The 115,343-nt window shown below is 43.8% G+C and carries 110 protein-coding genes, 1 other RNA gene and 1 pseudogene (1 of these 112 running past the window's edge); 64 read left to right on the forward strand and 48 right to left on the reverse strand.

The features are described 5' to 3' along the window. Positions 1-63 precede the first annotated feature (63 nt). The 3 genes from R2Q26_RS02000 to R2Q26_RS02010 form a co-directional block, all read right to left on the reverse strand. The gene (locus tag R2Q26_RS02000; protein ID WP_317534739.1) at positions 64-333 is read right to left on the reverse strand and encodes a hypothetical protein; all 270 of its coding nucleotides are present in this window, start codon (positions 331-333) and stop codon (positions 64-66) included. 51 nt (positions 334-384) lie between these two features. Further along, positions 385-2,451 carry an ATP-dependent DNA helicase RecG gene (recG, locus tag R2Q26_RS02005; RefSeq protein ID WP_317534740.1) on the reverse strand — a complete coding sequence of 689 codons (2,067 nt, stop codon included), beginning with the start codon at positions 2,449-2,451 and terminating at the stop codon, positions 385-387. A gap of 62 nt (positions 2,452-2,513) precedes the next feature. Then, entirely contained in the window at positions 2,514-2,903 is a 390-nt protein-coding gene (locus tag R2Q26_RS02010) for a Rid family detoxifying hydrolase (protein ID WP_090566940.1), read from the reverse strand. A 119-nt stretch (positions 2,904-3,022) separates the two neighbouring features. Here R2Q26_RS02010 and murA point away from each other — a divergent pair, with 119 nt between their 5' ends. Then, the gene (gene murA, locus R2Q26_RS02015) at positions 3,023-4,276 is read left to right on the forward strand and encodes a UDP-N-acetylglucosamine 1-carboxyvinyltransferase (RefSeq protein WP_317534741.1); all 1,254 of its coding nucleotides are present in this window, start codon (positions 3,023-3,025) and stop codon (positions 4,274-4,276) included. Between the two features lie 58 nt (positions 4,277-4,334). Here the strand turns inward: murA and R2Q26_RS02020 are convergent, their stop codons facing one another. Further along, positions 4,335-5,003 carry a hypothetical protein gene (locus R2Q26_RS02020; RefSeq protein ID WP_317534742.1) on the reverse strand — a complete coding sequence of 223 codons (669 nt, stop codon included), beginning with the start codon at positions 5,001-5,003 and terminating at the stop codon, positions 4,335-4,337. Positions 5,004-5,488: 485 nt separating this feature from the next. Here R2Q26_RS02020 and argH point away from each other — a divergent pair, with 485 nt between their 5' ends. The 4 genes from argH (at position 5,489) to R2Q26_RS02040 (ending at position 9,715) form a co-directional block, all read left to right on the forward strand. Further along, positions 5,489-6,895 carry an argininosuccinate lyase gene (argH, locus tag R2Q26_RS02025; protein WP_317534743.1) on the forward strand — a complete coding sequence of 469 codons (1,407 nt, stop codon included), beginning with the start codon at positions 5,489-5,491 and terminating at the stop codon, positions 6,893-6,895. Positions 6,896-6,937: 42 nt separating this feature from the next. After that, entirely contained in the window at positions 6,938-7,135 is a 198-nt protein-coding gene (locus R2Q26_RS02030) for a hypothetical protein (RefSeq protein ID WP_317534744.1), read from the forward strand. 3 nt (positions 7,136-7,138) lie between these two features. Further along, the gene (locus R2Q26_RS02035; protein ID WP_317534745.1) at positions 7,139-8,053 is read left to right on the forward strand and encodes a fructosamine kinase family protein; all 915 of its coding nucleotides are present in this window, start codon (positions 7,139-7,141) and stop codon (positions 8,051-8,053) included. Between the two features lie 144 nt (positions 8,054-8,197). After that, positions 8,198-9,715 carry a dynamin family protein gene (locus R2Q26_RS02040; protein ID WP_317534746.1) on the forward strand — a complete coding sequence of 506 codons (1,518 nt, stop codon included), beginning with the start codon at positions 8,198-8,200 and terminating at the stop codon, positions 9,713-9,715. A gap of 428 nt (positions 9,716-10,143) precedes the next feature. Here R2Q26_RS02040 and R2Q26_RS02045 read toward each other — a convergent pair whose 3' ends face one another. The 3 genes from R2Q26_RS02045 to polA form a co-directional block, all read right to left on the reverse strand. After that, complete coding sequence (locus tag R2Q26_RS02045; protein WP_317534747.1) at positions 10,144-10,485, reverse strand: hypothetical protein; 342 nt, start codon at positions 10,483-10,485, stop codon at positions 10,144-10,146. Continuing rightward, positions 10,482-11,789, reverse strand: coding sequence for a Xaa-Pro aminopeptidase (gene pepP, locus R2Q26_RS02050; RefSeq protein WP_317534748.1), 1,308 nt, complete (start codon positions 11,787-11,789; stop codon positions 10,482-10,484). The genes R2Q26_RS02045 and pepP overlap by 4 nt, the downstream gene beginning before the upstream one ends. 63 nt (positions 11,790-11,852) lie before the next feature. Further along, positions 11,853-14,594 (reverse strand): DNA polymerase I, encoded by a 2,742-nt coding sequence (gene polA, locus R2Q26_RS02055; protein WP_317534749.1) that lies wholly within the window; start codon positions 14,592-14,594, stop codon positions 11,853-11,855. Positions 14,595-14,610: 16 nt separating this feature from the next. Between polA and R2Q26_RS02060 the strand changes: the two genes are divergently transcribed. The 4 genes from R2Q26_RS02060 (at position 14,611) to R2Q26_RS02075 (ending at position 17,881) form a co-directional block, all read left to right on the forward strand. After that, positions 14,611-15,330, forward strand: a complete 720-nt coding sequence (locus tag R2Q26_RS02060) for a TIGR00730 family Rossman fold protein (RefSeq protein ID WP_317534750.1) — start codon at positions 14,611-14,613, stop codon at positions 15,328-15,330. Positions 15,331-15,390: 60 nt separating this feature from the next. Further along, positions 15,391-15,765, forward strand: a complete 375-nt coding sequence (locus R2Q26_RS02065) for a DUF2782 domain-containing protein (RefSeq protein WP_317534751.1) — start codon at positions 15,391-15,393, stop codon at positions 15,763-15,765. An 83-nt stretch (positions 15,766-15,848) separates the two neighbouring features. Continuing rightward, the gene (locus R2Q26_RS02070) at positions 15,849-16,802 is read left to right on the forward strand and encodes a homoserine kinase (RefSeq protein WP_317534752.1); all 954 of its coding nucleotides are present in this window, start codon (positions 15,849-15,851) and stop codon (positions 16,800-16,802) included. Positions 16,803-17,101: 299 nt separating this feature from the next. Beyond that, the gene (locus tag R2Q26_RS02075; RefSeq protein ID WP_317534753.1) at positions 17,102-17,881 is read left to right on the forward strand and encodes a BPSS1780 family membrane protein; all 780 of its coding nucleotides are present in this window, start codon (positions 17,102-17,104) and stop codon (positions 17,879-17,881) included. Between the two features lie 18 nt (positions 17,882-17,899). Here R2Q26_RS02075 and R2Q26_RS02080 read toward each other — a convergent pair whose 3' ends face one another. The 3 genes from R2Q26_RS02080 to R2Q26_RS02090 all read right to left on the reverse strand — a co-directional run bounded on the left by R2Q26_RS02080 (position 17,900) and on the right by R2Q26_RS02090 (position 22,345). Beyond that, the gene (locus tag R2Q26_RS02080; protein WP_317534754.1) at positions 17,900-20,137 is read right to left on the reverse strand and encodes a UvrD-helicase domain-containing protein; all 2,238 of its coding nucleotides are present in this window, start codon (positions 20,135-20,137) and stop codon (positions 17,900-17,902) included. A 95-nt stretch (positions 20,138-20,232) separates the two neighbouring features. Further along, on the reverse strand, positions 20,233-21,102 hold the full coding sequence (locus tag R2Q26_RS02085) for a phosphoribulokinase (RefSeq protein WP_317534755.1): 870 nt from the start codon (positions 21,100-21,102) through the stop codon (positions 20,233-20,235). 445 nt (positions 21,103-21,547) lie between these two features. After that, entirely contained in the window at positions 21,548-22,345 is a 798-nt protein-coding gene (locus tag R2Q26_RS02090; protein WP_317534756.1) for a M48 family metallopeptidase, read from the reverse strand. A gap of 117 nt (positions 22,346-22,462) precedes the next feature. Between R2Q26_RS02090 and leuS the strand changes: the two genes are divergently transcribed. The 4 genes from leuS to R2Q26_RS02110 all read left to right on the forward strand — a co-directional run bounded on the left by leuS (position 22,463) and on the right by R2Q26_RS02110 (position 27,278). Further along, a complete protein-coding gene (gene leuS, locus R2Q26_RS02095; RefSeq protein ID WP_317534757.1) occupies positions 22,463-25,063 on the forward strand; it encodes a leucine--tRNA ligase in 2,601 nt (866 codons plus the stop codon). A gap of 83 nt (positions 25,064-25,146) precedes the next feature. Further along, positions 25,147-25,638 (forward strand): LPS assembly lipoprotein LptE, encoded by a 492-nt coding sequence (gene lptE, locus R2Q26_RS02100; protein WP_317534758.1) that lies wholly within the window; start codon positions 25,147-25,149, stop codon positions 25,636-25,638. Positions 25,639-25,689: 51 nt separating this feature from the next. Next, positions 25,690-26,709 (forward strand): DNA polymerase III subunit delta, encoded by a 1,020-nt coding sequence (gene holA, locus R2Q26_RS02105; protein WP_317534759.1) that lies wholly within the window; start codon positions 25,690-25,692, stop codon positions 26,707-26,709. A gap of 152 nt (positions 26,710-26,861) precedes the next feature. After that, a complete protein-coding gene (locus R2Q26_RS02110; protein WP_317534760.1) occupies positions 26,862-27,278 on the forward strand; it encodes an OsmC family protein in 417 nt (138 codons plus the stop codon). Between the two features lie 431 nt (positions 27,279-27,709). On the opposite strand, the gene R2Q26_RS15420 is transcribed toward R2Q26_RS02110, so the two are convergent. The 3 genes from R2Q26_RS15420 to R2Q26_RS15430 all read right to left on the reverse strand — a co-directional run bounded on the left by R2Q26_RS15420 (position 27,710) and on the right by R2Q26_RS15430 (position 29,592). Further along, complete coding sequence (locus tag R2Q26_RS15420; RefSeq protein WP_411182305.1) at positions 27,710-27,877, reverse strand: hypothetical protein; 168 nt, start codon at positions 27,875-27,877, stop codon at positions 27,710-27,712. Positions 27,878-27,915: 38 nt separating this feature from the next. Further along, positions 27,916-28,629 carry a pentapeptide repeat-containing protein gene (locus R2Q26_RS15425; protein ID WP_411182306.1) on the reverse strand — a complete coding sequence of 238 codons (714 nt, stop codon included), beginning with the start codon at positions 28,627-28,629 and terminating at the stop codon, positions 27,916-27,918. A gap of 849 nt (positions 28,630-29,478) precedes the next feature. Continuing rightward, positions 29,479-29,592, reverse strand: a complete 114-nt coding sequence (locus R2Q26_RS15430; RefSeq protein WP_411182307.1) for a transposase — start codon at positions 29,590-29,592, stop codon at positions 29,479-29,481. 103 nt (positions 29,593-29,695) lie between these two features. On the opposite strand from R2Q26_RS15430, the gene R2Q26_RS02120 reads away from it, so the two are divergent. Beyond that, positions 29,696-30,007, forward strand: a complete 312-nt coding sequence (locus tag R2Q26_RS02120; protein ID WP_317534762.1) for a hypothetical protein — start codon at positions 29,696-29,698, stop codon at positions 30,005-30,007. A gap of 227 nt (positions 30,008-30,234) precedes the next feature. On the opposite strand, the gene R2Q26_RS02125 is transcribed toward R2Q26_RS02120, so the two are convergent. Together R2Q26_RS02125 and R2Q26_RS02130 are read right to left on the reverse strand one after the other, a co-directional pair. Continuing rightward, the gene (locus R2Q26_RS02125; RefSeq protein WP_317534763.1) at positions 30,235-31,401 is read right to left on the reverse strand and encodes an acyltransferase; all 1,167 of its coding nucleotides are present in this window, start codon (positions 31,399-31,401) and stop codon (positions 30,235-30,237) included. 699 nt (positions 31,402-32,100) lie between these two features. After that, positions 32,101-32,532 (reverse strand): hypothetical protein, encoded by a 432-nt coding sequence (locus tag R2Q26_RS02130; protein WP_317534764.1) that lies wholly within the window; start codon positions 32,530-32,532, stop codon positions 32,101-32,103. Between the two features lie 920 nt (positions 32,533-33,452). On the opposite strand from R2Q26_RS02130, the gene R2Q26_RS02140 reads away from it, so the two are divergent. The 16 genes from R2Q26_RS02140 to R2Q26_RS02215 all read left to right on the forward strand — a co-directional run bounded on the left by R2Q26_RS02140 (position 33,453) and on the right by R2Q26_RS02215 (position 47,527). Then, entirely contained in the window at positions 33,453-34,145 is a 693-nt protein-coding gene (locus R2Q26_RS02140; protein WP_317534765.1) for a response regulator transcription factor, read from the forward strand. 268 nt (positions 34,146-34,413) lie between these two features. Continuing rightward, positions 34,414-34,608 carry a Flp family type IVb pilin gene (locus R2Q26_RS02145; RefSeq protein WP_317534766.1) on the forward strand — a complete coding sequence of 65 codons (195 nt, stop codon included), beginning with the start codon at positions 34,414-34,416 and terminating at the stop codon, positions 34,606-34,608. A 58-nt stretch (positions 34,609-34,666) separates the two neighbouring features. Then, a complete protein-coding gene (locus tag R2Q26_RS02150) occupies positions 34,667-35,188 on the forward strand; it encodes a prepilin peptidase (RefSeq protein WP_317534767.1) in 522 nt (173 codons plus the stop codon). A 370-nt stretch (positions 35,189-35,558) separates the two neighbouring features. Beyond that, the gene (gene cpaB / locus R2Q26_RS02155; protein WP_317534768.1) at positions 35,559-36,365 is read left to right on the forward strand and encodes a Flp pilus assembly protein CpaB; all 807 of its coding nucleotides are present in this window, start codon (positions 35,559-35,561) and stop codon (positions 36,363-36,365) included. Positions 36,366-36,393: 28 nt separating this feature from the next. Then, entirely contained in the window at positions 36,394-37,998 is a 1,605-nt protein-coding gene (locus R2Q26_RS02160; protein WP_317534769.1) for a type II and III secretion system protein family protein, read from the forward strand. Positions 37,999-38,011: 13 nt separating this feature from the next. Beyond that, positions 38,012-38,332 carry a tRNA dimethylallyltransferase gene (locus R2Q26_RS02165; protein ID WP_317534770.1) on the forward strand — a complete coding sequence of 107 codons (321 nt, stop codon included), beginning with the start codon at positions 38,012-38,014 and terminating at the stop codon, positions 38,330-38,332. Between the two features lie 58 nt (positions 38,333-38,390). Beyond that, a complete protein-coding gene (locus R2Q26_RS02170) occupies positions 38,391-39,749 on the forward strand; it encodes a Tad domain-containing protein (RefSeq protein ID WP_317534771.1) in 1,359 nt (452 codons plus the stop codon). Positions 39,750-39,754: 5 nt separating this feature from the next. Further along, positions 39,755-40,237, forward strand: a complete 483-nt coding sequence (locus R2Q26_RS02175) for a TadE/TadG family type IV pilus assembly protein (RefSeq protein ID WP_317534772.1) — start codon at positions 39,755-39,757, stop codon at positions 40,235-40,237. Continuing rightward, positions 40,234-40,701, forward strand: a complete 468-nt coding sequence (locus tag R2Q26_RS02180; RefSeq protein ID WP_317534773.1) for a pilus assembly protein — start codon at positions 40,234-40,236, stop codon at positions 40,699-40,701. The genes R2Q26_RS02175 and R2Q26_RS02180 overlap by 4 nt, the downstream gene beginning before the upstream one ends. A gap of 46 nt (positions 40,702-40,747) precedes the next feature. Then, positions 40,748-40,918 (forward strand): hypothetical protein, encoded by a 171-nt coding sequence (locus R2Q26_RS02185; RefSeq protein ID WP_317534774.1) that lies wholly within the window; start codon positions 40,748-40,750, stop codon positions 40,916-40,918. A gap of 63 nt (positions 40,919-40,981) precedes the next feature. Then, positions 40,982-42,145, forward strand: coding sequence for an AAA family ATPase (locus R2Q26_RS02190; protein ID WP_317534775.1), 1,164 nt, complete (start codon positions 40,982-40,984; stop codon positions 42,143-42,145). A 57-nt stretch (positions 42,146-42,202) separates the two neighbouring features. Next, positions 42,203-43,582 carry a CpaF family protein gene (locus R2Q26_RS02195; RefSeq protein ID WP_317534776.1) on the forward strand — a complete coding sequence of 460 codons (1,380 nt, stop codon included), beginning with the start codon at positions 42,203-42,205 and terminating at the stop codon, positions 43,580-43,582. Between the two features lie 19 nt (positions 43,583-43,601). Beyond that, positions 43,602-44,579 carry a type II secretion system F family protein gene (locus R2Q26_RS02200; protein ID WP_317534777.1) on the forward strand — a complete coding sequence of 326 codons (978 nt, stop codon included), beginning with the start codon at positions 43,602-43,604 and terminating at the stop codon, positions 44,577-44,579. A 319-nt stretch (positions 44,580-44,898) separates the two neighbouring features. Beyond that, positions 44,899-45,840: a type II secretion system F family protein gene (locus tag R2Q26_RS02205; protein ID WP_317534778.1), complete on the forward strand. Its 942-nt coding sequence runs from the start codon at positions 44,899-44,901 to the stop codon at positions 45,838-45,840. 13 nt (positions 45,841-45,853) lie between these two features. After that, positions 45,854-46,378: a tetratricopeptide repeat protein gene (locus R2Q26_RS02210; RefSeq protein WP_317534779.1), complete on the forward strand. Its 525-nt coding sequence runs from the start codon at positions 45,854-45,856 to the stop codon at positions 46,376-46,378. Positions 46,379-46,381: 3 nt separating this feature from the next. Next, positions 46,382-47,527, forward strand: coding sequence for a LytR C-terminal domain-containing protein (locus tag R2Q26_RS02215; protein ID WP_317534780.1), 1,146 nt, complete (start codon positions 46,382-46,384; stop codon positions 47,525-47,527). A 229-nt stretch (positions 47,528-47,756) separates the two neighbouring features. On the opposite strand, the gene corA is transcribed toward R2Q26_RS02215, so the two are convergent. From corA to R2Q26_RS02230, 3 genes are all read right to left on the reverse strand, one after another. Then, positions 47,757-48,830: a magnesium/cobalt transporter CorA gene (gene corA, locus R2Q26_RS02220; protein WP_317534781.1), complete on the reverse strand. Its 1,074-nt coding sequence runs from the start codon at positions 48,828-48,830 to the stop codon at positions 47,757-47,759. A gap of 228 nt (positions 48,831-49,058) precedes the next feature. Then, complete coding sequence (locus R2Q26_RS02225; RefSeq protein ID WP_317534782.1) at positions 49,059-49,217, reverse strand: hypothetical protein; 159 nt, start codon at positions 49,215-49,217, stop codon at positions 49,059-49,061. A 153-nt stretch (positions 49,218-49,370) separates the two neighbouring features. Further along, positions 49,371-49,568, reverse strand: coding sequence for a hypothetical protein (locus R2Q26_RS02230; protein WP_317534783.1), 198 nt, complete (start codon positions 49,566-49,568; stop codon positions 49,371-49,373). 482 nt (positions 49,569-50,050) lie between these two features. Between R2Q26_RS02230 and R2Q26_RS02235 the strand changes: the two genes are divergently transcribed. Continuing rightward, positions 50,051-50,740, forward strand: coding sequence for a VIT family protein (locus R2Q26_RS02235; RefSeq protein ID WP_317534784.1), 690 nt, complete (start codon positions 50,051-50,053; stop codon positions 50,738-50,740). A 10-nt stretch (positions 50,741-50,750) separates the two neighbouring features. Here R2Q26_RS02235 and R2Q26_RS02240 read toward each other — a convergent pair whose 3' ends face one another. Next, positions 50,751-52,190, reverse strand: a complete 1,440-nt coding sequence (locus R2Q26_RS02240; protein ID WP_317534785.1) for a dihydrolipoyl dehydrogenase — start codon at positions 52,188-52,190, stop codon at positions 50,751-50,753. A gap of 664 nt (positions 52,191-52,854) precedes the next feature. Between R2Q26_RS02240 and R2Q26_RS02245 the strand changes: the two genes are divergently transcribed. The 3 genes from R2Q26_RS02245 to R2Q26_RS02255 all read left to right on the forward strand — a co-directional run bounded on the left by R2Q26_RS02245 (position 52,855) and on the right by R2Q26_RS02255 (position 55,799). Continuing rightward, entirely contained in the window at positions 52,855-53,157 is a 303-nt protein-coding gene (locus tag R2Q26_RS02245) for a cell division protein ZapA (RefSeq protein WP_090567076.1), read from the forward strand. A 49-nt stretch (positions 53,158-53,206) separates the two neighbouring features. After that, positions 53,207-53,385, forward strand: a non-coding RNA gene (gene ssrS, locus R2Q26_RS02250) — 6S RNA. Between the two features lie 437 nt (positions 53,386-53,822). Further along, entirely contained in the window at positions 53,823-55,799 is a 1,977-nt protein-coding gene (locus R2Q26_RS02255) for an aminotransferase class I/II-fold pyridoxal phosphate-dependent enzyme (protein ID WP_317534786.1), read from the forward strand. Positions 55,800-55,908: 109 nt separating this feature from the next. Here the strand turns inward: R2Q26_RS02255 and phoR are convergent, their stop codons facing one another. Together phoR and phoB are read right to left on the reverse strand one after the other, a co-directional pair. Further along, a complete protein-coding gene (gene phoR, locus R2Q26_RS02260) occupies positions 55,909-57,297 on the reverse strand; it encodes a phosphate regulon sensor histidine kinase PhoR (RefSeq protein ID WP_317534787.1) in 1,389 nt (462 codons plus the stop codon). 184 nt (positions 57,298-57,481) lie between these two features. Continuing rightward, positions 57,482-58,207 (reverse strand): phosphate regulon transcriptional regulator PhoB, encoded by a 726-nt coding sequence (gene phoB, locus R2Q26_RS02265; RefSeq protein ID WP_317534788.1) that lies wholly within the window; start codon positions 58,205-58,207, stop codon positions 57,482-57,484. A gap of 128 nt (positions 58,208-58,335) precedes the next feature. Here phoB and R2Q26_RS02270 point away from each other — a divergent pair, with 128 nt between their 5' ends. Together R2Q26_RS02270 and ubiE are read left to right on the forward strand one after the other, a co-directional pair. Beyond that, complete coding sequence (locus tag R2Q26_RS02270; protein WP_317534789.1) at positions 58,336-58,734, forward strand: DUF971 domain-containing protein; 399 nt, start codon at positions 58,336-58,338, stop codon at positions 58,732-58,734. Between the two features lie 45 nt (positions 58,735-58,779). Beyond that, entirely contained in the window at positions 58,780-59,514 is a 735-nt protein-coding gene (ubiE, locus tag R2Q26_RS02275) for a bifunctional demethylmenaquinone methyltransferase/2-methoxy-6-polyprenyl-1,4-benzoquinol methylase UbiE (RefSeq protein ID WP_317534790.1), read from the forward strand. 128 nt (positions 59,515-59,642) lie between these two features. On the opposite strand, the gene R2Q26_RS02280 is transcribed toward ubiE, so the two are convergent. After that, entirely contained in the window at positions 59,643-60,557 is a 915-nt protein-coding gene (locus tag R2Q26_RS02280; protein ID WP_317534791.1) for an FAD:protein FMN transferase, read from the reverse strand. Between the two features lie 328 nt (positions 60,558-60,885). Between R2Q26_RS02280 and R2Q26_RS15435 the strand changes: the two genes are divergently transcribed. From R2Q26_RS15435 to smbP, 3 genes are all read left to right on the forward strand, one after another. Continuing rightward, entirely contained in the window at positions 60,886-61,035 is a 150-nt protein-coding gene (locus R2Q26_RS15435; protein ID WP_411182308.1) for a DUF4372 domain-containing protein, read from the forward strand. A gap of 381 nt (positions 61,036-61,416) precedes the next feature. Beyond that, positions 61,417-62,169, forward strand: a complete 753-nt coding sequence (locus R2Q26_RS02285; protein ID WP_317534792.1) for a cytochrome c biogenesis CcdA family protein — start codon at positions 61,417-61,419, stop codon at positions 62,167-62,169. 620 nt (positions 62,170-62,789) lie between these two features. After that, a complete protein-coding gene (smbP, locus tag R2Q26_RS02290) occupies positions 62,790-63,143 on the forward strand; it encodes a small metal-binding protein SmbP (RefSeq protein ID WP_317534793.1) in 354 nt (117 codons plus the stop codon). Positions 63,144-63,294: 151 nt separating this feature from the next. Here smbP and R2Q26_RS02295 read toward each other — a convergent pair whose 3' ends face one another. From R2Q26_RS02295 to R2Q26_RS02315, 5 genes are all read right to left on the reverse strand, one after another. Next, complete coding sequence (locus R2Q26_RS02295) at positions 63,295-66,039, reverse strand: DUF3570 domain-containing protein (protein ID WP_317534794.1); 2,745 nt, start codon at positions 66,037-66,039, stop codon at positions 63,295-63,297. 20 nt (positions 66,040-66,059) lie between these two features. After that, a complete protein-coding gene (locus R2Q26_RS02300; RefSeq protein ID WP_317534795.1) occupies positions 66,060-66,287 on the reverse strand; it encodes a DUF4266 domain-containing protein in 228 nt (75 codons plus the stop codon). A gap of 67 nt (positions 66,288-66,354) precedes the next feature. Continuing rightward, positions 66,355-66,831: a TlpA disulfide reductase family protein gene (locus R2Q26_RS02305; RefSeq protein WP_317534796.1), complete on the reverse strand. Its 477-nt coding sequence runs from the start codon at positions 66,829-66,831 to the stop codon at positions 66,355-66,357. A 77-nt stretch (positions 66,832-66,908) separates the two neighbouring features. Beyond that, positions 66,909-67,373 (reverse strand): hypothetical protein, encoded by a 465-nt coding sequence (locus R2Q26_RS02310; protein WP_317534797.1) that lies wholly within the window; start codon positions 67,371-67,373, stop codon positions 66,909-66,911. 200 nt (positions 67,374-67,573) lie between these two features. Then, positions 67,574-68,335, reverse strand: a complete 762-nt coding sequence (locus R2Q26_RS02315) for a hypothetical protein (RefSeq protein ID WP_317534798.1) — start codon at positions 68,333-68,335, stop codon at positions 67,574-67,576. Between the two features lie 416 nt (positions 68,336-68,751). Between R2Q26_RS02315 and R2Q26_RS02320 the strand changes: the two genes are divergently transcribed. Then, positions 68,752-69,141 carry a hypothetical protein gene (locus R2Q26_RS02320; RefSeq protein ID WP_317534799.1) on the forward strand — a complete coding sequence of 130 codons (390 nt, stop codon included), beginning with the start codon at positions 68,752-68,754 and terminating at the stop codon, positions 69,139-69,141. 72 nt (positions 69,142-69,213) lie between these two features. On the opposite strand, the gene R2Q26_RS02325 is transcribed toward R2Q26_RS02320, so the two are convergent. The 6 genes from R2Q26_RS02325 to R2Q26_RS02350 form a co-directional block, all read right to left on the reverse strand. Continuing rightward, entirely contained in the window at positions 69,214-70,113 is a 900-nt protein-coding gene (locus tag R2Q26_RS02325) for a diguanylate cyclase domain-containing protein (protein WP_411182309.1), read from the reverse strand. Between the two features lie 253 nt (positions 70,114-70,366). Further along, on the reverse strand, positions 70,367-70,630 hold the full coding sequence (locus R2Q26_RS02330) for a hypothetical protein (RefSeq protein WP_317534801.1): 264 nt from the start codon (positions 70,628-70,630) through the stop codon (positions 70,367-70,369). A 6-nt stretch (positions 70,631-70,636) separates the two neighbouring features. Then, entirely contained in the window at positions 70,637-70,939 is a 303-nt protein-coding gene (locus R2Q26_RS02335; RefSeq protein WP_317534802.1) for a hypothetical protein, read from the reverse strand. Next, entirely contained in the window at positions 70,860-71,153 is a 294-nt protein-coding gene (locus R2Q26_RS02340) for a hypothetical protein (protein ID WP_317534803.1), read from the reverse strand. Before R2Q26_RS02340 ends, R2Q26_RS02335 begins: the two co-directional genes overlap by 80 nt. A gap of 386 nt (positions 71,154-71,539) precedes the next feature. Further along, the gene (locus tag R2Q26_RS02345; RefSeq protein WP_317534804.1) at positions 71,540-73,072 is read right to left on the reverse strand and encodes an amidohydrolase family protein; all 1,533 of its coding nucleotides are present in this window, start codon (positions 73,070-73,072) and stop codon (positions 71,540-71,542) included. Between the two features lie 233 nt (positions 73,073-73,305). Beyond that, positions 73,306-73,431 carry a hypothetical protein gene (locus R2Q26_RS02350; RefSeq protein WP_317534805.1) on the reverse strand — a complete coding sequence of 42 codons (126 nt, stop codon included), beginning with the start codon at positions 73,429-73,431 and terminating at the stop codon, positions 73,306-73,308. 360 nt (positions 73,432-73,791) lie between these two features. On the opposite strand from R2Q26_RS02350, the gene moeB reads away from it, so the two are divergent. The 7 genes from moeB (at position 73,792) to R2Q26_RS02385 (ending at position 81,812) form a co-directional block, all read left to right on the forward strand. After that, positions 73,792-74,964 (forward strand): molybdopterin-synthase adenylyltransferase MoeB, encoded by a 1,173-nt coding sequence (moeB, locus tag R2Q26_RS02355; protein ID WP_317534806.1) that lies wholly within the window; start codon positions 73,792-73,794, stop codon positions 74,962-74,964. A gap of 35 nt (positions 74,965-74,999) precedes the next feature. Next, positions 75,000-75,443, forward strand: a complete 444-nt coding sequence (locus tag R2Q26_RS02360; RefSeq protein WP_317534807.1) for a M67 family metallopeptidase — start codon at positions 75,000-75,002, stop codon at positions 75,441-75,443. Between the two features lie 83 nt (positions 75,444-75,526). Then, the gene (locus tag R2Q26_RS02365) at positions 75,527-75,817 is read left to right on the forward strand and encodes a MoaD family protein (protein WP_317534808.1); all 291 of its coding nucleotides are present in this window, start codon (positions 75,527-75,529) and stop codon (positions 75,815-75,817) included. Positions 75,818-75,836: 19 nt separating this feature from the next. After that, on the forward strand, positions 75,837-77,720 hold the full coding sequence (locus R2Q26_RS02370) for a CoA transferase (protein WP_317534809.1): 1,884 nt from the start codon (positions 75,837-75,839) through the stop codon (positions 77,718-77,720). After that, on the forward strand, positions 77,717-79,390 hold the full coding sequence (locus tag R2Q26_RS02375) for a class I adenylate-forming enzyme family protein (protein ID WP_317534810.1): 1,674 nt from the start codon (positions 77,717-77,719) through the stop codon (positions 79,388-79,390). The genes R2Q26_RS02370 and R2Q26_RS02375 overlap by 4 nt, the downstream gene beginning before the upstream one ends. Beyond that, the gene (locus R2Q26_RS02380) at positions 79,383-80,585 is read left to right on the forward strand and encodes an acyl-CoA dehydrogenase family protein (RefSeq protein ID WP_317534811.1); all 1,203 of its coding nucleotides are present in this window, start codon (positions 79,383-79,385) and stop codon (positions 80,583-80,585) included. The genes R2Q26_RS02375 and R2Q26_RS02380 overlap by 8 nt, the downstream gene beginning before the upstream one ends. 117 nt (positions 80,586-80,702) lie before the next feature. After that, complete coding sequence (locus R2Q26_RS02385) at positions 80,703-81,812, forward strand: CynX/NimT family MFS transporter (RefSeq protein WP_411182310.1); 1,110 nt, start codon at positions 80,703-80,705, stop codon at positions 81,810-81,812. A gap of 12 nt (positions 81,813-81,824) precedes the next feature. On the opposite strand, the gene R2Q26_RS02390 is transcribed toward R2Q26_RS02385, so the two are convergent. Then, positions 81,825-82,631 (reverse strand): alpha/beta hydrolase, encoded by an 807-nt coding sequence (locus tag R2Q26_RS02390; RefSeq protein ID WP_317534812.1) that lies wholly within the window; start codon positions 82,629-82,631, stop codon positions 81,825-81,827. On the opposite strand from R2Q26_RS02390, the gene R2Q26_RS02395 reads away from it, so the two are divergent. From R2Q26_RS02395 to R2Q26_RS02405, 3 genes are read left to right on the forward strand one after another with little or no spacing between them, the layout of a single operon-like run. Beyond that, on the forward strand, positions 82,630-84,165 hold the full coding sequence (locus tag R2Q26_RS02395) for an alginate export family protein (protein WP_317534813.1): 1,536 nt from the start codon (positions 82,630-82,632) through the stop codon (positions 84,163-84,165). The genes R2Q26_RS02390 and R2Q26_RS02395 overlap by 2 nt on opposite strands. Then, on the forward strand, positions 84,125-85,309 hold the full coding sequence (locus R2Q26_RS02400) for a glucuronyl hydrolase (protein ID WP_317534814.1): 1,185 nt from the start codon (positions 84,125-84,127) through the stop codon (positions 85,307-85,309). The genes R2Q26_RS02395 and R2Q26_RS02400 overlap by 41 nt, the downstream gene beginning before the upstream one ends. 45 nt (positions 85,310-85,354) lie before the next feature. Continuing rightward, positions 85,355-86,623, forward strand: a complete 1,269-nt coding sequence (locus R2Q26_RS02405; RefSeq protein WP_317534815.1) for an amidohydrolase family protein — start codon at positions 85,355-85,357, stop codon at positions 86,621-86,623. 346 nt (positions 86,624-86,969) lie between these two features. On the opposite strand, the gene R2Q26_RS02410 is transcribed toward R2Q26_RS02405, so the two are convergent. Next, positions 86,970-87,572: a hemolysin expression modulating protein gene (locus R2Q26_RS02410; RefSeq protein WP_317534816.1), complete on the reverse strand. Its 603-nt coding sequence runs from the start codon at positions 87,570-87,572 to the stop codon at positions 86,970-86,972. Between the two features lie 137 nt (positions 87,573-87,709). Between R2Q26_RS02410 and R2Q26_RS02415 the strand changes: the two genes are divergently transcribed. From R2Q26_RS02415 to R2Q26_RS02445, 7 genes are all read left to right on the forward strand, one after another. Then, on the forward strand, positions 87,710-89,269 hold the full coding sequence (locus R2Q26_RS02415; protein WP_317534817.1) for an adenylyltransferase/cytidyltransferase family protein: 1,560 nt from the start codon (positions 87,710-87,712) through the stop codon (positions 89,267-89,269). Positions 89,270-89,414: 145 nt separating this feature from the next. After that, positions 89,415-89,609, forward strand: a complete 195-nt coding sequence (locus tag R2Q26_RS02420) for a (2Fe-2S)-binding protein (RefSeq protein ID WP_090567152.1) — start codon at positions 89,415-89,417, stop codon at positions 89,607-89,609. A gap of 35 nt (positions 89,610-89,644) precedes the next feature. Then, a complete protein-coding gene (bfr, locus tag R2Q26_RS02425; RefSeq protein WP_090567155.1) occupies positions 89,645-90,109 on the forward strand; it encodes a bacterioferritin in 465 nt (154 codons plus the stop codon). 474 nt (positions 90,110-90,583) lie between these two features. Next, complete coding sequence (locus R2Q26_RS02430) at positions 90,584-91,720, forward strand: ABC transporter permease (protein ID WP_090567157.1); 1,137 nt, start codon at positions 90,584-90,586, stop codon at positions 91,718-91,720. Between the two features lie 145 nt (positions 91,721-91,865). Then, positions 91,866-92,561 (forward strand): ABC transporter ATP-binding protein, encoded by a 696-nt coding sequence (locus R2Q26_RS02435; RefSeq protein WP_317534818.1) that lies wholly within the window; start codon positions 91,866-91,868, stop codon positions 92,559-92,561. After that, entirely contained in the window at positions 92,558-93,646 is a 1,089-nt protein-coding gene (locus R2Q26_RS02440; protein ID WP_317534819.1) for an HlyD family secretion protein, read from the forward strand. The genes R2Q26_RS02435 and R2Q26_RS02440 overlap by 4 nt, the downstream gene beginning before the upstream one ends. A gap of 184 nt (positions 93,647-93,830) precedes the next feature. Next, positions 93,831-95,381: an efflux transporter outer membrane subunit gene (locus R2Q26_RS02445; RefSeq protein WP_317534820.1), complete on the forward strand. Its 1,551-nt coding sequence runs from the start codon at positions 93,831-93,833 to the stop codon at positions 95,379-95,381. Between the two features lie 119 nt (positions 95,382-95,500). Here R2Q26_RS02445 and pyrC read toward each other — a convergent pair whose 3' ends face one another. Then, complete coding sequence (gene pyrC / locus R2Q26_RS02450; RefSeq protein ID WP_317534821.1) at positions 95,501-96,544, reverse strand: dihydroorotase; 1,044 nt, start codon at positions 96,542-96,544, stop codon at positions 95,501-95,503. A 7-nt stretch (positions 96,545-96,551) separates the two neighbouring features. After that, positions 96,552-97,424 (reverse strand): 16S rRNA (cytidine(1402)-2'-O)-methyltransferase, encoded by an 873-nt coding sequence (rsmI, locus tag R2Q26_RS02455; protein ID WP_317534822.1) that lies wholly within the window; start codon positions 97,422-97,424, stop codon positions 96,552-96,554. Between the two features lie 428 nt (positions 97,425-97,852). Here rsmI and R2Q26_RS02460 point away from each other — a divergent pair, with 428 nt between their 5' ends. After that, the gene (locus R2Q26_RS02460; protein WP_090567183.1) at positions 97,853-98,191 is read left to right on the forward strand and encodes a YraN family protein; all 339 of its coding nucleotides are present in this window, start codon (positions 97,853-97,855) and stop codon (positions 98,189-98,191) included. A gap of 215 nt (positions 98,192-98,406) precedes the next feature. Here R2Q26_RS02460 and R2Q26_RS02465 read toward each other — a convergent pair whose 3' ends face one another. Beyond that, positions 98,407-99,147 (reverse strand): pteridine reductase, encoded by a 741-nt coding sequence (locus tag R2Q26_RS02465; protein WP_317534864.1) that lies wholly within the window; start codon positions 99,145-99,147, stop codon positions 98,407-98,409. 86 nt (positions 99,148-99,233) lie between these two features. On the opposite strand from R2Q26_RS02465, the gene R2Q26_RS02470 reads away from it, so the two are divergent. Further along, positions 99,234-100,418, forward strand: coding sequence for a class I SAM-dependent methyltransferase (locus tag R2Q26_RS02470; protein WP_317534823.1), 1,185 nt, complete (start codon positions 99,234-99,236; stop codon positions 100,416-100,418). 6 nt (positions 100,419-100,424) lie between these two features. Here the strand turns inward: R2Q26_RS02470 and R2Q26_RS02475 are convergent, their stop codons facing one another. The 6 genes and pseudogenes from R2Q26_RS02475 to R2Q26_RS02505 form a co-directional block, all read right to left on the reverse strand. After that, the gene (locus R2Q26_RS02475) at positions 100,425-100,622 is read right to left on the reverse strand and encodes a hypothetical protein (RefSeq protein WP_317534824.1); all 198 of its coding nucleotides are present in this window, start codon (positions 100,620-100,622) and stop codon (positions 100,425-100,427) included. 43 nt (positions 100,623-100,665) lie between these two features. After that, complete coding sequence (locus R2Q26_RS02480) at positions 100,666-101,385, reverse strand: phosphorylase (protein ID WP_317534825.1); 720 nt, start codon at positions 101,383-101,385, stop codon at positions 100,666-100,668. Then, a complete protein-coding gene (shc, locus tag R2Q26_RS02485; RefSeq protein ID WP_317534826.1) occupies positions 101,382-103,370 on the reverse strand; it encodes a squalene--hopene cyclase in 1,989 nt (662 codons plus the stop codon). The genes R2Q26_RS02480 and shc overlap by 4 nt, the downstream gene beginning before the upstream one ends. A 151-nt stretch (positions 103,371-103,521) precedes the next feature. Further along, on the reverse strand, positions 103,522-104,310 hold the full coding sequence (locus R2Q26_RS02490; RefSeq protein WP_317534827.1) for a VacJ family lipoprotein: 789 nt from the start codon (positions 104,308-104,310) through the stop codon (positions 103,522-103,524). Between the two features lie 101 nt (positions 104,311-104,411). Next, positions 104,412-105,397 (reverse strand): annotated as a pseudogene (locus R2Q26_RS02495) (NAD-dependent epimerase/dehydratase family protein); the annotation flags it as partial. Positions 105,398-105,566: 169 nt separating this feature from the next. Then, positions 105,567-106,175, reverse strand: coding sequence for a MotA/TolQ/ExbB proton channel family protein (locus R2Q26_RS02505; RefSeq protein ID WP_090567202.1), 609 nt, complete (start codon positions 106,173-106,175; stop codon positions 105,567-105,569). Positions 106,176-106,579: 404 nt separating this feature from the next. On the opposite strand from R2Q26_RS02505, the gene xseA reads away from it, so the two are divergent. The 4 genes from xseA to R2Q26_RS02525 all read left to right on the forward strand — a co-directional run bounded on the left by xseA (position 106,580) and on the right by R2Q26_RS02525 (position 110,191). After that, entirely contained in the window at positions 106,580-107,923 is a 1,344-nt protein-coding gene (gene xseA, locus R2Q26_RS02510) for an exodeoxyribonuclease VII large subunit (protein WP_317534830.1), read from the forward strand. A 113-nt stretch (positions 107,924-108,036) separates the two neighbouring features. Next, positions 108,037-108,414: a DUF423 domain-containing protein gene (locus R2Q26_RS02515; RefSeq protein WP_317534831.1), complete on the forward strand. Its 378-nt coding sequence runs from the start codon at positions 108,037-108,039 to the stop codon at positions 108,412-108,414. 29 nt (positions 108,415-108,443) lie between these two features. Continuing rightward, positions 108,444-109,634 (forward strand): class I SAM-dependent RNA methyltransferase, encoded by a 1,191-nt coding sequence (locus tag R2Q26_RS02520; RefSeq protein WP_317534832.1) that lies wholly within the window; start codon positions 108,444-108,446, stop codon positions 109,632-109,634. Positions 109,635-109,714: 80 nt separating this feature from the next. Further along, the gene (locus R2Q26_RS02525; RefSeq protein ID WP_317534833.1) at positions 109,715-110,191 is read left to right on the forward strand and encodes a disulfide bond formation protein B; all 477 of its coding nucleotides are present in this window, start codon (positions 109,715-109,717) and stop codon (positions 110,189-110,191) included. 113 nt (positions 110,192-110,304) lie between these two features. On the opposite strand, the gene xerD is transcribed toward R2Q26_RS02525, so the two are convergent. The 3 genes from xerD to htpG all read right to left on the reverse strand — a co-directional run bounded on the left by xerD (position 110,305) and on the right by htpG (position 113,727). Further along, the gene (gene xerD / locus R2Q26_RS02530; RefSeq protein ID WP_090567217.1) at positions 110,305-111,216 is read right to left on the reverse strand and encodes a site-specific tyrosine recombinase XerD; all 912 of its coding nucleotides are present in this window, start codon (positions 111,214-111,216) and stop codon (positions 110,305-110,307) included. After that, positions 111,213-111,680 (reverse strand): methylated-DNA--[protein]-cysteine S-methyltransferase, encoded by a 468-nt coding sequence (locus R2Q26_RS02535; RefSeq protein WP_090567329.1) that lies wholly within the window; start codon positions 111,678-111,680, stop codon positions 111,213-111,215. Before R2Q26_RS02535 ends, xerD begins: the two co-directional genes overlap by 4 nt. 124 nt (positions 111,681-111,804) lie before the next feature. Continuing rightward, positions 111,805-113,727, reverse strand: a complete 1,923-nt coding sequence (gene htpG / locus R2Q26_RS02540) for a molecular chaperone HtpG (RefSeq protein ID WP_317534834.1) — start codon at positions 113,725-113,727, stop codon at positions 111,805-111,807. A 243-nt stretch (positions 113,728-113,970) separates the two neighbouring features. On the opposite strand from htpG, the gene R2Q26_RS02545 reads away from it, so the two are divergent. Further along, positions 113,971-114,990: a PQQ-dependent sugar dehydrogenase gene (locus tag R2Q26_RS02545; protein ID WP_317534835.1), complete on the forward strand. Its 1,020-nt coding sequence runs from the start codon at positions 113,971-113,973 to the stop codon at positions 114,988-114,990. A gap of 242 nt (positions 114,991-115,232) precedes the next feature. Here the strand turns inward: R2Q26_RS02545 and nuoN are convergent, their stop codons facing one another. Next, positions 115,233-115,343: the final stretch of an NADH-quinone oxidoreductase subunit NuoN gene (gene nuoN, locus R2Q26_RS02550; RefSeq protein WP_317534836.1), read on the reverse strand. The gene runs 1,329 nt beyond the window's last position; the window shows 111 of its 1,440 coding nt (coding positions 1,330-1,440); its start codon lies off the right edge, out of view — the gene reads right to left on this strand; the stop codon is at positions 115,233-115,235.

Below are 115,343 nucleotides of genomic sequence, written 5' to 3' on the forward strand. Positions count from 1 at the left end.
TGGTGTGAGAACCTCTCAATATTACGAGTTTGCTTCTATTTATGAAATACTTATCTCAAAACGTCAACAGACCCTAGGCTTTAATGTGGAACCAAGACGATTCATGAACACCTTGTTGTGGTACCAGGCCCAGTCAATATCGTCTGCCATGACAAGACTATGAGGATCAATTGGCGTATAACCACCTTGGGGACTTACATAATCCACCTCGTAACCAGCCTCTTCGACTTTCTTGACAAAGTGAACGGCTTCGCCTAGCCACAGACCGGTGGCACGCTTCAAGTTCGGATACTTCTCAACACTGGTTAGAACGACGAGAATCTTCTTACCCATAACTTATCTCCTTTTATTAATATGCCGATGAGCAGGAGGCATACTTTACCCTCATACCCGCAGATACTCCTTTTTCTCACCCAACCAGCGCTGAAGATGACGCTGGGCTGCTTCTGGATAGTCACACAACAAGGTTTCTGCTACGGCCCTTGCTGCTTCGAGTAAATCCATATCCTGTTGCAGATCAGCAAAGCGCAGCATCGGAATGCCGCTCTGGCGTGTGCCCAGGAATTCTCCTGGACCCCGCAGTTTGAGATCCTGCCGTGCAATTTCAAAGCCATCGCTATGCTCGAAAATGATGCGCAGCCGTTCGCGCGCAATTTGAGACAATGGTTTCTGATATAGCAACACACATATTCCCGCTTCACTGCCACGGCCAATACGACCACGCAGTTGATGAAGCTGTGATAAGCCCATACGCTCTGCATGCTCAATCACCATCAATGAAGCATTCGGCACATCCACTCCCACTTCGATCACGGTAGTGGCAACCAATAACTGAACCTCTCCTTGACTGAAAGCGGTCATGATGGCTGATTTAACCTGCGCATTCAATCGGCCATGTATCAGACTGATCTTTAACTCAGGAAAAGTCTGGCCCAGTACCTCATAGGTTTCAACTGCTGTTTTAAGCTGCAATGCTTCGGATTCTTCAATCAGCGGGCAGACCCAATAAGCTTGCTTTCCTGCATGACATGCTTCCCGCACACGCGCAATGACTTCGTTGCGCCGGCTTTCATCGATCAGCTTGGTAACGACCGGTGATCTGCCTGGTGGTAATTGATCAATGACCGACACATCTAAATCAGCGTAATAGCTCATTGAAAGCGTACGCGGGATGGGAGTTGCGCTCATCATCAATTGGTGCGGTAGCCAGTTGGATTCACTCCCCTTGTGCCGCAAGGCCAAGCGTTGATGCACACCGAATCGGTGTTGCTCATCGACTATCACTAACCCCAATCGGAAAAACTGGACTTGCTCCTGAAACAAGGCATGTGTGCCGATAGCCAGCATAGCATTACCTGCTGCGATTTCTGTCAGCTCATGATCACGCTGTTTCTTTTTCTGGCTACCAGATAACCATGACACTGTGACACCAAGCGGAGCAAGCCAAGACAAAAATTTTTGATAATGCTGTTCAGCAAGAATCTCGGTTGGCGCCATAATAGCGACTTGATAGTCATTTTCGATTGCTTGTAACGCTGCCAGCGCAGCCACAATCGTTTTGCCACTGCCCACATCACCTTGTAACAGGCGTTGCATGGGGTTTTCAGCTGAAAGATCTCGCTTGATTTCAACAAGTACTTTTTTCTGTGCATCAGTCAGATCAAAAGCAAGCGATGCAAGCAGTGCTTGGGTTAAATGGTTTTTCTCCTGTAAAGCAGGTGCTTGGTAACTTCGTCGCTGACGATAATGCATGCGCATGGATAATTGCTGCGCCAATAACTCGTCGAACTTGATTCGACGCCAGGCCGGATGGGTGCGAGATTGCAATAAACCGATGGCAATATCGGGCGGGGGCTGATGCAAAAGGCAGATACTTTCTCTAAATCCTGACAGATGATACTGCATCAATATTGTTTCCGGCAGCGTTTCCGCTATGTATTCGCTGCTATGATTATTACTGAGCGCTTGTTGAATCAGTTTGGTAATGGTTGTTTGTGCAATGCCCGCTGTTATTGGGTAAACAGGCGTCAAGGTGTCAGCGAGCAGCGATTTCTCACGCACGATCCGGCACTTGGGATGAATCATTTCTAGGCCAAAGAAACCGGTGCGTGCTTCGCCCAACACTCTTATCCGAGCCCCTATCGAATAAGCTTTCACTTGGCTTGGATAAAAATTAAGGAAGCGGAGATAAAGGATTCCAGTGGAATCCTTTATCTGGCATACCAATTGCCGTCTCGGACGCGTGATGATTTCGCTATGAACGATAACTCCCTCGACCTGAGCAGTCTTACCATCAGGGATATCCCTGATGGGGTAAAGCCGTGTCTCATCTTCATAACGAAGCGGTAAATGCAAAATCAGTTCTAATTCATTGCGAATACCCAATTTGACCAGCTTTTGCTGCAGTTGGGGATTGATACAAGAAAAGGGATTGCTTTTGAGCGCGTTCAAGTGAGTCGCTTGATTGTCCTTCGTTATTACATTTCCACCTGGATAATTGCACTATTGCCTTACTATTTAGGCAGTACCATCACGGCATCCATTTCAACCAGTGCGCCACGTGGAAGGGCTGCCACACCAATCGCTGCTCGCGCAGGATAGGGCTGGCTAAAATGATTAGCCATGATTTCATTAACCTTGGTAAAATTGGCAAGATCCGTTAAATAAACGTTTAATTTGACGATATCAGCCAGACTGCCACCGCTTGCCACTGCCACTGCTTTCATATTGAGTATGACACGCACGATTTGTGATTCGATGCCTTCTACCATTTGCATAGTCGATGGATCCAGTCCAATTTGGCCAGAAAGATAGACTGCCTCACCTCCACTCACTCGTATTGCCTGCGAATAAGTGCCAATAGCTTGCGGGGCATCAGTCGTCTGGATAATTTGTTTATTCATTCTATCTCCTCAAATATTAAAATAATATAACTTCAGTTAATGTTTTTTTGTTTAAGTGCTTAGGTATATTCCAATAAATCAACTTTTTTTACCGCAATTCTGATTCCTCGAACAAATCCATGCAAAAACTCGTTATTTATGGTGGTAAGCCACTTTCTGGTGAAATCAGCATTTCTGGCGCAAAAAATGCAGCATTACCAGCGCTGTGCGCCTCATTGTTGACAAATGACACACTCACACTCAGAAATGTCCCTGATCTCAAAGATGTCACGACCATGCTGAACTTGTTGAAACAAATGGGCGTAACTATCTTAACAAACGATCAGTCAGAAATGGAGTTATCTGCTGCCGATCTTACCAATCCAACCGCCCCTTATGAAATGGTCAAAACCATGCGTGCTGCCATACTGGTACTTGGACCACTACTTGCCCATAAGGGTGAAGCCATCATTTCCTTGCCTGGGGGCTGTGCCATCGGCCTGCGCCCTGTAGACCAGCATATCAAAGGTCTCCAAGCCATGGGTGCAGAAATCATAATCGAACATGGTTATATTCATGCCAAAGCTAAAAAGTTAATTGGAACACGGATTGTGATGGATATCGTCACTGTGACCGGTACCGAGAATCTCATGATGGCAGCTTGCCTCGCTTCTGGTTTGACAATATTGGAAAACGCTGCACGGGAGCCCGAGATTATCGATCTGGCACAGTGCCTGATTAAAATGGGGGCAAAAATTGAGGGTGCGGGAACAGATGTCATTACTATTCAAGGTGTCAAGGCATTGCATGGTTGCACGCATGATGTTATGCCTGATCGTATTGAAACAGGAACCTTCCTGACTGCAGTCACTGCCAGTGGCGGCGAAATCCATCTTAAAGGTGCTCAAGCAGGTACGCTGGACGCGGTCATCGATAAACTGCTGGAAGCAGGTGCCATCATCAATTCAGGAAAAAACTGGATTCATCTCACTATGAACAAGCCACTCAAGTCAGTGAGCTTGCGAACGGCTCCCTACCCTGCTTTCCCAACGGATATGCAAGCCCAGTTCATGGCGCTCAATAGCGTAGCTAATGGCACTGCTATCATCACTGAGACAATTTTTGAAAATCGCTTCATGCATGTTCAAGAATTGAAACGCATGAATGCTGAGATCACGGTAGAAGGTAATACTGCCATTGTGCATGGCATACCAAGGCTTGATGGGGCAGGTGTTATGGCTACTGATCTACGTGCGTCAGCAAGCTTGGTTATAGCAGGATTGATCGCGCAGGGTGAAACAATCATTGATCGTATTTACCATCTTGATCGTGGTTATGAGCGTATCGAGCAAAAATTAGCGCAACTGGGGGCACAGATAGCACGCATAAACTAAAATAAAAAACCCCAGTAAATCATTACTGGGGTTGGATTATAAGAATTTGAAGTAAAAACTAGCTGCCAGCTAACGCAGATTGCTTGTAGCTAACAACCACTGTAGCTAAGCGAGAATTCAGCCCCATAACTGGAACAACCAGCAATTTCTTACCATTAACATCCGATATCATGGTAATTTTTCGTTTTTGAAGTACCTCAGCAGGATAGAGTTCTTTCCCTTCTGTTTCTTCCAGCTTTTTATCTGTTGAAACAAGCAATTTGCCATCATCACTGATCAAAACAACGCGTTCTGTATCTTTCATTTTAACCAGTTCATTCAGATATTGGCTGACCTGATCTAGGTTATTGCGGATTAATTCGCCTCGTACTGCCCATGACAAAACTTGGCCAAAACGTTCTTCTTCTTTGACATATTGACTATCAGCATATTCACGTGCCTTTCTAATCAATATTGAACGCTCTGTTTCAAGAGCTTGGGCGATTTCAGCACGCTCTTTCTCCACGCGGGATTCAGCTTGACTAACCGCAATATATTTCCATGCAATAACCAATAATAAAATTCCCAAAAAAACAAAAAACGACCATGCCGGTAATTGCATATGCTGAATTTTGGCAATGGGGGCAAATTTTTCACTCAATATGTTCATAAGTGAAGCGGGTTTAGCCCACTCAATTTTGCTTTTTTCGCTTTGATCGCCTTCATTTTGTTTGTACTGATCTGTCATGAAATAGCTCCTTGTTGATGTGACAGGAAAGAAAAGCTCCAATTATCCACTATTCCGGATTGAAGGAAAAGAAAAGTTCATAATATTTTGTATGGATGGGTAAAGTATGTTGTAAATTGAATTACTTTGTTTTTGGATTGATAACCAATAGATCTAGAAATCATTTCGAAAAGTTTGTCAGAAGTAAAATATTGCCCTCCTTAACCCGGATATTTCACCAGGTCGGCCTCTACTATAAGGCAAAAGTTGATGAATGAGCGTTTTCGGACAGTTTTATACAAATCCAACTTGTACTCATTGGCCTTCGCAGGCGCTGATAGGAGATTTGTGGCATCTTTCCGTCCCTACTTCACGCCAATAGTCGTAGATAATAGCTTGGTGCGGGATACGTAAATCTGCTCGCAAATCTTCTCTCCGTCATCCCGCGTCCTGGCGAAATATCCGGGTTAAGCTTAAACTTTACCAACTCAATAAACTCATTCTAAATGGAGAAGAAAGCCGCAGTGGAAAATAATGCCAAAACCTGGTCAGGGCGATTCAATGAGCCTGTTTCTCAATTGGTTCAGCGATATACCGCCTCAGTAAATTTTGATAAACGATTGGCTGAATACGATATACAAGGATCACTGGCACATGCGCGAATGCTTTCAGCAGTGGGTATAATCAACCCAGCTGATCTGACTGCTATCGAGCAGGGGCTCAGTCAGATTCTTGAAGAAATTCGCAATAATATCTTTGAGTGGCAAATCGAATTAGAAGATGTTCACCTTAATATCGAGAAACGACTGACAGCATTGATTGGTGATGCAGGGAAAAGATTACACACCGCCCGCTCCCGCAATGATCAGGTAGCTACTGATATCCGGCTTTATCTGCGTGTTTCGATTGATGAGATTGTCAATCTTATCAAATCCATGCAATGGGCTCTTCTGGATTTGGCTGAGCAACATATAGAGACAGTGATGCCTGGTTTTACCCATCTCCAGGTGGCTCAACCTGTTTCATTTGGTCATCATCTGATGGCTTATTATGAAATGCTCTGCAGAGATGTCGCCAGATTGCTAGACTGTCGCAAACGTGTCAATAAATTACCTCTGGGGGCAGCGGCACTAGCTGGAACCAGTTATCCCATCGATCGTGAAATGGTCGCACAAACGCTTGGTTTTGATGGTATTTGCCTAAACTCGCTCGATGCCGTATCGGATCGTGATTTTGCAATTGAATTTTGTACCTGCGCAGCATTGATCATGACCCATCTTTCGCGCTTTTCTGAAGAACTGATTATCTGGATGAGTTCTGCCTTCAATTTTATTCAACTGGCAGATCGTTTCTGTACAGGTTCATCCATCATGCCGCAAAAGAAAAATCCTGATGTACCTGAACTGGTCAGGGGAAAAACAGGGCGTATTAATGGTCATCTGGTTGCATTGCTGACGCTGATGAAATCCCAGCCACTTGCCTACAACAAGGATAATCAGGAAGACAAAGAGCCACTATTTGATACTGTTGATACCTTAATAGATACACTCCGTATTTATACGGATATGCTTTCTGGCATAACCGTAAATAATAACGTCATGCGTAACGCGGCAATGCGGGGCTATGCCACAGCAACCGATTTGGCAGACTATCTGGTCAAAAAGGGTCTCCCCTTCCGTGATGCCCATGAAATCGTCGCTAAAGCGGTTCGTTTTGCTGAAAATAAAAGCTGTGATTTAAGCGAACTTTCGCTGTCTGAATTGAAGCAGTTCTCATCTATCATCGAGCAAGATATTTTTTCGATTTTAACACTTGAAGGCTCAATGAAAAGCCGCAACCATCCTGGCGGAACAGCACCAGCACAGGTCCGTGCAGCGATTATGCAGGCCAGAAAAGATTTATCTAATCATTGAACCTAAAACTGCAATTGACTGCTTGATTGGAGAGCTAAGCCCATGACATATAGAAGCATTTCCGAAATTTTCTCATTCACCAGAATGGTGGGGCCGCTACAAGGTGTATCATATGTCGCTTCAGGCGCGAATGCGGCGTTGATCTTCGTTGCAGGGGATGGCCCTGTGGCTTCATCGTGCCTTGCCTCGCACCTGGATCACCACACGCTCCACCCCGTCCAATTGCGGTATTTAGGTTAAACCATGATTCGATCATCCAGTAACTTATCTTCCCAGTCTCCCTGGCTAGAGATCGCAGAACAGATCTGTAGTTCTTTGAATACTCATTTTGTTCTGGAAAAGATCAACGCTATTGGCGGCGGATGTATCAACGAGACTTACCATATTCAAGGTAATGATCAGCACTATTTTGTCAAACTGAACAAAACAAGCAATCTGCCGATGTTTGAGGCAGAAGCGGCTGGTCTTAAAGAAATACAAAATTCTCATACCTTGCGCGTTCCTGAACCCAAGTGCTGGGGTCGTAATGATTTCAGTGCCTGGCTGGTGCTGGAATACCTGGACTTAAGGCACACACCCAATCAACATGCGGAAGCATTAGGTACAGGACTGGCCAATATGCATCGTACTTTCTCTGATCAGTTCGGGTGGTTTCGTGATAATACAATTGGTTCAACTTTACAGAAAAATGACCGTTCTTCTGATTGGATTCATTTCTGGCGTCATAATCGGTTAGGATATCAACTCCAACTTGCTCAGATAAACGGCTATAAAGGGAAACTACAAACCCAGGGTGAGCGGCTTATGACCGATCTGGGCGTGTTCTTTACTGGATCACGCATCAACGCATGCCTATTGCATGGTGATCTATGGAGTGGCAATTACTCGTTTGATTCGACAGGACAACCTGTACTATTTGATCCTGCCGTATACTATGGAGATCGAGAAGCTGATCTTGCGATGACTGAGCTTTTCGGGGGATTCCCGCCCCAGTTCTACGCGAGCTATCAAGACGCCTATCCGCTTGAGGTGGGCTACCGTACTCGCAAAACACTTTACAATCTTTACCATGTTTTAAATCATCTGAATCTGTTTGGAAGTGGATACCTGCGCCAGGCAGAGCAAATGATGGATAGATTGCTTGCTGAGATAAGATAAAGTTTTGGTGCAGAGCTTTACTATTTTTTTGCCTGATTGTAAAGGCATGAGAGACACAATAGAATAAAATCAAAGTCGGATTAAACGTTATAATAATTAATTAATTAGACTCTTTGTTATTTAACGAATCAAATAGGGACTATTATGGCACAAAGCTCAACAAATATTTCTAAGCGTCTTAAAAGCCTCGAAAAACATCTTGCCGAAGAACATCCGGATAATCCGGTATTGGCTAAGGCAGTTCACAGTTTTCGCAAACTAGATCACGTAGCCCAGGATATCGGTTTACTGGATAGAAACGAATCTTACGCAACCTATGTCACCTGGTGGCCGATGATTGCGGTACTGGGAACATTCTCAGCTGGCAAATCAACTTTTATCAATTCTTACCTGGGCCTGCATTTGCAACGCACGGGTAATCAAGCTGTCGATGATAAATTTACGGTTATTTGCTACAGTAGCCACGATGAAGTTAAAACGTTACCGGGCGTAGCATTGGATGCTGATCCGCGTTTCCCTTTTTACCAAATCAGTCGAAGTATCGCAGAGATTTCAGAAGCCGGTCCTCAGCGCATTGATGCTTACATCCAGCTAAAAACGTGTCCTTCTGAAAAAATCCGTGGCAAGATTTTGATTGACTCTCCTGGATTTGATGCGGATAGTCAACGTAACTCCACTTTACGCCTGACGCAGCATATCATTGATTTATCCGATCTGGTGCTCGTATTCTTTGATGCACGCCATCCAGAACCAGGCGCCATGAAAGATACATTGGAATATCTGGTAGCAGGCACCATTAATCGCGCTGACGCCAATAAATTCCTTTATATCCTTAATCAAATGGATGTGACTGCAAAAGAAGACAATCCTGAAGAAGTCGTCTCTGCCTGGCAGCGTTCCTTGGCACAAGCAGGTTTATTTGCTGGCAAGTTTTACCGGATTTATAATCCTGAAGCCGCTACGCCGATTGAAGATCCCCTCATCGGGGAACGTTATGAGAAAAAACGTGAAGAAGATATGGCAGAACTCAGTACGCGCATGCAGCAAATTGAAGTAGAACGATCCTATCGTATAGCTGGCATGCTTGAACAGACGGCTGAAACCATCGGCAAGCAGGTTATCCACAAACTTACCGGTATGCTTCAAAACTGGAAAAAACGAGTAATTTTGTTTGATAGTATCCTATTCAGTACCTTGCTGATTTTAAGTGGCGTGGCTTTTTGGTTAACCGATAGCTGGAATCTCTTGAAAATATTTGCCGAAAATATCATGGCCTATGAAACACCATCACTTGTTGGTCTTGGCATGATAGTGGGTGTTATGGGCTATATTCATTTCACCATTCGCCGTAAGGTAGCAGACAATATGATCAAAAAACTCCCTACAGAGTTTGGTCATGATCACACTGCCTGCAAGCAATACACCCAGGCATTCATCAAGAGTACAGCGGCTTATCGACCCATGTTTTTACAAAAACCTGCCGGTTGGAATAGTTCGAATCTTAATATTCTTGCTCAGGTGAGAAGCGAAGCCAATGACTATATCCAGTCATTGAACGATCAATTTACCAACCCTTCTGGTCGCAAAGTGGAAGTTGCGGCTGAAGAGCAACCTGCAGCAGAAAGCGTCACCATACCTGAAGCCAAGGCTGAGCAAGCATAAGAAAAGGTCAAAATAAAGCAACCCTACTATGTTGAAAAAAGTTAACCCTGTCTTTTAAAAGACTGGGTTCTAGTCAAAAACCCCCGGCCTTGCCGGGGGTTTGCTTTAGTAAAGCGCAGACAGGATAAGCAGTATGACGAGAAGAAATCGACAAAGCTTGTTTTAAGCTATATTCCTATATCCCTCAGTTGGGCAGAATGAAGTGTGTGGTTTTGCGAGTGCAGGGTAAGGCGCAATGACACGGAATGATCGTTCCATTCCAAAGAGTTGCAACCGCAGTCATGGGCTTGCAAAATCGCGCAATCCTTACCAAAGCGGAAACACTCAGAAGGTAAAAATGAAATTTATAGAAAAGGTTATTATATTCGTTAATGCTATGTCAGAGCGAGCGATGATCTGGGGAATCTAGGTTTAATTTACAATCAAAATTACTTGTGCTCAGACTTGTTAGTCCTGGTTTCAATAATCTCAGCATCTTCGATTACAATGGACTTCTCTTCTCCCTCAAACTTTCCAGTTTTTTGTAGTTTGCGCCGCAGCCACCAGAATCTTATTCCTATAGCCGCAGCCACTACCACAATTAAAGCAAAAAAAATCGAAAAAAAGACTATCCCCAGCAACATCGCACCAATAAATAAAGGAAGAAGTGCTAAGAAAAATAACCAGCGTTGCCAAGGTGAACCACCAGGGACAGATCCGTTCAGCGATGACTCTGACTGCTTATAATCAATTGTCCTACTGATGATTATTTTTCTGCGATTATCGTTCATTGTGTTAGCTCCTCTATTTCTGCCACCGTTTTAGGTACATCGATAGTCAGCACTTCATGACCAGCAGTTGTCACTGCCACATCATCTTCGATACGTACCCCAATATTCCAGAAATGCTGCGGAATATTATCTGCTGGACGAATGTAACACCCTGGCTCCACTGTCAAAGTCATTCCCGGGGATAAACAGCGCCATTGACCATTTTGTTTATATTCCCCCGCATCATGAACATCCAGTCCCAACCAATGCCCCGTACGGTGCATGTAAAAACGTTTGTAATCTTCTGATTGAATCACGTCATCCACGCTACCTTGGCAAAGCCCCAGATCAATAAATCCCTGGACCAGCACCTGTAAAGCAGCTTGATGGGGCATATCCCAGGTATTCCCGGGCTGGACTGCCGCGATTGCTGCCATTTGAGCAGAGAGCACGAGCTGATAAATATCTTTTTGTACCGAAGTAAACTTTCTATCTACTGGGAATGTACGGGTGATATCGGCTGCATAACCATTAAATTCACAGCCAGCATCGATAAGCAGCAAATCACCAGACTGTAACTGCGCATTATTTTCGATGTAATGTAACACACACGCATTGGCGCCCCCTGCCACGATAGGCGTATAAGCCGGCGCTTGTGAGCCCAACCGGCGGAACTCATGCAATAGCTCGGCTTCGATTTCATATTCATACATGCCAGGTTTAGTCTTCTGCATCGCACGACAATGTGCTCCCGCAGAAATTTTTGCCGCATGGCGCATGAGTGAGAGCTCTTCCTCACTTTTGAACAAGCGCATTTCATCCAAAATGTGACGAATATCACGTATTTCGTGGGGTGCTGAGACGCCGCTACGTACCCGTTCTCTTACTTGATTAATCCAGCTGATGAGACGCGTATCCCATGTCGTGTCTTGCCCTAACATGGAATAGATAGTGGGTTGATTCTCAAGTAATTTGGGTATCCATTCATCCAATTTGGCTATGGGATAAGCTGCGTCAAAGCCAAATGCTTCACGTGCAGCATCGGGTCCATAGCGGAAACCATCCCAGATTTCACGTTCCTTATCTTTTTCCCGACAGAATAGTATTTGTTCAGCATTTCTCTGACCATTCTCGCAAATGATGACCAAGACTGCTTCAGGTTCATGGAAACCCGTTAGATAATAAAAATAGCTATCGAAGCGATAGGGATAAAGAGCATCCCGATTTCTGAGTCTTACAGGAGACGTTGCAATGATGGCAGCGCCTTTCTGCATTTGTGACAATAAGTGTAAACGCCGATCGCTAAAAGTTTTGATTTGATTCATAGTGGCTTGATTTTTACAGGAATCCTCAGGGAAAGCAATGCAAAATGGCTTTTTTCACAAAGACTAATGCGCCTGTTCCCAATTATTACCCACACCCACTTCGACTCGAAGGGGCACATTAAGTTTGCTGACATTTTCCATTAAATCTGGCAATACATGTTTTACAATATCGACTTCTTCATTAGGTACTTCCAAGACTAATTCATCATGAACCTGCATGATGAGCTTGCTGTGCATTTTTTCCTTTATCAGCCATTCATGCACAGCAATCATTGCAAGCTTAATGATATCTGCTGCAGTGCCTTGCATGGGTGCATTGATAGCGGCACGCTCCGCTGCCAGTTTACGATTGTGATTGGAGCTGTTGATTTCCGGCAGCCATAATCGACGACCAAATACAGTCTCGACATATCCTTTCTCCCTGGCCTGCAATCGGATTCTCTGCATATATTCAGCGACCCCGGGATAACGTGCGAAATAGCGATCGATATAAATACGCGCGGCACTACGCTCAATTCCTAATTGGGTTGCCAGACCATAATCAGACATACCATAAATGAGTCCAAAATTGATTACTTTGGCATAGCGACGCTGTTCCTGATCAACCTGATCCTGCGATATGCCAAACACTTCCGCTGCAGTGGCACGGTGAATATCCTCATCGGCAGCAAATGCTTTAAGCAATCCATTATCTTGAGAGATATGCGCCATGATGCGCAATTCAATCTGAGAATAATCCGCCGAAATAATACGACTACCAGGGGGTGCTATGAATGCTTCCCGAATACGTCGACCTTCCTGCCTGCGGACCGGTATATTTTGTAAATTTGGGTCATTGCTAGCCAACCTGCCGGTTACGGCAACCGCCTGCGCATAAGTGGTATGTACCCGATGGGTATTGTTATCCACCATTAAAGGTAATTTATCCGTGTAAGTCGACTTAAGTTTGGCCAGGCCACGATATTCAAGCAGAATCTTAGGTAGCGGATAATCGAGCGCGAGTTGCTGTAAAACGTCTTCATCGGTCGATGGTGAGCCTTTGGGTGTTTTCTTGATAACCGGTAATTTAAGCTGGTTAAATAAAATTTCCTGGATTTGTTTGGTCGAATTCAAATTAAATGCTTGCCCGGCAATCAAACAAGCCTGCTGTTCCAGCGCCGGTAATTGCTTTTCCAGCTCACGGCTTAGCGCCTGGAGAAGGTCCACATCCAGCAACACCCCATTACGCTCGATCAGAAATAACACATTGAGTAACGGCATCTCGATATGGCGATAAATATAGTCGAGTTGTGTTTGACATGCCATCTTCGGGTATAAGTATTGATGCAATTGCAGCGTAATATCAGCATCTTCTGCTGCATAGCGCGCCGCCTCATCAAGCATGACCTGATCAAATCCAATCCGATTGGCACCTTTACCCGTTACTTCATCATAGGTAATCGTTTTTATACCTAAATGGCGCAATGCCATGCTATCCATATTGTGCGGATGATGGGATTCCAGCACATACGATTGCAGCAAGGTATCATGCGCAATACCATTCAGACTGATGCCATGATTAGCAAAAACATGTTTGTCGTATTTCAGATTCTGCCCAACTTTCAATTTTGCTGGATTCTCAAGCCAGGATTTCATTTTGCTCAACACAAAATTGATATTTAATTGTTGTGGCGCACCAGGAAAACAGTGAGTAAGTGGCAAATAAGCTGCTTGACCCGGTTCAATACATAACGAAATTCCTACCAATTGCGCCTGCAGTGGATTCAAACCAGTCGTTTCAGTATCGAGCGAAACCAATGGTGCTGTATCGCAATGCGCAAGCCATTTGTTCAACTGATCTTCCGTAAGAATAGTTTCATAAGCAACTGATGTGATTTCACTGGATATGGATGCTGCTGCACTGATTTGCTCTTGCTGTGTAGCAGTTAGTGGATCTGACTGAGCAGAGCCAGATTGCTCATTCTGCTGCAGCTCACGTAACCAGGTTTTAAAGCCCAGGCGTTCAAAGAGTGTTACCAGCTTTTGAGTATTCTGCGGTCTAACCACCAGATCTTCCCAATCAGCTGAAAGATTCACATCATACTTAATCGTCAGTAATGTGCGTGATATCTCTAACCAGGGCATTGCTTTGCGCAGATTTTCTCCGACGACCCCACCTATTTCACTGGCATGCGCGATGATATTATCCAGGCTGCCGTATTGGGTCAGCCACTTCACTGCAGTTTTAGGTCCCACTTTCTCAACCCCTGGAATATTATCCGTGCTGTCACCTACCAGCCCCAGGTAATCGATTATCTGCGCAGGCATTACACCAAACTTCTTCAATACCCCCGCCTCATCCAGAATCTCATTGCTCATGGTATTAACGAGTTTGATGCCAGAATTTACCAATTGCGCGATATCTTTATCACCCGTTGAAATAACGCATTGCATACCTGATTGCTCCGCTTTTTTAGCGAGAGTCCCGATCACATCATCTGCTTCAACCCCTTCAATTATCAGTAAAGGCCATCCCATTGCCTCGATACATTCGAGCAATGGCGCAATTTGTTCAGACAAATCTGCCGGCATGGAAGGACGATGCGCTTTGTATTGCGGATAAATATCATCACGAAAAGTTTTGCCTTTTGCATCAAACACGCACGCGCTATAATCTGCGTGGTAATCCTTGTGCAAGCGACGTAACATATTAAGTACACCGTAAATTGCGCCAGTTGGCTCATTTTGCCGGTTGCGTAAATCGGGTAGTGCATGAAAAGCACGATATAAATAAGATGAACCATCAACTAACAAAAGCGTTTTCATCTAGAAAAGGACCTCTATGAGCTTGGAAGAAAAACTAAGCGCTGTTATGTTTCTTGAGAAACCTTTGCCGACAAAAGAGTCATGGCGCGTATTTGGAATCATGTCTGAGTTTGTCGAAGGCGCAGAGCGCCTAGAATTTATTCAGCCAGCAGTCAGTATATTTGGGAGCGCACGAACTGAACCGAGTCACCCTTATTATAAATTAACTGAAGCCATTGCACGGCAATTGTCGGACGCAGGTTTCTCAGTCATTTCGGGTGGTGGCCCAGGCATCATGGAAGCAGCCAACAAAGGCGCCTTTTATGGTAAGGCTCCCAGCGTCGGCCTTAATATCCAGCTTCCTCATGAGCAACACCGCAATATTTATCAGGATGTCAGCCAAACGTTCCGCCATTTTTTCGCCCGTAAGTATATGTTTGTCAGGTTTGCGACAGCCTATATCGTCATGCCTGGAGGATTTGGTACACTGGACGAACTGATGGAAGCTCTCACGCTTGTCCAGACTGGCAAAACAAGAAAAATGCCTATTATTTTAGTGTGCTCGGATTTCTGGCGTGGTCTGCTTGATTGGTTTCAGCAAGTGCTCATCCACGAAGGTTATATCTTACCAGAAGATATGAATCTAATTCAGATCATTGATGAGCCCGCCGAGATTGTCAATGCCATCTTTCAATATTATGAAACCTCTGGCTTTGAACCCACAGCTGCCGAGAAGGAAATCCAACTTAATTTGTAATAATTCAATAATTCACTTTGTTTGAGATAGAATGAACGCTACCATTCGCCGGGGATCAGCATGCAACCTATAAAGACTACTCTATTTTTGTGTGCTATTTGTTTTACGTTGCCAGTATCCGCACAATCTACCCAGAAACCAGCTGATCAACCACCACTTCCCGAGCTGCCTGATTTAGCGCCCCATAAGGGACCAGAACTGCCTGATCTGGGGATCGACTCCTCCCTGGAACCGCAAGTAACAATTAAAGAAGGTAAAGAAGCGACTGTAGAGGAATATCGGGTCAATGGTCAGTTATATATGATCAAAGTCATTCCTCGCATTGGCAAACCATTCTACCTTTTAAATAAACGCAGTCCTGTGGGTGAGCCACACCGAGGTGATCTTGAAGGTTATGGTGTAAACGTTCCGATGTGGGAAATTTACAGATTTTAAAACTATAAACGTAATCGGCATGAGAAAATAATAGCCACGTAAGGCTTAAATCTATTTATTGACGCTTTTTCCATTGTTTACTCATGTCTGTCTTTACTCCGGTTACCAAGGAACAACTATCAATCTGGCTTCAAGATTATCCACTCGGTACATTGATCGATCTTCAAGGTATCTCATCTGGCATAGAAAATACCAATTATCTGGTTACAACGACGCTTGGCAAATACATTCTGACACTGTTTGAGAAACTAACTGCAGCAGAACTCCCCTTCTACCTTAATCTGATGGCTCACTTATCATATCAAGGTATTCCATGTCCCAATCCAATTGCTACGCGCGGGCAGAAACTGTTAGGTGAATTGAATGACAAACCGGCCAGTATCGTTACCTTTTTACCTGGTAAATCAGTGACACATCCTACTGTCGAACAATGTGCGGAGATTGGGGGAATGTTAGCCAGAATGCACTTAGCTGGCTTATCTTACCCCGTAAAGATGGCCAATCCACGTGGTTTAAAATGGTGGAACACGGCAGCAAAAGAAGTAATGCCGTTTCTTACGAAAGAGGAGCAAATATTACTTAGCGAAGAATTGCAATTTCAGGCATTACATCAAACAGAGATTCTCCCGCAGGGAGTAATCCATGCTGATCTATTTCGCGACAATGTATTGTTCATTAATACATCGATCGGTGGCATTATCGATTTCTATTTTGCGTGTAATGATGCATTTTTGTACGACCTTGCTATCACAATCAATGATTGGTGCATATCTGAAGATAGTGTATTAGACGAGATGCGCGCACATGCACTATTAACAGCATATCACCGCATACGACCTCTGATCAACGAAGAGCAGAAGGCATGGCCACAAATGCTGCGTGCTGGCGCATTACGTTTCTGGATATCGCGTTTATATGATTACTACTTGCCTCGAGAAGGAGAGCTCACTCATAAGAAAGATCCGACACATTTCAGAGAAGTTTTGAAATATCATCTGGCTAATCATTCCAAATTGATGCAAATCTGGATTAACTAATCAATTAAAATAATTTACGTGCTATCTTGATCATTAACCCTAATTCCATTTCCAAATCAGGCATGACGCAAGAGCGAGCCGCAGACAGTATAAATAATACGGCAAGATGAAGCTGACAAAGTCAGGTTTGATTTGGAAATGGAATAACCAGAAAGAAATGTGAATAAATGGAAATTCTTCTCCCAAGCATAATTTATTAAAATCATCCGTTTTAATTCACATATTTCCAGAAAATAGGATATTTCTAGCAAGTTATCAAATTTTCAGATCAATTAACAAAATTTATTGGAGAGAACAAATTGATAGAAGCTCGACAGGTTCGTGGTAGAGAAGGGTTGCAGTGGATACTGAGTGGTTTTTATTTGTTTCGCTTATCCCCATTTGTCTGGATATTGCTGTGTTTCACACTCATATTAATCGCCGCTACACTGGAGCTTCTGCCATTGCTCGGAAAATTTATTTTCACGCTCCTTTCTCCAGTTTTTATGGCTGGAATCATGGTAGGCTGCAAAAGTTTAGAACAGGGTGATCAATTAGAGCTTGGTCATTTATTTCTCGGTTTCAAAAAAAATACAGTACCGCTGATTACGATAGGAGGATTTTATCTGATTGGTCAAGTTCTGATAATCGGTGTGTTCATGATGATAGGAGGAAACGCACTGGTCGACATGCTGCTCTATGGAAAAAGATTTGGTGAGCATGAACTGATGGGCGTGATGGATAATATTCTGTCTGCATCAATCGTTGGATTGCTGCTGACGGTTCCACTTATGATGGCAATTTGGTTTGCTCCTTTACTGGTCATGTTCGAGAATATGCCACCTTTTATTGCCATACGAAAAAGCTTTTTTGCCTGTTTGAAAAATATTATTCCCTTTCAGATCTATGCCATTGTGCTCATCATACTGGGTGTGCTTGCCATTATGCCTTATGGATTAGGGCTCTTTATTTATATTCCTACTGTATTTGCCTCCATCTACGTCAGTTATCAGGATATTTTTCACCCTGAATCCACAGTTATCGACAAAGAAGCTATAGAGAAAAAGGAAAAGGAAGAAGGTACAGAAGGTAACTCATAAACCTGCAAATGATCTTCATTACAAAGGTGTCAGTTTGGCATATTCCAGCAGGAGCCATTTGGTTCCTGCACGATTGAATTGAACCTGAACTCGCATATCAGAGCCTTGACCCTCATAGTTTATAATTACCCCAGTTCCAAACTTTGCATGCGAAACATTCTGTCCTATACGCCAACTAGATGACTGTTCTGCTGAATCCGAAGCCAATCTTTCCGGCTTCACACCTCTGGCAACCGGCTGTCCCCATGAATTTCTGCTGAGGGGAAATCCTCCCTGCTCATTAACAAATTGAAAAGACTCGTTGTTAGCCTTGGATAGTGGCTGTAGCCATTTCAGCAAATGATCTGGTAATTCAGTTATAAATCGCGAAGCAACGTTGTAATGCGTCTGACCATGCAGCATCCGGCTTTGCGAAAAGCTCAGATATAATCGCCGCCGTGCACGTGTCATCGCCACATACATCAAACGTCGCTCTTCTTCCAGACCATTCACTTCATTGCGGCTATTCTCGTGTGGAAACAGCCCTTCTTCCAGTCCGCTCAGAAACACAGTATGGAATTCCAGCCCCTTGGCTGCATGAACAGTCATAAGTTGCAGGGCATCCTGATGATGATCTGCCTGATGCTCACCTCCTTCGAGTGAGGCATGGGAAAGAAATGCTATCAAACTGTCATCTTCAGCTTCGTGCACAAAGCTAGTCGCTGCATTGATTAATTCATTCAGATTTTCCAGTCGCTCTGCGCCATCACGCTCCAAACCGTAATGACTCAATAATCCACTATGGGCCAGCATGTAACGGATGATCTCGGGTAACGGCAAATTGACACAAGCACGCTGTATCGTCATGATCAAGGTAACAAAGCTTGGAAGTCCTTTTTTTACCTTGCTTTCATCAGAAATAGCAGCTGTCTCACTGCCACACTTTTTGTGGGCTGCAGCCCATAAGCTCGATTGGTGTAATTTCGCCTCATCCTGCAATTGCTCCAGGCTACGCGCACCAATGCCACGGGGTGGGAAATTGATCACCCGTAACAACGCATGATCATCATCAGAATGCGCAATCAATCGCAAATAAGCAAGTGCATGCTTGATCTCCTGCCGTTCAAAAAAGCGCATGCCACCATAGACTCGATAAGATAATGAAGCATTGAACAGACTATGTTCCAATACACGTGACTGGGCATTGGATCGATATAGTAAAGCGATATCGGAAAGCGCAATACCCTCTGAATGAAGCGCTTTGATCTCATCAGCGATAAAGGCAGCCTCATCAAAATCTGTCACAGCGTTATACACACGCACGGGCTCACCACGCCCTTCAGAAGTCCACAGGTTCTTACCAAGGCGCCCGCGATTATGTTCTATCAAGGCATTTGCTGCTTCCAGAATATTGCCGTGCGAGCGATAGTTTTGCTCCAGTTTGATAATTTTCTGAATAGCAAAATCACGCTCCAAATCCTGCATATTCCCCGTATGAGCACCCCGGAATGCATAGATGCTTTGATCATCATCCCCTACTGCAAATACGACAGCAGATTTCGGTGAATCCACACCTGCCAGTAATTTGAGCCATCGGTATTGCAATCGATTGGTATCCTGAAATTCATCTACCAGAATATGGCTGAAGCGATCCCAATAATGATTACGCAGAATCTCGTTATGAGTCAGTAATTCGTAGCACCGTAATAGGAGTTCGGCAAAATCAACGATACCTTCCCGCATACACAATGTTTCATACACGTGGTAAAACTCGAGCATCTTGCGAGTGAAACTGTCGTGCGCTTCAACCTGAGATGCACGCAACCCTTCTTCTTTTGCATGATTGATAAACCATTGGATCTGTCGAGGTGGAAATGCTTTCTCATCCACTGCAAGATCCTTCAGCAATCGCTTGATAACCGCTTGCTGATCGCCTATATCGAGAATTTGAAATGTCTTTGGTAATCCAGCATCCTGATAATGTGCGCGCAACATACGGTGGCACAAGCCATGAAAGGTTCCGATCCACATTCCGCGCGTATTGATAGGCAGCATAGCAGCAATACGCACCATCATTTCTCTGGCTGCTTTATTAGTAAACGTGACAGCGAGAATACCGTTTGGACTAACCTGACCTGAATGGATCAGGTAGGCGATACGGGTTGTCAGCACACGTGTTTTGCCACTTCCTGCGCCAGCCAGTATCAGTGCCGATTGATGCGGTAATGTGACAGCTTCGTGTTGCTCTGGATTCAATCCAGAAAGTAAGGAAATCATAACTCAGAAAACACAGCGTTGCAGTCTACCCTGCCTGAGGGTACATGATAAATTATCATAAAACTCACTACCTTCCCCAGGCAGGATTTGAGGAATTATTGTTTACTTTTTGCAGCCAAATCCAGAATCAAGGGTGTCAAAATCAATTCAATTGCCAAGCCCATTTTGCCGCCTGGCACGACTATGGTATTGGGGCGTGACATGAATGAATCATGAATCATGTTTAGCAAGAACGGAAAATCCACATTCTTGTAATCACGGAAACGGATGACCACCATACTTTCATCCAACGACGGAATCTCACGCGCAATAAAAGGATTGGAGGTATCGACTGTTGGAACACGCTGAAAATTGATATGTGTGCGTGAGAACTGCGGAGTAATGTAGTGTACATAGTCATGCATACGACGCAAAATGGTCTGCGTTACGGCTTCTGCCGAATAGCCGCGCGCGCTGGTGTCACGGTGGATTTTCTGTATCCATTCGAGATTGACGATAGGTACGACACCCACGAGGAGATCCACATATTTTGATACATCCGCGGTATCGCTTGTTACACCCCCATGCAAGCCCTCATAAAACAAAAGATCGGTGCCGGGTGCAATTGATTTCCAAGGAGTAAAGGTACCAGGCTTTTGATTGTAAGGAGCAGCTTCTTCTTCATTATGAAGGTACAAGCGGGTCATACCCGAGCCAGTTTCACCATATTCTTTGAATAAGGCTTCCAGTTTCTCAAATTCATTCGCTTCTGGCCCAAAATGGCTGATAGCACGCCCGCCGCTTTTCTCTGAGTCTGCAACTGCGTTTTTCATGGCTTCGCGGTCGTAGCGGTGGAAACTATCCCCTTCCACGACAGTGACATTCAGTTTTTCCCGACGAAAGATATGCTCAAAACTATTCTTAACCGTGGATGTGCCAGCACCAGATGAACCGGTCACGGCAATAACGGGATGTTTTTGCGACATTTTACTACTATCTCCTTAAATATAAACAAAAATGCTAAATTTCCAGATAGATGATCTCCACGCCACAGAGTTTGTAAAAACTGTAGCGCGTGGCTGAGAACAAAACAGACAGAACGCAGCGACAAGAAAACGAGTTGACAAGTTTCGATAAAATAAATGCTGCGAATTTCGATAAAACGAAGTTTTAATGCAACTACGTCTTGACGTAATCACATCACGTATCAAAAGATAGGCGAAGTGTAAGTATCGCCCGACGCGGCTATCGAGACGTGCAGCTGATTTTTTCACAAGCTCTCAGGCATTAACCTTGTATGATACCTCCTTTCCACGTTATTTTGCAGATAATCATCTCAAAATATAAATTGGAAAGAATCTACCCCGGATATGCTTCCTCCCCAACACCCATACCAGTAAGATAGCTACAAACTACCAACGTCTGGAATCATCACTTCATACAATGCGGATTCTTGCCTGCAGCCCTAGCTTGCTGCTGGAGCTGTTGCGCTTGCGGTAAGCGTGCTTGCAGATCCTCAATCCGCGTAGTATGGGAGGGATGCGTCGAAAGAAATTCGACAGGACGAGGACCTTGGCTTGCTTGCGCCATTTTTAACCATAATGTAATGCTTTCCGCGGGATTGAAGCCTGCTTTGGCCATGAGGTCCAATCCGATCGTATCGGCTTCACTTTCATGCAATCTGCTAAAAGGCAAGATGATCCCATACTCCGCGCCGACCCCCAATAAACTGACTGCAGTCTGACCCATAGCAGTCTGCGGCGCTGCTACCGCTTGAACCAAGGCTATGCTAGCTTGGGCACCTAATTGTTGGGACAGGCGTTCATTGCTATGTCTGGCTAAAACGTGACCGACTTCATGTCCGATGATCGCAGCCAATTGATCTTGATTATCAACCAGATTAATCAAACCAGTATATACGCCAATTTTTTTACCTGGTAGTGCAAATGCGTTGAGCGACGGGTCCTCAAAAACAACAACTTCCCAATTTCCTCCCACTTCTTGTGCAATGGCGCTGGCTACACAATGCACAAACTGATCGTTCTTAACGTTGCGACTGATAGGTTTTTCATTTTTCAAATTCTGAAATGCCTGCAGTCCCATGCTATCCACCTCTGCATCTGGCATAAAAGCCAATTGTGTTCTGCCAGTTGGTGTTGTGGCGCATGCAGTCAGAAAAAAAACGAACAATAAAGCATAAAATGGTTTTAAGTATAATTCAGCCATCATTTCAAAACCCTCTCGATAGATATTTGTGAAAAGAGGCTATCATGAGCAGTTGAAGCATATCAAGCGCATTGTTCACGGTATAATCGTGATTTTGTTTACTGCCAGGAAATTCGTTACATGCAAGAAAAATATCATCCTCAGGAAATAGAACAAGACGTGCAACAATACTGGGAAAAAACCGCTGCATTCAATGTGACGGAAAACCCTGGCATGCCTAAATATTATTGTTTGTCGATGTTTCCCTATCCATCGGGTAAGCTGCACATGGGACATGTTCGAAATTACACGATAGGCGATGTATTGTCTCGCTATCGCCGTATGCAGGGATATAACGTATTACAACCAATGGGCTGGGATGCATTTGGATTACCTGCTGAGAACGCTGCCATGCAACATGGGGTCCCCCCAGCCAAATGGACATATGACAACATTGCATACATGCGTAAGCAATTGAAAAGCCTAGGCTTTGGTATCGACTGGAATCGTGAAATTGCAACCTGTGATTCTCACTATTACCGATGGAATCAATGGCTATTCTTACGCATGCTGGAAAAAGGAATCGCTTATAAGAAAACTCAGGTGGTAAACTGGGATCCGATCGATCAGACGGTACTCGCTAATGAACAAGTCATCGACGGGCGCGGCTGGCGTACTGGTGCACTGGTAGAGAAGCGCGAGATACCGGGTTACTACCTGGCTATTACCCAATACGCCGATGAGCTGCTCAATGATCTGGACAAACTACCCGGCTGGCCTGAACGTGTAAAAACCATGCAGGCTAACTGGATTGGTAAAAGCTACGGCGTCGATATCATTTTTCCAGCTGATAAAACATCCGACACACCTCAAGATTTGAAAGTGTTTACCACGCGGGCAGATACTTTGATGGGGGCAACTTATGTCGCAGTTGCTGCTGAACATCCCCTTGCGCTCCATGCAGCAAAAAATAATGCGAAGCTCGCCGAATTCATTGAAGAATGCAAGCAAGGTGTCACCATGGAAGCAGAACTTGCCACCCAAGAGAAAAAAGGTATGGATACCGGGCTGTTCGTGCTTCATCCACTCACGGGAGAGCCTCTTCCGGTATGGATTGCCAATTACGTACTCATGAGTTACGGTGAAGGTGCTGTCATGGCCGTGCCAGCGCATGACGAGCGCGATTTCGAATTTGCCACCCAATATGCTTTGCCAATCAAGGTGGTGATCGAGCCCAAAGATGGTGAAATCGATTTAATGCTTACTCAGGCTTATGTCGAATATGGCATTACCATTAACTCAGGGGAATTTTCAGGACTGGAATCTCAAGCTGCAGTCGATGCGATTGCAACTGCTTTGGAACAAAAAGGGTTAGGAGAAAAACGCATGCGTTATCGCCTGCGCGATTGGGGTATCTCTCGCCAGCGCTACTGGGGCTGCCCGATTCCATTGATTCATTGTGATCATTGCGGCGTCGTCCCCGTCCCAGACGATCAGCTTCCCGTGATATTGCCGGAAGATATGGTGCCAGATGGATCGGGTAACCCGCTGGCAAAATCATCGTCATTTTATGAATGCGCTTGCCCTCGATGCGGTCAAGCTGCCCGCCGTGAAACCGACACCATGGACACATTCGTCGATTCATCCTGGTATTACATTCGTTATGCCTGCCCGGATCAGGGTTCCGCCATGGCTGACGCGCGGGTAAATTATTGGTTACCGGTAGATCAGTATATCGGTGGAATAGAGCATGCCATTTTGCATCTGCTCTATTCGCGATTCTGGAGTAAAGTCATGCGTGATCTGGGATTGGTCTCCCTTGATGAACCTTTCACAAACCTGCTGACGCAGGGGATGGTGTTAAATGAAATCTTCTTCAGGAAAACGACTACAGGTCGCATTAGCTATTTTAATCCATCGGAAATTGACATTCAGTTTGACGAACAAGGCAAACGATTTGGTGCTGTGCTGCGTGCTGATAATCAACCGGTTGAATCGGGTGGCATTGGTACCATGTCAAAATCGAAGAATAATGGGGTTGATCCACAGGAATTAGTGGAGTCATATGGTGCGGATACAGCACGATTGTTCATGATGTTTGCCAGTCCTCCCACCCAGACACTGGAATGGTTCGATACGGGTGTGGAAGGTGCCTTTCGTTTTCTGAGACGCCTGTGGAGATCGGTCTATAGCCACTTACAGCAAGGTGGTGTGCCTGATGGGCAGCTCCTTGCCGAAACACTGCCAGCCGAACTCAAATCGTTGCGTTGTCAGCTTCATCAGACGATAGCCAAAGTAACCGATGATCTCGATCGTCGCCACACTTTCAATACCGCAATTGCTGCTGTAATGGAATTGATGAACGAGCTGGCTAAACTCCAGGATACCGATTTAACTGCACGACAGCTCATGCAAGAAGCACTGGAAAACATTGTCTTGCTGCTGTCACCGATCGTCCCACACATTTGCCACGCACTTTGGCGTGAGCTTAAGCCAGGCACGGAATTGCTCGATCAGCCGTGGCCCAAAGTTGATCCTCTGGCGCTGGCGCAGGATGATATCGAGCTTGTCGTTCAGGTCAATGGTAAGTTACGTGCGCAAATACGTGTCGCCAAAGATGCGGATCGTGCAACAATCGAACGCACGGCATTGGATCATGCGCATATTCAGAAAACTATTACAGGACAGTCAGTGAAAAAAGTGATTGTTGTTCCAGGAAGATTGGTCAATATTGTCGTTTAGAGAACGAGGTAACACTTTGAGTTATTGATGAACGAATAGACTCAAATGATGGTTTTATACTAGAAATAAATAGCATCCATATCATGAAACCAATCCGTGCCTTTCTTGCTATTAGTCTTATGCTCGCCATAACTGCCTGCGGTTTCCATTTGCGCGGGCAGATCTCTACCCTTCCGTTTGATACTATTTATGTCGCTGCACCACTTGGCCACCCTATCAAGCTGGATATAGAACGGGCCATTCGTGTCAGCACCAAGACTAAAGTTGTTGATAAACCAGAAAAAGCTCAGGCGATACTTCAGATCCTCAGCGCGGTCAACGAGAAGAAAATATTATCACTTTCAATTGGTGGGCGTGTCAGGGAATTTCAGTTGGGCTATCGCGTTTCTGCGCGCCTGCTCGACTCTCAAGGCGCAGCACTTACACCCGTGGAAGAGATTATTCTGACACGCGTACTTCCTTTCCTCGATGCACAGGTGCTGGCCAAAGCGGCAGAAGAGGAAATGCTATACAAAGATATGCAGATAGATGCCGTGCAACAGATAATTCGACGAATGGCTGCAGTCAAACTTTAATGATTATTTTTAAAAAGCGTTAATTCTTGTGTATCTCTAGTAAATTGATTTATGAGTATTACCTCTGATCAACTGTTTCGTCAACTGCAAAAACAGCTCATGCCGCTTTATACCATCACTGGCGACGAGCTGTTGCTCGCAATGGAAGCAGCGGATGCGATTCGCAATCACGCTCGACAGCACGACTACACAGAACGCGATATATTTACGGTAGATCATCGCTTCGACTGGTCAAATCTACAGCGCTGGAAGAGTCAGTCGTCATTATTTGGAGAACGGCGAATACTTGATCTGCGTATCCCCACGGGCAAACCTGGCAAAGAAGGTAGTAACGCTATCGAAGCACTTTGTCAGAACCAATCTGCTGATACCATTACCCTCATCATGCTGCCTAAAATCGATAAGCAGACACAGGCAAGTAAATGGTTTAAGACGCTCGAACAATCAAGTGTGATGGTCACAGCTGATCCGATAGAATACTCTCGGCTAGCAAACTGGATACAGCAACGTCTCGATATCCAAGGGCAGCAAATTGCACCAGATACCTTGCAATTCCTCGTAAATAAAGTAGAAGGCAATCTTCTCGCTGCTCAGCAGGAAATCAAGAAACTCGCCTTACTCTATCCTTCTGGCATACTTTCTTTCGAGCAAGTCAAGGATGCTGTGCTTGATGTCGCACGCTATGATGTATTCAGCCTGCCCGAGGCCATGCTGACAGCAGATACCGTGCATTACACCCGTATCCTGGAAGGGTTGCAAGGCGAAGGCACCCCCCCTCCCCTGATTCTGAGTACGCTAACTGAACCCATCCGCACGCTGCTGCTCATTCACCAGGCGCTCGATGCAGGTAAGCCACTTGCACAAGCGTTAAAAGACAGCCAAGTTTGGAATCAACAGCAGAAAATCATGACGGTCGCTGTAAAACGCTTGCCCTCTCGATTACTGTTACAAGCCCTGTTACACGCAGCAAGTATAGACAGAATTATCAAAGGTATCGCCCAGGGTGATATTTGGAATGAATTACTGCAGCTTGGCTTGCGCCTCACAACGCGTCAGTCTTTTATGCATTAATCCATTTCTAAACAAACATGACGCAAGAGCGAGCCGCAGACAGTATTAATAATACGGCAAGAAGAAGCCGACAAAGTCAGGTTTGATTTAGAAATGGAATAACAACGCGATTGATCGCAAAAATTCCCTCTCACAGAAACTCAGGAAAAAATATGAAAGCACGTATTAAATGGCAGGATGGTATTAGCTTTAGAGGTGAAACCGAAAGCGGACATTCCATATTAATAGATGGCGCGCCGGATATCGGTGGAAAGAATCTGGGGCCACGCCCGATGGAATTGATCTTACTGGGACTCGGTGGCTGCTCTTCTATTGACGTTATCCTGATTCTGCAGAAAAGCCGCCAGGAAGTTACCGATTGCGTCGTGGAAATCGATGGCATCCGCGCTTCTGAAGATCCCAAAGTATTCACAGATATTCATCTGCATTTTATCGTCACTGGGAAAAACCTGAAACCTCAACAAGTAGAACGGGCGATCAATCTCTCCGCAGAAAAATATTGCTCAGCCTCTATCATGTTAAAGAGCACTGTCAATATTACACATGATTTTGAAATTATTGAAGAATAGCTTTGTAGACTAAAATGAAATGAAAAAATACGCCATAGTCAATGTTATTGTCCAGTTTCCACATATAAATAATACAGTAAGGAGAAGCCGGCAAAGTCAGATTTGATTTAGAAATGGAATAATTCAATCTCACTCGCTTGGTCAGCTGATTACAGATCCTGCTGCTGGTGGCAATGATTGCTACCTTTGTACTCTGATTGCTGGGAATGACTGCACGACATGGTAACCGGCATCTATACTATATCAGGCGAACCATGTACTCTCGGTTATCTACTTTGACCTAAGTTCAACCAAAAGGCTTGAATAAGGCAGTAACTATCTTAAATCAGATAGTTACTGCTGACGTTGAAGGTTAGTAATTTCCTAGGGCTCCATCAAACTCTGAACCCAAACTTCCTAGAGGGGACATAATCCCCTCTTTTGATACGCTATTAACCCTCCCCAGTATTGACATTATCCCAAGTGGGCGACTGACCTACCACCTTAATCGATACATCATCGCCAAAGTTGACGATGAAGTTATTAGCCTCAACCTGGACGTTGGTAATATAACTAGCCAGTTCTTCACGTGTTAAACCATATTCAGTGAAATCCAGCATATCTTCCGATGCATTAAAGTTGTTAATTGTCCAGTGTCCTAGATCATGGAAAACAAAATTATCTGATCCATCTTCACCCTGGGAATCTTCTCCCGGACGACAATCAACATTTTGACCTGGACCAGTTGCGACTGGACCAGTTGTGCTTGGATCAGTTGCGCCTGGATCTGTTGTGACTGGATCAGTTGCGCCTGGATCACCTGCGACTGGACCAGTTGTGCTTGGATCAGTTGCGCCTGGATCAGCTGCGACTGGATCAGTTGCGACTGGATCAGTTGCGCCTGGATCACCTGCGACTGGATCAGTTGCGCCTGGATCAGCTGCGACTGGATCAGTTGTGACTGGATCAGCTGCGACTGGATCAGTTGCGACTGGATCACCTGCGACTGGATCAGTTGCGCCTGGATCAGCTGCGACTGGATCAGTTGTGACTGGATCAGTTGCGACTGGATCAGTTGCGACTGGATCAGTTGTGACTGGATCAGTTGTAACTGGACAAGTTGCGACTGGACCAGTTGTGCTTGGATCAGTTGCGCCTGGATCAACTGCGCCTGGATCAACTGCACCTGGATCAACTGCGCCTGGATCAACTGCACCTGAATCAACTGCACCTGAATCAACTGCACCTGAATCAACTGCACCTGGATCAACTGCACCTGGATCACCTGCGCCCGGATCAGTTGCGTTTGGATCAGTCGCACCTGGATCAGTTGCGTTTGGATCAGTTGGGTTTGGTTCGCCCACAGCGACATTATCCCAACCGATCTGATCAGGCTGTACACCTGCCAACGTAATCGTTACATTATTGCCAAAGTTGACGATGAAGTTATTAGCCTCAACATGGATATTTGTAATTAAATTAGCCAGTTGTTCCTGTGACGTTATACCAAGGCTATTATCGAATACCAGCGTATCTCCTTGTTGCGGATTAAAGCCATCGATATGCATATCCCTTCCCAATTCACGGATAATATAACGATTTGCTTCACCTCCACCAGGGTTCGCTTCGCCTGGAAGTACGGTGACATGGCCATTGTCGGTGATATGATTATTGTTGGTGATATGGTTATTGTTGGTGATATGGTTATTGTTTGTACTCATCTTATTCTCCTTTTATTGCAAACTAATACTAATTAAATAACTTTTATTAACTACGTTGATATTAAGAATTGCTATATCCAAATTCTTCTTTGCCTCCTTTAATGTATATAAAAGTTGCAATTTATAAGATGCAACATTCATGCCAAAATATATTACATATATTATTCAATATCTTACGTTGCGGCCTTAGAAGAAAGTTACAAAAAACGTCGTTAACAATTAATTAATTTTTATACATGATATGTATATAATGCATAACGCTATGTTTTTAAAAGATTTATTATGTCGCAAATTAACGATACATTTTCATGCTTAACATATAACCATATGTTTTTAAATGATTTATTCTGTCGTTAATTAGAAGAAGATTATAAAGGGCTCAATCGAGTAGAAAGGGATCTGACCTTGAAGAATCCCCACGAATATGTGAGTAATTTCAATAAATTATCGTATGTTTTAGTTAAGAATGAGGATCCAATCGGTAATTGCATACTATGGATTCAGCCGACCAGAACATAATTAGTTTCAAGCAGCACAATAATTTTTAGCTTAAACAATTCGACATCTCTAAAACCAAAAGCCATTTTGTGCAATGTTTTGATCTTGTTGTTCATGCCTTCTTGTTGTTAATACCTTCCAATGGTCCGGTTGATAAATCAATAAAATCGAAATAGGTAAAGATGCCATCCTCTGCAGTGAGTTAATACCGCTGCAGCCATGCAATATGATGGATTGAAATACAGCAGTGACCATCACGATGCCTTTCACCTGGCACATCTGATGCGACTGGGCATCTTGCCAACGGAGTATATTTATCCCGGAGGACAACGAGCGGTCAGAGATCTGATGCGACGGCGCTGTGTGGGTAGCATCCGCACCAGCAATGGCAAAAAGAAGGGAGTGGGCAATGCTAAAGTAGACAGCAAATGCCGCTTCAGGGCTTTTTCTGAAGCAGTCTATTTTGCTTTACGCTTTGAACTATTGACGCAACGGTTCTATAAACGAAAAAAAGTCAAAGCGCTCAGTTGAGCGGACTGGAGTGTGCGGTTTTGCGAGTGCGGAGCAAGGCGCAACGATGCGGAATGGTCGTTTCATTCAAAGGAGTTGCAACGAGCCATGTACTTGCAAAATCGTGCAATCCACATCGAAGCATAAGCACTTAAAAGGTGTGAGTGAAATTTACAAAAAATATTTTTTAAAAAATTAAAAGTAAAGTTAACAAAGAGATGCTTCTTTATGTGAATCGTGCATTAATATCACGCATGTTTGGTTGCATACTTAACTTCAATTAAGCTATTAAACCGAACGATAATCCATTTACGAGCTGGCATTTCCAGAAATCGATAGCTCCAAACTGAGATTGGAATAACCAAAACCAATAAACAAGCAACGAACAGCATCGACCCCATTGCACTACTTTGCAATGATAGTCCTGTATAGTACTCCCAGTCATTCTGAGCAATAAACTTGATGAGATAATGCCACATATAAATGGAGAACGAGAAAAGTCCAGCAGTGTAAAGAGGGCGCGTGGTAAGCAATTTGCATAAAGCACCACGATCTTCCCATGTAACCAAAACTATCAATGCCATCAATCCTATAGAGATAACATCAGTTATGCCGAAGTGAAGAGCCAGCAAAAGTGTAATACTTGCTTCTATCTGGATATACGTTAAATAGTGGTCTGGAATAGAAGAAATCAGCCGACGCATCAAGAACAGCACGATTCCGATCAAAAAAGCTGATGCAGCACGCACGGCAGACAAACGAAAGTTCTCATCAACATCGCTATTAGTAGCCATTGAAAAAGAATAGTAAAACAATACAACGAATGACAACACAACTAAGACTAATTTCCTATCCTTACCATCTATAGCAAGAAGAGCAGCAAAGATCAGATAGCAGAAAAGTTCTGCACTGAGAGACCATGATGGGAGATTCCATGTCACCCAATCAAACATACCCCAGGCATGAACAAGGAATAGATTGGCTATCAATGCTTCTGCACTTCGTAATGAGTCATCAAACACGCAGCAGAATTTGCTTTCCCAATCCCAGTTAATCAGTGCAGCCAAGAAAAAGAATAAAAAGACTGCTACGAGTGATATTAGATGTAACGGATATATTCGCGCAAATCGAGCAATCAGATAGTGAGTAATTTCACAAAAGGCGCGAGGCTTGGGATGTTCGATACGATAGATATATGACATCACAAAACCGCTGAGGATAAAGAAAAAATCAACCCACAGATAACCTTTCGAAAGGAAGGATGTCATCTCATCTGGATCAATGGATGGGTGGATAAATGATCGAAAGTGAACAAGAACAACTATTATAGCTGCCCATCCTCGGAGGCCAGTGTGAGAGCGAATCTCTTTCATATTTAACATTTGAATCATAAAAGAAGATCTTTCAAGTGACAATATTTTTTACCGAATCGAATCAGTTAGCAGTTTTTAATTTTTTTTAAATTTAATAGTTATAACTTGATTTTACGATTATTAACTTGATTAAACAGTTATCAGAATGAATCTATTTCATACAAAAACAATATTTTTATATCATTAAATTAATTCTTTTTTACAAGAATCTTCACAAATTTATCATTATGATACTTCTAAGTTCTAAAAAGCAATATGTGTGCCAATATATATTCATTCTTTATTATCAAAGATATATTTATCATTTTATGATTAATTCATGAAAATATTGTCGTTAATAATTGAATAATCATCATTCATTCATGAATAATATCTTATTTACCAAAGGTTTATTTTGTCGCTAATTGGAAACATGACATAAAGAATTTCTGGAGTTATAAACAAATGCGATGAATGGAGATTTAAGCGGTTACTTGTTTTTTGATCTCCTGTTTGTTTAACGCCGCTAACAAATATAACACCGGAGATGACATCTGCTAACAACTTATCCTATTTTCCTTAGTTGAAGCCTCTTAATATTTGCACTTTCTCGTTACCAGGAAAAAAACCTGAAACCTCAACAAGTAGAACGGGTGATCAATCTCTCAGCAGAAAAATATTGCTCAGTCTCAATCACGCTAAAGAGTGCTGGCAATATCACACATGATTTTTAAATCATTGAATAAAAGCTAAAAAATAAAATTATCGTGAAGAAATATGGCTCAAATAATCGCCATCGGTACCGCTAGATAACCCAGGATCTATAGGCCCAATTCCCTGGAAAGTAAAATCTCCGGAATTTCCAAGGTTGTCTGTCCAAGTGCCATTAAGTGAAACCGTGTTTAGAGACACAAAAAATTGTGTGTGAAACCTGTTAGGGAAATGGGTAGTAAACCCAAGATGAAACTTATTAGTAGAACGGTTGAGATTTGCTGCGCCATGTGATGGCGTTTCAAAGGTAGCAATTTTCTGAGTACCCGTAAGTTCAAAAACAAATCCTTTATCTTGGATATCGAAACACAAAACATCGACAAAAGGGTTAAGTCTCCAGCAAAACACTCCCAGACTTTGGCCGTAGCTAGTAATAGGTAACAATAGTCCGACAAAATGAGCTAAAACAATTAACCTTTTCATCTTTATCCCCCAAACTATCTTCCGCCGATGCTCTTTCATAAAGGACGCGAGAAAAGCAATTTCTTCTTCACATGAAAGATTCTCACATCGTCATCCACCTCGCCATCACAATACCTTCTTTCATAAATTGCATCCATTATTCCACTTATTCCATTTTTAAACCAAACCTGATTTTGTCAGCTCTCCTTACCGTATTATTTATACTGTCTGCGCTTGCCTTCGCATCATATTCGATTTGGAAAAAGAATAAGGTGAAATAATCAGCTGACATTGCGCTGTATGTACCTCATTTATTAATTCAATCTCACGAAAAAAATATGTCGTTATGAAATGACATCTGTTATTGCCGAATATAAATGGACACAGTATGATGTTTGCAATCACCACACCAATTTGAGCAAATGGCCACATTCTGGAATTATTTGTAACTATGAGAAAGATGTATATGCAAATGAAATTATTAAGAAAATATAGCTTGATTCTAAGCAAGATAGCTGACAAGACTTGATGATTAGGGACGAAGCTGGCTTACCTGCCGATGAACCGAAAATAAGCAAACCTGTTCTTCCAATTCCCTGCGACACACTATGAGAAGGGTATTTTGATTGCGATTAGTAACCTGCCGTTCGGCCAGTGGAATGCAGCCCTTGTTCAGGAAGCACACGCGCCCACGCCTTATCTGATCTCGTGTTGCACCGTGCGTGCGCATTGTGCCAATTACTGGGCAGGCTACTGATTAAAGCACCAATGGGTGATATGTATGACAAAGGTTAAATGAAAGATCTTTTTATTATGTAAATAGCATGATAAGGTAAGGTGGCATATCAGAATTGATTCGGAATTCACTGAAATGACTCTGTCAATTTTAAATCGGCTTTGACAATACACGCCCCTCATTCAGTCAGACAGGAGTAATTATCTTGATTTTACTTGCCAGTTCATCTGAAAATAAACTTGCTCATTGGAAGCAAGGATTATCGGATATTTATACTCCGTACTGCTTGACAAATCTGAATCCCCTCAGAAATGAACTGATAAGAAAAACACCCGACATCCTTTTACTTGATTACGACTTACTCGGTATAGATAGCTCTCAGACAATTGAAAGCCTGCTGACGCTGAGCCCCAAAACCCGCATCATATTATTAAGCTCTGGCATTTCTGATGAAAATGAATGGAAATTATTCAAAGCGGGAATTAAAGGATTTTGTCTAGATATGACCCCCCCCGAACAAATCAGGCGCGCAGTTGAAGCTGTCCGGCGAGGTGAATTATGGATACGGCGCCAACTGGTACAGCGTATGCAGGATGAGCTGGCTATGGCCATGCAGGAAAAAAAGCACATTGAACGTGCAGTAAATAGCCTGCTTGAAAATTTAACCAAACGTGAATATGAAATCGCCATCCTGGTGGGCCGCGGTGAAAGCAACAAGCAGATTGCCAGACAACTGGATATTACCGAACGAACTGTCAAAGCTCATTTGACTGAAATATTCCGCAAGCTGGCAATTTCAGATCGAATCAAACTGGCCTTGCTCGTTAAAGATACCGCCGCCACCTCGAATCAGGTATTTGACGATAATGACAGCGATTATCCCACTATCTCTATCTGATGCTGCATTCATAAACTGCTAAAAGGATAATAGATGCATCAGCGCATAAACCTCATACCTGCCAGATGAATTATTTTATCTGAATTATCCTAAAAATTGCTTTTAGGATAATTGTGGCTTGTTTCCTTTTTTATGTTATATGGATATATCCAGCTGCTTGCAGATTACATTAAAGTATAATAATCTTGTGTCGTTATAACCAATATAAGTAACCTTCCTTCAAGAATCCTTCAAGAATCACTTTTTTATAATAATAGCAAGAAGAAACATGATGACCAAATTGATCCAATCTATAAAAAAATTCATTAACGATGAGAAAGGAATGGGCGCCGTCGAGTATGCAATAATTATTGCGATAATGGCAGGGGCAATTACACTTTTATGGCCTAAAATCCAAACAGCATTAGGAACAGCTATCGACAACGTCAGTACACAGATCACCAACACACCAAAACAACAATAAATAACAAAGATTAAATTCGCCATCCGGTTAATGCTGGATGGCGTTTGGGAAGAATGGCATGGATACATTAAATAGCGCCATTTTGATAGCATTATTATTTATTGCAGCCTGGTACGATGTTCGTCAATACTGTATTCCCAATGCGCTGGTTCTTTCAGGCACCATTATCGGTGTGTCACTCAATGCTTTGCTCCCGCAAGATATAGGTGGCTTAGGCATACTCACATCGTTGGCAGGATTAGGTGTTGGCCTGGTCGTATTACTTCCGCTTTATCTGTTACGCGCCATGGGTGCGGGTGATATCAAACTGATGGCGATGATCGGTGCTTTTGCAGAGCCCGCTAGCATGTTAAGCATCACATTGTACGTAATGCTGGCAGGAGGCGTATTAGCAATACTCGTCGTATTATCGAAAGGCAAGTTACCCAAACTTATGAATAATTTCAAGGTCATGTTGCTGGCTGGTCCATCAGCTGCAAATCTTTCTACCATCGACGACCTCCCTGAATCGGCTGGGAAGTTACCCTATGGTGTAGCTATTGCCATTGGCACCCTTGTTTATCTGGTGACAACTCCTTAAGGATAGCGTACATCTAAGCTGAAAAGCTGAACTTGCGATCTGCATCTGATCAGAAAAAGATAGAAGTACAAAGGTAAGCATCGAAAATATGATGATTTGCATAGGATTTCTAAAAAAGCTAAAAATGATCAGCTGTTTAATGTCAGCTCGAACGGTAAGCTTTAGTAATCAATTACTACATTCTTATGATAGTTCTATGTCATCTTTCTGATGACATAACCACAAAATAAGATGCTATTTCTGATTTATTTCAACTTCACATTAACGTCATTTTCAATATATTTCCCCTGTCGACAGGATGCTGCCGCATTAATCAAGCAGCAATGAAATACAAAATTCATAACCCAATTAAGCAATAAACGGTATACCAATGAGAAACACAGGTGCACTAGGAATGATCGTGGTTTCGCTATTGTTAGGCATTGCTGCGGTAGTGGTGGCGGGAAAATGGCTCAACGAACGCGCCAATTTACAAGCATCCAAAATCGTTGTAGCTGCCCACGATATCAACGTCGGAACACGACTCACCTCCGATTTGTTAAAAACAATCGACTGGCCAAGTAGCAGCATCCCATCTGAATCATTCAATGATATCAAATTGCTCGATAGTCGCGTCGTCAAGATCAATCTACACCGGGGTGAGCCGCTACTTGAAAGCAAACTCGCGCCAGAAGGCGCTGCTGGTGGATTATCAGGTGTCATTGCTGATGGCAAACGCGCCATTACCGTGCGGGTAAATGATGTAGTAGGCGTGGCTGGATTTGCGCTGCCTGGTAGTCAGGTAGATATTCTGGTCAATATTAAGGATGATCATCAGAATCCCATTTCCAAGATCGTGCTGGAGCAGATTCTAGTATTAGCTGTGGCGCAGGATCTCGGCCGTGATGAAACCAAACCTAAAGTAGTCAATGCCGTCACGCTCGAAGTGACGCCGAAGCAAGCAGAAAAACTCGACCTGGCACGCAGTGTCGGCACATTATCGCTGGTATTGCGCAATCAGTTCGATAGAAGCCTCGGTTCAACCGATGGCATACGCACGGAAGAATTACTCGGAACAAAAGTCGCAACCACTGAAACCAATCCAGAAGTCAAGGAAAACGTCGTTTACAAACCTGTTGACACACCCAAGCTATCAGTCGAAATCATCCGGGGACTTCAAAAAGCCAACGCACAATAAATAAAAACAAATAAAAAAGGCAAATTCAATGAAATTGCACCGACAATCTGATTTCACCACGACCTTACTCTGGATGGTCACATTGTGGACAATCAGTATTTCAACAACGCTGGCACAAAATACAGCATCCATTCCAACTAACCTTAAAGTAATCGATATGCCGCAGGCAGCGTCCAGTATGAATGTGACGCTGGGTAAATCTACCTTACTTAGGCTGCCCTCACCGATTTCACGCATATCAGTCGGCAACCCTAACGTGGTCGACATCATGATGATCAACCAGAGTGAGGTGTATATTCTGGGCAAGATGATCGGCACCACCAACATTATCCTGTGGATACGCAACGAGCAAACTAGAGTAATCGATGTGACGGTTCAAATGGATGCCGCTGCGCTGCAAGCTAAATTGCAGGAAATTATGCCGGAAGAGAAAGAGATCAAAGTTACGGCTGCAGGTGATTCACTGGTACTTTCCGGCACGGTGTCTGACACTACCAAGGTCGATCGCGCAGTTACTCTGGCTGACGCCTATCTCCGTACCTCTGTACTGGGTATGATGATGGGTCTCCAAAGCGACAGTCAGGCGGGTAGCGAGCAAGGCACTCAATCTGGTCAGGGAGGAATGCAGGGAATGCAGATTTTACGGCAAGGCATACAAACTGATGAAAATTCCGCTGGTGCTGGCGCTGGTTTGGGCAGCATCAAAATCATCAATTTGCTGCGTGTGCGCGATAACCAGCAAGTTATGCTGGAAGTCAAAGTAGCTGAAGTCAACCGGACCATCGCGGAAAAACTCGGCTTTGATTTTGCCCGGGCAGCCAGAAAAGCCGGCAGTGCCTGGACCCAGGTTATGGCCGGGGTGATTGGCGGCGGTGCTGCTAATCTGCTGACGGCGAAAAATTTGAATGCCAATATCAATTTAGGTTTGCCCAGGGTTACGAATGCCACTTTTGAGGAAGCGACCTCTTTCCTCATAGATGCCGAGAAAAGAGACAAGCTGGTCAAAATCCTGGCTGAGCCCAATATCGTCGCGATCAGTGGACAGGAGGCGAGCTTCCTCGTTGGCGGTGAAATCTTGATCCCTATTCCCAGCGCCAATCAGGTAAGATTATTGCCCAAAGAATTTGGTATAGGAGTCCGTTTCACACCCACGGTACTCGAAGAAGGCCGTATCCACCTAAAGGTAAGCCCGGAGGTATCGGAACTGGTGGAGATTACCAATGTGGCCTCTACCGGATTAGGTCAAGTTCTGGCAGTGCCCACTTTTACCACTCGGCGCGTTTCAACTACGGTTCAACTCGGCGATGGCCAATCGCTCGCTATCGGCGGATTACTCCAAGATAATTTCAAAGAACAAGTCAAGCGCTTCCCGGTACTTGGCGAAGTACCCATATTAGGCACACTATTCCGCAGCAGTGATTTTCAGGCAGATAAAACAGAATTAATGATCGTAGTGACACCACGCCTGGTAAAACCACTCGAGCCAGATTACCCCTTACCAACCGATGCATTCATTACGCCTGACCGCAGTGAGTTCCTGATTCATGGCAAAATGGAAAGCGCATCCGAACCAGCACAACCTGCCAGGATAGGTTTTCCGCAGATCGAGCATGGTGGCTTCCAAATGAAATAAGGAGAAGAACGACATGAAAACAATCGCATCCCCAAATATTTCAGACCCACTCTTAGTCCTATTGCTAGCCATTGTTGCCTTGGCAGCAGGGTGCGTGCCCATCTCCCCACGACTGGATGCACGATTTGGTGAGGCTGTCAGCATTGCCAAGGCTCAGCAAACCATCAACCCAGAAGCATCACTCAATACGGAACCCGTCAAGGGCATCAATGGTCAGGTTGGTGATGCCATTTTTGATCATTACCGCAATTCGTTCAGAAACCCACAACTAATGCAGCGAGGGGCACCCTCCTCTCTAACGTCCGGTGGAGGTAGCGGCAATTCAACACAGTAGTGGCAATGAGGCCCTGCAACATGCCACACAAGATACATTCGTTACCAAGAAAAAGCTTATGAATTGCCCCCCGCTTGAATTACTCACTCGCCGAAATGATCTTCCTCCGCAGAAAGAGAGGGGGGTTGTGGCTGTAATCGTCGCATTAACGCTGGTCGGACTGATTGGTTTTGTCGGCCTGGCGCTTGATCTGGGTAAGCTTTTTATCGTCAAAACCGAGTTACAAAACAGCGTAGACGCTTGCGCATTGGCTGCAGCGCGTGAGCTGACTGGCTTCAATCTCAATCAACTTGTACTGGCAGAGGCAGCTGGAAGATCTACCGGAGAACGTCACAATGTCTATTTTCAGGGTGAGAAAATTAACATCAGCAGCGTGACATTCAGCGAGCACCTGGCGCCCTTTGAGGATCTGTCTTCATCTGCCACTGGAAGCGATGCAGCTCGGATGCACTACGCACGTTGTGAAGCCACTCGCACTGGCATTGCCAACTGGTTCATCCAAGTATTGAATCTCATGCCGGGTGTTGCCATTGGCGATCAGACCGTTGCAGCAAATGCGGTGGCTACTCTTGCAGCAGGACAAACTGTCAGCTCTACTGATAGTGCCCCAATAGCAATTTGCAATACTGAGGTTCTGGATAGTCAGGGAAAAGAAATGACTTCGCAAATAGGTCAGTGGTTACAGCCTGTTTCAAAAGTCGCTGGTGGTATGACAGGGAATTACGGGTGGGCAGATATAGCCCCGGGAGTTGGTGGTAGTGGAGCATCCAAGCTTAGTAATCAATTGACCGCCCGCCAAGTTTTGTTCACTACTCCTGCTATTGGTTCACGACTAGGAGCGACAGGATTCTCTCCCTCGTTAGCTGATGCCTGGAATACCCGTTTTGGAATTTACTCTAACAGTTTTCCAGCAAGCGACGTAGCAAATAAGGTTGGAATACCTGATAAAAGTGGTTATGCTTATACCACTGTTTCCTATCCAGCAAAACAAAATGCATTTATTAATGATTTTATAAACAAGAGAAGCGCTAATGAGCCCTATCAAGGTCAGGTTAATAAACAAGGTACGCTTGATGGTAAACTTGATCCAATTACTGGTCTCTCTATAAAAGGAACGCCCCAAAACAATGCTTTCCTTCAGCAATATGGAAGTAATCGTAGAACAGTTACTGCTCCTATCATAGACTGCCAACAATATCAGAAAAATCAAGCCGCACCAATTGTAAATTGGGCCTGTATTTTCATGTTACACCCCATCGCTGATAATGCCTCTATTCCAAAGAGTGCACAATATGAGTTTATGTGGGTAGAATTCTTGGGACTATCAGGAAATGCAAATAATCCTTGCACCTCCCAATCCGGCATACCCGCAGGTCCATCTGGCACAGGTCCGAAGGTGCCTACTTTGGTGAGATAGTGATCATGCATCGACAGCGCTATAAGTTACCAAAAGCAGTGAGAGGTGCAGTGGCGGTGGAACTCGCGCTGCTATTGGTTCCGCTGCTGATACTCACATTTACAGCTGCTGAATATGGTCGTGCGCTGTATCAGTACAACACGCTTGTCAAGGCAGTACGCGATTCAGCGCGACATCTTTCACAATTCGATCCAACAGATACAAACGCTTATTCTAAAGAAGTAAGTAATGCCAAATGCCTCGTGGTCTACGGAAATCCCACGTGCATAGGACAAGTTCTGGCACCTGGATTGACTGCTAACATGGTGTCGATCAATCCCATCACTACCACAGCGACAGCGGGAACATCTACTATTACGCTGACGCTGGTAGAGGTCAAAATTACGGGCTACATCTTTAATTTTTTACTCGATCCGCTTGCACTTCTTGACAAGGGTCAGAATTCGCTAACATTTAATAATATTCGTGCAACGATGAGGCAATTATGAAAGCACCTCAACGAGTTGGTACAAAATGCACATTAGCTCACCGCTTTAATCAGCGCGGAGCTGGCGCTGTTGAATTCGCCTTGATTGCCTCTCTGCTGTTCACCCTGCTGTTTGGCATTATAGAAATGGGGCGGGTGTTGTTCTACTGGAACACTGCGACGGAAGCGACACGGCTGGGGGCGCGTCTGGCTGTCGTGTGTAATCAGAATGCCGTCGATACTATCAAGAGCAAAATGCAAGCAATGCTTGGCGTGCTGAAACCCGGCAATATCGCAATCGATTATTTACCTAGTGACTGTGATAATAAAGAAATTTTCTGCAGATCGGTCACAGTCAGCATCGCCGGATTAACAGTATCAACCCTGATTCCGCTCATCCCTCTCGACATCGAAATGCCACCATTTAGCACGACGTTACCGCGTGAAAGTATGGATAACACCAATCCGGATTGCAACCTAAATTAATTATGAATAATTCATTTTTAATTATGAATAATTCATTTTCCAGATCATGGTCAGACTAATTCGGCAAAATCCTATCGTTCGCGGTGAGCTTGTCGAACCGCGTGACTGCACCAATACTGCCATCCGACCGCTCAACGGCCTTCGACTGTTCGACAAGCTCACCGCTCAGGCGGAACGGGATAGTTTTGCAAACACAAATAAGGCAAGAAGAAGCTAATAAAATAGCTGGCGATTTGGAAATCAACAAAATAACTATACCAGTGAACCGAGGAGCTAACAATTGAAAATCGCAATCATTGCACATGATCAGCAATGTCTGGGTGATATTCAGAAATATCTTGCAGACTCTAATATATTGCATTCCTTAGTAGCGATAACAGGCGGCGTACAGCAAATTCCGGGGTTCATTGAGCAGGAGCATCCAGACTTACTAATACTGGAAGGCATACAGCTTGATCCAGCGGAACAGCAGCTATTGAGTCTGGTCACTTCCCGCTTTCCTGAGTTGGGTGTCATTATGGTGTGTCCGCTACAGACACACGAATTTCTGCTTGAGGCTATGCGTGTAGGTGTGCGTGAAGTCGTCACCACTCCTGTCAGTCAGGATATGCTGATCGATGTAATCGAGCGTTTCCGGCAAAGAATGACGCTTGCCAAAGCACCTTTGCAGGATGAGAAAGTACTGGCATTCATCCCCTGCAAAGGAGGAAGTGGCGCAACTTTCCTGGCCAGCAATATCGCCTATACCCTGGCATCATTGGAGAATAAGCGAGTCATATTATTTGATTTCGATTTGCAGTTTGGTGATGCCCATCTATTCATACACCATAATAGTTCACCTCTAACTTCCATTGCCGATGTGACGCAACAAATCCACCGGCTGGATGGCTCATTTCTATCTTCAAGTTCGATTCACGTGCTGCCTAATTTCGATGTGCTATCTGCGCCGGATGAACCTTATAAGGCAGCAGAAATAAAGCATGAGCATGTTAAATTGCTGATACAAGTAGCGAGAAAACACTACGATTTTGTTATTTTGGATGTCGGAGGTTCGTTTGATGCCATTTCAATCCAGTGCCTGGATCAGTCTGATTTGATCTTTCCCATATTCCAACAGCCACTACCATTCATCCGGAATACGAAGCATGTTATCAATACCCTCAACTCATTAGGGTATACCTCTAACAAAATCCGCTTGATCGTAAATCGCTTTGATAAAAAAGATGACATTTCACTTGCCGATATAACGAGGACTTTACAATTGGAAATATTCAAGGCAATTCCTAACGACTATAGCATTGTCGTTGAATCAGTCAACCAGGGTATACCCGTTGTTAAGCTGGCACGACGTAGTCCAGTAGCAAAATCATTGCAGGAAATCGCACAAGAGCTTGCTCGAAGGAATGTCCAAAGCGGGTTACTCAGAAAGTTATTTTCTTTTTAGAACAGATGCAACCTATCCCATGAAAAATCATTTATTAATTTTTAGGGAACATTCATCATGTCAATACTACGAGATCGCCTTCAAAGTATAGGCACAACCAATAATACAGCATTCAACCTGCCAGCTACTACAGCAGTGAGCAACCATGCAGCTTTACAGGATCATGCCGAATACCATGAATTAAAATCCCGCATCCATGAAGAACTGCTTGACCGGATGGATTTAATTGTCATGGAAAATATGCCGCAGGAACACTTGTTAGCAGAAATCAAGAATCTGGTAGAACGATTATTGATTGAAGAACGAACCCCGATCAATGACGTCGAGCGTCAGCGTATCATTCAGGATATTCAGAACGAAATACTCGGATTAGGCCCACTCGAGCCGTTGCTGGCAGATCCCACCATTTCCGATATTCTGGTCAATACACACCGTCAAATTTATGTGGAAAGACGGGGAAAACTGGAGCTCACCGATATTCATTTTGCCAATGAAAGTCACTTGAGAAAAATAATCGACCGCATTGTTTCTCGGGTTGGACGTCGGGTAGATGAGTCGAGTCCGATGGTCGATGCGCGGCTGCCAGATGGTTCGCGTGTCAACGCAATTATTCCCCCACTCGCTCTCGATGGTTCATTACTCTCTATCCGGCGTTTTGCCGTTATCCCGCTCAAAATAGATGATCTGATACGCCATAAATCGATGACACCTGAAATAGGTGAAATTATCAGCGGATTGGTTAAGGCAAAATGCAGTATCCTGATTTCTGGCGGTACAGGCAGTGGTAAAACGACATTGCTCAATATCATGTCCAGCTTTATCCCTCCCTCCGAACGAATCATCACAATCGAAGATGCAGCCGAATTACAATTACAACAACCGCATGTAGTTCGACTGGAAACACGCCCACCCAACGTAGAAGGCAAAGGTGAAATATCACAGCGTTCACTGGTGCGAAATAGTTTGCGAATGCGCCCTGACCGGATCATCATCGGTGAGGTACGAGGTGCGGAAGCATTCGATATGTTGCAGGCCATGAATACCGGTCATGAAGGTTCCATGGCTACAGTGCATGCCAACACGCCGCGCGACGCGTTGAGTCGAGTCGAGAATATGGCTGGAATGGCCGGACTCAGTCTGTCTCCTAAGGCCATCCGCCAGCAAATTTATTCGGCAATTGTTGCGGTTATTCAAGTCTCCCGCCTGCCAGATGGTAAACGTAAGGTTCTGAGTATTCAGGAAATTACCGGTATGGAAGGCGATGTTATCACCATGCAGGAAATCTTCGTGTTTGAACAAACGGATATAGCAGCAAATGGAACCGTACAGGGATATTTCCGTGCGACCGGCATCCGCCCCCAGTTTGCTGAGCGCTTAAGAGTATTTGGTATTTCCTTGCGAGACAATCTATTTGATCCTTCTCGACGATACGAATAGGGAGAAAAAAGTAATATTCATGGATTCGCTTCTTTATTATCTGTTTATAGCATTTGCTTTTCTTTCAGTCGTACTGCTACTGGAAGGAAGCTACTTGATTTGGCGCCACCATCAGGGACCAAAGGTGAAGCGTATCAGAAAACGCCTTCATGAAGTCTCCATGAATCGAATGGATACACCCAATACTCATCTGCTCAAGCAACGCTTATTGAGCAACTCCCCTCTGCTGCACAGACTGCTGCTGAGAATCCCACGTATCTATAGCCTGGATCGATTATTACTGCAATCCGGTATGCCACTGACGGTTATCCAGTTCATAAGCTACAGCGCCATGACCAGCGCGGGTGCCATGGCAGTTGCAACGATACCGGGCTTTCCATTCCCTGTCATTTTGCTGTGTGCGGTGGGAGGAGGTCTGATTCCCTATTTCTATGTACTTAGAGCAAAAAACAAGCGTTTAAAAATAATTGAGCAGCAATTGCCAGAAATTATTGATCTCATGTCACGCACGTTAAAAGCAGGTCATGCTTTTCCAGGCGCATTACAAATAGCTGGAACTGAAGGTCCTGAACCAACTGCGAGCGTATTCCGCCATGTATTCGACGAAATCAACTTTGGTGTTCCAGTGCAAAATGCACTCATAAGTCTCACAGCACATATTCCAATCACCGATTTACGATACTTCGTCATTGCAGTACTGATCCAGCGCGAAAGCGGCGGTAATCTGCCAGAATTGCTGGAGAAAATCAGTGGATTAATTCGGGCGAGACTCATGCTGCATGATAAAGTTCGCGTACTATCGGCAGAGGGGCGGCTATCCGCCTGGATCCTTTCATCTCTTCCTTTTGCAATGGCATTATTACTTAGTATCATTAACCCAGATTTCATAAGCGTATTGTGGAAAGATCCTATGGGATTGGTGATTATTGCTATTACTCTTGGAATGATGATTGTTGGTATTTTCGTGATGTCACGCATCATCAAGATCCAGGTATAAATTGCGCTAGTAGAGAAATAAAACTGGATAAAAAATATACCATGAATCTATTTCTATCGGCATTAAACCTAGATTCCTCAGCTGATCGCTTATGCTGTTATTAACATTATGAATATTCTAACATTTTCTATAAATTTCATTCGCACCTTTCAGGTGTTTACGCTCCGGTGCGGATTGCACGATTTCGCAAGCACATGGCTGCGTTGCAACTTCTTGGAATGGAACGACCATTCCGCGTCGTTGCGCCTTGCCCTGCACTTGCAAAATCGTACACTCCACCTCGTCCAGCTGAGGAATCTAGGTTAAAGGCGATCAAATTATGATTTCTGCACAAACCATTTTTTTGATCGTGATTTTTATAGCAGTTGCTGGCATTGCTTATGGCGTGATGGCTGCATTTGCACATCGTTCTACCCAAACCCGGCTGAAGCAAATTGCGGCGAAGGGTAACGTACCGAATAAACGTAAAAATGAAGCGTGGAAAGAAGCGATTCTAAAGTTATTGAAGCCATTAGCTAAATTCTCAATACCCGATGAGGATTGGGAAAAATCTGCTTTCCGCGCCCGTTTTATGCATGCCGGCTATCGATCAAACTCAGCACCTACCATTTATTTGGCCATCAAAACACTACTGAGTTTGGCATTGCCAGGACTCTTTTTGCTTTCAGGGGGGATTATTTGGCTGGATTTAGATGCAAATGATGCCGTGCTGGTGCTGTTAATTTTGTTGGCAGTTGGCTATTACTTACCGAATGTCGTACTGGATCGCATCATCAAATTGCGTCAGCGTGAGTTGTTCGAGAGTTTTCCCGATGCGATTGATTTGATGACGATATGTGTCGAAGCAGGACTTGGCCTGGATGCAGCGCTCGCCAAAGTAGGAGAAGAAATCAAGCTCAGCAGCAAGGTATTGGCCGAGGAAATTCATCTGGTTGGGTTGGAATTACGTGCCGGCTTACCCAGGGAAAAAGCGCTACGCCATCTTGCCTTGCGAACCGGGATCGAGGAGATCGAAGCATTAGTCGTTATGCTCATTCAGGCAGACCGTTTCGGAACGAGCACGGCAGATTCCTTACGCATATATTCCGATATGCTGCGCACTAAACGCCGCTTGCGTGCTGAAGAAGAGGCTGCGAAAGTCGCAGTAAAACTGCTGTTTCCTCTCATTTTTTTCATCTTTCCCGCATTATTAGTCGTGTTATTAGGGCCCGCTTTTATCAGTATCTCTCGCACTTTACTCCCTGCGCTTGCAGGCCAATAAAGGGGACTATGTTATGTTTAATTTAAAACAACTACTGGGGATACTGACCTGCCTGTTCCTGTTAGCAGGGTGCGCCAGCCAGCAAAACAAAAATCAATTGGAATCAACTGGTTCAACTGGTAATGGCGGAAAAGTCAGTCAGCAGATCACCCATGATCTTGAAGCAATGTATCAATCAGGACGCACATATCAGGAGGAAGCCAGTTTTCCAGAAGCTATCACTACCTATGAAAACATTCTGGCTATCGATCCAGATTATGCTGAAGCATACAATGGCCTCGGTGTCATTTATGCCATCCAGGAAAAATTTGAACCCGCCCTACTGCATCTGCAAAAAGCCATTACCTTAGAGCCACTGGCATCTCATTTACATAATAATCTGGGTTATACCTATTTATTGATGGGGCGGGAAGCTGAAGCCATCAGATCGTTTAAACAAGCATTGCGACTGGATCCTGGAAACCAAAAGGCACGCGCCAATCTCACTGCCATCCACTACAAGAACAGGACAGATACTACAAGTACCACAAGAGAATAAACCATGGGCATTAATAAACTAAGATTCGCATGGGCATTGTGCTGTCTGGCTGTTTTGACCAGCTGCTCATCCTTCTATTCAAGTAAAGATTATTCAGCGCTGCACATCAAGCCGATGATGAATGTTCAGCATGCAAATGCGAGTGATCAAAATCTGTATCACCTGGGACGGTACTACCATAGGAAAACCAGTTATGCAAAAGCAATTGAATTTTATCAGAAAGCGCTTGCAGTCAATCCTGATTATGTGGAGGCGCACAATGGCTTAGGCGTTATCTATTCGACCCAAGGGCAACATCAGTTAGCGTTAGAGCATTTCCAAAAAGCAATTAGAATTACACCTACAGCAACCTACCTGTATAACAACCTTGGCTATGCCTATCTAATACAAGGTCAAAATAGCGAAGCAGCGGCGGCATTCCAAGAAGCCCTCCACTTTGATTCCCACAATTATAAAGCGCGCCAGAATCTGGCAATGGCTCACAAACGCATGGGATTGAGCGAAAAAATGGCGGCTCCTTTAACCATCACGCAAGAACCTGCGGTCATTAACGCCAACATCTCACAGACATTAACAGCACAGCAAAGTCCCAGTCAGCAGAACTCTAATCAACAGCAACTCGTGCAGGTTGCACCTAACATTTATGAATTCAGAATAAATCATGAAAACCACCAGATTGCACCTATTGCAACACCAATTTCAGCACCAGTTACCGTGTCACTTACTATATCACCTACTCACCTGCCCCCTATCGCCTCTGATCACACAAAAGAATCCACTCCTAAAAATTCGGTAACATCAATGCAACATAAACGTATCGAAATCTCAAATGGCAATGGCGTAACCGGTATGGCCAGAAATATTGCAACCTTTCTGAAACAATTTGGATTTGATGATGCGCGCCTTACCAATCATCAAACATTCCAGCACGCACAAACTGAAATATATTACCGCACAAACGCGCATACGTTTGCTGAGCAGATCAGTCAAATCATGCCAGGTCAAGTCAAAATGATTGAAAACAATGGCCTAGATGAGGATACCCATATAAAAATATTGCTAGGAAAAGATATTGCAAATGAAGTTGCTTATTTCACCAAGCAAGGACGTATTCGGCTTACTCAGAATATGATGGCAATTGCACCATAGTATTTTTCAGAGAGTTAGCTCCTTTGCTATGTTGGAGCATTTAATCCCATTTCTAAATCAAACCTAACTTTGAAGAAACTGACATCGGCCTTCGACTGTTCGACAAGCTCACAGCTCAGGCCGAACGGCGCTTTTGTAAATGTTTTGCTGGAACGATCTACTAGTCAGTATAAATTTCTGATCACTAGCTTAGGCCATACCAGATGGAGTGGCGTGATCTGTGGTAGAACTATAGCCACCGCTTTTTCTTAAAGTAGACGAGCATGACCGCTCCTACTCCAATCATGATCATCCAGACCAGCAGATAACCATATTCCCAATCAAGCTCTGGCATATATTTAAAATTCATGCCATACACGCCGGCAAGAAAGGTTAATGGCATAAAGATGGTAGCAATAATCGTCAGCACTTTCATGATCTCGTTCGTCCGGTAGCTGACATTCGAGATATACAGATCGAGCATGGTAGTGAGCATATCCCGGTAAATCTCGACACTGTCAATGGCTTGCACGACATGATCATATACATCAAGCAAATAGGGAGTCGTCACTTCATGAATCAACGGTGATTCCCGTCGTGAGAGGGATGAAATTACTTCGCGCAACGGCCACACGGCTTTATGTAAAAACAGGAGCTCCCGCTTCAACTGATAAAGCTGCTCTATAACATTTTTACCAGGCCGGATCATTAACTCCTCTTCCAAAAGATCAATCCTATCGCCAAGTTTTTCAAGAATGATGAAATAGTTATCTACCAATGTGTCCAGCAGCGCGTAAGCAAGATAGTCGGTATCCATCTTCCTCATTTTCCCTTTTCCATTGGGTAGATGGTCACGAATTAAATGGAAAACATCTTTTCTGCTATCCTCCTGAAAAGACAGCAGGAATTTCTGTCCTAGAATAATGCTGATCTGCTCTGGAATGATTCTGTTTTCCTTCTCGTCATAGGAAAGCATCTTGAGAACGATAAAGAGGTAATCACCAAAATCCTCACATTTTGGCCGCTGTACGATGTTCATCAAATCTTCGGTAACAAGCCGGTGGATACCAAAACCTTCACCCAGCTTCTCAAGCATAACGGGATCATGCACACCATCGATATTGATCCATGTGACGGTAGACTTACGTTTATAGGGTAAGCACTCATCTATTCGCTTGAGTGTATGCTCCTCAAAGCTCTGCGCGTCATAGTCGATGAGCGTGATATTGATACTGTTTTTCTCCCTTTCCCCTGTGTACAGCAAGGTCTCAGCGGGTAAACCAATCTTTTTTGTTCTGCGTCTAGTTGCCCTGGATTTATACATGAGGATATTCTTCGGAAGAATCAATCACAATTTGATGATTGTTTGATGATTACATCTTATAAGGAACTGCATTGATCCTGATGGCGAATAAGTCTGTACTATCCGTCAATGCTCATCTCACTGCATGGTGAATAAACAATACTATCACCCTGCAGGCAAGTAAAAATTGTTAAGAATATGCAAAACGGAGCGGATGACTGCTTACTTATCCGCTCACTTCTAATAAAATTAATCTAATCCCAAAGAATCGAGCGTTATCCCAATCTCTTCGTAATTCTCTTTGAGGAATTCAATTTCGTCAATTATCTTCACAACCTGGCTAACCGGAATGATGTCATCGTCTACATCATTAACATCAATATCATCAAAAGAAAGTTCCTTGTCCATTGCAACAAACCTCCTTACAACAAATAAAGATGGAAAATCAGCTTTACTCTTTACTTAGATTTATAACATAAAGAACAAAGATTATGAGCGAATTACACTCACAATTTGAAGATTTATATGAAAAAAGTCAATACTTAATTGCTATAGGACCATTCAACCTAAAAACCGTAGTTGGACGGGGTGGAGCGTGTGGTGATCCAGGTGCGAGGCAAGGCGCGATGAGGCCGCAGGGCCGCCCCCTGCAACGAAGAGCAACGCCGCATTCGCGCCTGGAGCGGCATACGATACACCTCGTAGCGGCTTCACCATTCTGGTGAATGAAAAAATTTCGGAAATGCTTCTATATGTCATGTGCTTAGCTCTCCAATTAAGCGGTCAACTACAGTTTTTAGGTTCAAGCACTGCTACCGCAAAGCGGCAAGATTCTAAAAAATCTGATTTATTTGATCGTATTATTTTAACCTGGGTTCCTCAGTTGGGCGGAATAAAGTGGGTGGTTTTGCGAGTGCAGGGCATGGTGCAACGACGTGGAATAATCGCTCCATTCCAAGGAGTTGCAATGCAGCCATGTGCTTGTAAAATCGCGCAATCTGTCCTGTAGCGGAAACACCAGAAGGTGAGAATAAAATTTATAGGAAAGATTATTATATTCATAATGTTAACACCAGAACCAGCAATCAACTGAGGAGTCCAGACTTAATATTTGTTATATATATTCATTAAAAATTACGTATGAAAAATTCTTTTATAAAATCGTCCTGCTCACCAGGATTTTTTATCTTTTTATGAAAATCAGGACTTTTTCAATCTATTACAAAATCTAATTAATATTCATGGCTCATAAAGAAGATCATCGCTCTCACCGTACTGGGTGGTTACGCGCTGCTGTACTAGGCGCTAATGATGGAATTGTTTCTACAGCTAGTCTTATTATCGGAGTAGCAGCTGCCCACATAGGCCGGGAGGATATTCTTCTGGCAGGGATAGCAGGTCTTGTTGCCGGAGCTATGTCCATGGCGGCTGGAGAATATGTCTCTGTCAGCTCACAGGCAGATACAGAAAATGCCGATATTGCACTTGAACAACGCCATCTCAAGGAAGATCTTGATTTTGAATTCGAGGAATTAGCAGAGATCTATATCAAAAGAGGGATTCAACCGGAGCTAGCAAAGCAAGTAGCTAAGCAATTAATGACTCATGATGCATTGGGAGCTCATCTCAGAGATGAATTGGGCATTTATGAGCGTATTAGCGCAAAACCCATTCAAGCAGCTTTTACCTCAGCGGCGATGTTTACCGTTGGTGCTGCAATGCCTCTTATAGCAACTTTTGCTGCACCCACAGCTCAAATTATTCCTATTGTTGCCAGCTTTTCTCTTTTTTCTCTGGCTATTTTAGGTGCGCTGGCCGCTTATTTGGGGGGTGCAAATATTTTGAAAGGCACAATCAGGATAACTTTCTGGGGAACACTTGCCATGGGGCTTACTGCTGCAGTAGGTAGACTATTCGGTATCGTTGTCTGACATCTGACAGTCAATCGAGTGCAGCGGCATTGAAAGCACCACATGAAGCAAGATCAGATTCACTGACTGCTGGCAATTTGGCAGCGAGATTACGCAACGCCGTTCGTAGCCCCTCTTCCAGAACAGGATGATAAAATGGCATACGTAATAGATCCCAAACCGTTAGTGATTGATCAATTGCTAACGCCAGTAGATGAGCCATATGTTCGCCTGCTGGTGCACAAATCTCTGCACCCAGTAGCTGCCCGCTCCCCAATTTTGCATAAATACGTAACATTCCTTTATTACGTTGTGCAGCACGGGCGCGTCCTTGATGATCAAAATACACTTCACCTATCGTGATATCATTAATATTAAGCGATCGAAAATGGCTTCCAATAACTGCAATACCTGGATCTGAAAAAACGATGCCAAGTGGAGTGCGGCGTTTAAAACAAGTCATTTCTTCGCGTATTGCGTTTAGTCCTGCGATGTGCCCTTCATCTGCAGCTTCATGCAGCAATGGCAAATAATTATTAGCATCGCCAGCTAGAAAAACCGGAAGATCAGCTATCTGCATGGTAGTGGGATCAAAAGGAGGTAATCCTTTGTCATTGAGCGGAACGCCAAGCGTTTCGAGCCCAAGATCATCAATATTGGGACGGCGTCCGAGTGCTGCCAGCACACCATCTACCGCGATGTCTGCTACGCCTGCTCGAATGCGCACGTGATTTTCCTCAGGGTCAAGTATCAATTCAGCTCTTTCTCCCAAATAGAGTGGAAATTCCTGTGAAAATAAATCCAGCGCCACCTGATTAACTTGTGGATCACTTAATCCGCCAATCAGCTTATTGCTGCCGAATGCGGTTACGTTTATCCCTAAGCGAGCCAGTGCTTGCGCCATCTCCACACCAATAGGCCCCATTCCAATTACCGCTAACCTTGCTGGCAATCTTTCCTGCTCAAATAATGTATCTGTGGTAAGTAAACGATTTCCCAGCACATGCCACTCTGCAGGGACAATTGGGCGTGAGCCGGTAGCAATAATAATATTTTTTGCACGTAACTTTTTATCATTGATCAGTACCTGATTTGGGCCAAGCAAGCGCACACGGCCCGAAATCGCTCTTGGTCCAAGTACTTCGGTTGCTTTTAAGGTACTGTTTACAAAATCATCGCGGAGCTCACGCACACGCTGCATGGTACGAGTCATATCTAACATCAACTGGTCTGCACCCTGAATACCAAAAGCATCAAATGTAGTACGTCGATGAAAGGCATTGGCCGCTTCAATCAATACCTTAGATGGCATGCATCCAACGCGAGCGCATGTCGTTCCCCATGAACCATCATTAATGATTACAAAATGTTCGGTGCGCTTCCTTACTTCGCGTAGCGCCGACAACCCGGCACTCCCTGCACCAATGATAATGACATCTAGAATTTCATTTATGTAATTAGAATTCGCCACATTGAGCCTATTTAGCTAAGAGTAGTTATTCAATTGTGTCATTTTAATTGAGTCTTTCTCCTTCTGTTTGATAACGCATTTTCCTCTTGCTATTCTAACTGTCAAAATGGATCGGGGATAATTCTATAAAATAAAAATACAATCTTATCCCCGATATTTCGCCAGAATGCGGAGGTGGAAAGATATTGCAAATCTTCTGTCAGCACCCATAAAGGCCAGCGATACAATTGGATTTGCGTAAATCTGTCCGGAAAACACTTGTTCATCAGCTTCTGCATGATGGTACAGGCCGGCCTGGTGAAATATCCGGGTTAAGGTCGATTAACGGTTGACTTTAGTATTTGTAAAACTATAGTGACTTCATGGACAAAGGAATTTAAAATTGCTTGATGATTAAATTGGTTAATTTCACTTCCAAATCAAACATGACGCGAAGGCGAGCCGCAGACAGTATAAATAATACAGCAAGAACAAGCCGACAAAGTAAGGCTTAATTTAGAGATGGAATAATTTGTAATAGTGGTATAAAGATATCTATTCAAAAAATGTCAGACTACATCATCAATTAGCTGACACAATCGTTACAAATAATCAACTCCCAGAAAAATATATATTACTGTCAATCATTTGCAGGCTCTTTTAAGAAATCTTCCTGAAAATGAGTATGGATACTGAAACAATCATCGTCACTATCATGGGACGAGAATTCCGCATTAATTGTTCTGAAGAAGAACGCGAGGGATTATTGCTTGCGGTTTCTTATTTGGATAAAAAAATGCAGCAAATAAAAAATGAACGAAAAATAGTGGGAACCGAACAGATTGCAATTGTAGCAGCGCTTCATATTACTCATGAGCTGCTTACCATGCGTCCAATCAAAAGTTTTGACACGAATGAATTTAAGCGTAGAATTAAATCAATAGAAAGTAAGTTAGATGAATTGTTGCCAGGAAAAGAAAACCAATAAAAAAATAAATTAAGACTTTTTTCATTAAAGCTCATCAGAGCAGTACAGATTTTCCCTGCGGTGTTTGTTAAGGCTAATACTCTTTGAACCAATTCATCATAGCAGGTTGTAAACTAAAGTGATGCTGTTGTGCGCTACTCAAAGAAGAAGCGCCTGATGCATCCGGTAAGCAACCACCTTGAACCTCAAGGTTCAAGATGACAGCCTGACGGCATTTGCGGGGAAGCCATTTTCTCAGCTATGCTTCTAAACCATTTCCAATTTAAATGGGAATGGTCGTCGACCAGACAGGAAACTCATTTCGTTGTAGTTCCTTTACCAGTCCCACCCGGTTATGTGCACCGACACCATCTCCTTACGGGTAATGTTTCGGGCTATCGATACCCCTCATTTGAGAGTTGCAATTTTTTCCGCTTTACTTGAAACTTCCATGTGATTCCATTACTAAATCAAATCTGACTTTGTCGGTTTCACCGGGTTGTATATTTTATACTGCCTGGGGTTCACTCTTGCGTCATATTTGATTTGGAAATGGAATGATTTCTCGTTCTGATAAATCGAAAACTATCCTTAATTTTGACACAGCGATGCCATGCGGTTTCACTGCTCTGATAGGGGAAGTTCTTTCTATTCATTGTTGAGTCAATTTCGTTGAATGACATATCATGAAAAAACCGCTTAGCCGCATTCTCCTCATCAATGATGAAAAATTGATCCTCAAAGCATTCATCAAGGGACTGAATGACGCGGCCAGGTCAATGGAAAATTCGTTGGGTATCACTTTTACTGGCGTCACAACTGCGCGCGAAGCACTGCAGGCTATTGAGCAAGATGGAGATATTCAGGCATTAGTAGTCGACGATAAGCTATATACCCTGCAAGGTGAGCGGAAAGGTGCACGTAATCTGCAGATGACTGCATTGGAACTCGTCCAGAAAATTTCTCGTTTCCGCCCTGAGCTGAATATTTATATACTGATTGCGCAAGAACAGCAGGATGAAGTAGTCGATGCACTCTTTTCTGAAACGGTGGATGGTTATTTCTATCGAGAGGAACGTGATTATCGCGGTATGTATCGCATCCTCAATGCCCAGCTGCAAGAGAAGGCGCGAACCCCTTTCTATGATCAGCTCAAGAGTTATGTCTTGATGGCGAAGGATGCTTGGCATACGCCGGGGCATTCTTCTGGTGATTCACTGCGCGATAGCCCTTGGATAAGCGATTTTTATGAATTTATCGGTGAGCATATTTTTCGTGCTGATCTGTCGGTATCCGTACCCATGCTTGACTCGTTGATGGAGCCCACCGGAGTCATCGCGGAAGCACAAAAAATTGCAGCTAAAGCATTTGGCGCACGCCGTACCTTTTTCGCTACTAACGGGACTTCTACCGCCAACAAGGTCATTTTTCAAACCTTACTAGCTCCGGGTGAAAAATTAATTTTGGATCGGAACTGTCACAAATCGGTACATCATGGCGTAGTGCTATCAGGTGCTCATCCGGTTTATCTTGACTCATCGGTCAATAAGAAATTCGGTATTTATGGACCAGTGCCCAAACAGACCTTATTCAATGCAATCGAACAACACGCTGATGCAGAGGCATTGATATTGACCAGTTGCACCTATGATGGTCTCCGCTATGATCTCCCCCCAATCATTGAAGCTGCGCATGCAAAGGGAATCAAAGTCATTATTGATGAAGCCTGGTATGGCTTTGCCCGCTTTCACCCCGCTTTTCGTCCAACTGCTCTGGAAGCAGGCGCTGACTATGCCACCCAAAGCACGCACAAAGTGCTGTCTGCTTTTTCCCAGTCCAGCATGATTCATGTCAATGATCCTGATTTCAACGAGCATCTTTTTCGTGAAAATTTCAACATGCATACCTCCACCAGCCCGCAATACAGCATGATTGCGAGCCTCGATGTAGCACGCAAGCAGGTCATATTGGAAGGATACAAACTACTCTCCCGTACACTGGAGCTTGCCAGGGAGCTCCATTCTCACATCAATTCCACGGGTGTATTTCAAGTGCTGGAACTGTCCGAACTTCTGCCCGATGAAGTCAAATATGACAATATTCAGCTCGATCCCACCAAGATAACGGTGGATATTTCGCGCTGCGGTTTTACTGTGGAAGAGCTGATCCTCGAATTGTTCGAGCACTACAATATTCAAGTGGAGAAATCCACTTTCAATACGCTTACCCTGCTGCTCACTATCGGTACTACTCGCAGCAAAGTATCGCGTCTTTATGATGCCCTGATGCGTATTGCACGCGAAGGACGGGCCCCTCGACGGCTTTATCAGACACCAGAAATCCCGCATTTTACCGAGTTGAGATATCTGCCGCGTGACGCATTCTACTGCGGTGGCGAATTAGCACCTCTATTAGACGAAGAAGACAAAGTTAATAAAAATTTGGAGGGAAGAATATCTGCCGATCAGATCACTCCTTACCCGCCTGGCATCCCGGTATTGGTACCTGGGCAAACCATTACCAACAGCATCATACATTATCTGGTCAGTATGCTTCGCTCACAAAAACGCGTGGAAGTACATGGCATTGTCTTTGACGGTTATTTGCCTTGCCTTAGACTGCTTACTGCTGCTGAGGAGGGAAGTTTGAGAAAACTGTCCTAATTCCATTTCTAAATCAAACCTGACACAAGAGCGAATTGCAGACGTATAAATAATACGACAAGAATAAGCTGATAAAGTCATGTTTGATTTGGAAATGGAATAAGAAAGACTACAGTAGCGGTGGAATGGTTTTATTTGAAGGCATAGCGTCTGTATCATGGATAGTAACGCTGCTTGCCTTATTTCTCACCAAACGCTTTGCTGGAAACCAAACCTTGAAAATACTTCCTTTTCCTATTTCACTGATAATCTCCATGCGGGCCTGATGGCGACTTAGCACATGCTTGACGATAGCGAGTCCTAACCCTGTTCCACCGGTTTCACGGGAACGACTGCGATCAACCCGATAAAACCGCTCTGTCAGGCGAGGAATATGTTCAGGTCCGATACCGATGCCACTATCTTGCACATAAAATAAGCCTTGGTCCTGCTCTTCTGCCCAGTTCAATGAAATATTACCGCCATCGGGCGTGTAACGAACTGCATTACTGATCAAATTACTCAAGGCACTCCGCAACTCGTCTACACTTCCTAGCAAGTGGGCATCACTTATCAGATTCAAGCTAATATGATGGCGTCCCGTACTGAGCGATTGCGCTTCTTGATACAAGCTTTGCAGCAATTCTGCAATATTGATCTCCTCCTCATGCAAGGTATTCTGTGCATTCTCGAGTTTCGATAAGGTCAGTAAATCCTCTACCAAACGCTGCATGCGTTTTGCCTGATCATACATTAAAGTTAACGCACGCTTTTCCATCTCGCTATCTTTAATCTCTTCATCCAGCAATGTTTCTAGAAACCCCCCAATGATCGTCAAGGGCGTGCGCAACTCATGTGAAACATTAGCGATGAAATCACGGCGCATGATTTCTATTTTCTCAAAGCGTGTAATATCTCGACTGATCAGCAGCTTTTCCTCATCTCCATAAGGTACTAACTGAAGTAGAAGCACCAGTTCCTCATATCGTGATTGCTTGATAATCAGTGGTTTGCTGTAATCCCCGGAGGTCAAATACGCTACAAACTGCATCTGCCGTACCAGATGAGTCACATGCTGTCCAATATCAAGCTTCAGATCCAACCCCAAGTGTTGCTCAGCAGAGGGATTACACCATTCGATTCGATCTGCTTCATCCAGAATAACAATACCTTCAGGCATTGCTGAAGTAGCGCGCTGCAAACGCTCCAGCGCTTTACTCAGACTTTGTCGACTTCGGTAATAACGCCGGACAAAGCGCGCTAGGCGAATGAACACATCCCCCCACGCACCAAAGCTTTTGGGTACATTAGGTATTGTGGATGGATCAAAAGCAGTATGATTAAAACGTTGGAACCATTGATCAAGCAAAGCCAGACAATAGATATGGTGTATCGTTAACCCTAACAATACCACACTGAATAAAGCTAATGCCGTTACAGCATCTACCACAAACCATATTACAGCTGTAACAACTGTCAGCAAAATAATAGCAGCAAAACGTTGCCAGAGATCAAACACGTTAATATCCCGGAGGTAAGAAATTCTTCTGGATATTCCAGAAATTAATATTTTCCAAGTCAGCTAACTTTGGAAAGATTAGCTCGCTGCGTACTATGCGCGAAAAAGCAGATGGGTACAGAAAAAACAGGGATTATTAAAAGGATATTTAAGGATAATTTTTTAAATCATTGCAGTGCAACTTCTATTCAGCACCTACTTCACAGCGAGTAGAAAAACGGTAACCTGCTCCTCTTACAGTTTGCACTAATTCATTCTTACCTGCTTCTTCGAGCGCTCTACGCAGTCTTCGTATATGAACATCCACTGTACGATCTTCCACAAAAACATGATCTCCCCATACACGATCAAGTAATTGCTCTCGTGTATGCACACGTTCGGTATGCGTCATCAGAAAGTGCAATAGGCGAAATTCAGTCGGTCCCAGGGCGATTTCTGCTGGCTTTGCGCCATCTTCCAGATCGTTAACCGTTACTCGATGCGAAGCCGGATCTAATCTTAATCCACCTACTTCAACTACTTCATCTGACACTTCTGGTAAACGTCGGCGTAGCACTGCCTTGATGCGCGCAACAAGTTCACGCGGTGAAAAAGGCTTGACAATATAATCATCTGCACCAATTTCCAATCCGGTTATCTTGTCACTTTCCTCCACCCGGGCCGTTAACATGATAATAGGAATCATCTTGGTGCGTGCCCCCCGCCGCAGCATGCGAGCAAACTCGATGCCACTCATATTAGGTAGCATCCAGTCCAGAAGCACCAAATCCGGCAACACATCGTTAACCATATCCTTTGCCTCTTCTGCGCTTCTTGCGCATAAAACAACATATCCCGCAGTGCGTAAATTGTATGAAATCAGTTCCTGGATGGCGGGCTCATCTTCCACGATCAATATTGTTGCAGCCATTAATTAGTGACTCCATTCAAAAAATGCTTTATAAAAATATCTGAGATAATATAGCGATAGTATTGCATTTTTATGACAAGCATCATAACTGTTATATTTCATCAATCTTAATTTTTTAAAAAACGTCTATGGCAGGACTTAGTAAACATACCCCAATTCCCACTGAAATAAAACTCCATCAGAAATCTAAGATACTGGAAATTTCCTTCAACGATGGCAAGACTTTTCGGTTACCCTGCGAGTTTCTTCGCGTCTATTCTCCGTCAGCGGAAGTACGAGGTCACGAACCTGGACAAGAGGTACTGCAAACAGGCAAAGAAAATGTGTCCATTACGCATATCGAGCCAGTGGGCAATTACGCTATCCAGTTAAATTTCTCTGATGGCCACAATACGGGACTTTACTCGTGGGATTTACTTTATAATTATGGACTGAATCAAGATGCAATGTGGCAACATTACTTGCAACGGCTAAATGAAGCTGGTCTCAGCCGTGAAAATAATATGACGAACACATCAAACTCATAATCATGCATTGCGCTCATTTTTTCAATACTCATATAATGATTTGAAATGACAAAAACCACTCATTTTGGTTTCAAAACCGTTTCAGAAACAGAGAAAGCACATAAAGTCGCAGATGTTTTTGACTCGGTAGCTGCACGCTACAATTTGATGAATGATCTGATGTCACTCGGCTTGCATCGACTGTGGAAGCGATTTGCTGTCGACGCCAGTGGCGCAAAAGCGGGAGATCGGATTCTTGATATTGCGGGTGGAACAGCAGATTTGACCGCGTTATTCGTCGAGCAAGTTGGTGAAAGAGGTCAGGTTTGGTTAACTGATATCAATAATTCCATGCTGACAATCGGCCGTGATCGCATGCTGAATGAAGGAATAACAGTCCCGGTAACCCAGTGTGATGCTGAGAAACTACCGTTCCCTGACAATTTTTTTGATCATGTCAGTGTCGCATTTGGCCTCAGAAACATGACCCATAAAGACATTGCGCTCAAGGAAATGCTGCGTGTGCTTTGCCCTGGTGGATCACTTATCGTGCTGGAATTCTCAAAAATATGGAAACCATTCCAACCTTTTTATGATGCTTATTCTTTCAAGGTACTCCCTCTCATGGGTAAATTAGTTACCAATGATGAAGGAAGTTATCGCTATCTTGCTGAATCGATTCGTATGCATCCATCGCAGGAAGAGTTGAAGCAACTCATGCAACAAGTTGGATTTGAACGGGTGGAATACTTTAATTTAGCTGTTGGTGTGGTGGCCTTGCATCGGGGCTACAAATTTTAGGCTATTTCTAAAGCCATTGTGCGAATGAATTGCTGCGTGTGACTCCTTGCGCTTCATCTCGTAAGATGGCTTTTTAGAGTCGGGCTCGCCATTTTAATCAATCAGCATGTAGGAGCTAGGCATTACAGCTACGCGATATGTTTATTTTCTTCTGTAAGTGAGCCCCCAATTCGACCATCAATATCTACCCATAAATGGGGTAAACCGAGATCTGCAAGCCAGTCTTTGCCCTGCTGATCTTTAAGCATCCCTATCGTTGAAGCGCTGCCTGCAATGACGCAGAAATCACCTACTACACTCACTGCAGCCATCCAGCTGACGGGCCAGCCTGTTTTTGGATTGAGCACATGACCATAACGGGTGCCATTTATGGTAATACAGCGCTCATAATCCCCACTGCTAGCCAGCGCACCTGAATAGAGTTCCAGCGTCTGTAATAAGGTATCGGGATGTCGCGGGTGGCGTATCCCGATTCGCCAGGGACTACCGTCCGGATGTGGACCAATAATCTTGATATCTCCGCCCAAATTGACCATGCCATGTTGAATATCTCTATCCCAACATATCGTAGCAGCACGATCTACAGCGTATTCTTTAACGACACCACCCAAGTCAATCTCCATGCCAGCAAGCGGGAATTCAAGCACAGGCGATGACCACCGCAATTTATGCCAGCCAATTTTATCCAGCAAAGTTTGAATAACAGTTTCATCCGGTAATTGATTTGATTTAAAATCCCAGGCACGGCGTAGAATACCCGACGTAATGTCAAACAACTCATCGCTTTCCCGATAGCAGGTTTCTGCATAATCCAACAATCCGGCTGTTTCGTTATCGACAGTAATACTTCCCCCTTTCGCTGCAATCTGATTAATTTCAGACAAAAAGCTACTTTCGCGATAACGGGAATAAACCGACTCTAATCGCTGAATGTCAGCAATTGCTGCATCCGTAGCACGCCTTGCTTTAGTCTCGGTTACAGCATAAACCTGTATTTCACAGGGCGCGCCCATTGCTTTAAAGGGAAAACGGTACAGTTTCATTAAAGAGAGAATACTCAGGCAATCATTTAAACGATTCTAGAATCTTTATTTTCATTTAAATACTCAACAATATGAGGTTATACATATTTAAATTTTTTTTCAAAAAAATTTAAATGATTACATAATTAATTAATAAACTTGTCATCTTTAAACGACAGTTTTTTGAGAATCTTAATCATTAAAAAATTCATGCAGCAAATTGCCTATTAACGCACTACTGTTCGGTTAACTATCAACCTCTGAAAGATAAAGCCTGAATGGGCTTGGAATGACGTAAAATTGGTGTGCAATTGGCATGCTCTAAGCAGCAATTTTTCAACCCAAGAACTTGAGTTTAAAACATATTAACACTGTATTTCACCAACTGCTCAAGCACATTCCCCGTTACCATTTTGATCGGGCCGTAGCATATGAACGAGATCGCAGGATAAGGACGCTTAACTGCTGGACTCAACTTGTAGCAATGATTTACGCGTAACTGGCGCAACGAGTTTCGCTTCGCGATCTGCAAATGGCCTTCAACAGCATGCATCTTACCTTCCAATGAGATGGGACGGTTGATTGACTCCACCAGACTGAATTTGAATAAATATGACCTCATTCAGGCTCATTTTATATTGAGCTAGGCTCTGACTTTTGTCTTTAAGCTAACTGCTATAATATGGGAAATGTTTGGCTTATTTCATTACAAGGAAACCTTATAGTTTGACTGCCGGTTCAGCCTTATAGACACTGCTCGTTGAACTTATAACCCTACGTAAGAGGCTGATTCTATCTTATCTTTTAGGCGTTCTGATTTTAGTCATTATACTTCCAGAAAAGACGGGCCTAGCCTAAATGACTTAGAAGGTGGGGGGCAATGATGGATATACAGGTATTGGCAAGCCAGCTAATGAGTCAGTTGGTAGGGATGCTGCAGGTTGGCTATGCTTTTGGCGCAGGAATGGTATCTGCGGTAAACCCATGTGGCTTTGCGATGCTGCCCGTGTATCTGGCGCTTTATCTCGGCGCCAAGGATCAGCAGTTTCAACAGCACTCCTGGCTCTATCGACTTAGCAAAGCCTTTGGTATTACTGTAACAGTTACCGCAGGCTTTGGTCTCCTATACGGACTGATCGGTATTCTTATCGCTGCCGGTTGGTCGACTTTGATCGGCATTATGCCCTGGGTATCAGCAATTATCGGTGCCATTCTCATCGTACTTGGAGTATGGCTGTTTTTGGGCAATCAGCTCACGCTTGATATCTTCATGAAAATAGGTAGCCGGATTGGAGACCCTCGCACCATCAGTGTTTGGGGCTTTTTTCTGTTCGGTATGGCCATGGGGGCAACATCCATGAGCTGCGCATTACCAGTCTTTCTTGTCGTCGTCGGAAGCTCGACGATTTCCGGTAATTTTGTGATGGGACTATTACAGTTCTTCTGGTATATTCTCGGGGTAGGAACGGTCTTATTAATATTGACTATAAGCATAGTATTTTTAAAGGAAAGAGCTGTGGTCGAAACCATGAAACGATTTGTTCCATTTTTTCATAAGATATCGGCCATACTGCTGATTTGTGCCGGAGTGTATATCTGCTACTACTGGCTGGAGAGCGATCTGCTCTTTTAAATAGACCTTGGTTATATCCTGACAGGATAGCAGATGAAATGAATCGAAGACTCCATTTATACACACTTATTGCTTGCCATAATCGTTATCGGCCTGCTTCACCTATTCTCTCCAGACCTATTGGAAATTCAGAGATTATAAAAAACACCAAAGCTTTACTATTACAAATGGTAAAGCCCAACTCTGGGTCAGAGAATCGAACCTAAATCATCCGGAAAGCTTGATGATCTAGTAGTCGTTCTCCCAAAAGGGGTGAAAAAATATTTTAATTCAATGCTGTTGCAATGTTTTTAAGTTGTCTTTAGATAATCATTCATCAATTGACATGAATATTATGCTTTTCTCAACGAAAAAAACCAAAAAATGACAAATAGTCATTGTTCCAAATTCAGACCGCTACAGCCTATCAGCAAACTGAGATAGATACAATTGCAGTATTTCTTTTCTCTAATTACGCATGTTATAAAAAAGCACCAATCCAATCGTTAAAGTCTAAGAAAACATGAAGCAGAATTGCTTTTTCTTAGAAGTTCTGCGACGATGAGTGGCGCGATTTGATGAGTGGCGCGATTCTTAACCAGAATGTTTGACATTATAAATCTTAACAAGGAGTCATTCTTATGAAAGCAATATCAACAACTATTATTGGAGTTGGAATTTTGGCTTTTTTCTTGAGTACTCAAACCTATGCAACCGATGCAGGTCATACGTCAGAAGCAATGGAGCATGCAGGAGAAGCTAAGGCGCATGGTGAAATGGGTCATGCCAAAGATTCGCTTAAGCATGCAAAAGACAGTCTAGATCATGCTAAAAAAGCAAAAGATGATCATGCTGCATCTCAAAAGCATATGGATGAAGCGATCAAACATCTGGAAGCAGGCATCAAGAGTGCTGAAAGTGATCAGCCCAAGGAGGCAGCTCAACATACCGATGAAGCAATAAAACATATGCGCCAGTCTCAGTCTGGCCATTAACCATTAATTGTGTTACAAAGTTCAAGCCTCCAACCAAGTTGGAGGTTTGATAAGCGAGTTTTGTTTTTTCAAATCTTCAATCATTCAATTAAAATTCTTGGGCCGATAGCGAAAACTCGCCAGTCCTGATTATCCTCAATCATAATTTCTATTAAAAGCTGTAATGCCAGGTGGCTGTTAGCCCACCCTTACGCTCAAGCTGAAAACCATTCACATCCTGATGCAATGGCTGCACCCATTCAAAAGCAAAGTTATTGCCTCCGAACTTGCCACTGGGCACAGAAATATTCACACCAATGCCAAGATCCCAGTAATGTCCACCTTGATTGGCAGGAAAATCCATCGGCCCGATACGCGCATTAAACTTGTTGAAATCTCCGTGTATTCTATCGCGGAAGGTATAAACCCCTCGCACTGAGGCCCCCAGCCAGTTGGTCAACTGATACCCTCCCCAGGTAGATGCCTGAAAAATATCACCAAGTCGATAACCCGATTCGTTCCTGCTTTCCATCCGCTTGACGCCATAAAGCTGAGATCCCCAGTACCAGCGATTGCTTGTTCCGGTATACGTCAAATTAGGTAAGAAATCCCAGGTGCCGCTTCCCAGCTGCATGTCAAAGTGAATAAGCCCTCCATCAGCCTGAAACATGCGCCTGAGCTCCAAATCCACTTTTCCGGTCGGTGCACTGACACCTAAACCCGCATGTAGCTGATGTCCAGGTAAATCTAGCAACTTGTAAAGCGACATCAGAATGGTGTCACCAACACCGCCGGTCGTATGTCCACCAATGCCGGTATGTTCGTGGATACCCGGGATGGGTGGTGGACGCCCGGTAAGTTCACGCAAATTCATATCCATATCCACGAATTGCGGCATGATCATCAGATTCAACCAGCGGGTGGGTGCATACATGATATCGATCATGTGCATTCTCATGTTCATGTCTGACGGGGCAAAGCGGCATAAAATAATATCGCTACAACCTTCATTAACAATTGCCTGATCGCTGGCATGGTGTATTCCATGCAACATATCCCCTCTTTGACGAGAATACATAAAGCGATACCCCACCATCAATTCTCCAGGGTTATTGAGCATATGGCCAAACATGATGCTGGCTGGAACATAATGTTGAGCATGGTTATGCTGCTCGCTATGTTTATGATCCGTATGATTATGCATAGCCTTTCTAGCCATACGGGAATTTATAGCATCCATATCAACCTTTATCGCAGCATTGGCAACGTAAAAATCAAAATCAGCAAAACTGCTTTGACCATTCCCGCCCAGTTTCAGAGCGCTGGCACGCGTGTAATATTCAAAAGCTGCCTCTAACTCAACTCCCCTAGTAAATTGCTTATTAATTACAACACCACCACTCAATGAACCAAAGCCAGACAAGCGATGGTCACTGGAAAAACTGTTAGGTAGTTTAGCAGCATCAAATGAAGTCAACTGAGGTTGCAGATCAAGTTGAGTTGCGTCAACCAGATGACCATTCGCATCGAAAAAATCCCCATTGCCATTACGAAAAAACTGTTGATTTGGATTATTCACATCACTGAAGATTTGCCGCCCAGAGGCATCGACGGCAGGTCTACGAAACGCCTGGTTGGAAATGAGAAAGGGGCTATAAAAATTGGCTGAATCTTGCGAGTAATAACGAATACGAGGCGTAATCGTCCAGCCATAACCTACTGGCTGCACCCAATCCGCTTCAAAAGTATGGGCATGAATTCCCCAATCATCGAAAGAAAACTGATAATTTAGATGAAGAGCAGCATCCAACGAATTGATAAACTGCACATATTTACTACCTAAAGCCAGTTGATTGCGAATATTCGGTCGCTGCTCCAATAAGGCACGAGCATCCCCCACTATGGGAATTTTTGGATCGGGATTGATGGCATCTGGATTAACAAAAATGACCGTCATTACTTTGTACGGATTTTCCATAAAGCCACTGCTATGGGTATAGCCGATATTGGCATCGATCAAAGAGTTCTTACCAAGAACTTGTGTCAACCCTAAATTAGCTGTCCAATCCTGGCGATCGCCTCGTAATATTTCCGAACCACTGCGTCGTTCAATCTGATTTGCAAAAGCAGTACTCGTCAAATAAGGTACAAGATCAGGATCCAGAATAGCGGATGTTGCACTGCGGGTATAGCCGGCTCCATATTTCACGCTGGTTAACTTCTGATTGAAATCGAAACGACCGCTGACATTGCCATAGCTGGATTTATAATCATTTTCTAATGAAAATCCACCTCCCACATTAAGCGCCGCCTCGTTCCATTCATATCCCAGTTTAAAATTTGCCTGGTTACGTGTTTCAGGCGATGCGGAAGAAAGAATCAGCACATTACGCGGATCAACTACTTGTCCAGCACCAGGTGTCAGTCTGAGTGGATTCAGATTATGATCCAGCAGAACCTGGGTATTGACAAAAGGGGATGCGCCAACGGTAATTACCCCATCTGGAGAGTTCTGCAGAATGGGTCGATTTCCATTAGCCACTAAAGGAGCTGTGGTGACTGGTGTGGCACCCGACCATGTATCCTGGGTATAACTGAATGAAAATTTTACTCGATCATAAAAGGTAAAATTGCCACTTCCTTGTATCACATCAACCGTAATGGGTTTCAGGTTACTGTGCACATTGAAAAGATTGCGTTTACCTTCCTCATAGCGGATATATTGAAAACTGACACTGTCGCTACTGGGATTTGCGCCGTGTGCAGAAGACAGTAGTAAACCCGGCAAGACAAGCGCCGCAGACGTTAATGCCTGGAGCGTTGTTTTACTGGTAGAAGCTGAATTGACTTTTGAATCGCTAGATTCAAGATTCTTGACTGAATGCTGAACTGGACCAGCTGATCGTAAAGCGTTCAAACCTATTATCAGGGCATGGCTTAGAAACAGCCACAGCCGCCGCCGCCTCCCGAAGAATTAATACTGGCAGCAGCTTCACGACTACCATAAACGTGTGCCTGAATAGCACTTTGTAATGGATTAGGATCCAGCGCCATTTCCGATTTAGCAAGATTACCACGCTCCCAGGGTGCTACGTTGACACAGCCTGATAACCCCGACACGCTGAATAAAATGACGAAAATGACAATAAAATGAGTTATATTCATCGACGAAATCAAATTGAGAATTTTTGTACCAAAAATAAAAAATAGAAGCAAAGAATACAAACTATCTCTATATTTCTTCTCGCAGAAGCTGCTCAATCAAAATGCGTAACTCTTCAGTTTCACCTGTTCGAAAACCACGATGGATATGTCGGACAAGGCCTCTTTTGTCAATAATATAAGTGGACGGCATGGCAATCACCCCAAAATCTTGAGCACAGCGTTTACTGGTATCGATCACAATAGGGAAATTGACAGGACGCTTGGCAAGAAACCCCTTGGCATCTTCAAGATTTTCATCCAGATTAATACCTATCACTTTCAGACCTTTGTCTTTAAATTCGTGCATTAACTGACTCATGAAGGGAAATGATTTAACGCAAGGAGGACACCAGGAAGCCCAGAAATCTACATAAATCACTTCGCCTTTCATTGCTTCCCAATCTTCAGCAGATTTCCCATCCAAAGAAGTCAGCTGACACTGCGGCGGTGGCGTATTTCCTTCCAGGTGCGCCTTCACAGGCGTTACCACAGAAAGGCACAACATGAGAGTGGCTAAAAATAATAAACTCGTTTGCTTAATCATTTTAGGAAGAATTTAGCTGATCATCATCAAAACTGCGATTATTCGAACTGATCGACTATAATGTCTGTACCGGTATGTGTGCCTGTAGCTGTGTTGCAATGCCATTGGACTTCAAAATCCCGAGCACCGGCAATCGTTTTGTCCGCCATCATAAAATACGTTCCGTTACCCCCTTGCAATGTTACAAATGGACTGAATTGCGCATCACCAGGCGTCGTATCGGTAACACTGATCGCTTTGCTGCCTTTAAGAAGTTGAAGACTGACAAACATCCCAGGTATTGCAGGAGAATTATCTCTAATTTGGGCAGTGAGGAAATCAGCCGGTCCGTTTCCATCATCAAAGCAGGTCACACGTGCTAGCGCAGTAAACGTTGCTTTGTTACCAGCAGGATCAAGCGTAGCGCCACCACTATGCGCATTGATAGTTGCAGCATAACAAGTCGTGATGATGATACTTGCAGCCACCAATATTTTTGGCAGATTTGATAGATTTTTTATCATACCTTCTCCTCGCTCTTTTGAGCATTCAATATAATCCTTAAATATTATATTGATAAAAATGTTATCAAACTATTTCTCTGTTTTCCTAAACTATTAGCCAAACTTCTGAACATAGTTGCTTCTACCCGCCGGAGATAGCGTTCTTTTCTGTTGATGCAAACGGGATCCACGATCCCGTTTGCAAATACCAAGTATAGCGTTTATTCAGGCCAAACTTGCTGACCGTTGAACTTGATCGGCATATCACGATTGATCTGTGCAGCAGAAGGTTTTATCTCGACATCGACACCACCATTACATGATCCAGGCAGTGGGTTCTTCGTTAAATCACGATTGATCGTTAATGAAGCGGGTCCATCATCTTCCGCGCTCACACGATCATACGGCGTTCCCAGGTTATTATGCGTCCATAGATTAGCAACACCTCCGGACTCTCCGCTTCCATTGCGTAACGCATCAATTCCACTGATTTCACAAATATCGACAATGGAAACAAAGAATTTCACGCTCTTGGCGCAGGAAGTTGGTTCGATGTTAGTTGCACTAACTCTGAAAGGAACAAATGCATTCATGTGAGCTGGCATACCTGATCCTCCGCCAGACCAAAATCCGACGACATTTCCTGTTGGTCCTTGTTTTTCATCCACAAAATCAAATACCGCTCGGGTTTGGAGAGGCTGAACATTAGACCCCCAGTTTGAAACAAAATCAGTCAATGGCCCATTATGGGGTTGGCCACCGACGGTAATAGTTGAATCCGTACCATCCGGAAAAACCACTGAGGTACCAATAATCGCTTTCTCTCCACAACCATGACCGATGGCAACATTGTTCGTCACTCGGACGCCTTCAGTAACTGTCGGTACTTCCAATCGGGTATGCGCCAATACACTTTGCCCTATGCCTAACAGCGTAGTTGTAGCCAAAGCCAGTATTGATATTTTAAACTTATTTTTTTTCATGTTGCCCCTTTTACTAATTTTTTATGTGTTCGTGATTTAATCAAGGAAACAGCCCATAAGACTCATCCCAGTTACCCGATTAATTTACTAATTAAAAATAAAAATAACGGCGCCGATGACTATCCATCTTTTTGAAGGGAGGGATAAATAGTCACAAATCAATTATCTGGCCTGATCAAATAAATGACAATGCGGCAAATTGTCGCACTTGCTATTTCAACCTTGTCTCGGAAACATTTAGTAATCACGAAATTACTTGAAAATGAACGCAATCTGAACAAAGCGTATTTAATTTAATTATTGGAATGGGTTATTGAGATGCGATAATTTGTCGCATTTGTAAGGCAATCATTGGTTTATACAATGTACATCCAATCACATTATGAGTTGGTGGTAAACGAGTATTTATCGCGCTAATGACAACGAAAACATTTAGGCTACGCCTCTATGTAAAGGGTGGGGCTACTTACTCTTATTATTCCCTGGATGGCATTGGTACCAGCACAGGCTCTATTTATGCCATCAATACAATCGGCAGCGTCATTGGCACGCTGTTTTTAGGTTTTTATTTATTCCCTCGCATCAGCTCCAGCGAAATATTCGTTGGACTTGGTTTGGGATTACTCCTGCTTGCTTTGATCGTTGCAATCTTTGAACGTAAGCATCTTATATTGAGTACAGCTATATTACCGGCTGCATTGCTGTCTTTTCCAGAATTATGTAGCAGCAGGATAAATACTTTATTTTCAATATGTTACGGTAGAAGTGCCCCACATGCAGCGTGCATTAAGAACCTATTTCGCTAGGGAGGCACGCCAGACGATGATGCCGCATGCGAACCGATAGAACTATGACCTATCCAATTTTTCTGTCCTGCGTCAGCGCCGCATCTTTCTATTTCGCTTGATTTCATACATGGATTGATCTGCCTTATCGATAATCTCTTCGATATGTTTTCCGTCATCAGGATAAACGGCGCATCCAATGCTCGCACTGAGTAGAAGTGGCCGCTGCTCAAAAACAAAAGGGGCGTTAATCTTCTTCGCAAGGCGTTCAGACTGCGTCATCGCACCTTCCCGATTATCGATGCGGGAAAGAATTACGCCAAACTCATCCCCACCAAGGCGTGCCACCGTGTCCGATTGGCGAGAAGTGGTATTAGCACGGGTTGCGACTTCTCGTATCGCAGCATCCCCAGCGCGATGACCATATTCGTCATTAATAGGCTTTAAGCCATCCATGTCTATGTTTAGTATGCCAACGCGACCCGCATGGCGATCTGCCGCGACCATGCACTGACGCAGGCGATCGTAGAATAACGCGCGGTTGGCCAATCCAGTCAAGGCATCGTGTGTGGCGCGATGATAAAGCTCGTTGGCTTCAAACCGCACTGCATGGAACATCGCTGCGGCGATTTGTTCGGACAAAAGGCTTAATACTTGCGCGTCGGCGTCGGAAAACGCGCTCGGCGTAGAAGACATGACCTTAAGTACACCTACAGTCGAATCTAGATGCTTGAGTGGCACCACGAGCATGGAGCGCAGACCGATCTTTCGACAGGCGTCGCGATCAGCTCGTTCGTCGGTTTCGGAATCATCGCAACTGAGAATCTTGCCGTCGCGAACGCATAGCCCAGACAAGCTTTTGTGTCGGCTCAGGCGCAAGCCTAGCTGCGTCTCAGCCATACCGGAAGCCGCACGATAGACCATGTCGTCGCCTTCGGCTATCTCCACCACCGCGCCGCTTGCTCGCGTTAGCAGATGTGAACGCTGTGTCACCAAGGACATCACGCCACCAAGATCGAGTCCTAATTTAGAGATCTCCGTTTGGATCTTGATGATTTCCAAGAGTGTCTCCGAGTTTAGGGTTGCAATCGGATCTGGCGTATTCATTTGTAAAGTTCTCTTAACCATTGATGCCTAATACAATCCAAGGCGCTGTGCAGCATATTTCACTCAAATACTTGAAAATAGTCGTCCCTTATTGTGATGTGTCCATTATACGATTGCTTTTTTACGGCCGTGACACCTTTTACTTGAGATGCCAGCGCCCATCATCCTTGAAAATAAAATTCTTTCGCAGCACCGGCATCAAATCTGAATATTCTTTGCTCAAGGTGCCAAGCATGCCGGTTCCCAACCCGCGAATAACGAGCGTATCGTTGATCTGTTCGATTGTCGCGCCGTCGTGCTGTTGAACGATTGCGCGTATCGCTGCAATTACCGCGTTAGCGACATCAGCTTGAGGCAAAGCCTTGCGAATCGTGCGTAAGCCGCGTGTTTTTCTGAAATTCAAAATAAGCTAGCCCGACAATACGGAAAAAGGATTCTGGCGCTTCTTGAACGTGGACTGCCCGTTATTCTGCCGCGTGACGCTGACATACTCGAAACCTGCGCGCTCCGCTGTATCAACGATCAGCTGCCAATAGGCAGGATCGCTATGAGAAAAGGCGAGACTAAGCCACCGATCGAATTTCAGCACGCGATACATTTCCTCAATCGAGGCCGCGTGCAGGCGCTTGATTTCAGCTTCGTAGGATTCGATTTGGCCGGTAATTTCGCCGCGCTTGGCGACGAGGCCGGATACGACATGCGATTGGGCCATGTGGATTCTCCATCTTGTTGGTCATGGAGAAATGGTAGGCGTTAGGTCGGGCGAAGGCTTGTGCGGCTGCTACATAATTCCAGTCTTTTCTTGGTATCAGTTTATTACTCAAGATAATAACTAATGTTAACCATAGCTTGAATGCATCAGCAATGGATTGGAATAATGCCTGTCGTACTTTGTTAAGTGCTACGGCAGCATCGTTATCGCTCATTCTTGATGCGACCCCACATTCAGCTGTTCAAGCGTTATTCCTGGTTACCCAGTTTTTCCATCAATCTAGCAATTTTGTAGCCCCCTCCTGGTTGGGCACTTTGATTGCAATATCGTACGTCCCTTCCAGAAACGCCTTAACCTATGCCACCACTTGTAACTTTGCTTCATCCGTTTCGATCACTATCCCTCGTATAATGACCAATTCAGAATCTACTTGCTCAGACTCATTTTCCGTTGGAAATATGCAACTCCCTTCAGACCCTTTTCATATTGGAAAAGACTACATCTTTCCAAATTATCGATGTATCGAAATTTCATAGGCAATAAGTATAACAGCACGCGGACACAGCGATATCTGATTGAATGTTATGATTTGCTTGTCGCCTACCGACATCCTGAAACAGGCAGCCAATTGGATATCGGACCTTCGTTCTGCAATAACCTATCAGTCCCCATGTAATACACATGATTGTCAGCCGAGGAAACGCCCAGATAGATATTACTTGCCGAATAATAGCGATAGCTGTAAATACTCGAAATCTCTGTAGAAACGCCTGATGGGGCAAACAGATCGGGATATTTACCTTCAGCCCAAGTGAAAAGGCAATCGATTTCAGCCATTGAGGGCTGGTTTATAAACTTATTAACGATGGTGCGACCACCTGAAATAACGAGATCCGGATATTCTAATAGTTTAAATTTTTCAAAGGGATTCCCTCGCACTGCGATAATGTCAGCAGGCGCACCAGGTACCAGTGTACCAAGCGGAGCCAGGCCCAAATGTTCTCCGGCCTTTGAAGTTGCAGCCTTAAGCACGTTAATTACATCCGAAAAATCAATAGATTCTCCACTTGTCAAGTGCAATATCATATGAAGTTCTTCTCCATTGATCCCCCATGGCACATTGTCGTGCCCTATTTCAGAGCCATAGATAAATTTAGCGCCTTTACTCGCCAGACTGATCGTATTGGAATGAATTCCCTTATGGGTAGTCGTATCTACACAAGAAGCAAGCGTATCTATCGTCGTAACAAAGGTAATACCTTGATCCACCGCACGCTGCAGTAAATCTTCTCTAATTTCAGAGCAAGGAATGTGCGCGAATTCATCAATCTTTGCGTCAAGCGCCCGTTCAAAACCGATATTCTCACCGACATGGACAAGTACTCTTTTGCCTAATTCATGTGCTTTAGTCACAATTGCATTGACAATTTCCTGCGATAGCAAAGGCCATGGAGTAGCAGGCACAGGGCCATCATGAGGTTGCATCCACGGCGCACCGCTTTCTCCGCCAGGTTCCAGTGCAATCTTGATCGCTGTTGCTCCACCTGCGACAAGATCAGCAACAACGTTCTCAGCTTCGATAACTGAGTCAACCGGAATAGCAATATCGTCGTATCCTCCACTCCCTCCGAATATGTTCAATGGATAGCCACCAGGAGCCTGGATGATCGGACCAACGCTTAATAAGCGTAGCGTGCCTTGACCTCCTTCAGGAGCCATTAACGGGCCGCCGGTATCCTGAACGGTAGTTATGCCATGCTCTAGTACGTCGCCTTTCATGACATTCCGATATGTAATATGCGCATGCGAATCAATAAATCCAGGCAAAATTGCTGCATCACCCAAATCGATCCTGCTTTCGCATAACCCACTTAATTGTTCCGCCGAGCCAATTTGCTTGATTTTTTCTCCTTCGATTAATATTGATATGTTGTCTTGAGGGAAATTAACTCCGTCAAACAACCGGGCTGCTGTCAATATTTGGCAGTCTGGAAGCCCTGGTACTTTTGGAATAATAGAGCCAGCAGCATGATTTTCACCATCGTGTGCAAGAGCACTCAAACTAATTCCTTGTAAAAATATCATTGCAATCATCAAATTTATTACGTTGAGGCTGTGGATTTTATTTTTCATTTTGCTTTGAAAATTCTATCTTAATAGGTTTATTAATTATTTTCGTATTATGAATTCCATTTAATAACAAAAAATAATAAAGAATATGATTGAACTAATACATTGACATATGATGTATACATCTTGCTCTCAAGGCAGTTTTGCATTGTAAGGACAAATCTCTATAGCAAAAATGCGGCAAATTGCCGCACCTTCCTATTGAATATCGGTTGTACTTATGCGCCCAGAATATTTTAGAAAACCATGGCTGCGCTGATTTCAAGTCTTTTTTGCCATCGCTCGGTGATCACGCATGCTGCATGCACCCGTCGACACCCCCTGCCTTCCCGATAGCCCTGCGACAAATTGTCGCGCGACAATTTGTCGCATTCTAAATTCGGGATTATTAATTTAAAGTACGCATCAACGAAATCGCTACGCCAGTTTTTAAAGCACAGCCTTAGAAATACTGATGCATTTTTATGCTGTTTCAAATAGCAACCTTCTGATATTTAAACCTAAATATTGATTTGATACCAAAATGATGACAATCAAAATAATAAAATTCATTCCAAAAGAATATATGCCATCGGCAATATATGCTTCCTTTCCCTCGGTATTACATATTCTGATGAAGAAAGCTTAATTGCATTCAGATCCTCTTTCAGGAATGAACGGTTGAAAAAACAAGCGGTAATCTCAGCTCAATTTCATTAAGCATTAACCAGGGAGAAAATTTTATGCAACTACCACCACTAGTAAATCCAGCAGAAGAATTAAACAATACTGAGATTTCACGATACAGCCGTCATTTGCTCATCCCTGAAGTAGGACTGATAGGGCAACAGCGTCTGAAAAGCAGCAAAGTTCTTGTGATCGGCGCAGGAGGTCTGGGATCACCTGCACTATTGTATTTAGCAGCAGCCGGAGTTGGAACATTAGGGATTGTTGATTTTGACACTGTTGACCAATCTAATCTGCAAAGGCAAATTATTCATGGTCACGCAGATGTTGGCAGACCTAAATCCGAGAGTGCAAGAGACTCGATCAAAGCACTGAATCCATATGTTCGTGTGCAACTGCATAACGAACGCCTTGAGGCTACCAACGCTGAAGCAATCATTTCAGAATATGACCTGATTGTCGATGGCACAGACAATTTTGCTACACGCTATCTTGTCAATGATGCTTGTGTACTCACCGGCAAGCCATATGTCTGGGGCTCCATTTTTCGTTTTGAAGGACAAGCCTCTGTATTCTGGGAGAATGCACCCGGTAATGTGGGATTGAATTATCGTGACTTGTACCCTGAACCACCCCCTCCGGAAATGGCACCCTCCTGTGCCGAAGGTGGAGTATTTGGTGTTCTTTGCGCCGCGATAGGCGCAATAATGGCCACCGAAGCAATCAAATTGATAACTGGCCTGGGGGAAACTCTGCTGGGCAGACTTGTCGTCTACGATGCGCTAGACATGACCTACAGATTCATCCCCATACGCCGCGCACCTGTCAGAACTCCTATCAAGACCTTGATCGATTATCGTGAATTTTGTGGTCTCAAACAAACAAAAGCAGATCATGAAGAAAGCATTCCGGTTATCAGCGCGTTAGAACTCAAAAAATTGCGCGAAAACGGTACGAAAATGCAATTGATCGATGTCCGCGGAATCGAGGAATGGAATTTTGTCCATATTGAAGGTGCCCAGCATATTCCCAAAGATGACATCATTTCTGACGAGGTCTTATCGCAGCTGGATAAAGATGACTTTATCGTTCTTCATTGCAAGACGGGTGTTCGGTCCAGGAATGTTCTCATCGAAATGCAGGAACTGGGTTTTACCAACGTCAAAAGCCTGGATGGTGGAATTCTTGCCTGGATCAGAGATGTAGACCAGACATTGCCAAGCTATTGATTCTTTCTAAAACATTCTCAGGAGATAGCACAATCATGCTGACAATACAAATAGAAGTTGTTGATGCAATGCTTGCTCAAGCACATCAAGACCACCCAATTGAAACTTGTGGCATTATTGCCGGCCTTGAAGGCTCTGATATGCCATCGCGTCTTATTCCTATGCGTAATGCAGCTGAATCGGAGACATTCTTTAAATTTGATCCACAGCAGCAGCTTAAGATCTGGAAAGAAATGGAAGCACGAGGCGAAGAGCCAATAGTGATCTATCACTCGCATACAAGCTCACAAGCCTTCCCAAGTCGTACTGATATTGAATATGCCTTAGAACCGCAGTCACACTACGTCATTATTTCAACAGATCCCGGGTACAAACAAGAAATTCGCAGCTTCCGTATTTTAAATGGAATGGTTGTAGAAGAAAGGATCAGAGTACTGGATAAATTTAAATCAGTCGCTGATATATCAAAAGTGGCTTAATCCATTTATATGGCGCATTCATCAAAGCTCAAATTTTTGCTTTTCTGATTCTTTTTCTAATTTTCAAAACTCAAGGAGTAAATATGTCTATCACCGTTAGTGTGCCAACTATATTAAGACCTCTAACCCAGAACCAAAAGATGATCGAAATCGAGGGCTCAAACGTTCTAGAGATTATAGAACACATCGAACAACAGTACCCCGGGTTTAAAGAGAAACTAATCTCTAACGGAAAAGAACATCACTTCATCAATATATACGTAAACGATGAAGATATACGCTTCGGCGATGGACTTTCTACCAAACTGAAAGACGGAGACACACTTACAATTCTTCCTGCCGTTGCCGGTGGACAAGAAAAGATTAATTGCTAGTTTATTAAAGGCAGCAAATATGAAAAGACCACTCAATAACTGTACAATCAGTGGCTTTCCAGAGACAGTACCCCCTGATTTTTCTGCTGTTGCAGCATCTATCCGCTATCAATCAAAAACACTCGGCATAAAAGTTGATTCCCAGCAAGACTCTGAAGATAAGTCGGCTGCCTCATTTCAATTCCAAACCCCGCACACATCACCAGTGACGTGCAATATCACACGATGGAATGACAGCAAATCTGCTGCAGTGACAGAAAATATCATGCAGGCAAGATGCGGATTGATGTCTGTGCATGGGCGGGCAAGTGGTAGGCCTCAGTCTCTTGGAGTAAATTATGTTTCTACTCTCACAGCAGCACTTGCTTTACAAGGGGTCGTAGCGGCTTCCATTGGACAGTTGCGCGGAGCTCAACTATCAAATATCAATGTCTCTATGGCATCAGCCGCTTTGATGAGTATGGGACAGTACATCGCCGGTGCCACTACCTCAGATGCTCCTGAAAAGTTATTTCCTGAATTGATTACGCTTGAAGCACATCCACCATTCAAATCAAAAGACGGTATCATTTTCGAACTCGAAACACTCAATGCAGAAATTTGGAAAAAATTCTGGACTGAGATTGGTGTTAGCCTCCCCTTGACCAGCAAGGGGTGGAAAAGCTTTTGGCAAAGATACGCAAAAGCCATTTCGCCCTTACCCGAAGAATTGCCCAAAGCAATAGCACATTTCACTTTTCAGCAGATATCTCAAATATGCGTTAGAACTGGAATGGCTATTTGTCCTGTTCGCTCTATCGATGATAGAGCTAACGATACTGATAGTAGGCATGTCTGGCTTCAAGGCCCTTGGGAATTTCTTTTTCATCCAGGGCCTAAGAACGAATTTACGAATCGTGCCACCAACAATTTACCATTAAGCGGCCTTACGATCATCGAGTCATGTCGGCGAATTCAAGGGCCTTTAGCAGGGCATCTGCTTTCACTCCTTGGAGCGCATATCATTAGAATTGAGCCACCTGGAGGAGATCCTTTGCGTGGCATGCCCCCAATAGCCGATAGCTGCTCCGCGAGATTTGATGCACTCAATTATCTTAAAGATGTGCGAGAAATCGATATCAAATCTTCAGCAGGTCAAAAAGAAATAAAAGAATTAATACGACAAGTTGATGTTTTTTTACATAACTGGATGCCTGGCAAAGCTGTATTGCTAAACCTTGATTACGATGATTTAGCAACTATTAATCCCTCCCTGATATATGCCTACGCGGGGGGATGGTCTACGGACAGCACAGAACACGTTTCCTCAAGCACGATGCCAGGAACAGATTTTATGGCGCAAGCATACTCAGGCATCGCTCAAAAGATCGCGAAAGCTTCCGGGACTCAGGTTGGATCCTTATTCACAGTGCTGGATGTGCTTGGCGGCGTCCTCGCTGCACAAGGAATCTGTGTTGCCTTGCTTAACCGTTGTATGAATAACGTTGGGGCTAAAGTCACCTCATCGCTGATGAGTGCTGCAACACTTCTGTGTGTGGATGATTTTCAAAATCTGTACGAGCAGCCAGATATTAAATCATCTAAGAAAAGCATGATTAATGCTGTTTATGCGACCAAACACGAAAAAATTGCAATTGAATGCCATGACTTAAATGCAGTCAGGAAACTGGCTGTGATCCTTAATATCACTGCTGACCCTGGAGCAATCGACTTTCATCAGCAATTAAGCGATCTTTTTCTATCAAAAACAGCGCATGAGTGGGTTGAAATTTTCGAACAGGAAGATATTCCGTCGGGGGTCGTTATTGAAGATCTTTCAAAACTTCAGACCATCCCCTATCTGCAGCGAGACTTATCTCCGGGTTCCTATACAAAAATAAATTCTCCATGGAGCTTTCAATGAATCCTTCAGGCATTATCGATTTAGTTCCTGCTGAAATTCGCAAGCAATGGGTACAAAAGGAAATCTACCCAAATAAATCCGTGTACACCTTATTTCAAGATCATGCACAACATCACCCCGATAATCCGGCGGTCATGTCACTCGATCAAATCATTACCTACGCAGAATTGCTGAATAAAACTCAACGTCTGGCAAATAGTTTCAAAGATCTGGGCATTGTTCCGGGGGATGTCATCGCATACCAATTACCCAATAGCTGGCGAAGCTGTGCTATAGATTTAGCAGCAGCCGCTCTTGGCGCTATTGTGGCACCTTTTCCTCCTGGACGCGGACGTCTTGACATCGAATCGTTACTCAAAAGATGTCATGCACGCATTGTCATTGTGGAACGAGAACATGCCAATATTGATTTGTGCGATCTAATAGAATCGCTGCGGCCAACATTGCTTTCACTGCGCATCCTTATAGTTGATGGAGAAGCAAAAAAAGGCTGGTACACATTGGATTCTCTTTTTCAAACAAAACCCATTCAATCTAGCGCGCTACCACAAGTTTCACCCGACTCCCCTGTTCGCTTTTTGATTTCATCCGGAACCGAATCGGAGCCCAAATGGGTAGCTTATTCTCATAATGCGCTGACTGGCGGGCGTGGACGATTTTTGCAGCGTATCCATCCCAATGGAGAAACATTCAGAGGGCTCTATCTAATGCCACTGGGCACAGCATTTGGCTCGACCGCCACATTTGGCGTTTTATCCTGGTTGGGTGGATCAATCGTACTAATGAAGCAATTTGAAGTAGCAACTGCCATTGAGGCGATTGGAAAGTTAAGGCCAACCCATATCTTTGGTGTTCCTACAATGTTCCAGCGGATTGCAGTAGATCCGGCACTGCAGGAAACGAACACTTCCAGTCTTATCGCTATCATTAGTGGTGGAGCAAAAATCGATGAAGCATCCATTTACCGTAGTACCGAAGCTTTTCGCTGCGGTTTCATCGGCTTGTATGGCTCAGCAGATGGCGTAAATTGCCATACCACACTGAATGATGATTTACCAACCGTGATTAACAAAGCCGGCCAGCCTAATCCTGATGTATGTTCCATCCGGATAGTGGACGATCAAAGACAAGATGTGGCTCAAGGCGATTTAGGTGAAATTGCTGCCAGAGGACCTATAAGCCCCATGCAATATGTTAATGCACCTGAATTGGACGCCTTGTATCGTGACAAGGATGGATGGGTTTATACCGGCGACCTTGGTTTTATCGATGATGACGGCTATTTAATACTATCGGGCCGGAAAAAAGACATCATTATTCGTGGTGGCATAAATATTAGCCCAGTTCAAATTGAAAATATCGCCGTCTCTCATCCTGCTGTTGTCAGCGCTGCCTGTGTACCAATTTCAGATCCAGATCTAGGACAACGTGTCTGCCTCTGTTTAGTATTGCGCGATGGAATGGAATATCCGTCATTATTTCAGTTTACCCATTATTTACGTGAGCAAGGTCTAGAAACAAACAAACTTCCAGAGTACTTACGCTACTACAAACAATTGCCTCTTAATCCTGCTGGAAAAATCGACAAGAAACAGCTCGCCAGTGAACTGGAATTGATTAATCAACACATGACGAAACATAACATATCTAAAGAATCTGCTAATGTTTAAAACACATCAGGAATCAAACCATACAACCTTAGCGAAATCCCTTGCCGAGAAAGTAAGAGAATTTGTTGATGAGCAAATCGTTCCCAATGAATCGCTACTCAGCAAGGATAAGAATATAGCGTTTCTTTTACATTCAGGATTAATCAGCAAAGCGAGATCGGCAGGGTTATGGGGTTTGTTTCACCCACTCCCCTATGGTGGAAAAATAGCTTCCCTGGAAGATTATTTGTTGGTTGCAGAACAAGAAGGCCGTACAGAATTTTCACCCACAATTTTTGGTAGCGATACCACTCTTGATGCACATATGCTTTTTAAATTTGGCTCGGATGAGATTCGAGAAAACTTCTTGGAGCCATTGGTCAGCGGTACAGCCATACCGAGCTATGGCATGACAGAACCAGGACGCAGCGGCTCAATCCCCGCTTTGATTACAACTTCAGCCCAGCTTTCTAACGGTAATTGGGTTATCAATGGTAGAAAATGGTTCATTTCCAACATTGACCGGGCAACCTTTACTACTGTACTGGCGCGAACTGCAGACAATGGCGAGTCGCTGAATAAAAGTCTGTCTATGATCATTGTTCCCACAGACACACCGGGATTTAAAATAGAACGACAGATTAGAATTATGGGTAGTGACCTCAGTCAGGGTGAAATCTCCTTTGTGAATGTGAAAGTACCTGAGCAGAATCTGCTTGGCATGTGCGGAAGCGGTACTTTTCTAATGAGCCAGCGACTTGGTTTGGGCAGACTGCTCCGCTCAATGAGCTGGCTGGCTTTAGCGCAACGCTGCATGGATTTAATGGGTGCACGAATCAATTCGGAGCGAGGAAAAATAGCACGTCTGCCGGAAAAACAGCTCATTCGTCAACATTTTGTCAATGTGTATGAAGCCATCGCAAGCGCCCGAGAATTAATCCGTTTGGCTGCTAAAAGCATTGATGCACAATTTCCAAATGATATCGAAATTAATGTTGCTAAATTAGCTGCATCTCGGGCCTTGTGCATAGCGTCAGACTCAGCCATACAGTTGTATGGCGCAGAGGGTATCAGTGAACTCACACCACTTTCCGGCATTAGCCGGATAGCTCGCGCATCACGTATTCTCGATGGAACAGCAGAAGCGCTTGTTAGTTCAACTGGTCGTCGGCTGATCAACTTCTATAAAGAAAACCAAGCTTATCAATTTATCTAACTCATTATTTTGACAGCATAAAACAAGCAAACATCATAAGTATCCGATCCCTATTAATCCATAATTAGAGTTAATCTTTTGTTTTGTATTGTTTTGTTATTTGCGATGACCCTGCCAATGCTGGTTTTATACGCAACGAGCACGCTTGGGCCACTTCTAAGCAGTGATCTGCACTTCGACCCCACTTTGTTAGGCTACCTCATCATGAGTTCATTTGGGTTCGCTGCGGTTCTATCGCTCTGGGCAGGTGCTATCGTGGATTACCTTGGTTCAAGGTATTCATTGCTTGTGCTTTTCTGTTCGGTCGGGCTTGCCTTCACCCTGATCGCGGTAGTAGAAAGTTTTTATAGTTTATTAATTGCCGCAGCTATCTGCGGTATAGCTCAGGCTCTTGCCAATCCAGTCACCAATTTATTAATCGCGCAGCAAGTGCCACCAGAAAAAAAAGCCAGCATCGTCGGACTCAAGCAAGCTGGTGTACAACTAGCTGCCCTTATCGCTGGTTTAATACTTCCGACCATTGCAATGCAATATGGCTGGCGTGTTGCGTATGGAATAATCGTTCCGATTACAATTTTCTTCTGTTTAAGCGTGTCTTCTGTCACCCCGAAGAAACATATCAGAACGCGTACCCGCTTAAAATTACTACCACCAAATTCGCTGTTGCTACGTCTGATGATGATTCAATTTCTGATAGGCACATCGCTTTCTGCCTTCGTCACGTACCTACCCACATTTGCTATTCAGCAAAATATGGCTCTCCCTCTTGCTGATACCTTAATCGCGGTATTTGGAGTAATGGGAATGATTTCCAGGATCGTATTGACACCAATGGGAGCAAAACTCAAAGATGAATCTTTGCTTCTATTCATGCTGGCGGCTATCGCCGCTGTTTCGATGGCAATAACAATGAACGCTGCTCCTGACAGTCACTGGCAACTCTGGGCAGGCGCTATCGGGGTAGGACTGACTGCAGTAGCTACCAATGCAATAGCCATGAGCATGTTAATCAGAGATCCCGCTTTTGGTCCGGTGACATTTTCTTCTGGCTTCGTTTCCGTTGCTTTTTTTGCGGGCTTCGCCCTAGGGCCACCGTTATTTGCAGTGGTGTCAATCTATTCTGAAGATTTGCTTGTTAGCTGGAATACATTGATAGGCATTCTCTTGCTTGCCTGTGTGATGACAATTGCGTTAGCGTCCGCTCGTCGGCACAAGGTGGAACACTGACGAGGGTAAATTTCATTCCCGCAAATTGAAATCCTTGATGATTTTTATGAATTCTAGAATTTCATGAACAAACAAATCGGGTGCCGTTCTCATTGCGCCATGTTGTTGCCCAGGAAGGATTTTGATCCGACTGCCAGGTAAATGTTGATGGAGTATTTCTGCTGTGAGATACCGCCGTTTAGGGCTATTTTCACCCACAAGAAGTAAAACCGGAATCTGCAGAGAATAGAAACGTTGAGGCTCGAATGTATATCTATCTACGCTTTGCAACTCACGCAAAATTGTATGAGCTGCCGCCACTCGTCCTGCCCAATGCGGGCTCGCCTGCATGGCTGCAAGCTCTTGAGGAGATATTTTGACGATTTCATTAAAGAAGATCAATAAAGTTTCTTCCAGACTTCCTGCCTCTAGCCGGGTTTTTAAGCTAGCCTCAATTTTCGGGGACCAGCCACTTCCTGCTAGAGAAATAGAGGGTTCATAGAGAACAAGCCCATTGATGTTTGGAGTTAAAAGAGCAGCTTCCAATGCACAAAGTCCCCCGAAGGAATGACCAATAAGACAGGTATGAGCATCAATTGCATCAATCACTGCAGCGATATCTTCGCTTTCTTGCTCGAGAGCATACTCGGATGCATCGCCACTCGAGCCTCGGCCGCGTCGATCGATGGTCCACACATTGCAGTGCTGCTCTAGCAAAGGCAATACAGATGTCCAGACTGAATGATCACCACTGGTTCCATGCACAAGTAGTAACGAATCGCCAGCTCCACTTTGCCAGCTTGCGATAGATGTACCATCTTTAGAAGTTATTAATTTCATGATTTTTCAAATAGTAAAATTTCATCAAAAAGTTGTATCAGTTACCGAAAAATTATTGCAATTGTTAATTATTTATAACGCTGTCGGCGCTTTGTTGCAAACCAGCGAAGTATTTGCACAAGAGGATAAAGCTTTCGGTCAAATCAATAAATACTTTCGCATAAATGGCGAATTTATGGGGAGCTATGAATTATGGGATTTCTTCCGTCCAGAACCGGCCATCAACAATAACAATTCATATGATTTATGGGTGTTGCGCGCGAGACTAGGCGCGTTACTCACGACCCCCTATGTAGATGGATACGTACAAGGCCAGTATATCGGTCTCTACGGACTTCCCGATAATGCAGTTGCTAAACCAGGCGGATCTTTAGGGCTTGGCGCCGGCTATTTCCAGCTAAATCAATCGACTAACATTAGCAATATTTATCTAAATCAGGGTTATCTTAATTTTAAGTTTGGTTCCCTTGGATTACCAGGCGCATCTTTGAAGGCTGGTCGTTTCGCCTATATGGAAGGCATGGAATATAGTTCCGGGGTAGACAAATTCGATGGTCTTAAACAGAGGCGTATTGCACAGCGTCTTATAGGGGGATTCAATGCAGTCTATATAGGACGCAGTTTTGACGGCATTTCAGCTATTTATGATAAGCCTGCATTCAATTGGACAATCAGCGGGGTTCGCCCTACTCAAGGAATTCTATCCGTAGAGGGACAAAAGCAGATTAGCGATATCAACATTTTTTATACCGCCTTAACCAGTAAGAAAGATGTCCTGCTACCAGGAACTGAAGCTCGATTATTTTATATAAACTATGATGACAAACGTAACACTCAGGTAGTAGATAATCGCCCGCTCGCTGCAAGGCCCAGGTTAAATAATGAGCGCTTGAATATCCATACATTAGGTACTCATTTGCTCTCTCTTCATCAATTCGAATCAGGCAGCCTGGATGCTTTATTGTGGAGTGTCTATCAGTTTGGTGACTGGACCGATCAGAAGCATGAAGCCTGGGCAGTCTCCGCTGAGTTAGGCTATCAATGGATCAAATTGCCCTTCAAGCCATGGTTACGTGCCATCTACTATCAAAGCTCGGGTGATGGAAATCCAGGAGATAATAAGCACCAAACCTTCTTTTCAATGGTTCCGAGCGGACGCATCTTTGCAAAATTTCCATTCTATAACCTGATGAATATTCAAGATCTCTTTCTCGAGATCATTGCATCACCTGCACCAAAGACTCAGGTCAATATTAACTTGCATCAACTATCTCTGACCAATTCCCATGATCTTATATACCGCGGGCTGGGAGCGTCGCTGAATTCAGGCGAATTTGGCTATTCCGGGAGTCCTGCGGGAGGCAATAGTGATGTAGGTCAGTTGGTCGACATTAGTTTGATGCATACATTTAATAAACATTTGTCATTGAGATTGTATTACGGGCATGCCTTCGGTGGCAGCGTCATCAAAAATAACTTCCAAGGAAAAAAAAATGCAAATTCATTCTGGGCAGACTTCAATTTGGTTTTCTGAGCAAGATTCTTCTCTCACGGCATTTAACGACGCTGATCAAGTATTGCTGACTAATACAGAAATACAATCTGCAATCGAATTATTGATCCATCGTATGGGACATATTGATTCGATTTGTAATAATGGTTTCCCCCTTTACTCTCTAGGCAAAACCAGTCAATGGATTATTTCACCTGGGGGTTCGTGGATTGGAGGATTCTGGGGCGCACTTTGGTGGTTACGTTCCCGAATAACAGCATCCGAGGCTGATCAGCGTAAAGCATCTGATATTTGTGGACGTTTATCATCGAAACTAAGCATTGATTCCATAAACCGCAGTTTTATTTTCTGGTATGGTGCATCGCTTGGTGATCTCTGGTTTGGTGATGATCAAGCGCATGAGCTGGCAGCAAAATCAATTCCTGCCCTCGCAGTAACCTATGACCCAAAGATCAGGTGCATGCCTCTCGGCACTGCAATGGGCAGCGGAACAGAGGGTAACCGACGCATCGCTATTGACAGCTTGGCTGCGCTAATCCAGCTATTCAGTCGTAGCGAGAAATATCAACATCAAATCATCTCTCAACTTCATGCAGAAACAACGTTAGCTGCATGCTACCACGACGGTGCATTCCACACGACCGCATATTTTAGCCGAGGTAATTTTCAAACAACCGATGAAGCGGGTATCTGGTCACGCGGTCAAGCCTGGGGAATGTTGGGATTATGTCGTGCAGCGGCGCAATGGGGAGAACCTTATTTAACATATGCTCACTCTGCTTGTGAGTATTGGAAGAATTCACGTCCAGATCCGCTTCCCCCAGATCGATTGGATAATTCATCAGGGCTCTATGATCCGTCCGCCTCTGTGATCGCTTCTCTGGCGATGCTTTCTTTAGCCGATCTTCTGCCTGATGGATATCAATGGCGCCTCCAAGCCCATCGACTGATTACTGCGATTATTCGCAGTCCATTTTTCACCGGTTTTTATAAAAATGATGATTACCCAGATAATAAAATCAGAATGGATTCAGGAATATTTTGGGGAAGCTGCTATAAAACCAATGAGGGGAAAGAGGAGTTAGTCGAAACCGCATGGGGTAATTTCTTTCTTATGGCGGCACTTTGCATTCTAGTCGACATAATCAAACCCAATCATTGTTGAGCGCATTATTACACTGAATCAATAACCCCACTAAGGAAGCAATAAATGAATGATACCTCAATAAAACTGACTTTCGGCTCTATTAAATACATCCAATTCCTACTATTTATTGTGCTAGCAGGTTTTACTGCTGCCATTTCCCTGGCACAAGATACAAAACCGAAATCGATCCTGCTCCATGCTACTCGCATTTTCGATGGCGATAAGTTCAGAACAAATGTCTCTGTGTTGATAACGGATGGATACATAACTCAAGTCGATTCGCGCGAATTATTCCAGCTTAATAGTGATGCGACAGTTATTAATCTTGGTGACGCAACTCTACTACCAGGCTTTATCGAATTACACGCACATCTCTCTTATCAAAAAGTACCCGTTGAGACTGTTCTGAAACACGGAATAACTACCATTCGAGATGTAGGCGGCCCGGTACATCAGCCTTATGGTGGTAACGGAAATTTACGTGTCCTCACCTCTGGCCCAATCATTACAGCGCCAAATGGCTATCCTATTCCAATCCTTGGTGACAAAGATATCGCAATCACTGCTTCATCCGAAGAAGAAGCGCGAAAAGTGGTTCGCGAACTTATTAATCAGGGCTCTATTGTTATCAAGATTGCTTTGGAACCTGGTGGCGAAAAAGGTGCCCCTTGGTCTGCTCATCATGACCATCATCATGAGATACCAAACAGGGGACATAATGGCCATCACAATCTACCTAAACATACCGCTTCTCATTCGAAACAAACATGGCCGCTATTATCAGAAGAAATTGTTAAAGCAATTGTGGATGAAGCACATAAAAATGATCGCAGAGTAACAGCACATATTGCAGAAATTAAAGGTGCACAAATTGCTATTGATGCAGGTATCGATGAATGGGCCCACATACCCTGCGAAATAATTCCTGATCACCTCTTAAAGAAGGCAGTGTCACAGAATGTGAAAATAATTAGCACATTCGACACATTGTCTAAATGTATAGGTGTTAGCCACAATGCGAGCACTTGGGCAGCATTGGGTGGGAAATTCTTATATGGATCCGAGATTGCCCATCCAGACATTCCCTGGGGGATAGATGCACAAGAACTTATCTATATGAGACAGATGGCGAAAATGGATTTAATAGAGGTTTTACAAGCTGCGACATCAAAAGCTGGTCAGCATTTGAATATACCATTTCTAGGAACTTTGCAACCAGGCGCTCCAGCCGATATCATTGCGATAAAAGGCAACCCAACTGATAATTTGAAAAAACTTGAGTATCCCGATCTTGTTATTTCAGGAGGAAAAATTATAGTAAATAATTTCTGATTTAATGTTTAATTGCGTTAATAGTATCTCCTGCTTGATCCTCTGGATCATTGGGAAGGTCGCCCATGATGATACCTCAATAACTATCACCATGAATAATGCTCTGGTTGCTTGGCGACGATTAATCTTTCATTATCAAACGCGTCATGGTAAGCGTATTATCCACTTACCATGCCGGATGAGCATCAAGACAGTATCCTTGCTGCTCTGAGTATTTCTTTTTCAACCAGACCAAGAATCAACAGGTGTGCCGCGTAAGCGCAGCAATCTTCGTAGATTAAATATTTCTCAATATGAAAATATTTCGTTACAAACTGAATGCATTTGGTGATTGGCGAAAGATCCCTTAAAGATTAAAGACGACCATATCTGCCGTAATATCGTTTAAATGGATACCGACAAGATCGATCGATGCTTCTGACCCAAATTCAACGGTAACCCCATCCGCTCTTTCCTTAATATCTGTTATAAATGGAACAAGTTGCTCGATACTATTAATTCCAAGTTTTTCAGAATCAAAAAATAAGCGATCTTCACCAATAGTGAAATCTTTCACCCGAAAATGACCCAATGCATAAAAACCAAATGTGTCGCTCCCACTCCCTCCAGTCAACTGATCATGGCCGTCGCCGGCAAGCAGAATATCATCGCCAGCGCCACCAAATAGCTTATCGGTTCCCCCCTGGCCATCGAGCACGTCATTACCGGCATCGCCATCCAATGTATCATTGTTACCTCCACCCACTAGAGTATCATTTCCATCACCCCCCTCTATCTCGTCATGACCGATTCCACCTTCAAGGAAGTTATCCAATTCGTCACCAATAATCAGAAAATCATCTTTACCAAATCCACCGGAACCAAAACCGAGAAATTGGATACCATCGATTATCTCAAAAACATTTCCAGAGTTGCTAAGATTGGGACGCAGTTCCTTATTAATAGCCATTTAGTTATATCTCCTTGTATACTAAAATAAATTTTTCTAGATCATTATATATTTAATAATGAGAGTGATTCTCAATATTAACAAATAATAAGTAGAATACAAGAATAATATGAATTAAATCGTGATCATTAATTACTATGACTGAGAAATTTAAGAGCACCTTACAGCACGCACAGGATCTTATTTATACCGGCAATCTAAATGAGGCAGCCAAAATACTTGATCCCTTAAAAGATGAGCATCCATTGTCACCTGATGTTGCCAAATTATGGTGCTCCATGGCAATGCGAGCTGGACGAGCATTGGATGTTCCTGCCTATGCGGCAAATATCTATAACCATGTCCAAGGTGATTTCCAGAAAGCTCGCTGGGCGCAACTAATGGGAACAGCAAGCTTTCTCTTACTTGACTTGACAGCGGCTCATGCTCACTTTACTACCGCACTAAATCATTTGACGTCATTAGCCAAATCTGGGAAAGCTCCAGCTAGAAAGAAACAAACGAAAGAACAGGCAGATACAGAAAATATTTTCACCTCTGGCAAAGCTGAACAGTTGTTATGGACAACCTGTGCAGAATTGGCATCACAAGGAATACCTGCTTTTCCTTTTGCTGGTACCTTGCTCGGTTTAGTTCGTAATGGTCATCTGCTAGAGTTTGATAAGGATCTGGATATTGCAGTATGGATTGAATCCTGGGAAGCATGCTGCAAGACCCTTGAAAAAATGGGATGGTCCAAGGTACCAATGGGTTTCGACTACAGCAATTACCGCGATTATGTGCACTCAGAAATTGGAATAACCCTTGATCTATGTGGTCTACAGCATAGAAGTGATCATAAAATCATAGGAGGCTTCTCTTTGCCAGATCACCCGGCAGAATATCAACGGGTTTCAGTCTTTCCTAAATTCGATTTAATACAACACAGCACAGAGTATGGGAATGTATGGTTCCCTCAACCCCCCGAGAAAATTTTAACTGCCTTCTATGGTGATTGGCGTACCCCGAATCCCTATTGGGATACGGTCATATCTGCATTAAATCTTGAAAAATTTACTCTGTTGGTACGATGCTATGCTTACCACCGTCTAACTCAGCGTTGGCTATCAGGAGATCTGATCAAAGCATGGTCTTATGCTCACCAAATAGCTCTGAAAGATCCTGATGATGTAACCATTTTGCGCAGTCGCCAATGGCTAGAAAGAGCAATATCATATTTAGGCCAGGACATTCCATCATGGCCTAGGAATCGACCCCAGAAGCGTGTTTATACGCGGATGGTGGCGGATTTGTTTCATGAGGGTCACGTCAATTTCTTACGGGAAGCACGCGCACTGGGCACTCATTTAACGGTTTGTGTCGTTTCAGACGCGCGGGTTCTTGAAAATAAACGAAAACTCCCAGTCATGACTCAGGCTGAGCGTGCTGCAGTCGTTTCCGCTTGCAAGTACGTTGACGCGGTTATAACTGAGAGCCCCGTTCATACAACGCCAGAGTTTATGGAAAAACACGGCTTTGCAATTTATACGTTTGCCTGCGCTTCTGAGGAGGAGCTAATAGAAAAATATAAATTATGCATGACGCTACCACACCATATGATTAAAGAAATCGACTATACACCGGGCATTTCTACTTCTGATCTCGTACTGCGTATTTTAAATGGCGCAGGAAGTACAAACAAAAAATCTGAAAATTAAACAGAGGCTTACAAGACAATAATAATAGTTTGCATTTTTTCTATAAAAGCAAATATAATTAATAATAATTCTCATTAACAATATTGTTTTCTTTATATTTATAAGAGCAAACAACTTTCAAACCAATCGACAAAAGGCGTATTTCATGTATATTTGTGTCTGCAAGGGGGTTACTGATCATGCAATTCGCGAAGCTGTTCTTCAAGGCGCTGAACGGATGCGTGATCTTAAAGTCAGTCTGGGTATTACCGAACAGTGTGGCATCTGTGCCTGCCACGCAAAAAATGTGCTCGATCAAGCGTTAATGCAAGAAACACCGACCCATCCCCCTGGCACCTAACCCTACTCCGAGTCAACCTGTCTAAGGAAACAATTATGAAAGGGAATGCAGACATTATTAATTGGTTAAATCGTCAGCTATTAAATGAATTAACCGCGATCAATCAGTATTTTCTCCATGCCCGGATGTATAAAAACTGGGGATTTAACAAACTCGGCGAGTATGAATATCACGAATCTATCGAGGAAATGAAACACGCTGACAAACTCATTGAGCGTATCTTATTCCTGGATGGATTACCCAATTTACAGGATCTAGAGAAGCTTTTGATCGGCGAATCGCCGCAGGAATGCGTGGCTTGTGATCTCACTCTGGAAAATACCGCACGTAAAACACTGCTCGCTGCGATTGCTGCCTGTGAAACAGCTCAGGATTATGTTTCGCGAGAAATTTTTGAACATATTCTTGAAGATACAGAAGAGCATATCGATTGGCTGGAAACACAATTAGATGTCATGCAAAAGGTTGGTATTCAGAACTGGTTACAAAGCCATATGTAAATTTCTGTCTGTCGCTGGCATAAAACACCAGCGACATTCTAGCCAGCCAGCCTCCCCTCCTCCCAGGCAAGTCAGCCAATAATCTTCACCTGACTCTATCAGAAAATTAAAATGTAAAAAAACCAAAAAAATCAAATGAATAGTTTGATTTAGAAATGGAATAAGAGATACTCTCACTCGCCCTCAGCAAAATCAATCGCTCCCCCTAATTTGAGTTGCTCAGGTATTTTCAGACTCTCTTTGATATTAGTGAAATACGATCAATGTAAATTAGTGTACGGAAAAAATTCGTACCATGAAAAACTGACAAATCCCTCCAACCAAAAATAAGAAAATACTGCATGAACGATTAATGGAAAAGATGCGATAATCGCCCAAGATAACCAAGATTCATTACCCATGATGGATGCACGTTGCAGTGTTCATCATCCATGTCGATTGCTCACATAATGAGTCTATTAGAGGGGATGGCAAATGAAAGGGATTCTGAAACTTGCCTTTAAGCTTCTCGTAAACGACAAAGGTAAATATGCCGCCTTATTGGTGGGAATTACTTTTGCCGTGTTTCTCATGGTACAGATGACATCCATATTTACTGGTATCCTCACAAAAGCTTCCTCAACAGTCATTAACCTGGGAGCTCAAGTATGGGTGCTAGATCCAGCAGTAAATAACGTTGCAAGCAGCATCCCTATGCCCGATTATGTACTTGATGCCGTTCGCAGCATTGATGGTGTCAAATATGCTGTTCCATTATATTCCGGGGGTGCATTAGTCAAGCTTAAAAGTGGAACATTCCAATCCGTTACTGTTTTAGGCTTAGATGATAATAGTCTAGTCGGCCGCCCTGAACTGATCGAGGGTAAGATTGAAGATATCTATGCTGAAAATGCCTTCATCGTTGTTGAGGATACAGAAATTTCCAAATTAGAAAATCCTCGCTTAGGCACAGATTTTGAGCTTAATGATCATCGCGGCGTTATCGTGGGTATCGCCAAAGTAGCAAGTAGCGGCTTATTCGGAATTCCTACTCTTTATACGACATATAGTAGAGCGATTCAGTATATCCCATCAACACGATATACGATTGCTTTTATTCTCGTTGAACCGAAAAGTAATGACGCAATTCCCCATATTCAAAACCAAGTCAAGCAGTTGGGATATGAGGCACTCACCGAAGTAGAATTCATGCAAAAAATTTCCGATTATTATAAATATAAAACCGGGCTGGGAACAAATATTTTCATCATGACGATTGTGAGCTTCCTGGTCGGCCTATCAATATCAGGACAAACATTCTATACCTTCATACTGGAAAATCTCGAAAAATTTGGTGCACTGAAGGCAATCGGTATCAAGGGAAAAGAACTCGTTTATATGATTCTTTTTCAAGCTGCACTCGCAGCGGGTATTGGATATGGATTAGGAGTGGGTTTTTGTACTCTTATCATCACCATCGCAAAACTCAAGGTTCCAGATTATTCCGCCAATATTACTTTTACTACCCTGTCTTTTGCGTTTGTAATGGTTCTGATCATCGCTGGAATCTCGAGTTATGTTGGAATAAGGAAGGTGTTAAAGATTGAGCCTTTCGACATTTTTAGAAGCTGAATCAAACTGACTTCAAAATCGGATAGTCAAAATATAGCTCATAGAATGAATGAGTTTAATTATGGAAATGCTATCTTGTCAGATAAAACGGCCATAAGCATTACCTGATTTAATTATTCCAGTTTTTTATAAATTAAATAATGACGTGAAGCCTGCAATCTCTGCTAATGAATTAACGAAATGGTTTGGTGAAGGTGATCTCAGAACCTTTGCGGTAAGAGAGGTCAGTTTCGAAGCTTACTTCGGGGAAATATTATTTATTGTAGGGCCATCAGGAAGCGGAAAAACGACATTATTGAGTATGATTTCTGGTGTGCTACGTCCAAATTCGGGAACCGTAGCAATAGATGGTGTGGATATCTGGAAGCTGACACCAGATCAGATCGCTGAATTCCGATTAAACAAAGTTGGCTTTGTTTTCCAGGATTATCATCTCTTTCCGCGTCTCACTACAGCCGAGAATGTCGCTATTCCTCTAATCCTGAAAAAACAGAACTGGGATGAATCCATCAAAGAAGCAGCACATTACTTAGAGATTGTAGGGCTCAAAAATAAGGCGGATCTTCCGCCGGTGAAGTTGAGCGGTGGGGAGCAGCAACGTGTTGCATTAGCTAGAGCTTTGGTCAGTCAACCGGATTTAATGATCTTTGATGAGCCCACCGCCTCGCTGGATGGGGATACCGGACGGCGTATCATGGATTTTGTGAAAAACAACATTCTCACAGATAAGCGATGTATATTGATTGTTACTCACGATAATCGTATTTTTGAGTATGCCGACAGGATGATGAGAATGGAGGATGGCAAAATTGTCGGTATCGAGCAAGGGAGAAATGATTGAGAAACCAGATCATTATCGTCATTGCCATATGCGGAGTTATTGCTGGTTGGGTGAGCGCCTATCTATTCAGTACACAAAAGAAACCACAACCACCTCTTTTCAATCCGGCGCCCAACCCTTATGCCAAGGGGATCTACTCGACGGGCATTATCGAGAGCTATCAACCCACAGGAGAAAATATCAATCTTTATCCAGAAGTTGCAGGCGTCATTACTCAAATTTTGGTGGCTGAAGGACAAGCCGTTAAGCAGGGAGAGTCTTTACTCCAAATAGATGACTCAATTCAACGCGCAACTGTGGAGCAACAACGTGCACAATCCGAGGCAGCCTATGCGTTGCTGGAAGAATTAAAAGCCCAACCGAGAAAAGAAGTTCTGGAGGTTTCTAAAGCGCAACTGGATTTTGCGAGAGCAAATCTAAAAACTGCTGAAACCCAATTAGAAAAACTGCAAAACTCCCATGACATGGATCCCAAATCGGTCAGCAAAGATAGTCTGGATAATGCGATCAATGCCGCCAAGGTTGCCAAGGCCAGTCTTGAGATTGCCCAGAGAAATTACAATCTGATTAAGGCTGGAGCCTGGAGTTACGATATCCAAAGCCAGGAACGGCAATACATCGCTTTATCCAAAGCTTATCAGGCTGGCAGTGCTTTGCTGGCCAAGTATACTATTAGAGCACCAGTCAATGGCGTCATCCTGTCAATAAGAGCTGCAGTGGGTAGCCATATATCACCACAAGGTGTCTATGATACCTACACAGAAAATTTCAAACCCATTATTGCCATGGGTAATGCAGAAGACAATCTGGCCGTTAGATGCTATGTCGATGAGATCCTGATTCACCGACTTCCTGATGGATCAAAAATGAATGCGCAAATGTCGATTCGAGGTACCAACATTCGTGTTCCTCTGCAATTCATTCGTTTGCAACCCTATGTTTCACCAAAGATCCAATTATCGAATCAACGAACAGAACGAGTGGATGTCAGAGTATTACCGGTTCTTTTTCAGTTTGAAAGACCAAAGGATTTTCAGTTATACCCTGGTCAGCTGGTAGATGTTTATATCGAAGAGAGTGAATGATAGCGAAAACCCAAGACCATTAATTCCATTTCCAAATCAAATATGACGCCATGACGCGAAGACGAGCCGCAGACAGTATAAATAATACGGCAAGATAAAGCCGACAAAGTCAGGTTTAATTTAGGAATGGAATAATAATGGATCTTGAAAGAAAGGGCGTACGTTGGAGAACGAGGACCCGTAAATGTACGAACATTTTTTTCATGTCAAGGCAAAGTGCATAGTAGGCGGACTTTGGGTAGTCTGGCTACTGACAGCTACAGGTTGTGCTGTTGGACCCGATTTTGTTCGCCCGCAACCACCAGAAACTGATCGCTATATACCTGGCAAACAATTGCAAGAGACTGTCTCGGTAGATGATCAGATCCAGTATTTTGAGCACGGTGCTGAGATTGCGGCTGATTGGTGGCAGTTATTCAAGTCTCCTAAACTAGATGCATTGGTGAAGGAGGCAATCACCAATAATTCAACCTTACAAGCGGCACAGGCAGCTTTACAGCAAAGCCAGGATAATTTGCGTGCAGGTTACGGGACTTTCTATCCGCAGATTGATCTCACAGGAGGGGTAAGTCGCCAAAAATTCTCGACTGCTCGCTTTGGGATCCCTGCTAGCGCAGTATTCAATCTTTACACACTTTCTGCCACCGTTAGTTATACCCTAGATGTATTTGGAGGCCAGCGGCGTACTGTAGAGAGCCTCAGCGCCAAGAGGGATATGCAACGCTATACAGTACTAGCTACCTATTTGACTTTAATTGGCAATATAGTGAATACCGTGATTGCCCGGGCAGGTTACGAAGCTCAGATTCAAACAACCCAGCAATTGATTGAATCACAGCAAGCGCAAATCAAGCTTACTGAATTCCAGTTGCAAGCAGGCATCATCACCTACGAAAGTCTAGTCAACTTGAGAACACAGCTCGAAGTACTGGAGGCCTCGCTCCCCCTGCTCAAACAAAAGTACAGCCAAGCGGAGCACCTACTTGCTACATTGATCGGTCAGCTCCCAGGAGAACGTGAGCTTCCAAGAATAGATTTGGCTGACCTCTCATTGCCCACTAACCTACCCCTGACGCTACCTTCCAGCTTGGTACGCCAGCGCCCTGATATTTTACTGGCTGAGGCTCAGTTACATGAAAACAGTGCTAATATTGGTATTGCTACTGCAGCGATGTTTCCCAGTTTCACCTTGAGTGGTACTTATGGTCAAAATAACCGCAATCTCCTGGACATTTTTCTAAGTAGTGGTAACTTCTGGAGCATCGGCACCAATTTTGTTGCACCGTTATTTCGTGGTGGCATCTTATGGTTTCAGCGTAAAGCGGCAATCGATGCCTATGAACAATCCCGTGCACAATATCGTCAAACTATCCTTGATGCCTTAGGTCAGGTGGCTGATGTTTTGCTTGCATTGAAGTATGACGCTGAAGCACTGCAACATCAATCACAAGAACTTAATTTAGTGGAAGAAAGGATACAGTTAATGCAGACTAATTATCAGGCGGGTCTCGTTAATTACCAACAAGTTTTAATTACACAAAGTCAGTATTTTCAAAGCAAGTTAAACTACCTCCAAACATTAGCCTTGCGTTTCCAAGACACTGCCGCTTTATTTGTGGCGCTGGGTGGCGGATGGTGGAATTTTGAAGGAAAAAAACTATCATCCCGAGATAGTGAAATCTTATTCGATGTTCAGCTATTAGAAGAAACGGATAAAGTAAAAATGGAGTACTGATTCATTTTTCTCCCTTCAACAAATCCATTCAACCTGGATTCCTTAGTTGGACGGGACGAAAAGATTATAATATTCATAATGTTAATACCCACATGAGTGATCAACTAAGGAATTTAGGTTCAAACCAATATCTTCCAGGAAAGGTATTCACCCGAGCGCAGCGGAACCAGTGATTCTTCCCCAAATTTCAGTTGCTCAGGAATTTTCCAGCTTTCCTTGATCAGGGTCACACGATCAGTATTACGCGGTAGGCGGTAAAAATCCGCACCATGAAAGCTGGCAAATGCTTCCAGCTTATCCAGCGCACCTGCTTGTTCAAAGGCTTCTGCGTAAAATTCAATCGCTGCATGGGCAGTATAAATACCCGCACATCCACATGCACTTTCCTTATTCGATACTGGATGCGGAGCACTATCTGTGCCAAGGAAGAATTTGGGATGACCACTGGTCGCGGCCTCAATCAAGGCAAGGCGGTGAGTTTGCCGTTTCAAAACAGGCAAACAATAATGATGGGGGTGAATTCCACCTAAAAATAGAGCATTGCGATTGAGCAACAAGTGATGAGCAGTGATAGTAGCCGCGATGTTTTCCGGGGCTGCACGTACAAACTCGACAGCTTCACGCGTCGTGATATGCTCGAATACGATGCGTAGCCTCGGAAAATGTTGTATAAGCGGCTGCAGCACCCGATCGATAAAAACGCTTTCTCGATCGAATACATCGATCTCAGTGTCAGTTACTTCACCATGCACCAGCAGTGGCATGCCAAGCTGTTCCATTATTTCTAAGGTTGCTAAGCATCTTGCAATATCCGTCACACCAGCATCGGAGTTAGTCGTCGCACCAGCGGGATAGAGTTTGACTGCATGCACAATACCACTCTCTTTAGCCCGTCTGATTTCTGCTGGAGGAGTATTGTCAGTCAGGTAAAGGGTCATGAGCGGTTCGAAATGTTCCTGCATAGTCTCCGGCAAGGCCGCAAGAATACGTGCTCGATAGGCTGCTGCCATCTCAACGGTGACAATCGGTGGTCTGAGATTGGGCATGATGATCGCTCGGGCAAACTGTCGAGCAGTATTAGGCAAGATATCCTGCATTTGCTTGCCATCACGCAAATGCAAATGCCAATCGTCAGGGCGAGTAAATGTTAGAGTTGTTCCCATAAAAGTGTCACGAGTCCTTTGATAGCTTGGATAATGCTTCTTTCTTAGACAAAGCAAATGCATACAACTTTTTCTTGTTTTCTCCGGTAATCTCGGCTGCCAGTTGTACTGCCTGCTTCAAGGGCAAATTTTTCATCAAGATATGCAGCGTATGTTCTGCCTGCTCGGTAATCAGTTTGCTATCTTCTATTGCTGCTGGAGACAGTAGCAATATGAATTCACCCTTTTGCTGATTTTCATCAGATTGCAGCCATGTCAGGGCGTTACCCAAATCGGAGGTATAAATTGTTTCGAATAATTTTGTAAGTTCCCTGGCAATTGTTATCTGACGCTGTTCACCAAACACTGCAATCATGTCAGTCACACATTCCAGCAAGCGATGCGGTGCTTCATGAAAAATCAGAATACAGGATGTTAAGGATTTTAATGGTTCCAGCTTGCGTTTGCGTTCACCGGGCTTAGTCGGCAGAAAGCCATAAAATAAAAAATGAGGTGCTACTGTGCCCGAGGCCGAGAGCGCACACACGGCTGCATTTGCCCCTGGAATGGGTACGACCCGATAGCCTTGTTCTCTGACATGATGAATCAACAGCGCACCGGGATCAGAAACACCGGGGGTCCCTGCATCCGTTACCAAAGCAACTGATTTTTGTGCTGCCAGCATAGTAATGATTTTCTCGGTAGCAGCACGTTCGTTGTGTTGATGCAGTGTAATCAGCCGGGTATGAATCGCGTGATGCACCAGCAAGCGTTGTGTGATATGAATATGCTCAGCCGCAATGACATCGACTGCCGCCAACACATCCAGTGCGCGCAAACTGATATCGCGTAAATTTCCAATCGGTGTGGCAACTACATATAATGTGCTTTTGGTCAGCATTCTTGATGTTGGTCGGTTTCTTATTTCATTTCCAAATTAAACATGACGCAAGAGCGAGCTGCGAACAGTATAAATAATACGGCAAGGAGAAGCCGACAAAGTCAGCTTTGATTTAGAAATGGAATTATCCTAGATTCCTCAGTTGATCGCTCATTTTGATGTTAACATTATGAATATAATAACCATTCCTATAAATTTCATTCTCACCTTCTGGGTGTTTCCGCTACGGGACGGATTGCGCGATTTTGCAAGCACATGGCTGCGTTGCAACTCCTTGGAATGGAACGACCATTCCGCGTCGTTGCGCCTTGCCCTGCACTCGCAAAACCACACACTCCATCCCGCCCTACTGAGGAATCTAGGATTATATTTTCCAATACGAATTGTCGCACAACCTCAACATATTCAGACTCCAAAAATAAGTCACCATGAAAGGAAATGATGCAGAACACTTGGCCGCCCTGTTCTTGCAACGTCAGCACCTGGTTCTACTCGAAAAAAACTACCGCTGCCGTTTTGGTGAAATCGATCTCATCATGCGAGAGGGAGCAACATTGGTTTTCGTCGAAGTCAGAATGCGATCAAATAATTCCTTTGGCGGTGCTGCAGCCAGCATTACGACAGCCAAGCAAAGCAAGCTCATTCGTGCTGCCCGACACTATCTATCCAGATTGAACGCTACACCTCCCTGCCGGTTTGATGCCGTCCTGCTGACAGGTCATCATGATCAGAAGATAGAGTGGATTAGGGATGCGTTTGGCGAATAACTAATCATCCTATAAACCGCTTTTAGGATGATACCAATTCTAAATCAAAAATGGCTTTGTCAGTTCCACCTCATTCTTAGTTTGAGAATGGGATTATCAGTATCTTATTCCATTTCTAAATCAAACCTGACTTTGTCGGCTTCTCCTTGCCGTATTATTTATACTGCCTGTGGCTCGCTCTTGCGTCATGTTTGATTTGGAAAGGGAATAAGTCATTACAAATTGATACTGCGTCCGCCATCCACTACAATGATCTGACCGGTAATAAACGGTGCATCCGCAATCAGGAAATACACTGCTTTGGCAATATCCTCGGGCTCTCCCATACGCTTGAGCAGCGTCCTGTCTATGATCTCTTTGCGTAACGATTGATCAATCCATTCTTCATGCTCTGGCCACATAATAGGACCGGGCGCTACGCCATTGACACGAATAAATGGAGCCAGCTCCAAGGCGAGCGATCGAGTAAGCGCAGCCAATCCACCCTTGGCTGCGTTATAAATCACATAGTTTTTTAAAGGATGTTCCACATGGATATCCACGATATTAACAATGCAACCGTGCTGCTTTTCCAAATAAGGTACCGCTGCTTGGGATAAAAACAAGGGCGCTTTAAGATTGCTACCGATCAAATCTACCCAAGCTTGTTCAGTCAGCTGACCAATCGGTGTAGGAAAGAAACTGGAAGCATTGTTCACCAATGCATCCAGTTTACCAAACCGCCGCACAGTTTCCTCAACCAAACCTGGAATTCGCTCCATCTCTAGTAGATCGGCCTGAACCAACTCAACCGAGTCTGGGCGCATTTGTTCGAGAGTTTGTCGTAACATTTGTGCATCATTCTGTGAAGAGCGGTAATGTACCATCAGATTCGCACCCTGAGCATGCAATTTGCGACAAATGGCCGCTCCCACCCGTTTCGCCCCGCCTGTAACCAGAATCACTTTATTTTTCAAAGTCATTCACTATTCCCCTTTCACATGCGCAACATCATTTATAATCTTTTTTTATAATCTACCATAAACAATACCGTTCCACCCACATGCCTCCCATTACTTTACCTTCCCCCAGCGAAATCGCACTTCAACATAGTGAAGCGTTACAAAACACTATTCAGACAAGAATTAATACCGCAGGTGGCTGGATTTCATTTGCCGATTTTATGGAAGCTGCGCTCTACACGCCTGGTATGGGCTACTACAGTGCTGGCGCCACTAAATTTGGTTATGCCGGCGATTTTGTCACGGCACCAGAAATCTCTTCATTATTTGGTAAAACTATCGCGCGGCAGGCTGCGCAGGCATTTGAATTGGTTGGTTACAGCGATATTCTGGAGTTTGGCGCAGGCTCCGGCAAGCTGGCGCTTGATCTGCTGCTTGAACTGGAGCAATTGAACCATTTACCAAGACAATACTTTATCTTGGAAGTTAGCGCTGATTTACAGCAGCGGCAGCGCGAATTATTCGAAAAATATGTGCCGCATCTTGTTTCATCCGTTCAATGGCTTACCAGCCTGCCATACGAATTTGACGGACTTATGCTGGCCAATGAAGTGCTCGATGCTATGCCAGTTCATTTGGTGGTATGGCAAGATCATCATCTCTACGAACGCGGTGTTACCTGGAATCAGCAGGCTTTTGAATGGCAGGAGCGTCCTTTGATTGCCGGAGAGCTGTTTGAAATTACCCAGGAATTACCACCATTTAAAGATGCAATGAATCACGATTCCTTCCGCTACCTCAGTGAAATCAGTTTAGCTAATCGACATTTCATGCGCAGTCTGGCGCAGATACTGCACCGAGGAGTGATTCTGCTGATTGATTATGGCTTTGGACAAAGCGAGTATTATCATCCGCAGCGCAGCCAGGGCACACTGATGTGTCATTATCGTCACCATGTTCACGATGATCCCTTTTATTTGCCAGGATTGCAGGATATCACCAGTCACGTTGATTTTAGCGCGATCACCGAGGTTGCAATGGATAGCGGTCTGCAGCTACTTGGCTATACCACCCAAGCACACTTCTTGATCAATTGCGGTATTACTGAGATCCTTTCTCAAACACCAGCTGACATTCCTCACCAATACTTGCCATTAGCCAATCAATTGCAAAGATTAGTCAGTCCAGCTGAAATGGGTGAATTATTCAAGGTGATCGCTTATGGCAGAGGAATTAATCAACCACTAATGGGATTTATCCACGGGGACAAAAGCCGGTTATTGTGAAAGAAATCAACCCAAAAACCGCCGTTGGACGGAGTGGAGCGTGCGGTGATCCAGGTGCGAGGCAAGGCGCGATGAGGCCGCAGGGTCACCCCCTGCAACGAAGAGCAACGCCGCATTCGCGCCTGGAGCGATATACGATGCACCTCGTAGCGGCCTCACCGTTCTGGTGAATGAGAAAATCTCGAAAATGCTTCTATATGTCATGAGCTTAACTCACCAATCAAGCGGTCAATGGCGGTTTTTAGGTTCAATATTGAGGTGAAAATGTGCCACCCAGTTCGATATCCGCATGTTTTACCACCGATAGCAGCGTAGCGCAGGCCGCACGCATACTCGGCGCAAGACGCAGCAAGGTACTCACATTGACGGATCGGCGCAAAATCAATGTCAGCAAGTGGGGAACGTTCACACTGCCATCAGGATAGACTGCATCCATTAAGGTGGGTGGAGGGGAAAACTCGAGAGGATCGGTAATAGCACGTACCGCTACAAAGGGTATACCCGCATTGGCTGCGATCTCGGCGATGGCCCCGCTTTCCATATCGACCGCACAGGCACCATTTTTTGCAGAAAATTCCCGTTTCTCGGCTTCCGAAGTCAACACCTGCTGACTGGTAGCCAAGGTACCTCCCGCGACTTTCACGTGCTTAGGCAGATGCTGCATGATGCGGGCACGCCATTCTAAGGTAACGGGGTGAGAATATTCCGCATGGATACATTCGGGAAGAACTAGATCACCAGGACGTAAAGTTTCATCCAATGCACCCGCCACGCCAAAGCTCATGAGGGCTGATACCCCTCGGTCGCGCAATCCAGCTGCAGCTTGCCGGGCAGCTTCGCTCCCCATACCACATACCCAGATTGCCGTTCCTTCTCTGAGATGGACCATTTCGTTGAAAGGCAGTCGGCGTGGGGTGATGCATTTTGCTTCCGCGCGCATTGCCGTGACAATGCCTACCAGGCTCACGAAGGATTTCTCCCAGTCAGCGCACGATATCGTATCAACGCCCACAAGGGGAAATATTTTGAATAACCATGATATTTCAAATAAAACACGCGAGGAAAGCCTGGTGCCGTAAACCATGGCTCGTACCATAATCCATCAGTACTCTGCGTCTTGATCAAATATTTAATCCCTTTCTCAACTGCATGGTTGTGTACTTCTCCAGCAGCCATCAGACCAAGTAATGCCCAAGCAGTCTGAAACGAGGTACCCTGCTCTAATTGTCCGGCGCGCTGCGGATCGAAATATGTATCATTGGTTTCGCCCCAGCCACCATCATCACGCTGAACAGATTTTAACCACTGAACCGCACTGCGAATAGCCGAATGCTCCTTATCAACATTTGCTAGCCGCATGGCTTCCAACACCGACCAGGTACCATAAATGTAATTGCTTCCCCATCGACCAAACCAAGCGCCACTGGTTTCTTGCTCGCTAAATAAATAGGCTAGACCACGTTCCACTACTTGCTTATATCGCTGATCGCCATGCATCGCCAGAAAACCGGTACAACGAGCGGTCACGTCACTAGAGGGCGGATCAAGTAACGCACCGTGATCTGCAAAAGGAACCTCATTCAGATAATAATAAGCATTATCAATGTCAAAGGCGGCAAAGCCACCATTACTTGATTGCATGCCTGCAAGCCAGTCTGCTGCCCGCCTCACATTCTCTTGATAGTCAACGGAGCCAGCTTGATGCAACGCCCAAGCAACCGCTGCAGTATCATCCAGATCCGGGTAATGTGGATTGGCATACTGAAATGCCCAGCCACCGCCTGGCAAATCTGGCCGACTCTCACGCCAATCCCCAGGAGCATCAAGTATTTGATTAGGAATAAGCCAATCAAGGGCTTGTCGAATAGGTCGCTGATCAGCTTCTCGATCCTCTTGTAAGGCAAGACAGGTCAAAACGGTATCCCAAACCGGGGAGGTGCAAGGTTGGCACCATGCACGTTCACCTTCATCAACCAGCAAACCCTGAAGCGCTAAACGGCATTGCTGGCGATAGGGATGATCGTCAGCATAACCAAGTAACGCCAGTGCCTCATAAGCATTGACCATGGCAGGGAAAATTGCACCTAAACCACATTCTCCGTTGAGTCGCTCGATCACCCATTGCTCTGCACGACGTAATCCCCTTTTCCGTACAAAGGATGGAATCAGAGGTTCAAGTTTTGCGCCAAAGCGTTCCATATACAAAAAAAATCGATTAAGCGGGGTACGGATTGGGAAATAGTCTCGTTCCTCTTCGGGAGGTACCGTAAATAATTCACGGACATGAATGTTCCTGGGATTAGCTGCCTTAGCTTTCAAAGTACAGAGAATTGAAAGTGGAATCATGACAGTACGCGACCAGTATGCCACTTTTCTGAGATGGAAAAAAAACCAGCGCGGGAACAAAATAATCTCAACAGGAACAAACGGAACACCCCGCCAGGGTATCTGACCATACATGGCAAACAATAATCGGGTAAACACATTGGCACGTGCTGCCCCGCCATGTGCCAGAATGGTAGAGCGGGCGCGCACCATATGTGGCGCATCGAGAGAATCTCCAACAAGCTTCAATGCATAATAAGCCTTGACGCTACAGCTTTGATCAAATGCACTGCCATAATAAAGCCCCCAACCTCCATGCACCATATCTTGTTGTTCACGAATAAAGCGAGCCAGTTTGTTTTCCAGGACAATATCTACTTCATCCATGAAATGCATCATGAGGATGTATTCGGCAGGAATCGTGCAATCTGCCTCTAAAGGAAAACACCAATGACCATCTTTCTTTTGCGAGTCAATTAATGCGTTGCGTGCTGAAGAGATTGCGTTACTCAGCTTTGTCGTATTAACTTGGTCTATAGTTGAATTGCTTGATTTCAACCATTGACCCATCAGGGCTGTCTTTTTTATGTTTATAAAGTCAAAGATTTGTTGTGACATTCTAGACATAAATATTAAAACCTCTATTCAACATATTGAAATATAGTTATTTTTAAAGATCTCTTTTTTGTTCAACTTAAATACAAAATTCTGATATCCAGTTGGGTTATATCACAACAAAAAAGAATCGCTACAAAAACAAATCACTCCAGAAACTGATCTATTTAGCAACATCATTCCCCTCTTTCTCATCATCCACCTCTTCTATGTCTATATAAAGATGATTATAACGATCGGTGGGAGGGTTACCATCATAAATCAGGAATTCACGCTGCTGTGTATAAGCTTCGCGTACAAACAAGTAAGGATCCAAAGCCGATTGATCACGAATTTTCATTGGCCCTGAAAGTCTTGCGCGTTTGTCTACAGCTCTTAAAAATAGAATGGGGATTATCGCAGGTCCACTGATTACATAACTCGCGTAAAACAAAGCATCAGTAAAGATACTCACCGGCAAATCCATGATATCTCGACTACTACTTGGTCCATGAATGGGAACAAATAGATAAGAACCGCTATTTAGCCCCCATACAGCCAATGTTTGCCCAAAATCCTCGTCATTTTCCTTAAAACCCATATGGCCTGCCATATCAGCGAGTCCAAATATACCGATGGTCGAATTGATCACGAAACGCATGCTGTCCTCGAACCCCTGGCGTACTTTCCCCTGCAGAAAAGCATTCAATGCTACATTTGGATAAGCAAGGTTTCGATAAAAATTCCCAATAGGACGCTGTATTGCATTAGGAACATGCTCTATATAAACATCTGCCACTGGCTCCAAAATCTTTCGGTCAATCACATCCGTAAACCAATAAGATTTACGATTAATGGATTCATAAGGATCAGCTACCTCCATCTCATTTTGATTTTTGGGTGTAGAAGTGCACCCTGTACAGAAAATGACCAGGATAGACAACAAGATAACAGCTAAATGACTTTGTCTCATATCCAGAACCAGCTTTTTATCCTGCCAAAGTGATTGGTTAGGACATAGCCATTAAAATACTTGGCAGAATGGACTAAACAGAAATCAATAAACATGATGCATCACATATTTTTGTGTAGTGGTAGAGTACGCGTCACGTACCCTTCTTTAACCAACCATTCAATTTGATCAATCAGGGCCTGACGTATTGAGCTTTGCTGAAAACCCAATTCTTGCACAGCTTTATTACTCTCGAAAAACATGGAACGAGCTGCGAGCCTGACACCCGTCAGTGGTGCCCTGGGAGGTTTATGAGTAATATAGTCAGCTGTCAATTTAGAAAATGCTTCCACAATTAGAGTCAGCCAGTGAGGAATGCGAAATTTTGGCATAGCCAATCCAGTAATATCTTGAATCAACAGCAATAAATCACCCAAAGTCAGATTCTCATTGCCCAGAATGTAACGCTCCCCTGGACGGCCATACTGAGCTGCCAGAATATGTCCTTTGGCTACATCCCGCACATCAACCAGATTAAATCTACAATCAAGATAGGCAGGTATTTTACAATTTAAAAAATACAGAATCATACGCGTGGGAGGCGTAATCCTTCGATCTCCAGGTCCTATAGGTAATGTCGGAGAAACAATCACTACTGACAATCCATTCCTTGCAGCGTTGAATGCTGTTTGTTCCGCAAGAAATTTTGAACGACAATAAGGTCTTGGCATTTCATTCAGTTCTCGCCTGACCGAGGAATCAATAGGGTGATCTCCTTGTTGCTTACCAGTTAATATTGACTCAGTAGAAGTATATACCACAACGTCCAGATCCGCTCGTGCCGCCTCTGACAATACTTTACACGTCCCTTCATAATTCACACCTTGAATACGCGTTTGTCTTGCACCCATAAATCCGAATTTCCCGCCAAGTGATAGAGACGTTGCACACCTTTTAAGGCATGACGTACCGTATCAACATCAGTCACAGAACCTCGTATTACTTCCACGTCACTCGATAGAGAGATATCTTCAAGCTCTAATACTTTTACTGTCTCACCTTGTTCCAGCAGCTGCCTTACTAGATGTGCCCCAATAAAGCTCCCTCCCCCAGTAATGAGGGAGCAACCCCAATTTAACAAAACAATCCCTTTAAATCATACATTAGACAGGAAAGCACAACTTATAAACAGAAACAGTAAGATGTTGTGGCAAAAGGTACCCCAAAAAAGCTCGACCAAATTCAGCTTATGTCACATCTTACTATATTTATCTTGTTTAAATTTGGCGCTCTCCGTGGACAACTTCAACCAGTTTTAAAGCTTGCAATTCCATTTCCATGACCAGTGCATCTACTTTGGCACGAAAATGCCGGTAGAAAATCATGCTGGGTATCGCCACAAGTATGCCAAAGGCAGCATTATACAATGCTACCGATATACCATGGGCAAGTTGTGCCGGATTACTACCTGTAGGCGCATTGGAACCAAAAATTTCGATCATACCAATCAGTGTGCCGAATAACCCCATTAACGGACTCAAGGAAGCAATAGTTCCTAATGTAGTAAGATAACGATCAAGTTCATGCGCCACTCCACGTCCAGCTTCTTCGATAGACTCTTTCATAATTTCTCGTGAACTGTCAACATTCCTGAGCCCTGCTACAAAAATGCGTCCCAATGGTGAATTGTTCTCTAAGCGTGACAACATCTCGGCGTTTATTCCCGTTCTACGATACTCCTGTAATACTCTTGACAACAAATCTCTTGGAGCGACCTTGCTCAGACGAAGACTCCATAAACGCTCGCCGATAATGGCAATTGCAACAATAGAAGCAAAGATGATTGGCCATATCGGCCAACCGGCAGCTTGAATAATTGAAATCACGCGTTAATCCCCCAGATAGTGGCATTTAATATATTTTGTAATTACAAAATATTTTGTTCAATAAATCAGATAGATTGTGAAGAATACTTAAGTATTGAACGACTAGTTCGATGTGCCCACTACAGTAAAAATAAAGATTAGAAAGCAAATCAGGCCGTAATGTATCGTGACAATATATTTTCAGCAAGAATATATAAATATTTTTTTATTTATAATTTTTGTGGATAAGTTTATGTATATGAATATAATGAATAAATAATTTTATTAAAATATTATTTTTTTAATTTTTTATTTCAATAAAAACATTTAACAACAATATGTTACTTTAACATACTATTTTCTTAAAGATATTTTATTCATTAAACAATAATTAAGAAAAATATGGATTATTGTAAAATGATTAAATGAACTTTTCTTTTCAGCCTATTGGCTTTCAATCAGTATTAAGTGTCACCGAATTAAACCGGAGCGCAAGGGAAATACTAGAACATACCCTGCCGCTCCTATGGGTAAGTGGTGAAATTTCCAATCTTAAGCAATACCATTCTGGTCACTGGTACTTTTCTCTTAAGGATGCCAACGCTCAAGTACGCTGCGTGATGTTTCATCATAAAAATCAGTATCTGAACTGGCAACCTAAAGAAGGTATGCAAGTCGAGGTTCACGCTTTGGCAACACTTTATGAAGCGCGGGGTGAATTCCAACTAACCGTTGAAAACATTCGCCGCGCGGGGCTAGGATTACTCTATGAAGCGTTTGAACGACTCAAAGCTAAATTGGAACAAGCAGGACTATTCAACCCAGCTCACAAAAAAACACTGCCTACTTTCCCCAGGCAAGTCGGCATCATCACCTCACTCAATACTGCTGCATTACATGATGTGTTAACCACATTGCAGCGTCGAATGCCTGCATTACCCGTAATTATTTATCCTGCTCCGGTGCAGGGAGAAGGTGCCGCCGCTAAAATAGCCGCAGCAATCCACTTAGCCATGAAGCGGATGGAATGTGATGTGTTGATCCTCTGCCGTGGAGGCGGGTCAATTGAAGATCTGTGGGCATTCAATGAGGAAATTGTCGCACAAGCTATTTATGTTTGTTCTATTCCCATTGTAACGGGTATTGGCCATGAAACTGACTTTACTATTGCTGATTTTGTCGCAGATGTGCGCGCACCTACCCCTACAGGCGCCGCACAAATCATCTCTCCAAATGCTCAAGAGATATCCAATCACCTCCGTCATTTAAATCATCGCATGCAGCATGGAATACAACGTGGCATTGAGCGCCGCATGCAAATGATTGATTTGCTGACGCACCGTCTGCAACACCCTGGCGATCGTATTTTCAATCAAGTAAAACATCTTCAGCACTTGCGGGAAAGACTTTTAAATGCCTGCTTAAGGAATATGGAAGCATTCCGCTGGAAGCTAAATGAGTTTAATCGGCGGATGTATACCAGCGCACCCAATATTCCTATTCTGCTCAAGCAGCAATATGATATAGCGCTCCAGCTACGTCGCGCTGGTAAGCATAGAATCGAAATTTTAGAAAATAATCTTCAGCGCCAACAAGCGAACCTCGCTCATCTCAATCCGCAAGCAGTATTAGCGCGTGGTTATAGCATTACATATACAGCTGATGGGTATATCGTGCATGACTGGAAACAAATTCATTCGATCGATGATATCCGGATCACTTTTGCTAAAGGATGGGCTCAAGCCAGAGTAACTGAAACAGGAAAATAGGTGTTGATAGACAATTTAGTAATAGTTGATGCAGACTGTGGCAGTGCTATCTCACTGATAAAGATTTGCCTAATTTTTATTTATTTACAAATTTAAAAGGAATTTAACTAATAATGCCCAGAATCTTTCTTACACTTGGTTCGATCAATGCATTTTTATGCGTTCTTCTCGGTGCTTTAGGCTCACATGGCTTGAAACATACACTTACTACCGATATGCTCACTATCTTTCAAACCAGCGTGCAATATCATTTCTATCATGCGCTAGGGCTTATCTTAGTTGGATTAGTGTTGTTACTCAATTTGCCACAATCGCGACTATTGAAGTTATCAGGCTGGTTGATGTTTACTGGTATCGTGTTATTTTCAGGTACGCTTTACATCATAAGTGTCACCGGAATACGTGGGCTGGGCATAGTCGCGCCATTCGGAGGTCTTTCTTACATGAGTGCCTGGCTGTTGTTTGCCTATGCGGTATGGACAGGAAAATAAAAAGCAGCGTCAACTAATTAATTTACCACATGAAATTTCAGCATTTCTTTGCACCCTGCCCTCGCGGTCTTGAATCTGTGCTCGTCAGTGAGCTGGCACAACTCGGTGCTGCAGCTATTCAAACGTTACACGGTGGTGTTGCGTTCCAAGGCGATTGGCGCATCTGTTATCGTGCTAACCTGGAAAGCCGTGTTGCTAGTCGCATCCTATGGCAAATTGCCAGTCAACCCTACCATAATGAAGCTGATATTTATAACATCACTCATGCGCTACCGTGGCATAAATGGTTTGGCCCGGAACTGTCTATACGGGTTAATTTGGCCGCAATAAAATGCCCACTGCGCAGCCTGGATTTCGTCACGCTAAAAATCAAGGATGCCGTTTGTGACAAATTTCGGGATGTTTGCGGTCAGCGCCCGAATGTCGATACCGTCAACCCTGCCATCCGTATTCATGGTTTTCTTGATGGACAGACGTTTACCCTCTATCTTGATACCTCAGGCGAGGCGCTGTTTAAACGTGGCTTAAGGAAGAACGCTGGAGAAGCGCCCTTACGTGAAAATTTAGCAGCAGGCATTTTATATCTTACTGGCTGGCAACCCGGTATTCCGCTACTTGATCCGATGTGTGGCAGTGGTACATTCTTAATGGAAGCAGCCCAGATGGCTTGTTGCATTGCCCCTGGTTCAGGACGGCATTTTGCATTTGAGAAATTTAAACTACTGGATGCTGTATTATGGGAACAACTCAAACGATCAGCTCAGGCTCAACAACTCCCTCTTACACCTCAGCTCATTTTTGGTAGTGATTTATACGGCTATGCACTCGCTCATGCTCGCAACAATCTGACTGCCGCTGGATTGATCGATGTCGTCAGCTTGAAACAGGCCAATGTGCTGGAAATAGCTGCCCCAGCCGCAAGTGGGATTATCGTGACCAATCCTCCTTATGGGGTACGTATCGGTGAGCAGCAAGCGCTTGCACAACTTTATCCCAAGCTAGGAGATGTGCTGAAAAAGAAATTCTCTGGTTGGAACGCTTATATTTTTACTGCCGATCCACTCTTGCCCAAATTAATACGACTGACTGCATCACGTCGTATCCCATTATTTAACGGTGCTTTGGAATGCCGTCTGCTCGAATATAAAATAATCAGTGGCAGTATGCGAAAGAAAACTAAAACCATTGACTGTCAGCAATCTGATACCACCATATCTTGAAATATTATTTTCATAAAATTACCTATCGCTTAAATATCCCCTAATTATTTTCAACTGAAATGCCTTAAAGAAACAAACCGATGCGAATTATCTTTTTACTGATTTTTCTGAGTTGCGCAGGCTTGATTGGCTATGCGCTCTATCTGCAATGGGTAGAAGGACTACTGCCATGCCCCCTTTGTGTAGCACAACGAATTGCTTATTGGTGCGTCGGGCTGACTGCACTATTTGCTTTCCTACATAATCCCCAGAAAATCGCGCGTAGGGTATATGGCAGTCTAATGCTCATCTTTGCTCTGCTTGGTGCCATCATTGCAGGTCGTCATGCCTGGCTGATACGCTATCCTGACTCCTTTGAGTGTGGCATCAGCCCAGAGGAGGCTTTTCTGAATGCATTACCCATCGCTGAGTGGTGGCCTAGTATGTTCGAAGCTAATGGCGACTGCGCAGATGTCAGCTGGCAGTTGCTATCTCTTACTATTCCAGATTGGTCGCTTGCAGCTTTTTTGCTGCTGACAAGTGCGACTATTTTTCTGTTGCTGACTAAAAGAAGTTGATTCGAGAACTAGATAAGACACAACAATCACAAAGTACAGAAGTTACCTAATGCGTGGTAATAATCCCTGTCTATTAAGCAATACACTGCACTCATTCGGTATTTAAGCACAGACTAACCTCGAGGATGATGTTTAGCATGCAGTTGCTTTAATCTTTCCCTGGCAACATGAGTATAAATCTGTGTAGTAGAAATATCTGCGTGCCCCAGTAATAGCTGAACAACTCGCAGATCAGCACCATGATTGAGAAGATGTGTTGCAAACGCATGGCGCAAAGTATGGGGTGATAGCGATTTAACAATACCGGCCTGCTGGGCATGACGCTTAATTAGATACCAGAAAGTTTGGCGTGTCATGGTATCACTGCGGGCAGTCACAAATAATTTGTCTGTCACTTTATTATTCAACAGAAATGGACGAGCCTTTTTGACATAATCGTTGACCCAGTAAAGTGCTTCTTCACCAAGAGGTACCAAGCGTTCCTTGCTGCCTTTCCCCATGACACGCACTATACCCATATCCGAGTTGACTTGAGCAACTCTAAGGCTCACGAGCTCAGATACACGTAGTCCTGTGGCATAAAGTACCTCCAGCATCGCACGGTCACGCAAGCCCAATGGCTGCGTGATATCTGGTGCACTGAGCAATGTTTCAACTTCTGCTTCAGTTAAGCTCTCAGGTAAAGAGCGTGGTAGTTTAGGACTCTCGATATTGAGAGAGGGATCAATTCTGATTTTCCCCTGGCGCAGCAAGAAACGATAAAATCGCTTCATACTTGATAATTCACGACTCGTCGTACTGGCTTTGGCCAGAGAAGAAACTCTGCTGGCTAGAAATGCCAACAAATCAGAATGGGTTGCTTCGATTAGCGATCGTGGATCTTGGCTTTGTTTAACTAACCATTCGCCTAATTGCCCCAAGTCACTGCGATAGCTTGCCAGCGTGTTAGGTGATAAACCATCTTCGAGCCACAGAGCATCGGAGAATTCATCTAATAACTTTGCATTTACATCAGATAAATTCATGCGCATTCATGGTTAAGGAGCCAGCGTTTGATATTAAGCGGCATACCATCGCTTGCGTGCATGAAGCCTCCCAGGCCACCGTTCTTGGCGATGACACGATGACAGGGCACAACGATGGGAAGACGATTTGCACCGCATGCTTGCCCAACTGCACGGGGTGCAGAATGTAATTGATGGGCGATATCGGCATAGCTACGCGTTGATCCACATGGGATTTGCCGAATGGCTTCCCATACTCGCTTTTGATGATGGGTACCCCCGATATGAAGTGACAGATCAAAAACAAATGCCGGATCATCCAGATAGGCTAGCAGTTGTCGGCAAACTTCTTCTGCCAACGGATTAGTTGGTGCGAGTGGAGGAATATCCAATGGTAGATAATCGATATCGGTCAACCAATCTTCTTCCGTACAGATACCCAATACAGCAAATGGTGTGACCAATCTTGCCTGATAATCCTTCATTAATCGGGATTCCAAGCCTGCCTTTGCCTCACTTATTCTTTCCTCCACTTCAAACTACACGCTTAAACCTTTGACGAACTAGCGGAGGGTAGCCAACAAAATCGCGCACCCCTCCATTTATTTATTATTTTCCGCTTAGCACATTTTGCAAAAGCAAATCATTGAGTCTTTTGACAAAAGATGCTGGATCCTCGAGTTGACCGCCTTCAGCGAGTAATGCCTGATCGAAAAGAATATTGCTCCAATCAGAAAATTTCGCTTCTTCGTATTTTAGGCGTTGCACCATCGGATGATGCGGATTAATTTCTAATATAGGTTTGGTATTGGGCACCTTCTGACCTGCAGATTTAAGCAGCCGTTCCAGATTGCCACTCATATCAAACGTATCTACCACCAAACAAGCGGGCGATTCGGTCAAACGGAATGTAACCCGTACATCCTTGATTCGCTCACCCAATACTTCTTTCATTTTCGAGGTAAGCTCCTTGTACTCGTCCGCTTCTTTTTCTTGTTCTTTTTTTTCTGCTTCGTCTTCTAATTTACCGAGATCAAGACTACCTTTGGCAACCGACTGAAGTGGTTTTCCAGCATGCTCAGGTAGATTGGCAACCAGCCATTCGTCCACACGCTCAGACAGCAGTAAAACCTCAATTCCTTTTTTGCGGAATATCTCTAGATGTGGACTGCTTCGAGCAGCTTTTAGACTATCAGCAGTCACGTAATAGATTTTTTCTTGTCCTTCTTTCATGCGAGCAACATAGTTATCAAGTGATACTATTTGCTCGTCAGTATCACTATTCGTTGAAACGAAGCGAAGTAATTTAGCGATACGCTCTCGACTGGTGTAATCTTCACCTACACCTTCCTTCAATACCTGGCCAAATTCTTTCCAGAAAGTCTTGAATTTCTCGTGATCTTCTTCATTATCGCTATTGGCAAAATCTTCGACCAACCCAAGAATTTTTTTCACTGACCCTGCTCTGATATTATCAATATCTTTTGACTCTTGCAGGATTTCACGCGAAACATTTAGCGGTAAATCATTAGAATCAATGACTCCACGTACAAAACGCAAGTAATTGGGTAGCAATTTTTCTGCGTCATCCATGATAAAAACGCGTTTAACATACAATTTGATACCATGTCGACGTTCGCGATCAAATAAATCAAATGGTGCGCGTGATGGGATATAAAGTAACTGTGTGTACTCCTGTTTGCCTTCTACCTTGGCATGAACATAAGCCAGCGGTGGTTCAAAATCGTGAGCTACATGTTTATAGAATTCTTCGTATTGCTCCTTTGTAATTTCACTTTTAGGACGTGCCCATAAAGCACTTGCTTGATTGATAGTTTCATCTTCATCGGTAATTTTATATTCATTATTTTCTTGTGACCATTCTTCCTTTTTCATCACAATAGGCAAGGTAATGTGATCAGAATATCTGCGAATGATCGATCGTATTCTTAAACCACTCAAAAGCTCATCTTCATTTTCTCGTAAATGCAAAATTATTTGAGTGCCACGATCTTTCTTCTCAACTGTCTCCAGCGTGTAATCTCCTTCGCCGGTAGATTCCCACTGCACACCATGTTCAGCCGTCAAACCAGCACGACGCGTAATAAGTGTCACTTTATCCGCTATGATAAACGCAGAATAAAATCCCACGCCAAACTGTCCGATCAAATGCGCATCTTTAGCTTGATCTCCAGTTAATGAATTGAAAAATTCGCGCGTTCCTGATTTAGCAATGGTACCGATGTTATCGATGACCTCCTGCCTGGACATGCCGATACCATTATCAGAAATAGTAACTGTGCGTGCTTCTTTATCATAACTAACACGAATTTTTAGATCAGAGTCAGACTCATACAAAGCAGCATCTGTTAATCCTTCGAAACGTAGCTTATCAGCTGCGTCTGACGCATTAGAAATCAACTCACGTAAAAATATTTCCTTATTGCTGTATAAGGAATGAATCATCAGCTTTAAAAGCTGTTTAGCCTCAGCCTGAAAACTCATATGTTCTTTGTTTATTGCAGCCTGCATAGTTTTCTCCTTAAAAAATGCGGTAACATTGTGGGGGTAAATTGATAAATTTCAAGTTGCTAATTAAAGCAACAAACAGAAATAATTGGCTTCTTAAGTTTTATTTATTAATCAGAAAATTTCTAATCAACACAACCACTACCCCACGAAACTCAAGTTATGAAATTATCGCTATTTTTATTACTTTTTATCCTTATTTTTTGCAATAGCATACAAGCTGTTGCAGAAGATACAAAGTTGCCCTTGGAAAAAATCAAATTACTACCTGGCTTTTCCATCAGCTTATGGGCGAAGGTACCTGACGCACGCGCTCTAGCAATAGGCGACAAAGGAACTGTATTTGTCGGATCGAAATCTGCGGGTAATGTTTATGCTATCACGGATCATCATGGTAAACGACAAGTTAGAATTATTGCTAGCAAGCTTAAACTACCTTCTGGTGTGGCATTTCATCAGGGAGCATTGTATGTTGCAGCAGTAGACCGTATTCTTCGTTATGATCAAATTGAAGAAAATCTTGAGCAGCCGCCTCAACCCATAGTTGTAACTAATAGCTTTCCCAAAGAGACGTTCCATGGATGGCGTTTTATAGCCTTTGGTCCTGACAATTTACTCTACGTCTCAGTAGGCGCCCCTTGTGATGCTTGTGAAGCAGATCAATCTCAATATGCACTCATCTCACGTATTATGCCTGATGGAAGTAACTATGAAATTTTTGCTCAAGGCGTGCGCAATTCTGTTGGATTCGACTGGCATCCTGAAACTAAAGAGCTATGGTTTACAGATATTGGAAGGCACTGGATGAGTGGCAAATTGCCACCTGATGAGCTTAATCATGCACCTAGTAAAGGTATGCATTTTGGTTTCCCCTACTGTCATGCTAATAATATTCTTGATATCAAATTCGGAGCAAAGCGTGGCTGTGAGCAATCAACTCCACCAGCTATTGGGTTGGAGGCGAATGTATCACCAATGGGAATGCGATTTTATACAGGAAACATGTTTCCAAATGAATTCAAAAACCAAATTATCATTGCTGAGCATGGCTCTGTAAATCAGCGAACACAAACTGGACATCAGTTGGAATGGATACACATCGATAACAACAAAATGCTCAAAAAAGAGGTATTTGCAACTGGTTGGTTAGAAAACGGGAGCACCTGGGGAAAACCAGTGGATGTACTCGTAATGCCGGATGGTGCTCTATTAGTTTCTGACGATCAAGCTGGTGCCATTTATCGCATTAGCTATAGCAAGCCATAAAATTTAAAATGCTCCGCTACATTTTTTGGCGGAGCATTTTTGGGTACCTTAAACTGTTTGTTTTCTTAGCCAATCCTTCGTTCTTTTCCCCAAAAAAGGGGATTTAATTTTGAAGAGATTAAAGCTTTGGGTGCTATAGCTACTTCAAACTGACTTTTTGCCACAGCAAAATATCTACACAGATTATAAAATGTTAAGTAATCAGCATTAAGATTGATAGTTACAAAGTTTTGGCTATGCATCTACTGCTGAATAGCATAAAGACTCAGCCCCATGAGTGTTTGAGGAAAAATACCCAGTATGATCACTGCTAAACCATTAATACTGATCAAAACCTTGATATCCAGTCCAGA

Origin of the sequence: Nitrosomonas sp. Is37 (assembly GCF_033063275.1) — a bacterium.
Lineage (GTDB): Bacteria > Pseudomonadota > Gammaproteobacteria > Burkholderiales > Nitrosomonadaceae > Nitrosomonas.

Coding starts and splice junctions, on each gene's coding strand:
- R2Q26_RS02000 (WP_317534739.1), bottom strand. CDS start 333: ATGGGTAAGAAGATTCTCGTCGTTCTAACCAGTGTTGAGAAGTATCCG.
- R2Q26_RS02010 (WP_090566940.1), bottom strand. CDS start 2,903: ATGAATAAACAAATTATCCAGACGACTGATGCCCCGCAAGCTATTGGC.
- murA (WP_317534741.1), top strand. CDS start 3,023: ATGCAAAAACTCGTTATTTATGGTGGTAAGCCACTTTCTGGTGAAATC.
- R2Q26_RS02020 (WP_317534742.1), bottom strand. CDS start 5,003: ATGACAGATCAGTACAAACAAAATGAAGGCGATCAAAGCGAAAAAAGC.
- argH (WP_317534743.1), top strand. CDS start 5,489: ATGGAGAAGAAAGCCGCAGTGGAAAATAATGCCAAAACCTGGTCAGGG.
- R2Q26_RS02030 (WP_317534744.1), top strand. CDS start 6,938: ATGACATATAGAAGCATTTCCGAAATTTTCTCATTCACCAGAATGGTG.
- R2Q26_RS02035 (WP_317534745.1), top strand. CDS start 7,139: ATGATTCGATCATCCAGTAACTTATCTTCCCAGTCTCCCTGGCTAGAG.
- R2Q26_RS02040 (WP_317534746.1), top strand. CDS start 8,198: ATGGCACAAAGCTCAACAAATATTTCTAAGCGTCTTAAAAGCCTCGAA.
- R2Q26_RS02045 (WP_317534747.1), bottom strand. CDS start 10,485: ATGAACGATAATCGCAGAAAAATAATCATCAGTAGGACAATTGATTAT.
- pepP (WP_317534748.1), bottom strand. CDS start 11,789: ATGAATCAAATCAAAACTTTTAGCGATCGGCGTTTACACTTATTGTCA.
- polA (WP_317534749.1), bottom strand. CDS start 14,594: ATGAAAACGCTTTTGTTAGTTGATGGTTCATCTTATTTATATCGTGCT.
- R2Q26_RS02060 (WP_317534750.1), top strand. CDS start 14,611: ATGAGCTTGGAAGAAAAACTAAGCGCTGTTATGTTTCTTGAGAAACCT.
- R2Q26_RS02065 (WP_317534751.1), top strand. CDS start 15,391: ATGCAACCTATAAAGACTACTCTATTTTTGTGTGCTATTTGTTTTACG.
- R2Q26_RS02070 (WP_317534752.1), top strand. CDS start 15,849: ATGTCTGTCTTTACTCCGGTTACCAAGGAACAACTATCAATCTGGCTT.
- R2Q26_RS02080 (WP_317534754.1), bottom strand. CDS start 20,137: ATGATTTCCTTACTTTCTGGATTGAATCCAGAGCAACACGAAGCTGTC.
- R2Q26_RS02085 (WP_317534755.1), bottom strand. CDS start 21,102: ATGTCGCAAAAACATCCCGTTATTGCCGTGACCGGTTCATCTGGTGCT.
- R2Q26_RS02090 (WP_317534756.1), bottom strand. CDS start 22,345: ATGATGGCTGAATTATACTTAAAACCATTTTATGCTTTATTGTTCGTT.
- leuS (WP_317534757.1), top strand. CDS start 22,463: ATGCAAGAAAAATATCATCCTCAGGAAATAGAACAAGACGTGCAACAA.
- lptE (WP_317534758.1), top strand. CDS start 25,147: ATGAAACCAATCCGTGCCTTTCTTGCTATTAGTCTTATGCTCGCCATA.
- holA (WP_317534759.1), top strand. CDS start 25,690: ATGAGTATTACCTCTGATCAACTGTTTCGTCAACTGCAAAAACAGCTC.
- R2Q26_RS02110 (WP_317534760.1), top strand. CDS start 26,862: ATGAAAGCACGTATTAAATGGCAGGATGGTATTAGCTTTAGAGGTGAA.
- R2Q26_RS15420 (WP_411182305.1), bottom strand. CDS start 27,877: ATGCTGGATTTCACTGAATATGGTTTAACACGTGAAGAACTGGCTAGT.
- R2Q26_RS15425 (WP_411182306.1), bottom strand. CDS start 28,629: ATGTCGCTGTGGGCGAACCAAACCCAACTGATCCAAACGCAACTGATC.
- R2Q26_RS15430 (WP_411182307.1), bottom strand. CDS start 29,592: ATGAACAACAAGATCAAAACATTGCACAAAATGGCTTTTGGTTTTAGA.
- R2Q26_RS02120 (WP_317534762.1), top strand. CDS start 29,696: ATGCAATATGATGGATTGAAATACAGCAGTGACCATCACGATGCCTTT.
- R2Q26_RS02130 (WP_317534764.1), bottom strand. CDS start 32,532: ATGAAAAGGTTAATTGTTTTAGCTCATTTTGTCGGACTATTGTTACCT.
- R2Q26_RS02145 (WP_317534766.1), top strand. CDS start 34,414: ATGATGACCAAATTGATCCAATCTATAAAAAAATTCATTAACGATGAG.
- R2Q26_RS02150 (WP_317534767.1), top strand. CDS start 34,667: ATGGATACATTAAATAGCGCCATTTTGATAGCATTATTATTTATTGCA.
- cpaB (WP_317534768.1), top strand. CDS start 35,559: ATGAGAAACACAGGTGCACTAGGAATGATCGTGGTTTCGCTATTGTTA.
- R2Q26_RS02160 (WP_317534769.1), top strand. CDS start 36,394: ATGAAATTGCACCGACAATCTGATTTCACCACGACCTTACTCTGGATG.
- R2Q26_RS02165 (WP_317534770.1), top strand. CDS start 38,012: ATGAAAACAATCGCATCCCCAAATATTTCAGACCCACTCTTAGTCCTA.
- R2Q26_RS02170 (WP_317534771.1), top strand. CDS start 38,391: ATGAATTGCCCCCCGCTTGAATTACTCACTCGCCGAAATGATCTTCCT.
- R2Q26_RS02175 (WP_317534772.1), top strand. CDS start 39,755: ATGCATCGACAGCGCTATAAGTTACCAAAAGCAGTGAGAGGTGCAGTG.
- R2Q26_RS02180 (WP_317534773.1), top strand. CDS start 40,234: ATGAAAGCACCTCAACGAGTTGGTACAAAATGCACATTAGCTCACCGC.
- R2Q26_RS02185 (WP_317534774.1), top strand. CDS start 40,748: ATGGTCAGACTAATTCGGCAAAATCCTATCGTTCGCGGTGAGCTTGTC.
- R2Q26_RS02195 (WP_317534776.1), top strand. CDS start 42,203: ATGTCAATACTACGAGATCGCCTTCAAAGTATAGGCACAACCAATAAT.
- R2Q26_RS02200 (WP_317534777.1), top strand. CDS start 43,602: ATGGATTCGCTTCTTTATTATCTGTTTATAGCATTTGCTTTTCTTTCA.
- R2Q26_RS02205 (WP_317534778.1), top strand. CDS start 44,899: ATGATTTCTGCACAAACCATTTTTTTGATCGTGATTTTTATAGCAGTT.
- R2Q26_RS02210 (WP_317534779.1), top strand. CDS start 45,854: ATGTTTAATTTAAAACAACTACTGGGGATACTGACCTGCCTGTTCCTG.
- R2Q26_RS02215 (WP_317534780.1), top strand. CDS start 46,382: ATGGGCATTAATAAACTAAGATTCGCATGGGCATTGTGCTGTCTGGCT.
- corA (WP_317534781.1), bottom strand. CDS start 48,830: ATGTATAAATCCAGGGCAACTAGACGCAGAACAAAAAAGATTGGTTTA.
- R2Q26_RS02225 (WP_317534782.1), bottom strand. CDS start 49,217: ATGGACAAGGAACTTTCTTTTGATGATATTGATGTTAATGATGTAGAC.
- R2Q26_RS02230 (WP_317534783.1), bottom strand. CDS start 49,568: ATGACATATAGAAGCATTTCCGAAATTTTTTCATTCACCAGAATGGTG.
- R2Q26_RS02235 (WP_317534784.1), top strand. CDS start 50,051: ATGGCTCATAAAGAAGATCATCGCTCTCACCGTACTGGGTGGTTACGC.
- R2Q26_RS02245 (WP_090567076.1), top strand. CDS start 52,855: ATGGATACTGAAACAATCATCGTCACTATCATGGGACGAGAATTCCGC.
- R2Q26_RS02255 (WP_317534786.1), top strand. CDS start 53,823: ATGAAAAAACCGCTTAGCCGCATTCTCCTCATCAATGATGAAAAATTG.
- phoB (WP_317534788.1), bottom strand. CDS start 58,207: ATGGCTGCAACAATATTGATCGTGGAAGATGAGCCCGCCATCCAGGAA.
- R2Q26_RS02270 (WP_317534789.1), top strand. CDS start 58,336: ATGGCAGGACTTAGTAAACATACCCCAATTCCCACTGAAATAAAACTC.
- ubiE (WP_317534790.1), top strand. CDS start 58,780: ATGACAAAAACCACTCATTTTGGTTTCAAAACCGTTTCAGAAACAGAG.
- R2Q26_RS02280 (WP_317534791.1), bottom strand. CDS start 60,557: ATGAAACTGTACCGTTTTCCCTTTAAAGCAATGGGCGCGCCCTGTGAA.
- R2Q26_RS02285 (WP_317534792.1), top strand. CDS start 61,417: ATGATGGATATACAGGTATTGGCAAGCCAGCTAATGAGTCAGTTGGTA.
- smbP (WP_317534793.1), top strand. CDS start 62,790: ATGAAAGCAATATCAACAACTATTATTGGAGTTGGAATTTTGGCTTTT.
- R2Q26_RS02300 (WP_317534795.1), bottom strand. CDS start 66,287: ATGAATATAACTCATTTTATTGTCATTTTCGTCATTTTATTCAGCGTG.
- R2Q26_RS02305 (WP_317534796.1), bottom strand. CDS start 66,831: ATGTTGTGCCTTTCTGTGGTAACGCCTGTGAAGGCGCACCTGGAAGGA.
- R2Q26_RS02310 (WP_317534797.1), bottom strand. CDS start 67,373: ATGATAAAAAATCTATCAAATCTGCCAAAAATATTGGTGGCTGCAAGT.
- R2Q26_RS02315 (WP_317534798.1), bottom strand. CDS start 68,335: ATGAAAAAAAATAAGTTTAAAATATCAATACTGGCTTTGGCTACAACT.
- R2Q26_RS02320 (WP_317534799.1), top strand. CDS start 68,752: ATGACAACGAAAACATTTAGGCTACGCCTCTATGTAAAGGGTGGGGCT.
- R2Q26_RS02335 (WP_317534802.1), bottom strand. CDS start 70,939: ATGGCCCAATCGCATGTCGTATCCGGCCTCGTCGCCAAGCGCGGCGAA.
- R2Q26_RS02340 (WP_317534803.1), bottom strand. CDS start 71,153: ATGAGCGATAACGATGCTGCCGTAGCACTTAACAAAGTACGACAGGCA.
- R2Q26_RS02345 (WP_317534804.1), bottom strand. CDS start 73,072: ATGAAAAATAAAATCCACAGCCTCAACGTAATAAATTTGATGATTGCA.
- moeB (WP_317534806.1), top strand. CDS start 73,792: ATGCAACTACCACCACTAGTAAATCCAGCAGAAGAATTAAACAATACT.
- R2Q26_RS02360 (WP_317534807.1), top strand. CDS start 75,000: ATGCTGACAATACAAATAGAAGTTGTTGATGCAATGCTTGCTCAAGCA.
- R2Q26_RS02365 (WP_317534808.1), top strand. CDS start 75,527: ATGTCTATCACCGTTAGTGTGCCAACTATATTAAGACCTCTAACCCAG.
- R2Q26_RS02370 (WP_317534809.1), top strand. CDS start 75,837: ATGAAAAGACCACTCAATAACTGTACAATCAGTGGCTTTCCAGAGACA.
- R2Q26_RS02375 (WP_317534810.1), top strand. CDS start 77,717: ATGAATCCTTCAGGCATTATCGATTTAGTTCCTGCTGAAATTCGCAAG.
- R2Q26_RS02380 (WP_317534811.1), top strand. CDS start 79,383: ATGTTTAAAACACATCAGGAATCAAACCATACAACCTTAGCGAAATCC.
- R2Q26_RS02385 (WP_411182310.1), top strand. CDS start 80,703: ATGCTGGTTTTATACGCAACGAGCACGCTTGGGCCACTTCTAAGCAGT.
- R2Q26_RS02395 (WP_317534813.1), top strand. CDS start 82,630: ATGATTTTTCAAATAGTAAAATTTCATCAAAAAGTTGTATCAGTTACC.
- R2Q26_RS02390 (WP_317534812.1), bottom strand. CDS start 82,631: ATGAAATTAATAACTTCTAAAGATGGTACATCTATCGCAAGCTGGCAA.
- R2Q26_RS02400 (WP_317534814.1), top strand. CDS start 84,125: ATGCAAATTCATTCTGGGCAGACTTCAATTTGGTTTTCTGAGCAAGAT.
- R2Q26_RS02405 (WP_317534815.1), top strand. CDS start 85,355: ATGAATGATACCTCAATAAAACTGACTTTCGGCTCTATTAAATACATC.
- R2Q26_RS02410 (WP_317534816.1), bottom strand. CDS start 87,572: ATGGCTATTAATAAGGAACTGCGTCCCAATCTTAGCAACTCTGGAAAT.
- R2Q26_RS02415 (WP_317534817.1), top strand. CDS start 87,710: ATGACTGAGAAATTTAAGAGCACCTTACAGCACGCACAGGATCTTATT.
- R2Q26_RS02420 (WP_090567152.1), top strand. CDS start 89,415: ATGTATATTTGTGTCTGCAAGGGGGTTACTGATCATGCAATTCGCGAA.
- bfr (WP_090567155.1), top strand. CDS start 89,645: ATGAAAGGGAATGCAGACATTATTAATTGGTTAAATCGTCAGCTATTA.
- R2Q26_RS02430 (WP_090567157.1), top strand. CDS start 90,584: ATGAAAGGGATTCTGAAACTTGCCTTTAAGCTTCTCGTAAACGACAAA.
- R2Q26_RS02445 (WP_317534820.1), top strand. CDS start 93,831: ATGTACGAACATTTTTTTCATGTCAAGGCAAAGTGCATAGTAGGCGGA.
- pyrC (WP_317534821.1), bottom strand. CDS start 96,544: ATGGGAACAACTCTAACATTTACTCGCCCTGACGATTGGCATTTGCAT.
- rsmI (WP_317534822.1), bottom strand. CDS start 97,424: ATGCTGACCAAAAGCACATTATATGTAGTTGCCACACCGATTGGAAAT.
- R2Q26_RS02460 (WP_090567183.1), top strand. CDS start 97,853: ATGAAAGGAAATGATGCAGAACACTTGGCCGCCCTGTTCTTGCAACGT.
- R2Q26_RS02470 (WP_317534823.1), top strand. CDS start 99,234: ATGCCTCCCATTACTTTACCTTCCCCCAGCGAAATCGCACTTCAACAT.
- R2Q26_RS02475 (WP_317534824.1), bottom strand. CDS start 100,622: ATGACATATAGAAGCATTTTCGAGATTTTCTCATTCACCAGAACGGTG.
- shc (WP_317534826.1), bottom strand. CDS start 103,370: ATGTCTAGAATGTCACAACAAATCTTTGACTTTATAAACATAAAAAAG.
- R2Q26_RS02490 (WP_317534827.1), bottom strand. CDS start 104,310: ATGAGACAAAGTCATTTAGCTGTTATCTTGTTGTCTATCCTGGTCATT.
- xseA (WP_317534830.1), top strand. CDS start 106,580: ATGAACTTTTCTTTTCAGCCTATTGGCTTTCAATCAGTATTAAGTGTC.
- R2Q26_RS02515 (WP_317534831.1), top strand. CDS start 108,037: ATGCCCAGAATCTTTCTTACACTTGGTTCGATCAATGCATTTTTATGC.
- R2Q26_RS02520 (WP_317534832.1), top strand. CDS start 108,444: ATGAAATTTCAGCATTTCTTTGCACCCTGCCCTCGCGGTCTTGAATCT.
- R2Q26_RS02525 (WP_317534833.1), top strand. CDS start 109,715: ATGCGAATTATCTTTTTACTGATTTTTCTGAGTTGCGCAGGCTTGATT.
- xerD (WP_090567217.1), bottom strand. CDS start 111,216: ATGAATTTATCTGATGTAAATGCAAAGTTATTAGATGAATTCTCCGAT.
- R2Q26_RS02535 (WP_090567329.1), bottom strand. CDS start 111,680: ATGAAGGATTATCAGGCAAGATTGGTCACACCATTTGCTGTATTGGGT.
- htpG (WP_317534834.1), bottom strand. CDS start 113,727: ATGCAGGCTGCAATAAACAAAGAACATATGAGTTTTCAGGCTGAGGCT.